A 115343-nucleotide genomic window follows, 5' to 3' on the forward strand; every position below is an offset into this window, starting at 1 on the left:
GCGGTCGATGTTGGCCCGCACGGTCACGCGGGAGATGGCCTTGAGCTGAATGCCGTCCTTGGCCATGGCCGCGATCTTGGGCGTCTCGATGACTTTGGGGTTAACACTCATCTGAACCGCCTCGAGCACGTCGCGCCCGGCCAGGTCAATGGCCGCCGCCCGGTTGAACTCCAGGTCGATGTTGGCCTTGTCGGCCGCGATGAGGGCCTGGACCACACGGGCCAGGTTGCCCCCGGCCAGGTAATGGGATTCCAGCAGGTCGGTGCTGATGTCGATACCTGCCTTCACCGCCATGATCTTGGACTCGATGATGAGCTTGGGCGGCACCTTCCGGAACCGCATGAAGACGATGTTCAGGATACCCACATGGGCACCGGACACCAGAGCCTGGATCCAAAGCTTGATGGCAGAGGCGACCACAAAAAGAATCACCAGCACGATGGCCAGGGCGACAAAGGTTAAAATCATGTTTGGGGACATTACGTTCTCCTGATTTTCACGTTATATACAGGGCCCTTCCATAACGAAGGGCCGGGTTTCAAATAGTAAGGACTCATTCAGCCGCTATCAGCTGCTTCACCACAACGGAGTTGGCCGTGACCGAAAGAACGGAGACCCGGCTCCCTTTTTCTATGTACTCACCGCGTGTCACCACGTCGATGCGCTCCTCCCCGAGAAGGGCCACCCCCGAGGGCCGAAGGTCGGTGACGGCCTCGCCCTCAAGGCCAAGGAAATGATCCAGCCCCTTTTTCTGGGACGTGGCCCCCTCCTCGCTTTTAAGCTGCTTCTTCAGGGTCACCGGGGAGTGCTCCAGCACCTTGGCCCCGATGAAAATGGCGGCGGGAATAAGAAAAATATCGGCCAGCAGCAGGGCGTACCCCATCTGGGTGGAGGCCTCGGTGAAAACCATATACACCGAGAGCACGAACAGGGACGCGGCCACCACGGAGATCACCCCGAAGGAGGGGATGACAAACTCAGCGATGATGGCGGCAACCCCAAGAACTTGAAGAACAATGACGGTTAAGGCAAGTTTCATGGGCTTGGCTGGGTTCCTTTATGCAACAGGTTCGGAAGGGGACTCTTTCCGGGCCACAATGACACGGTTCCCCTCCACGGCGGTGACCACAACATGCTCGTTTCGATCAATAAAATCACCCCGGGTGACCACGTCAAAGGGCTCGCCGTAAAACGCGGCCTTTCCGGCCGGCCTCAAGGGGCTCAAGGCCACGCCCGTGGCACCTTCTTCAATGCGTGCCGTCTCTTTGGAATCGGCATGGGAGGCCTTTAAGTCCGCGTCCAGGTATGGCCCGCTCACCCGCCCGGCCATGGCCGGGACAAGATAGCGCAGCATGGCCATGGCCATGAGAAGGGAGGCGCCGAAGGAGGCCACCACGGTAAGAAGGTTCACCCGAAACAGGTCGCCCTCCCAGGGCAGGTCCGGGTCGGGGATCACAAAATCCTGCAGGGAGAGGATCAGCCCCAGGATCACCAGCAGAAAGCCGATCATGCCAGCCAGGCCAAAGCCCGGAAGCACGAAAATCTCCACCACCAGGAGAAGCACACCGATGACGATGATGATGATCTCCGCATAGGTGGCAAGACCCGCAATGTGATGGCCGAACAGGGCAAGGGCCAGGGCACTGAGCCCCACGATGCCGAAGATCCCGAAGCCCGGGGCCTTGAGTTCGGTGTAAAGGGCCCCCAGCCCGATAATCATGAGAATGGGGGCGATGGAAAGGATCCACCCGGAAAGGTCTTCGGACCAGGAGGGGTCCACGCGCTCCGGCACAACCCCGCCCTTGCCCTCACCGGCCACCACCTCGGCCAGGGTTTTCAAGGTGGCCTTGGAAAAGCCGAATTCGTTGGCCTCCACATCGTCCATGGTCAGCAGCTCGCCTTCCCGCACCACGGTTCGCACGTGGTCGGGCTTCTCCTTCAAGTCCTCGTAGGCCTGCCTCTCCAGATAGACGGTCTTGCCGTCGGCCTCGTAGGCCACAATCTCAAGTTCGGCGGTCACCATAGACTCGGCCAGGGCTTCGCTGTATCCGTTTTTCCGGGCCAGGGCGCGGAACTTGGCCCGCAGCGGGGACTGGAACTTCTCTCCCAGCATCTTGGGGCCTTCCTGGCTCACGGCAATGGGCGCGCAGTCCCCGATGGTGGTGCCCGGAGACATGGTCAGGGCGTCGGCGGACAGGGCGATGAGGGCCCCGGCGCTGATGGCTTTTGTCTTCACCCAGGCCACGCTGGGGGATTCAAGGGCCGTGATGGCATCGACAATCTTAAAGGCCGAATCCACCCGACCGCCGAAGGTGTCCATCTCGAAAATCACCAGGGAAGCCCCTTCGGCGTCCCGTGTGGCCCGCTCCACAAAAGCGGCCATGGCCGGAGAAACCTCTCCGGAGATGGGAATGACAAGGACCTCGGGCCCTTCGGCCCGGGCCGTGGCGCACAACGGCCCCGTCGGCAGAAGACACGACAGGAGCCATCCAAAGAAAAAACATGCCGCAACAGGAAAAGAGGTCAACTTTTGCATGGTGATGCCTGGGGTTCAGGTAAAGAGAGCGATGCCGGGAGCAGGGCGACACGCCGCCGGAGCAGGGTAGTATGGCCCTGACAACCCGATAAATGAAGGGTGCCACCGGGTTTGCCTCCGTGGTGAGGTAAAATCGCCGGATGACACCTGATTGACTATTCGTATATACAGGAAAAGGGAAAACCGTGCAAGATCACGTCACCCACGAACCGCAACCATCCATCAAGCCAAATGAACAATGAAATCAAAATAATTCACGTTTGAGCACCATTTATTTGGTCCCGCGCTTCTGCTATAGTGCGGCGGTTTATCAGGAACATAATCAAACGATGGAGCCCTAGGACGAAGGAAGCCGCGCTGCACCGGAGCACGGTGCCTGGCGGCAAACCAGTGCGCCGACAACCGACGAGCATGGCCGGGTTACCCTGCGATTTTCTCCTTTGTCACCTTGGCCTCCGGCCCGGTAAGCCCACTGCCCGGCGGCGAACAGAGCATGATTCCCGCAGGATTCGCCCTGGGGTAAGCCATGGCTTTTGATACCGTTTATACTATCAAAACCGTGAAAGGTAACGAAGGAAAAACAGGTTCGTATCCTTACGGGTAGGCAAACGCAATATCCTTTAACGGTGCATACTTCAGCCTCGTTTGAAAGGAAAGTAGTTCTTGACACAAAAACGGAAATTGTTCTATATCAATCGTTTAAACTCGGAAAGTTCCGTTTCATCATTAAGTTGCTGTTACAAATGTAATTCTTAGGAAACCCGCGTGCGCATGCAGGCGGGTGCGAGGAACCATGGGTATTTACAAACACCTCGACAGCCATGCCAAAGAGATCATCAGCGCATGGACCGCCCGTTTTGCCGGAAACTACTCTTCCGACGGCAGCCGATTCATCATGAAGGAGAAAGACCCCTTCAACAACCCCATCGGCGCCATGGCCAAGGAAGGGTTCACCGACGTCTTTAACCTGGTGGCCTTGAAAAACGAGCCCGACCCCGAGGTACTCCGCCAGAAGCTCGACCCGCTCATTCGACTGCGTGCGGTGCAGGCCTTTGTCCCCAGCGAAGGCGTGGCCTTTGTCTTTGCGCTGAAAACCGTGGTGAAAGAAGCGCTGAAAAAAGAGATCAAAGATGGCAAGGTGACCCAGAAGGATCTCGACGGCTTCTACAACCGCGTGGACCGGATCAGCCTGGCGGCCTTTGACATCTACATGGCCTGCCGGGAGCAGATCTACCGCCTGCGGGCCAGCGAGGTGCGTACCCGCACGCTCAACATTTTGAAGAACAAGGATATATTGTGTGAGGTTCCCGAAGTCGGGACCGAAATTTTACCACATGATGTTTATAAAAACGGGGGCTTTGAGAAATCGGACGAGGAACCGGATCGAGGGCTGTAGGGCGGGGGTGTGTCAGCCTCTCCGGGAGGGTTGCCGGCCTTCCCGACATGTGAGGTTGTGTCCGTCTTTTACAAACTTTCAATCCGGGTGCGTTCGTTTGATCAAGCACCAAAGGGTGAGGAAAAGGTATGAACGTTAATATTGTGTTGTCCCTGGTAGCGGTCGTTGTGCTGGGTGCACTCGCCTTTCTGGGCGGCAGTGCGCCTGCGCTGCAGGGAGTGTTTGGGATCCTGATACCCTACATCGCCTTTGTCGTGTTCCTGGGCGGTTTTATCTGGCGTATCATGAAGTGGGCCAAGTCACCGGTTCCCTTCCGCATCCCGACCACCTGCGGTCAGCAAAAATCATTGCCCTGGATCAAGCATGACAAGCTTGAGAACCCTTACACCGGACTCGGTGTGGTGGGCCGCATGGCCTTTGAGATCCTGACCTTCAGGTCTCTGTTCCGCAACACCAAGGCCGAAATCAAGGGTGACCGGATCTCTTATGAATTGGAAATCTGGCTCTGGCTGTTTGCCCTGGCATTCCATTACAGCTTCCTGGCGGTGCTCGTCCGTCACATGCGCTTCTTCCTGGAGCCTGTGCCGTTCTGCATCGAAGCCCTGGAATTCATCGACGGTTTCTTCCAGATCGGCCTTCCCATCGTACTGCTCTCCGGGGTGGTCCTGCTTGCCGCGGCCTGCTTTCTCTTCCTGCGGCGCGTGACTAAACCCAACCTCCGGTACGCCTCCCTGGCAGCCGATTACTTCCCCCTCTTCCTGATCATTGCCATCGCAGGTACCGGCATCTACATGCGATACTTCCTGAGGGTGGACGTAGTGGCCGTCAAAGAGCTCACCATGGGCCTGGCGACACTGCACCCCACGATTCCGGCCAACATTGACCCCTTCGTTTACGTGCATCTATTCTGCGTATGCGTACTCTTCGTATACTTCCCCTTCAGCAAGCTGATGCATGCCGGTGGTATTTTCCTTTCTCCCACCCGAAACATGGCCAACAACAGCCGAGCCAAGAGACACATCAACCCCTGGAACCCCGATCTTCCCTTCGTAACCTACGAGAAATACGAAAACGAGTTCAGAGAGAAGATGATCGAGGCGGGTCTCCCAGTGGAAAAGGAGTCATAAATCGTGGATATCAAACCGGAAGAGATGATCAAAATAGACAACGCTGTTCCCAAGAAGTCGTGGATGGACACGCCGCCGGACCTGTCCGAAGGCAAGTTCTGCTATCCCGCCAAGGCCAAGACCTTGGACTATCTTGGGCTCCCCAACGGTCGCGACTGGTCCCCCGCCGACGAGGACTGGCAGCTTCCCGAAAACTGGCAGCAGATCATTCACGAAGGCTTCAAGGAGCGCCTGGACAAGTACCGCTCCCTCAAGGTCTTCATGGACATCTGTGTCCGCTGCGGTGCCTGCGCCGACAAGTGCCACTTCTACATTGGCTCGGGTGACCCCAAGAACATGCCTTTTTTAAGGGCCGAGCTGCTCCGAAGCATCTACCGAAACGACTTCACCACCGTGGGCAAGCTCCTCGGTAAGTTCGGCGGTGCCCGGAAGATGACCCCCCAGGTCATCAAAGAGTGGTTCTCCTATCTTTATCAGTGCACCGAATGCCGAAGGTGTTCCGTCTTCTGTCCCTACGGCATCGACACCGCCGAGATCACCATGATGGGCCGTGAGCTCTTGAACCTCCTCGGCGTGAACATCAACTGGATCAAGGATCCCGTGGCCAACTGCTCCAAAACAGGTAACCACCTCGGCATCCAGCCCCAGAACTTCAAAGAGATCATTGAGTTCTTCTGCGAAGACATCGAAGAGATCACCGGCGTCAAGATCAACCCCAGCTTCAACCGCAAGGGTGCCGAGATCCTCTTTGTGACCCCGTCTGGTGACGCCTTCGCCGACCCCGGTACCTACACCTTCATGGGGTACCTGATGCTCTTCGAGCACATCGGCCTGGACTACACCCTCTCCACCTACGCGTCTGAGGGCGGCAACTTCGGCCTCTTCACCTCCGCCGACCAGATGAAAAAACTCAACGCCAAAATGTACCACGAAGCCGAGCGCCTCGGCGTCAAGTACATCCTGGGCGGCGAGTGCGGCCACATGTGGCGCGTCATCAACCAGTACATGGGCACCATGAACGGCCCGGCCAACTTCCTGGAGACCCCGGTGAACCCCATCACCGGCACCGTCTTCGAGAACGCCGCGTCCACCAAGATGATCCACATCGCCGAGTTCACCGCCGACCTCATCAAGCACAACAAGCTCAAGCTCGACCCGAGCCGCAACGACCACCTGAAGGTCACCTGGCACGACTCCTGTAACCCGGCCCGTGCCATGGGCATGCTCGACGAGCCCCGCTACGTGCTGAAGAGCGTCTGCAACAACTTCCACGAAATGCCTGTCAACACCATCCGCGAGCAGACCTTCTGCTGCGGCTCCGGTGCGGGCCTCAACACCGAAGAGATCATGGAACAGCGCCTCCGAGGCGGCCTGCCCCGTGCCAACGCGGTCAAATACGTCCACGACAAGTACGACGTCAACACCCTGGCCTGCATGTGCGCCATCGACAGGGCGGCTCTGCCCCCCCTCATGGACTACTGGGTACCCGGCGTGGAAGTCACCGGCCTCCACGAGCTGGTAGCCAACGCCCTGGTCATGGACGGTGAAATTGAACGAACCACAAACCTGAGGTTTGAGGATTTACCTGGAGCGGAGGGTGATTCTGATGAATGATAAAGGTAAAATATTAGCCGGAGTGGCCATCTTCGCCGTCCTGGTCTCCTTCCCGTTCTGGTACAACACGGGATCGGCCAAGCCTGCGCCGGAGCTGGTCATCGCTCCGGAAGCCAAGGCCGCCGGAGCATGTATCCTCCCCAAGGACCAGATGGCCAAGGAGCACATGCAGCTTCTGGACGGCTGGAGAAACTCGGTGGTTCGCGACGGTCACCGCATTTATGTGGCGGATGACGGCAAGAAGTACAACATGAGCCTGTCCAACACCTGCCTTGAGTGCCACACCAACAAGGCGGACTTCTGCGACAAGTGCCATGAGTACGCCTCTGTTAACCCCTACTGCTGGGATTGCCACGTGAATCCGAAGGAGAAGTAGTGATGAAAGAGAGCAGACGAAGCTTCCTGAAGATCGCCGGCGTATCCGCACTGGGCCTGACAGCCGCGTCCAATGCGCATGCCATCGGCGAGTACTTCATCCCTTCAGGCAAAGCCATCAAAGACCAGAAGGTCACCGAAGCGGATCGATGGGGCATGGTCATCGACACCCGCAAGCTCACCCACGAGCTGAACGAAAAGATCGGGAAGGCATGCCACCTGAACCACAACGTTCCCGAGCTTAACAACAAAAACCACGAGATCAAGTGGATCTGGGAAGAGCACTACGAGCACGCCTTTACCCAGCAGCCCAACGAGTTCCAGTCTGAGAAGGCTCACCACGCCCCCATCCTGGTCCTCTGCAACCAGTGCGAGAACCCTCCCTGCGTCCAGGCCTGCCCCACCAAGGCGACCTTCAAGCGGGAAGACGGCATCGTTCTCATGGACTTCCACCGCTGCATCGGCTGCCGCTTCTGCATGGCTGCCTGCCCCTACGGCTCCCGCAGCTTCAACTTCCAGGACCCCAGAAACGGCCTGGAAGACGGGAAGCCCACCAACCCCGAGTTCCCCACCCGTACCAAGGGTGTCGTGGAGAAGTGCAACTTCTGCGCGGAAAGACTGGCCGTTGGTAAGAATCCCTACTGCGTGGAGGCTTCTGAAGGCGCCATCGTCTTCGGCGACCTCTCCGATGAAAACTCGGAAGTTCGCAAGGTCCTCAAAGAGAACTACACCATTCGGCGAAAGGCCAGTCTCGGTACCGGGCCTTCGGTCTTCTACATCGTTTAACGGGAGGTCATCATGCTTGAAAAAGCATTAAGCGGAAGCAGAAATTACTGGCTGTGGCTTGCCGGTCTGACGGCCGTCATTGCGGTGGCCTTCATGGGATACATGGAGCAGTGGCACTTCGGTCTCGGTGTCACCGGCATGAGCCGGGACGTCTCCTGGGGCTTTTACATTGCCCAGTTCACCTTCCTCGTCGGTGTTGCCGCCGGGGGCGTGATGCTGGTCCTGCCCTACTACCTGCACGACTACAAGGCCTTCGGCCGCATCACCATCCTCGGTGAATTCCTGGCCGTGGCCGCCGTGGTCATGTGCATGCTCTTCATCGTGGTGGACCTTGGTCAGCCCACGCGCGCCATGAACGTGATCTTAAACGCCACGCCCCACTCGATGCTCATGTGGGATGCCATTGTTCTCAACGGCTATCTCTTCCTGAACATCATCATCGGCTGGAAGCTCCTGGAAGCTGAGCGCAATGCGGTTCCCGCACCCAAGTGGGTGAAGTTCCTCATCTACGTCTCCATCCCCTGGGCCTTCGGGATTCACTCCGTGACAGCCTACCTCTACAGCGGCCTTCCCGGTCGCGGTTACTGGCTCACGGCGATCCTGGCTCCCAGGTTCCTGGCCTCGGCCTTTGCCGCCGGTCCCTCGGTGTTGATCCTCCTTTGCTTCATCGTTCGCAAAGTGACCAACTTCGATCCCGGCACAAAAGCGATGCAGACCCTCATGAAGATCATCACCTACGCGCTTATCGCCAACGTGTTCTTCTTCCTGTGCGAAGTCTTCACCGTCTTCTACAGCAAGATCCCCGAGCACATGGACCATATGAAGTATCTCTTCTTCGGCCACGGCGACAAGGCAGCCCTTGTGCCCTGGATGTGGTCCTCCATGTTCCTGATGTTTGCGGCCATTATCCTTCTTGTGATTCCCAAGATCCGGAACAACGAGAAGTACATGCCCTTCCTCTGCATCATGGTGTTCTTAGGGACCTGGATCGACAAAGGCATGGGCATGATCGCCGGCGGCTTTGTGCCCAACCCCATGCACACCTACCATGAGTACGTCCCCACTCCCCTGGAGATCCTCATCACCGTAGGTGTCTACGCAGTGGGCCTTCTGGTCGTGACCATCCTCTACAAGATCGCCACCAAGATCAAAGAAGAGGTCAACGCCTAAGGCCGTTGCATCCGACAGGTTGTACTAATCCGGAATGCCAACTGGATTGTTAAGAAAACCCGCTCTCCTGATCTCAGGGGAGCGGGTTTTTGTTTTGTGTTTCACCCCGCAGAAACAAAGATCCCCCACCCTAAATTCGATTCGACCCACCGGTGTCGTTCAACCCTTTGATCTTGACTCACCCCAAAGAAAATGTTTAAAAAAGCGCATGCGTTAACGTAGAACACATATTCTAGACTCGAACCCCTTCCCCCCGGACCGCCACCCTCAGCCCCATCTGATCCCCCACCTCCGGGGGGGCACGACCTTTACGAGAGAGAGAAAGACAAGAGGTGCCCACCCATGAAAGCAGGACTTGACTTCGGATCCAAATATATCCACTACGCCGTCCTCGACGCCCATCGCGTCGTTGCCAGCGGCAGCACCCTCCACAACGGCAACCTGGAAGAGGCCCTTGCCCGGACCAGGCAGGCCATGGAAGCCGAAGCGGGCGGCACCATCACCCGGTTCGGGGTCACCGGCAACATCACCCTTTCCGAGGCCCGCGTCTTTGACCCGGTCATTGCCTCGGTGGAGGCGGCGTCCTTTCTCAAGACCACCTGCCGGAACATCCTCTCCATCGGGTGCGAAAGCTTCTACCTCATCCGCCTGGACGACCAGGGCAACTACATGGAGCATGTGGTGAACTCCGACTGCGCCTCGGGCACCGGCTCCTTCATCGACCAGCAGGCCGAGCGCCTCGGCTTCTCCACCGAAGCCCTTGCCGAAAAGGCCGCTGCCTTCACCGGCAAGGCCCCGTCCATTGCCACCCGCTGCGCGGTCTTTGCCAAGAGCGACATCATCCACGCCCAGGCCCAGGGCTACGCCAAAGAGGCCATCGCCACCGGCCTGTGCGAAGGGGTGGCCCGAAGCGTCCTGGCCAACACCGTGAGGGGGCGCGAGCTCACCGGAGACCTGCTCTTTATCGGCGGCATGGCGGCCAACGCCAAGATTGTCCGGGAGGTGGAGGCGGCCCTTGGCCTTGCCGTCACGGTCCCTGAAAACGCCCAGGCCCTCAACGCCATCGGGGCTGCCTCCCTGGCCGACCAGCCCTGGGAGTCAAGCAGGAACCTCATCGCCCGCATGGGCCGGGAGCGCTCCGTGCGCCCCAGCCTGGACACGAACATGCCCCACTACCCGGAGTTTGACGGGCTCTCCGCTTACGAGGCCGACGGCATCGAGGTGACCCTCTACCGAACCCCTGAAACAACTTGCGAAGCCTACATGGGCATCGACGTGGGCTCCACCAGCACCAAGGCGGTCCTTACGGACAAAGAGGGCGCCATCCTGGCAGGCCTCTACGGCCGCACCCAGGGCGACCCCGTGGATGCCGTCACCCGCCTCTTCGGCCAGGTCAAGGAGCTCTTCAAAGAGGTGGACCTCGTCATCTGCGGGGTGGCCACCACCGGCTCGGGGCGGGAGCTCATCAAGGAGGTCGTGGGCGCCGACCTTGCCATCAACGAAATCACGGCCCACGCCAAGGGCGCCACCTTCCTGGACCCTGCCGTGGACACCATCATCGAAATCGGCGGCCAGGACTCCAAGTTCACCCTCTTAAACGACGGGGTGGTGACCCACGCCGTCATGAATTACGTCTGCGCCGCAGGCACCGGCTCCTTCATCGAAGAGCAGGCCAAACGGCTCCACATGACCCTGCCGGAAATCTCCGACATCGTGGAAGGGGCCAAGGCACCCTTTACCTCAGACCGCTGCACCGTCTACATGGAGCGGGATCTGAACACCTTCCTGGCCGAAGGATGGAAACGGGAAGAGATCATGTCCGCGGTGCTCCACAGCGTCCGGGACAACTACCTCTCCAAGGTGGTGGGCAAAAGCACCCCCGGCAGCCGGGTCTACTTCCAGGGGGCCACAGCCCGCAACAAAGCACTGGTGGCCTGCTTCGAGCGGGAGCTGGGCCAGGAAGTCCGCGTCTCCAAGTTCTGCCACCTCACCGGCGCCCTGGGCTGCGCCGTGGCCCTGAAAGATGCAGGCCTTGCGACCTCCACCTTCACGGGCATCGATTTCTCCTGCACCGTGGAGACCGAGATCTGCGAGCTCTGCACCAACCGGTGCGAGCTGCGGGTCTACACCGTGGGGGGCAAGAAAAACGCCTGGGGCCTCAAGTGCGGCAGGGACTACGAAGAGAAAAAGGTGGGGGGTAAAGAGACCGTCTCCCGCCTTGAAAAACAGTTCAAGGCCACCTTCAAAACCGAGGACACAGCGGCCGAAGGCCAAAAAACCGTGGGCATCCCCGAGACCCTCTTCATGGTGGAGTACGCTCCCCTGTTCAAGGACCTCTTCCAGCGCCTGGGCTTCAAGGTGGTGGTGGAAAAGAGCACGGCCAAAAAACTGGCCCAGGGCATGAAGCTCATCAACGCCGACTTCTGCACCCCCATGGCCCTCACCCACGGCATGGTGGCCGCCCTGGATCGCCCGGATGTGGACTATATCTTTCTGCCCACTCTCATCAGCGAGCAGAGCCTCCTTGAGACCCTTCCCATGGAGCAGCCCTTTGCGGAGAAAAGCACGGACAGCTACTTCTGCTACTACTCCTCCTATGCGGCCACCATCATCAACAACCTGCCCGGCATGGACTTCGGCGGCCGCCTGCTCCACCCCACCGTCCGCATGAACAACGTGGCCGACGAGATCGTGGGAGAGCGCCTCGCCGCCGAGCTTGCGCCGATGCTGGGGCTTTCGGAAGAGGCCGTGGTCCACGCTTTCATCGACGCCAAAAAGGCCTTCACCGCACAAAAGACAGCCTGGACAGCCGAAGGGGCCAAACGCCTGGCAGCCCAGGGCGACAAACCAAAAATCCTCCTGCTGGGCCGCCCCTACGCCCTCTTCGACAAGCGGGTCAACCTGGGCATCCCCGCCCGCATGGAGTCCATGGGCTTTGAGCTCGTCTCCCAGTCCATGCTGGACCTGACGCCCACACCCGATGACCTGCCCGATCACCTGGCCAACATGCACTGGTACTTCGGCCAGCAGATCCTCCTGGCCCTGGACGCGGTGAGGAAACACCCCGACCTCTACCCGGTCTTCCTCACCTGCTTCCGATGCAGCCCGGACGCCTACCTGATGAACCACATCAAGGACGCCATGGAGAAGATGGGCAAGCCCTACCTCATCCTCCAGCTGGACGAGCACGCAAGCGACGTGGGCTACCTCACCCGCATTGAAGCGGCCATTGACACCTTTGTGGCCGACTACGACCGCAGGAAAGCCGAAAGCAACGAGATCGTCATCCCCAGGACCACCTTTGCCCCGGACACCCCCGAAGAGGGAGACACCGTCCTCATCCCCATGGTGGACGCCCGCATCAACCGCCTCCAGGCCGAGGTCTTCAAGGCAGCAGGCTACAAGGCCGAGGTCCTCCCCATGGACAACACCACCTTGAACCTCGGGTACCGCTTTGCCAGCGGCGGGGAGTGCCTGCCCAACGTGGCCATCGTGGGCTCGGTGGTCTCCAGGCTCTCGCAGGGGGACCTGAACCCGGACAACGCCATCGTCTACCTGCCCAACATCTGCCTCTCCTGCAACTTCAACCAGTACGCCAACCTCATCAAGGCTGCTGGCGCCAAGGCAGGCTTTGCAGGCATCAAGGTGATGAACACCAACGGACAGGCCGCCGTGCCGGGCATCTCCGCCCGCCACAACGCCCAGCTCCTCTCGGTGACCATCTTAAGCTCCATCCTCTCCAAGCTGAGGTTCCGCTTCCTCCCCTACGAAACCGAGGAAGGGGCCACCATGAAGGCCGTAAACGAAGCAGAGGCCATCATCGCCTGGCACATTGGCAACCGGAAATCCCTTATGACCGCTGCGGAAAATGTTCGGGAGCTCTTCGACACCCTGCCCCTGACACCTGAACGCAAACCCCGCATCGGCATCCTCGGGGACATGTACGCCAAGTACAACGAGGTCTTGAACGAAGCCATCTGCGACCACGCCGAAGCCCTGGGCGGTGAAATTATCCTCCCCTCCTACAACGAGCTGGTGGTCCACTCCATCTTCGCGGATACCCGCCAAAGCGATACCGGGGAGAAACTCCTGGCCACCATGACCGGCTACGAGGAAAAATTCGAAGCCATCTTTGAAGGCCTCCTCGAAGGGGTCACCGAGCCCCCCTTGGACGAATGCCAGACCCTCATGGAAGAGTTCGGCCTCACCAGCTTCATCGCCGGTGAGACCGCCGTCTCCCTGGGCAGAATGCTCTACTACATCAAGCACGGCCTTGTCTCGGCGGTCATCCACGTCAACCCGGTCTTCTGCTGCCCCGGGGTCATCAGCGCCTCCATCTTCCGCAAGATCCAGGAGCGCTACGGCGTGCCCGTCATCGACCTCTTCTACGACGGCACCAACAAACCCAACCGCATGATCGATCCCCACATGTTCTACCTCACCCGCAAGGCTGGGTAAGAAGAAAGGAAAAGAGCCTCCGGCGGCCCTGCCGGAGGCCACCCTTTTAAAAAGGTTGCCAAACAGGTTTTAAAAAGGCGGCCCAGTGCCGCCTCCTGAAAAACTGGACACCGTACGGAAAAAACCGTAAAATCAACCATTAATTCATTCCTTACAAAAACACCCATCTTACAATCATGTTGGTCAATCCCCTTTGGAGCACTCCATGAAACCGCACCGCCTGGTGTCCCCGGTTTTTTTCGTCGTCCTCCTGTGTCTGGCGGCCGTGGCCCTTGCCCTGCCCGATGTCCCGGATGACCCGACCCTGTCCGCCACCAACAACACCATCACCGTCTCCTGGAAAACCGTGGCCGATGCCGACGGGTACACCATCTTCTGGGGCGAAACCGAAACCGAAGTCACGGACGAAACCAATCCCCTGAAGCGAACCAACAGCGAGCTGGGGCTCACGGACCCGGTGGACGCAGGCGAGGATGTGAGCTTTACCATAGGCGCCGCCTCCGGGGTGACCCTGGAGCCCGACACCACCTACTATGTGGCCATTTCCGCCTTTGAAAGCGACCGGGACAGCGCCCTCTCCGGCATCGAATCCATCACCACGGATACCGACCCCGAGGTGCCCCCTGCCCCGGCCAACCTCGCCCTGGACCTGCGCACCGATGCCAGCATCACCATCAGCTGGGACAAAGCCGCGGACTCCGACAATGTCACCGCCTATACGGTCAGCGTGGAAAAACGCGTCGCAGGCGTCTTTCAAAGCGTCTCCCTCACACCGGATTCTCCCATCGACGTCGACGACCCCAAGGCCACCTACTCCGGCCTCGATGCCGACACCCGCTACCGATTCCGGGTCACAGCCACCAACGCCCAGGGGAACTCCGACCCGTCGTCCTGGCTGGTGGTGGATACCTTCGCCGCAGGGCAGACCCGGGACAACCTGGCCCCGGAGACACCCATCCTCTCCCAGGAGGACCAACCCCCTGAACTGCTGGAAAACCTGAGCGTACGCGTCCTCTTTGACGGAAACAACGACGGCATGGCCGACCTGTCGGTCTACAGGGTCTACTACGGCACAGACCCCGCCAACCTGACCGACCAGCAGGACTTTTCACCCGAAGATGATGCCGTCATCTCCGGCCTTGCCGAAGATACCCACTACACCTTCCGCGTTTCGGCCATCGACACCAGCATCAACGAAGCCCCCCAGTCCGCCCAAAGCGTCTCCATCTTCGTGGAAGAGGTGCACGCCCTCTTGGACGACCCGGAGACCTTTGAAGGGGGCTGCTTTGTCAATGCATCCCGGGGCAGGGCCACCCCCCGGCCACTCCCCGTCGTCCCCCTGGCCCTGGCCATTGCAGCCCTGGGCCTTGCCGTAAAACCCCGGGTCATCCCCCTCCTGCTGGCTACCCTTCTCCTGCTCCCGCCCGCCACCGGCCACACCCAAGACCCCAACATCATCGGCATCAAGGCAGGCTTCCACCGCCTCACAGACGACCGTTACAAAGACATCTACGGTGAAAACGCCATCTCCGGTACCCTCTTCTACCAACGATCACTGAGCGGCCCCCTCACAGCCTCCCTGGAAGCAGGCTACGTCAAGCGTACCGGCACCAAACGCACGGACTCAGGCCAGGAGAGCAAGGCCGAAACCGAACTGATCCTTGTCCCGCTCACGGCAAGCCTCACCTGGGAGAGTCGCGTGGCACAAGAGGTCATTCTCTTTGCAGGCGGAGGGCTGGACTACTGGTACTACAGGGAGACAAGCGATACCCATAAGGTGGATGCATGGGATGACGGGGACTACGGGGTGGCAGGGTACCACGGACGTGCCGGCATCAAACTTTTCACCCGCGACCCCTATTTTGACAACAAGGCCGGGGTCATCCTCGAAACCGTCTACTCTGTCATCGACCGATTCGGCGACAACACCATCGACCTGGGCGGCTGGACTTTCAACGCCGGTATCTTTCATACGTTTTGACAGAACCAAGCAAACGTGCCTCCGGCGGCCCTGCCGCCCTGCCGGGGGCCAAACTTTTAAAAAGTTTGACAAACAGGTCTTAAGCAAGCCTTTCCAGGCTCCGCCGAAATAATTTCCACCTTTTCACATTAGAAAAGTTTTTTGCGGAGCTTTTTGTCAAAAAAGCGACCCGCCGGAGGCAAGCTGAATAGTTACTAAAAAGGTTGCCAAACAGGTTTTGAAAGCTATTTCATCTTGTTCGGGTGCGTTGGTTAACCGGCTGATTTACATAAACAGACAATGATTCACCAGAATACCGCTGGGATTTGACCCGAGGAACGAGGGGCAAAGCCCGGCGGTAACCTGCTTTCAAGTTGGCACACCTTGCCCCCGGAGTTATTCCGGTTCAAGTCAAACGGATCCCAAGTGACTTTCATCGTGTTTTCAGAAGAATGAAACGGCCTCTCCCGCATAAGCGGTTGCCCTACGTCACGCCCCACGCGAATGCCCCGAAAGCGATAGCATCATGGCTGCCTCCATGCATTCGCCATAGGGCTTCCAGGTGCCCCCACCTGGCCGCCGGAGGCGCTTTTTCATTCACGTTGGTGCTGTTATTCCGGGGATTGGGTCTGGATTCGATGGGGGTGGGTATAGACGAAAAGCCCTTCGCCCCGGGCAAGGGAGCAGAGGGTGATGCCGAGGCCTTCGGCCAGTTCCACGGCAAGGGCGGTGGGGCGGGAGACGGCTGCGATGATGGCGATACCCGCGCGGGCGGCCTTCTGGACCATCTCGTAGCTGATGCGGGAGGAGAGGACGAGGAAACGGGCCTCGCCCAGGGCCTTTTCAAGGAAGAGCTTGCCCACGGCCTTGTCCAGGGCGTTGTGGCGACCGGCGTCTTCGGCAACGGAGAGGATCGTACCTGAAGCATCTGCCAGGGCCGCGGCGTGGGAAGCGCGGGTGATCTGTCGAAGGGGCTGGTGGGAACCGAGCTCGTCCAGGGCGTTGCTGACCACCCCAAAGGCCACGGGCGAGGCATCCACCATTGAGGTGGCCTGGCGCAGGTCATCGATGAGTTCCTTGCCGCAGATGCCGCAGCTGGTCTGACTGATAAAGCCGCGGCGATCAAGGATCTCCGGGACGATATCGCTGCGCTGGGGGGTCAGGGTCACGGTGACCACGTTGACGTCTTCATCGCAAAAGGCAAGGGTCCCGAAATCCTCCACCGCATCCACGATGCCCTCCCCCAGGCAAAACCCCGCCACGTGGGCGATCTCATCGCCGGGGGTGCGCATCACCACGGTGTAGGGGTTACCCTGCACGCGGATGGAGAGGGGCTCTTCGGCCAGGAGCTCCTGGGTGGTTTCCCGCACCTCACCGGACACAATGTGACAAATCCGCTGGGTACCGTGACTCTTCATGAAGCCTTCCTTTAGATAAAATAGCCTCCGGCGGCCCTGCCGGGGGCCAAACTTTTGAAAAGTTTGACAAACAGGTTTTCCAGGGAAACGACACAGGATTCGGCTGCAATGTAAACCGGGCAGCCATGATACATCACATCCGCTGCCCAGTATGGATGCGGATCAGGAGCCTGCGGTGAGCCCCTGGTTCCCGGCTCGCCTGGCCTTTCCACCGGTCACGGTGGTCTCCGTTGCACACACGTGCTCTTCCACATGGGAACCGATGAGCTGTCGGACCATCTCGGCTGTCTCTTCCACGGAGAGATGGGCGTAATCCGCGTAGGGGATTTCGTCCAGGACCTCAATGTCCAGATGATGCTTGCCGTGGAAGTTCATGCTGTGCTTGGGCAGGGCCTTGCGGGTCCCGTTGATGGCGATGGGCAAGATGGGCAGTTTCAGCTTGTGGGCCAGGATGAAGGCCCCGGGCTTAAAAGGCCTCAGGTGCCCGTCAAAAGACCGTGTGCCTTCCGGGAAAAAGTAGACCGAGGCTCCCTGCCTCAGGGTCTTTTCGCAGACATCCATCATTTCGGCGATGCTCTCCTTGTCACCACGCTTCAGGCGGACATACCGGTTCATCACCATGTTCCACCCCACAAAGGGCACCTTGAAGATCTCGGCCTTGGAGACCCACTTAAAAGGGAAAAACAGAGTAAAGGCGGCCAGGATATCCAGCTGGGACTGATGGTTGGAGACAACCATGTAGGTCTTCTTCCAGTCCACCTTGCCGCGTCCCCTGGTGGAGATGCGCCAGGCAGGCATGGTCCAGATATAGACCGAGGCCCAGAAACAGGAGTAAAGGTGAAGCACCACGAGCCGTTTGTCAAAGGGGCGGGTCACCAGCCAGATAAGCACCGCACCCAGGTAGAAAAAGACACAGGTAATGCCGATGTAAGCCAGAAACAAAGTGGAAATCAGTCGATTCAACATGAGGATTCGGTCCCCTTTTCATCAATGTCTATTTTATGAAACCGTCGTTCTATTTGTGGCACAAAGTGATCTTTATTTCAAGGCGTCAGCTCTGAATCTCGTTTCATTGACCACCCTCTCCATGCTATGAAGAAAACAAACTTTTTTATTGCACAAGGGGTCTTGACCAGCAAAGGTTCCCCCCTTCATCCAAACGCAACCAGACCCCGTGCGATCCCCTTTTCGTTCATTCCGAAAAGATGCGACGCCACGGTGACGATATCGCAACCTGTGAGGAGGCAATATGGCGGTCCAGTGGTACCCCGGCCATATGAAAAAAGCGAGCGATGAAATTCGCAGCGCATTGAAAAAAGTGGACGTGGTCATCGAAATCATCGACGCCCGCATTCCCGTATCCAGTTCCAACCCCATGCTCAAAGAGCTCAGGGGCTCCAAACCCTGCGTCAAAGTCCTTAATAAAAAGGACCTCGCCGACCCGGCAGTCACCGCCCGCTGGATCCAGACCATGGAAAAAGAGGCGAACACCCGGGCCGTGGCCATCGAGGCTCTCAAGAAAAAAGAGGTGGACAAGGTAAAGAACCTTGCCGCCTCCCTGGCGCCACCCGACATGAAACGCGGGGTCCGGGCCCTGGTGGTGGGCATCCCCAACGTGGGGAAATCCACCTTCATCAACACCCTGGCAGGCCGTAAGGTGGCCAAGACCGGCGACGAACCCGCCGTAACCCGCCACCAGCAGCATGTCCGCATCGACGGCGGCCGGGACGGCTTTGATATCGCCGACACCCCCGGGGTGCTCTGGCCCAACCTCGCAGACCATCGGGGCGGCATCCGGCTGGGCGCAACCGGCGCCGTGCGGGACACGGCCCTGGACTACCTGGAGGTTGCCCCCCAGGCCGTGGTGGACCTTCTCACCCATTATCGGGAGCTGCTGGTGGGGCGATACAAGCTCAAAACCGTTCCCGAAGAGGGGCTGGATCTCCTGGCTGAAATCGGCAAAAAACGGGGCTGCCTTCGCAAGGGCGGGGTGGTGGACCTGCACAAGGCCGCTGAGATCGTCTGCAAAGAGATCAAAGCCGGTGACCTGGGCCGCATTTCCCTGGACTGGCCCGAAGATTATCAAAATGAAGAAAATGAAGACGATGAGTAAAGCGCCCTGCCCGAGCAAGTAAATCTTCAATCCACACGGGATTGCATGGCAGATAACCGGAAAAAATCGTCATGCGATCCTGACCCTTATGCCGATAACCGATTGACAAACCGGAGACAACTCATTTAGATATACTGAAGCGGAAAAAGGAATAAGAGGTGTATTCAAGGCCCGCACCCGGACCTTGACGGGGTGGTCAAATCCAGTGAGCTTTTTGCCAGTGTTTTTTTGATTCATACGCCTGAAGACAAGGCGTCCCGCATCGATAATCGGTTTGGTAATGTCTATCCGAGCCCGGACAAATCATTTCTTCTTATCCACAGATAGAGATGCATAACTCAGGACCTATGGAAAAGCGATCCAAAGCAAAAAGAGAGATGTCCCTGTCTGAAGCGACCTCCCGCCTGATCTCCCATATCCTCAAAATGGGCCAGGCAGAAATCATGGATCTTCTGGAGCTTGTCGAAAAGAAACACTTCGAGAAGAAACGGAAGTCCCCGCGATTCGAGTACTACGGCGAGGCGGTCTATGTGGTAAAGGGTAGGGCATACACAGGATTTATCAAAAACATCAGCACCGAAGGGGTCTTCATCGACACCCCGGATGTGGCCGAATCCGGCGAGAAGATCATCCTCTCCTTTGAACTTCCCGAAGGGGAACACATCCGCGTCTCCGGCACCGTGGTCCGGGGCGAAGGCAACGGTTTTGCCGTCTCCTTTGACCGCACCATCGACGGCAACCTCTCCCACCTCAAGCGCCCCTTGGCAGACCCGGACGGGGCTGGCCCGTTAAAACGGAAAAACTAGTTTCTTTTTTCACGACCCCAAGCGCAAAACACAAAAAGGCCCGCCTCATCGGCGGGCCTTTTTTATGTAAATCGCACCCAGGATGCCTGCAGGCAGGGCCTACAGCTCGTCCAGCTTAAACGCGTCGTGGAGAATACGCACGGCCAGCTCGGCGTAGCGTTCGTCGATGACGCAGGAGATGCGGATCTCGCTGGTGGTGATCAGGCGGATGTTGATGTTCTCGTCGGCCAGGGCCTGGAACATGCGGGACGCCACGCCGGAGTGGTTCTTCATGCCCACGCCGATGACAGACACCTTGGCGATGTCGTCGGCCACGAGGACCTCTTTGCCCCCAAGCTCTTCGGCCACCCGACGGGTGATCTCGATGGCTTCCTGGTAGTCGGCCTTGGTGACCGTGAAGGTAAGGTCGGTCTCACCGCCGGAGCGGGTGTTCTGGATGATCATGTCCACCTGGATGCCGGAGGCGGCAAGGGGAGAGAAAATCTTGGCCGAGACACCGGGCTGGTCCGGAACCTTCTTGACGGTGATGCGCGCTTCGTTTTTATCTAAGGTAACACCGGAGACGACAAGCTGCTCCATGCCGGAATCTTCGTTGACAACCATGGTCCCTTCCTCCTCATTGAAAGATGATCTAACGTGGATCGGCACGTTGTATTTCTTGGCAAAGCCCACGGAGCGAATCTGAAGGACCTTGGCCCCCAGGCTTGCCATTTCGAGCATCTCGTCATAGGAGATCCTCTCAAGTTTTCTCGCTTTATCGCAGATCCTGGGATCGGTGGTGTAGATCCCGTCCACGTCCGTATAGATTTCGCAGGCGTCGGCTCCCACTGCCGCGGCAATGGCCACAGCCGAGGTGTCGGACCCGCCGCGCCCCAGGGTGGTGATGTTGCCGTCGCAGTCCATGCCCTGGAACCCCGCCACCACGACGATCTTCTTCTCATCCAGAAGACGTTTGATGCGGCTTGCGCCGATGCGCATGATCCGGGCCTTTCCCGCCCCGTTGTCCGTCTGGATCTCCGCCTGGAACCCGAGGAGTGACTCGGCCTTGTAGCCCATCTCCTGAAGGGTCATGGACATCAGGGAAACCGTTGTCTGCTCGCCGGTGGAGAGGAGTACGTCCATCTCCCGCTTGCAGGGCTTGCTCGAGGCCTGATGGGCCATCTCAATCAGTCTGTCGGTAACGCCGCTCATGGCCGAAAGCACCACCACCACGTCGTTCCCCTCGTCGTAAGCCCTGGCAACGCGCTTGGCCACATTGTGAATGCGCTCCAGATCCCCGACGGATGTGCCGCCATATTTTTGTACGATCAGTGCCATTGTTTCTCCATTGTAAAAGCCGTATATGTTTCAGGGTCTTGTATCAGACTTGCGCCTTCAAGTCCACATCCGGATGCACACACGCCATGGTGATCACGCGCTCGTCCGGGCCTTCTTCCCGAATCGTGACCACCAGATCCGTGCCGAGCTCGGTGTCATCGGAGCGCTCGGGCCACTCCACCACGATGACACCGCCCTCCTGGAGCATGTCCCGATACCCGATCTCCTCCAGTTCGTCCCCCCCGCCAAGGCGGTAGAGGTCGAGGTGAAACAGGGGCAGACGCCCCGGGTACTCGTTGACGATGGTGTAGGTGGGGCTCGTCACGTGATACGCCTCGTCCACCCCCAGGCCCCGAGCAAGTCCCCTTGCAAAACAGGTCTTTCCACTGCCCAGATCCCCGGCCAATGTGAGCACAAGGGGGCCGCTCACGGCACAGCCCATAAGGCGTCCCACCTCTTCGGTCTCTTCCGTGGATGCCGTGGTCAGGACCACGCGGCCCCGGGCGAGCAACTCGCCGATATACGATGAATGTTGGGTCATTGATTCTGCCATGCTGCGGCGCATCACCGGCCGCCGGGTCAAAGGGTTGAAAACAGCCTCCGGCGGCCCTGCCGGGGGCCAAACTTTTGAAAAGTTTGACAAACAGGTCTTACGAACGACGCGGACCGGCCGAAAGCTCTCGGTGAGCCGACTGTTTTAAACATTACGGACATACCGGAAAGTTTTTGCGGAGCTTTTTTCAAAAAGCGACCCGCCGGAGGCGCCATTTAGATGACCCGAGCTTCGGGGGCTCGGGATTCAAGGTTGCCGGCCATGGCGTCGGAGAGGACGCCGGGCAACAGATCAATGAGGCGCGAAGCGGCCATGCCGGTCTGAAGCCCCTGGTCCATGAGGCGGTTAGCGGCTTCGCCGTGGAGGTACACACCCATCTCCGAGGCCTCTGAGCAGGAAAACCCCTGGGCCAAAAGGGCGCCGATGAGGCCGGTGAGCACGTCCCCGGTGCCGCCGGTTGCCAGAAGGGCATTGCCAGTGGGATTGATGGCACAGCGGCCATCCGGGTGGGCCACCACAGTACCCGCCCCCTTGAGGACCACATGGAGCCCTGTCTGTTCGGCAAAGGCCCGGGCAGCCCCCAGGCGATCTTCCTGGATCTCACGGACCGATGCGCCGGTAAGCCGCGCCAGCTCCTTGGGATGCGGGGTAATCACGGCCTCGACATTGATCTCTCGCATCAGCTCGGGCTTTTCAGCCAAAAGGTTCAGGGCGTCGGCGTCCAGGACCATGGGAACCACGGAAAACTCAAGAAGAGCGGCAAGGGCGGCCAGTGCCCCCTTTGTGGTGGTCAGGCCGGGCCCAGCGGCCACAGCGTCCTTGCCCGAAAGAAACCCGGCCAAAGCCTCACCGCATCCCGGATGAAAGCTGCCGTCCTCCCCGTGGGGCAAAGGCAGACTCATGGCTTCCAGACAACGGGACTCAAAGGCGGTGTTGATGCACGCGGGAAGGGCCACGCTCACCAGCCCGGCACCACCGGAAACCGCGGCTCCGGCAGCCAGGATCACGGCCCCGCTTTTTCCCGAAGAGCCCCCCATCAGGGCAAGATGTCCCCGGGTGCCCTTGTGGGCGTGGGGGCTGAAAGGAGCCATCTGACCCATGACCTGCTGACTTGTAATCAGGCGGCAGTCTATGCCGGTCTGCTCCACGGCCCGGTTTGGAATGCCGATGTCCACAACGGTCAGCTCGCCGCAATGCTCCCGGCCCGGATAAAGAAAATGCCCCGCCTTGGGAAGGCAGAAGGTTGCCGTGGCCTGGGCCCTCACCGCACACCCCAAGACCCGCCCCGTGTCCGCACACACCCCGGAAGGAATGTCCACGGCCAGCACCGGGCCTTTGGCAGCGTTCACGGCCGAAACCACCTCCGCGTAAAGGCCGGTGACCTCCCGCTGAAGACCGGTCCCGAACAGAGCGTCCACCACCATGTCGCAGTGGGACAAGGCACGCGTCAAGGCCGTCAGGTCCACCTCTTCGACCACCTCCACCACCGCAACGCCCAGGGCCTCCAGTAGCGAAAGGTTCTCAAAGGCCTCCCCGGAGATACCGTCCGTGCCCCCCACCACACACACCGGGGCCTCCACCCCGCGCTCGGCCAGGTACCGGGCCACCACAAACCCATCGCCCCCGTTGTTCCCCCGGCCCGCCACCACAACCACACGCGAAAGAGCCCTGCCCCCGGCCAACCGGTCAAGGGCCGCCACACACCCGCGCCCCGCACTCTCCATGAGCACGCGCCCGGGAATGCCGATCTCGAGAATGGTCCGACGGTCAATCTCCTGCATCTGTTTTGAGGTGGTGACCTGCATGAGAAAAGCCTCCTTAGAAATAGCCTCCGGCGGCGAGGTGAGCCACCTCGAAAGCTGATTGCCCTTGCGCTTTGTCCCTCGTGCCTCGGGACAAAGCGCAAGGGCCTTCGGCTCGGGCTTCGCCCGACATAAACGCTGGTTGTTTATGCGGGCTGAGCCACAAGCTTTGGAGAAGCAGGATACGTTACCGCCGCTTGACCATTATCAATTAAACCACACAGCCTCCGGTAACCAAGGGCTTCCACGGGCGAAGCCCGTCAGCACATGTGAAGGGGCGCAGCCCCGGAGCATGTGCGACCCTGGGGTCAAGGGGCTTAGCCCCTTGCCGCAGGAGGCGTTTTTGCCGTTAGTTATGCAGCTCTTTCACGAGCTGAGCCATATCGCGGACGGCCTGGTCCAGGCCGATCATGGAGGCACGGGCGATGATGCTGTGGCCGATGCTGTACTCGTCGATCTCAGGGACCTCTTTAAAGGCTTTCACGGAATCGTAGTTGATGCCGTGGCCGGCGTTGACGCCCAGGCCCAGTTCGTGGCCGAGTTTGGCGGCGGCTTTGATGCGATCCATCTCTTCGCGTTTTTCAGCGTCGGTGACGGCGTCGCAGAAGGCCCCGGTGTGGATCTCGATGAAGTCGGCGCCGATCTCTTTGGCGCAGCGGATCTGGTCCAGGTCCGGATCGATGAAGATGCTCACGGGGATGTCGCCGTCCTGGAGCTCTTTGACGGCTTCTGCGATGTGGGCTTTCTGGGCCAGCAGGTCCAGGCCCCCTTCGGTGGTCACCTCTTCGCGCTTTTCAGGCACCAGGGTTACCAGCTCGGGCTTGATGTCCAGGGCGATGGCCAGCATCTCTTCGGTGGCGGCCATCTCCAGGATAAAGCGGGTCTGGATCACCTGGCGAAGCAGGCGGATGTCGCGGTCCTGCACGTGGCGGCGATCTTCTCTCAAGTGGGCGACAATGCCGTCGGCACCGGCCATTTCAGCGCGCGTGGCAGCGGCAACGGGGTCGGGGTAGGTGGCCCTGCGGGCCTGGCGAAGGGTGGCGATGTGATCGATATTGACTGCAAGTCCTGCCATGGATGGGTACTCCCAATTGGATCGGTTGGTTGTGATGGCTCCGCTTGCGTCGAACATGGAAAAGGCGAAGCGAAGGAGTTGTCGAGCATGGAAAAGCAGGGACCGCAGAGGGCGGTACCCGGCTGCTTTTTCCGGAGTGTAACACCGGGGTTACCCCGGATCAACCCCCGTTGATCACCTCCTGCGAGTTCTCCAAGAAGGATTGATGACAACAGGTTCCCTGCCTTGCCACGCCCCATAAAAAAAGGGCTCCGGATTGGAGCCCTTACATATCGTTGAGGAGTCTTGCGAATCAAAAATAGTCCAGCCCGGCCCCGGGTTCGATGAGGCCGAGGAGTTCCACGCTCTTTTCGGCCATGGCGGCCTCCTCTTCCTCCCCCAGCTCATGGTCGTACCCGGCCAGATGGAGGATGCCGTGGACCAGGAGCTGGCTGTAGCGCTGATCAAGGGTCACGCCCCGATCGTCCGCCTCACGGGCTGCGGTGTCGCAGGAGATGATGACATCCCCCAGAAGGGGGGAGACAAAGGAGGAGTCGCCGTCGTCCATGGCAAAGGAGAGGACATTGGTGGTGGCGTCTTTTCCCCGGTACTGGCCGTTGATCTCGCGCATCTCCTCATCATCCACAAAGGAGAGGGAGAGCTCCCGGTCACTTAATGCCAAGGCGTTTAAGATGACCTTCCCCTTCTCCAGGATCGCGCTCTGCGGGACCGGGTGCGTCTCCTGCCGATTGTCGATTTGAATCTCCATTTTTTGCCTTCTGTCCGTTGCCCGATTTTTCGGGGTATTTGATGCGGTGGTGGTTGATGCCGCTGAGCACCACGTTGAATCGCTTGGCCATGATATGGAGGTCTTTCAAGGTGATCTCACAATAGTCGAGCTGGCCCGAGGCGAAAATCTTGTTGATAAGGTTCTGCACCAGGCCCTGGATACGGGCCGGGGTGGGGTTGTCCAGGGAGCGGGTTGCCGCTTCCAGCACGTCGGCCATCATGACGATGGCGGCCTCCACGGTCTGGGGCTTGGGCCCGGGGTACCGGAAGTCGTCGGGGTTCACCGTCTCTTCGGAGTCCTCTTTCTGGGCTTTCGCCTTTTCATAGAAGAACTCGATGATGCTGGTGCCGTGGTGCTGCTGGATGGTGTCCATGATGGGCTTGCCCAGGCGGTACTGCTTGGCGATCTCAATACCGGCCTTGACGTGTCCCGTAAGGATCAGGGCGCTCATGGAGGGGGCCAGCTTGTCGTGGCGGTTCTTCCCGTCGCTCTGGTTTTCGATGAAGTACTGGGCCTTCTCGATCTTGCCGATGTCATGATAGTAGCCGCAAACCCTCGCCAAAAGGGGGTTTGCCCCGATCTCCGAAGCCACGGCATCGGCCAGGGTCCCCACGATGACGCTATGGTTGTAGGTGCCCGGGGCCTCGATCATGAGCCGCCTCAAGATGGGCTGGTCCAGGTTGGCCAGCTCCAGGAGCTTGATGTCCGTGGTGTAGTCGAAGAGCATCTCCAGAAGGGGCGCAATGCCTGCGGTGACGATGCCCGAGGCGATCCCGCCAGTAAAGGCGAACAGGGCGCTCCACAGGTAGATCTCCAGGGAGATGTCGCTGGTGTAGGTCACCACCCCGGTGGCCAGGACCACGTTGAGGAGCCCCAGCTTGGCACCGGCCTTGATGAACACCTTGCGTTCCCGGCAGTTTTTCAGCCAGAAGGCGGCCATGGCCGAGCTCAGGAAGATGTAGATAAACATGGGAAACTGGTTGGCAAACACCAGGGTCACCAGGGCGGCAAAGACAATGGAGAAGAAGAGGGCCGCCTCCATGCCCATGAAAAGGCAGACCGCCATGGCCCCGGCAGCCACGGGCATGCCGAAATAGACCGAGATCTCATGGATATCGAACTCCACCGACGCCCCGATGACACCGGGAACGGACAGGGAGATCTTGGCCACCAGCAGAAAGGTGACAAGCACCGTGGCCAGAAAGAACATGTTCTTGTTGCGGTCTTCGATGCCCTCGTTTTTCGGCCGGTAGTGGACCAGAAAGGCGATCATGAGGAAAAAAGCCGTCACCATGGCCGCGCCGATGCTTCTGGAGAACAGGTGGCGGTTCCGGGTCTGATGCTGGAGTTCCTGGAGTTTTGCCAATTGAAGCTCGGTGACCCGCTCCCCTTCACGCAGGATCATCTCCCCCACCTTGACCTTGAAAAGGACCGGCTTCACCTCTTCGGCGGCACGCCTGGCACGGCTTTCGGTCTCGCTGCCGTTCAAGGTGATGTTGGGCTGCAGCATGCGCTGGGTGAAATCCACGATGAGGTTCAGGGCCGTGTAGTCCACATCCGCGGCCTCTTTTTTGAACAGAGGATCGGCCACGATGCGCACCATGGTCTGGGCCTGCTCCAGGCCGTAGTAGGCCTTGAGGTTCTTGGCCACGGACTCTTCCTTGCCGTCCACGGTGCGCAGGGTAATGCCCCTGTCCACCTGGCGAAGCAGGAGTTCCTTGTTGGCCACCACCCCGTTGGTCATGATCTCGGTGTAGATGCGGCAGATGAGGTCCTCAATGGTCTTGGAAAAGAGGTGGGTCTCAAGGACCTGGAAAGCGCCCCGGCTCACCTCAATGCCCATCTTGTCCTCAAACTCCTGCTTTCTCAGCCACACCTCGTCCAGGGGCGTGGCCGCAGCCGTGGACTCTTTGCCGGGCTCCACCGTGGGCTGGGGAGGCGGGGGAACCGGCGGCTGGGTCAGGATGGTCCGAAACTCGGAAAAGGCGCTCCGGACATTGGCCACCTGGCGGCCCACCACCTCCGTGTTGTTGTCGTACACGGGCAGGACCGAGCGGATGGCCAGCTTCCGGCTCGCCTCGGTGGCGGCGTCGTCCTGGATCAGAAAGTCACGGGGGGCCTTGATGTTCTTTTCTGCGATGTCTCCCACGCTGTAGGAGAACTTGGTCACGGAGAGGTTGGGATAGATGATCAGGGTAAAAAACAGGGTGATCAGCCCCAGCAGGATCCAGAGCACATGGCCGCTGGTCACAAAATATGCACGGACCGACTCCCGAAAGGGAAGTCGCTTCTCAGGTCGAAGATTCATCTTGTATCGTACGCCTCTTAAAGTGCCTGTTCCGCGCGTCGACGCTTGGAAAGGTCGTTCTTCTCGTAGGCCGAGATAATCTTCATCACCAGCTTGTGGCGCACCACGTCGTCCTTGGTGAATTCCACAAACGAGATCCCGCGGATTCCCTTAAGGATACCGCGGGCCTCTTTCAATCCAGGCACCTTTCCGTTGGGAAGGTCCACCTGGGTCACGTCACCGGTGATGACCGCTTTGGAGTTGAACCCGATGCGGGTCAAAAACATCTTCATCTGCTCGGAGGTGGTGTTCTGGGCCTCATCCAGAATGATAAAGGCGTTGTTCAGGGTCCGCCCCCGCATAAAGGCCAGGGGGGCCACTTCAATGGCTCCCTGCTCCATGAGTTCCGTCACCTTTTCGTAACGCAGCATGTCGTGCAGGGCATCGTACAGGGGGCGAAGGTAGGGGTCCACCTTCTCGGCCAGGTCACCGGGCAGAAACCCCAAAGACTCCCCGGCCTCCACGGCCGGACGCGTGAGGATAATGCGGTTCACCTGGCCACTGGTCAGGGCGGCGACGGCCATGGCCATGGCCAGATAGGTCTTTCCTGTCCCTGCCGGGCCGATGCCGAAGACAATGTCGTGCTCCCTGATGGCATCGATGTACGCTTTCTGATGGGGGCTCTTGGGTGTGATGGGGCGTTTCGTGGCGGTGGTGAACACCGTGTCCATGAAGATGGACTTCAGGTTCACCTCGGGGTCACCGCTCACCGCCTTAATGGCGTGATCGATGTCGCTGGGGTAGAGGGGCAGCCCCTCTTTGACGAGGGAATAAAGCTGGTTCAGCAGGGTGACGGCCAGCTTGCGGGCCACGGCATCCCCCTGAAGGGTCACCTTGTTGCCCCGGGCATGGATGGTGATGGCCAGGGCGTCTGCGATCTTGGTGAGGTGACGGTTCTTCTCACCGAACAGCTGTATGACGTGCGCGTTGTTTGAAAACGACAACTCGCTGGTGCTGTTCTCCAAATTTTCTTCCATGTATGAGCCTTCGCGATGCCCTGCCCTGTCACAACATGAAACAAAGCCGGGCGTTCCCTTATATGTTGCCTGACCCGATTTCAGCAGGGAAAATCAAAAACGGTGGTAACGTCAGAAAACCGGAACGGTACAGCCGCCCGGTGCCCCTCAGGGTCACCATTTCGGGGGTATCTGCCTGAGAGTGAAAGTCATTTTGACATGTATGCATTCTTAGCACACATGATTTGCCGAATGCAAACTGAAACGTAACCCCCTTTAACCCAAGGAAAAATGCCTTGACTCCCCGCCGCAGCTTCTGCTAAGCAAGCAGATTGATCGGTGCGAAGGCCGCACCGTGCCGTGGCATTCGACGCTTTCACCTTACCGTTTTACCAGGCGCATCTCACCATGGAGGCCCGCTGATGAACCCACTGGATATCACCTTTTGCATCGTAATCGCCTTCTGCCTGATCCGGGGCGCCTTTCGGGGAATCGTCAAGGAAGCTTCCGCTATCATCGGGGTCTTCGGCGGCTTTTTCGCCGCCTACAACTACTACCCCCTGCTGGCCGACCAGCTCAGCCGGTTCATCGACTCTGCGGCCTGGCTCAACATCATCAGCTTTCTTGTCATCTTCGGCGCCGTCTTTGCCGCTGTCTCCGCCCTGGGCATCCTCGTCAAGTACCTCCTCAAGGTGGTGTTCCTGGGCTGGGTGGACCGTCTCTGCGGGGCAGGCTTCGGCCTGGTCAAGGGCGTCTTGATCTCCGCCGTAGTCCTCATGGTCTTTGCCACCTTCCTCGACAAGGGCGCCCCCCTGATCCGACAGTCCAAAACAGCGCCCTACATCACCATCGTCTCGGAGGCCCTCTCCGGCTTTGCGTCCAAGGACCTTCGCCAGGAGTTCACCTCCAAAATCGAAGATGCAAGAAAGATTTGGGAAAAGCGGTTATAGCGCCACCGGCCGACCCGTCCCCACCCCCGAAAAAATCAGCCCTGCCCTGTGCAGGGCCTTTTTTATTAAAAGGTCACCCTTGTGAACGACACACGAAAACTCATCCAACGCCTCAGGGCCGACAACGGCTGCCCCTGGGATCGTAAACAGACCCCCGTTTCCATGGTCCGGTACCTCATTGAAGAGAGCTACGAGCTTCAGGAAGCGATCCACGGCGGGGACATCGGTGAAATGGCCGATGAGCTTGGAGACACCTGGTTTCAGATGGTCTTTCTCATCCACCTGCTGGAAGAGGCCCACGGGCTCTCGTTTCCCGAAGTGGTCAAGGCCAACCAGCGCAAAATGATCCGGCGCCACCCCCACGTCTTCGGGGAAGAGAGTGCCGACACCGTGGATGAGGTGAAGACCCACTGGGCCAGGGTCAAGGAGGAGGAGAAGGCCGAGGCCCCCGCCTCCCTCCTGGACACGGTCACCTCGGGCACCCCGCCCCTCATGAGGGCCCGGGACGTCTCCAAGGTCACGGCCGAGGCCGGGTTTGACTGGGACGACATGGACGGGGTCATGGACAAGGTGGACGAGGAGTGGACCGAGTTCAACGAGGCCCTGGCCTCGGGGGACAAAAAGGCCGCCTCCTTAGAGTTCGGCGACCTGCTCTTCACCCTGATCAACGTGGCCCGCTTTGCCGGTATCGACGCCGACGCAGCTCTGGCCTCCTCGGTGGCCAAGTTTGAAAAACGCTACCGCCTCATGGAGCAACTCCTGGCCAAAGAGGGACAGCGACCGGACCGAAGCAGCTCCTCTTCTGTGGACGCCATGTGGGAGCGCGCCAAAGAGATCAACGATGGGGCAGACGATGCCCCCAACACGTAACTGGAGATGTGACACACCATGATAGCCATCATCGACTACGAAGCCGGCAACCTCACCAGCGTCGAGCGGGCCGTTCGGTCCCTGGGGCGCGACTGTGTGGTGACCGGTGACGCCCGGACCATCCGAGAGGCCGAACGGGTCATCTTCCCCGGCGTGGGCCAGGCGGGCAGCGCCATGGCAAGCCTGAAGCGCACCGGCCTGGACACCGTCATCCACGAGGTCTACGCATCGGGCCGCCCTTTTATGGGCATCTGCCTCGGCACCCAGATCATCCTCTCCCACAGCCGTGAGCACGACACCCCCTGCCTCGGCCTCCTCGGCGGGGAGGTGGAAGCCTTCCCCGCAAAGATGAACGACACCGACGGCTCCCGGCTGAAGATCCCCCACATGGGCTGGAACCGCATCCGCCCCGTGGCGGACCACCCCATCCTGGAGGGGATCACCGAGGAGGACGAGTTCTACTTTGTCCACAGCTACTACCCAGAGCCCGCGGACCGGACCCATGCCCTGGCCGAGTGCACCTACGGGGTTACCTTTCCCGTGATGCTGGGCCACAAGAACCTGGTCTCATCCCAGTTTCACCCGGAAAAAAGCGGCAAGGCCGGCCTTAAAATCTTAGACAACTTCTGCAGGTGGCAACCATGTTAAGCAGGCGCATCATCCCATGCCTGGACGTGCGCGAAGGGCGCACCACCAAAGGCATCAAATTCAAGAACAACGTGGACATCGGGGACCCGGTGGAGATGGCCAAGCTCTACTACGAGCAGGGCGCCGACGAAATCGTCTTCTACGACATCACCGCCTCCCATGAAAAACGCAACATCATGATCGACGTGGTCCGCCGCGTGGCCGAGACCATCTTCATCCCCTTTTCCGTGGGTGGGGGCATCCGCACGGTGGAAGACATGCGTGCCGTGCTCCTTGCAGGTGCGGAAAAGGTGAGCGTCAACTCCGCAGCCGTCAAAAACCCTGAGATTATCCGCCAGGGTGCCGAGGCCTTCGGCAACCAGTGCGTGGTCCTGGGCATGGACGTCAAGCAGGTGGAAGTAAGCGAAGCCATCCCCTCGGGCTACGAGATCGTCATCAACGGCGGCAGAAAGCACATGGGCATGGACGCGGTGCAGTGGGCTCTCAAGGCCCAGGAGCTGGGAGCCGGCGAGATCTGCCTCAACTCCATCGACGCCGACGGCATGAAGACCGGCTACGAGGTAAACCTCACCCGCCTCATCTCCGAAACCGTGGACATCCCCGTCATCGCCTCGGGGGGCGCCGGAGAGCCCGAACACCTCCGGGAGGTGCTGACCGACGGCAAGGCAGACGCCGCCCTCATCGCCTCCATGGTCCACTACGGCGACTACACGGTCCCGGGCATCAAGGATTACCTCCATGACGCCGGGGTCAAGGTCAGGCACCGCTGGTAACAACCGGCTCGCCACAGTCTCCCCATAAAAAACAAAAAGGCCGAAAACGATCTTTTTCAAATCGTTTTCGGCCTTTTTTTGTACGTGTCGCTGCGGACACCCGCGCCTTGTGTAAAATCTCAGCGGCCTTCATCATCAAGGCCTGGAATGAACGCCCTTAAAGGGATCAGACATAATCACCGCGCCTGAACTTCACGGCTTCGATACCGGCCAGGGCCGCGCTCTGCTCGGCCAGCTCCCGCACCTTGGGGTCGGGCTCATCGCTTAAGGAAGCGGCAAGCTCCGTGGCCAGGGACCCCATCTCCCCCACCAGGGACGCCACCTCTTTCAGGGGCACATCCGGGGACTCCATCTTCTGGGAATAGTCTTCCAGAAGATTCAACAGGGCGGCGGTGCGCTCGGCCGTGGGTGACGGGCCTGCTGCGGGGATAACAGGGGGCATCACCGCACGGATCTCGCCCAGGGGAGCGGCGGCGGAAGCAGCTCCCGGGGCCTTGGTTGCAGTCCCCTCGGAGGGGCCGGCCTGTTCCCGGGACGCCTGGTTCAACACCTGATCAAAGGAGGCGGCCCCTTCCCGGGACGTGGCGGCGCCTGCTGCGGGTTTCGCGGTTCCCGCGGGCCCCATGGGGTTGATGGAATTGAGTTTCATGGTGGACTCCTGTGGTGGGATCGGTTGACCGGGGCCTCACCCCCGTGCGCGCGTTTTCGGCCCCTCTTTCTCGGTTCCGGTTAAACACGCCCGCCACGCGATCCGACGGATTATCTGTACGCCTTGCCCCACGGTACGAAGCAAAGCCTGCCACCCTCAAATCTATTCAAAAGGTGTGCCACAGATGGAGTTTTCTGGCTGTTTTTCGTCAAAGCCCGCCATTGACGGGGCTTGTGCCGCCCTTTGGATAAAAAAAGGCACCGGTGTAGGGGAAAATTTTTCCCACCGGTGCCATCGGGCTGTCTGTAATAAAGAGTCGGCCGGGGTCACGGTACCCCGGTGTCCGGTCAGACGTACTCGTTGATGGCCGAGGCGATGATCTTGTCGGCCACCTTGTCTGCGGGCACGGCGTAGCGCCCCTCCTTCACCTCGTTCCTGAGCTCCTCCACCTTTTCGGTGCGGATGTCCGGGGTGTTCATCATGGCGTCACGGGCGATCTGCATGTCACGGGAATCCCTGGAGAGGGTGACCCTGTCCTGCGCAGCACGCTCTGGACCCTTACCGGCCTGCGTCCCCTGCTTTGCAGGGTTGGCTTCCGACACCTCTCGCATGTAGAGCTGCCTGCCGTAATTGGCATTTGATTCAGAGATTTTCATGTCTCTCCTCCGGGTCGGGGTTTCCGTCCTCGCGTCTGTAATGGTCCATCAGGGAGCGGATCCTCTGTCCCTGGGGACCGTTGTTGCCGACGGTGAGTGTGCTGGTTGTCTTTTCATCGTTTTCACCGATGTAATTGTACACAAACCGCCCGTTTTTCTTGCGTTCGAGCTCGGACTCCCCGCCCTTCTCTTTCCAGACCTGGGCGGCCGCCTCCACGTCCTTGTCACCGGATGCGCCGGTGGTGGTCAGGCGATTGATGATGTCAGAAGCCACTTTGTCGATAACGGCCTTCCGCTTCCCTTCCGCCGATAAGGTAATCTTATCATGGGTCGGTGCATTGTCAAGACCGAGATCTTTCTGACGATTCAATGCCTTATTCTGGCTCACCTGCTTGCTGTAAGTCTTTAAAACATTGTTTATCTGGTATGACGGTACATGCATGACATCTTTCTCCTTAGTCTTGGCATCGGCAAAAATTGCCCAGACATTAAGGAAAAAAACAAACAAAATTAACAGGGAAGCCGTGGAGCCCGTCAGTTGCGGGTCAGAAGATAGTTCCGGATAAAATGCCGATGGCTGCGGAAGGCGACCTCCGGCAAGTCGTCCAGGGGAAAGAAGCAGGCGTCGTCCGCGTCATCCCCTGCAACGGGCACGCCGGTCCAGGACCGAATCAGGTACCCCATGAGCAGAACGGTGCCGTAATCTGGGTTGGGGTTGGTGGTCACCCCCAGCAGGCTCTGGATGCGGCCGTCGATGCCGGCCTCCTCACGGAGCTCCCGCACGGCAGCTTCTTCCGGGGACTCCCCCAGCTCCATAAAACCTCCGGGAAGGCACCACATCCCCACCTTGGGAGGCACGTTGCGCTTGATGAGGAGCAGTCGCTCCTTGTCATCCACCACCACCACACAGGAGGCCGGAACCGGATTTTCATACAAAGGGGTGGCGCAGGCCTCGCAGTAGAGGCGATCCCGCCCCTCCACAAATCGCCTGGAAAGGATCCCCCCGCAAAAGGGGCAATGGGTCTTCTGTCGAGACGTGGTCACAGACTCTTTTGGATTGCTGCACGCGGAGTGCATTGCATCAGGTGCCATGGGCCCTCCCAAAAACAAAGAAAAAGGCGGCCCGATCACACATCGGGCCGCCTGAAACGCTTTCAGCAGACTGAAGGGACAAAACCGAAGGCCGCGGAACAAACCGCAGACCAACGCGTCCCCAGGACTCGGATCATGGGATCCGTTGCCGCCTGCTACTCGTCAAAGTCACCTTCCGGCCCTTTGTCCGAGCAGATCAGTGCGGCCTTGGCGCGGATCTTCTCTTCGGTCCACTCTGCCTTGTCCTCCACCACCTCGGCCTTGGGACCGGGGTTGTAAGAGCCTGTCTCCAGGATGTCCTGGACACACAGGGAACCGGTACCGCCGGCGTTGAAAACCTCGGTGAGCAGGGTGTAGGTGAACTCTTCCACACGCTTGGTCATGCGCTCACGGATCTCACGGGCCTGGCCGAGGATCTTGTTCTCAAAGGGGAGGTTCAGCTTCTTGAAGTTGCTGCCCTTGATGCCCTTTTCATCGGCATAGGCCTTCATCTCTGCCCAGAGCTCTTCGCCGAGGCCTTCGCCCTTGATCTTGATGAGGTCCCCGTTATCATCCATCACCGCGTTGCCGAACTCGTTGACCTCCATGCCCCAGGAGAGGAGCTGAAGGGCCGTGGCCACGTTGGCCTTGGTGGTGGCGGTCTTTTCGGCGATGGCGCGCAGGCGGTCGGAGTCGTTGCCGCTGGTGCCGTGCTGGGCACCGGAGACCTTGTAGGGCTCCAGGGCCTTGTGGATCTCTTCGGTCAGCTCCACGTTGATGCCGGAGCCGCTGGCCTCAATGCCGTGGGTGGTGCCGTTGTTCAGGGCGATCCAGTCCGCATGGATGTCATGGGCGTTGAGCCCCTGGATGAGGAACAGGGCCTCCTCCGGTGAGGAGAGTCCCTCGGTGCCTTTGATCTCACCCACCTCGGTCTCCAGACCGGCCCACTCGGGGATGTAGGGGTTGATGGCGATGTTGGCCAACAGGTTCTCGTCATCGGGCTGATGGGACGCGTCGATGGCGATGGAGGTGACCCCGGCGTCAAAGATGGAGGGGATCTCCACCTTGCCCGCCTCGAGGTCGGCCTGGGTCTTAATGGCGTAGTGGTCGGTGTGGATGGCCACGGGCACGGTGACCCCCAGCTCGTTCATCACCGCATCCACCTGGCGTGCCATGTTCCAGAGGCTGGTGGGGCAATAGGCGTTGGCCCCGCCTTCGGACTTGGCAATCTCGATGATGATGGCGGCATCGGCACGCTGGGCCGCGGCCAGAACGCCGCGAATCACAAGGTGGCTGCGCCCGTTGGCCGCAATGGTCATGGCCCCGCCCTTCTTTCGCATGGCGCGGTCGATGTACCGACCACTCACGAGCAGAGCCTTGGAGTTGGGAAAAAGTTTTTCTACTGTGGGGGGACGACCGATTTTGAGTGCGCGATCAAAGTCAGACATGGTCTCTCTTTTTCTCCTTGTATATTAGGGACCGACAGGGCCCCTTTGTCGCGGTTGAAAAACATGTAAAAAGCCGATACTGCGATCCTTCCTGGCCTTGCCTTGCCGTCGGAACTGTAAACGCAGCCTTTGCCCCGCCCGGGGCGGCTGCAGTCTGACAATCTAACTTTTTACAATCCAAAATATATTTTATTATTGTAAAGCAATTGTAAAGAAAAAAACAGCGGAAGGCCCAATTGTCAACCCGTGTTTTTTTCACGATTTCAGTGAGGTATCTCAGGAATAGCGTTTCTTGACTTTGAGGGGTACAATGGCATACATGGTTTCGGGTACATGGATGCCCGGGCGCCCCCAATCCGCCCCTGATTCTTCTTTCATCCTCTTTCCCAGGGAGTCCCCATGACACGCGCCGTTCCACGTCTCGTCGTATCAGCCCTTGCCCTTCTCCTGGCAGGGTTCAGTCTCTTTTCAGCCCCCCCTGTACGGGCCGACGTTCCGGTGTCGGCACCCGCAGAGAGCCCCGACCGCAAAGTCGATCAGCTCACGCGGCTCCTCACCACCATGGACCAGGTCAAACGGGAGGTGGCAGAGGCCCAAAGCGCCCTCTCCAGCCCGGAAGCCCTGGGCAAGGAGGAGCGCTACCGAACACGTATCACCCGTCTCAGCGCCCGACTCACCGCCCTGGAAGAGGGATTTGAACAGCTGGCAACCGGTGTGGAAAAATCAGCCACGGCCCAGGCAGGCGGGGCCAGTTCCTTTGAGTGGAACACGGAACTCAAAGAGCTTTTAGCCCCTCTGATCATGGAAATCAAGCACATGACGTCCCGTCCCCGGGAAATCCAGGGGCTACGCAGCACCCTGGAGGGCTATGACGAGGAGCTCTCCCGCATTGCCACAGCCATGAAGAATATCACCGACCTGCAGGCCAAACCCGACCTCTCCCCGGCCCTGGCCCTGGAGCTGGACACCCTGGCCTCCAAGTGGCGACACCGCGAACAGGAGCTGATCTCCTTAAAGGGCCTGGCCGAGCTGAAGCTGGAGGAGAAGGAGGCCACCAAACGGACCCTGTCCGGGTCTTTCCAGGATGTGACCCGCCTCTTCTTCAAAAGCCGGGGCCGCAACCTCCTCATGGCCCTGGCCGTCCTCTTCGGCACCCTCTTTGCCATGGGCAAGTTCAGGTCCGTCATCGAAAAACACAGCCGACTCTACGGCAAGGCACAGACCGTCTACGCCCGTATCTTTGACTTAAGCTACATGATCGTCACTGTCACCGTTGCCCTCCTCTTCACCATGGGCTCCCTCTACCTGGTGAGCGACTGGGTCCTGCTCTCCATCCTGCTGATCCTTGTGTTCGGCCTGGTCTGGACCTCCAAGGAGGCCATCCCCAAAGTGTGGGGCCAGGTTCGCATGCTCCTTAACTTAGGGGCGGTGCGCGAGGGAGAGCGCCTCATTTACCAGGGGGTACCGTACAAAGTCACCAGCATCAACCTCTACTCGGAGCTGGAAAACCAGGCCCTCCAGGGCGGCCGACTGCGCCTGCCCCTGAAAGACCTCTTTGACCTGCGCTCCCGCCCCTGGCACCCGGACGAGCCCTGGTTCCCAACCCTGAGCGGAGACTGGGTGCTCCTGTCCGACACCACCCACGCCAAGGTGACGGTGCAGAGCCCCGATGTGGTGAACCTGCGCCTTTTGGGCGGAGCCATTCGCCGGATCACCCCGGCGGAATTCCTGTCCCTGGCCCCCACCAACCTCTCCCAGGGGTTCCGCCTGGAGGCCCGCTTCCGACTGGATCCGCGCCACCGCACCGAAGCCGCCACCACCATCCCTGCCGCCCTTGAAAAAAGCCTCACCACACGCTTCGCCGAAACCCGCTGGATCCCCGAGGACCTTTCCGTGCAATACCGACGCACCCTCCCCTCCTTCCTGGAGCTCTCCGTCCTCGCCGACTTCCCCGGCTCCTGCGCCGAAGACCACCCCCTCATCGCCATGGCCCTGGAACAACACTGCCTGGAAACCGCCGCTTCCATGGCCTGGGACCTCCCCACCCACCGCATGGCCGTCCAGATGGTGCAGGGGAAAAGCTAAAAAAGCGTGCCTCCGGCGGGCAGGGGATACATCCCCTGCACCCCAGGTTCGCAAATGCTCCGCCCCTTCGTTCCTCAGGGACGTCACATTTGCTGACGGGCTTGGCCCGTAGTCAGCGGCGTGGGGTATTCATGGTTAAAACCCAATCATGTAAATCGTTGAGTCCGTTTCACTCTTCTGGAAACACGATGAAGGACAATTCGAATTCGCTTCGCTCCCCAGAAAAAAACCAGAATCGTTCCCTGCGAGCTATGCCCGCCATAAACGCTGATGGATTTTGCGTATTGCTTTACACGAGCCAAATGCATCAAAAGGGGACACCCGGGCATTTGCGCCCCTGGGGTCCAGGGGGTGCCTCCCTATCGGCCGGAGGCTGGCCTGCTAAAGCTGATCATCAACGGATTACGGTAACGCATCCTGGCCCTCCAAGGCTTGTGGGATAGTTTGCATAAACCACCAACTTATGTATCGGGCGAAGCCCGAGCCGAAGGCGCGTGCACATTTTTCTGAGGAACGAAGGAAAATGTGCACGCGCAATCAGCTTTCGAGGTGGCTCCACCTCGCCGCCGGAGGCATGGTTTTTCGGGCCACCAACCATAGAGGGTTTACCTCATGCCTTCCCCTTATCCGATCATGATGTCCTCTTCGGCCCAGCGGTGGGGGGGAGCGATGTCGCGGCTGACGGCCACGGCAATGGCCATGGGGCCGAGGCGGCCGACAAACATAAGGAGGGTGACGCAGAGGCGGCCCGGGGTGGAAAGGGTGGGGGTGACGCCCATGGAGAGCCCCACGGTGCCGAAGGCGCTGACGCTCTCAAAGAGGAGTTCGAGGAAGCGGCCGCGGCTTTGGGTGTGGGCAAGGCTCCCCATCTCGCTGGAGAGGAGCACCAGGGTACCGAGGATCACCACGGCAACGGACATCATCATGAGGTGGGTGGCTTTTTCCACGCTTTTGGCGGGGATGGTCCGGGAAAAGGCAGAGACGTGGGCCGCCCCTTTGAGACGGCTCCGGCCCATGAGAAAGAGGGTGGCTGCGGTGGTGGTCTTGACCCCGCCGCCGCAGGACCCCGGCGAGGCGCCGATGAACATGAAGATTAGCGACAAAAAGAGGGTGCCGTTGGCCATGGATCCGAAATCAAGGGTGTTGAAGCCTGCGGTGCGAAGGGTCACAGACTGAAAAAAGGCGGCCAGGAATTTTTCATGCATGGGCAACGCGGCCAGGGTGTTGCGCCACTCCAGGAGCAGGGTGACCAGGGTCCCTGCAAGGAGGAGGATGGCCGAGGCCGTGACCACAAGGCGGGTATGGAGGCTGAGCCGCTCCCAACGCCAGCGCCCGGGGCGCAGCCGCCCCTGGAGCTCTGAAACGGCCAGAAAGCCCAGGCCCCCTGCGATGATCAGAAAGGAAATGGTGCCGTTGACAAGGAGATCCCCCCGAAACCGGGTGAGGCTGTCCGGATAGAGGGCAAACCCGGCGTTGCAAAAGGCGCTGACGCTGTGGAACACCGAGAGCCACAAGGCACGGGCTGCGGTGGGGGAGACCGGATAAAACCGGATAAAGAGAAAAAGCGCCCCCAGAAGCTCAATGATGACGGTCACCCGGATCACGGCCCGCAGGATATCGGCGGGGCTCTTTTTCCCGCTGTGGGTGAAGCTGTCCTGAATAATGAGGTTTCCGGCAAAGCCCACCCGTCCCCGGGCGCCCAGGATCAACAGGGTGGAGATGGTCATGATGCCCAGGCCCCCCAGCTGGATCAGTGCCAGAAGCACGCCCTGGCCGAAGAGGGTCAGGGTTGAGGCCACATCCAGCACCGAAAGGCCGGTGACACACCCGGCTGAGGTGGCGGTAAAAAGGGCATCCACAAAGGAGAGGGACCCCGTGCGGGACGAGGCGGGGAGCATCAGCAGCAACGCGCCGATGGCGATCATGGACATAAAGGATAGGATGAGGCGACGGGCCGGGGATTGAGCGCGAATCACCGCACGCCATGTGGGGGCAAGAGATTTCATGGCACCTTATGTACCAGAGTGCGGAAATCATGGCAATTGGTGACGTTCTGTTCCTATTCAGATGGCCTTCTATGGTCAATGAGGAGTCAGAAAAAAACAAAAAAGAGCCTCCGGCGGCGAGGTGGAGCCACCTCGAAAGCTCATTGCGCTTGCGCATTTTCCTTCGTTCCTCAGGAAAATGCGCAAGCGCCTTCGGCTCGGGCTTTGCCCGATTCATAAGCTGGTGGTTTGTCCGAGCTGTCCCACAAGCCTTTAAGGGCCAGGACTCGCTATCGTAACCCGTTGAGTATCCGCTTTAACCAAACTGACTCCGGCGGGTCGGTTAACGAAGGCGAAGGTGCATGCCCGCCCCTGGGCTTCAGCTCTTTTTCCCGCGCATGGGCGTTGCCATGGCCGGTCGGCGGCGGTCTCCTTCGGCATAGCGCCGGTCCTGGGAGACCCGTTTCTGGGCGGCCCGCCGCTCCCCTGCGGTGCGGCGGTCGATGGAGAGTTCCAGGACCTCCACCATGTCGGAGACCAGGTGGATGGTCAGGGCCTTCACCACCTTTTTGGGCAGCTCGGCCAGGTCCTTTTCGTTCTGGCGCGGCAGGATCACGGTCTTGACCCCCACGCGATGGGCGGCCAGCACCTTCTCCTTGACCCCGCCCACGGGCAGCACCTTGCCCCTTAAGGTGATCTCCCCGGTCATGGCCAGGTTCTTTCTCACCACCCGGTTGATGAGAAGGGAAACCAGGGCCGTCATCATGGCCACCCCGGCCGAGGGGCCGTCCTTGGGAATGGCCCCTGCGGGCACATGGACATGCAGATCGATGCCCTTGAAGATCTCGTCGTCGATGCCCAGGCCCCTGCTGTTGCTCCGCACAAAGGAGAGGGCGGTGCTCACCGACTCTTTCATGACGCTGCCCATCTGACCGGTGAGGTTCAGGCCCTTGTTCCCCTTCATGGCCGTCACCTCGATGTAGAGGATCTCGCCGCCTGCAGGGGTCCAGGCCAGGCCCATGACCACGCCGGGTACGCTGATGCGGTCGTTGACGTCGTGACTGAACTTTTCCGGGCCCAGGAACTTGGGCACGGTGACCACGTTGACGGCCACCTTCTCGGCCTCCTCCTGGGCAATGAGGGTGGCGGCTCCCCTGCACACCCCGGCCACTTCCCGCTCCAGATTCCGAAGGCCCGCCTCCCGGGTGTACCCGGAGATGATCTTTTTCACGGCCCCTTTGGTCATGGAAAAATTCCCGGCGGAAAGACCGTGGGCCCGACGCTGCTTGGGAATCAGGTAGCGGTTGGCGATCTTTACCTTCTCATCGTCGGTGTAGCCGGGCAGCTCCAGAACCTCCATGCGGTCAAGAAGGGCAGGGGGAATGGTATGGAGCACGTTGGCCGTGGTGATGAACATCACGTGGGAGAGGTCAAAGGGTACGTCGAGGTAGTGATCGGTGAAGGTGTGGTTCTGTTCGGGATCCAGCACCTCCAGAAGGGCCGATGAGGGGTCTCCCTGGAAGCTGTTGCCGATCTTGTCCACCTCATCCAGAACCACCACGGGGTTGCGGGACCCCACGCGCCGGAGCCCCTGGATGATCCGCCCGGGCAGCGCCCCCACGTAAGTCCGCCGGTGCCCCCGGATCTCGGCCTCGTCCCGGACCCCGCCCACGGCGATGCGGATGAACTCCCGGCCCATGGCCCGGGCCACGGAGCGTCCCAGGGAGGTCTTTCCCGTGCCCGGAGGCCCGGCAAGGCAGAGAATAGGCCCCTTGGAGGCCTGGGTGAGCTTGCGGACGGCCAGATACTCTATGATGCGCTTCTTGGGCTTGCTGAGCCCGAAATGGTCATCGTCCAGCACCTTTTTCGCCCGCACGATGTCCAGGTTGTCCACAGTCTCCTCCTGCCACGGCAGGGAGGTGGCCCACTCAAGGTAGGTGATGGCCACGGTGTACTCCGACGACGAGGGGTGCATGCGCGCCAGGCGAGAGAGCTCTCGCTCCGCCTCCTTTTTCGCTTCCTCGGGCATGTTGGCCGCATCGATGCGGGCCCGGTATTCGGACACCTCGGCCGCGTTTTCGCCCTCTTCCCCCAGCTCCTCCTGCATGGCCTTGATCTGCTGTCGGAGATAGAACTCCTTCTGCTTGTTGCTCATGTCCTCCTTGACCTGGGTCTGGATTCGGGTGCCGATCTCCAGGATCTCCAGCTGGTAGTTCACCAGCTCCGTCACTTTTTTCAAGCGATCCCGGACCCGGGAGAGCTCCAGCACCGCCTGCTTCTCCTCAAGCCCGACGTTGATGGTGGAGGTGATCATGTCCGCCAGGGTGCCGGGGTCGGGAATGGAACGGGCCATCTCCCCCAGCTCCTGGGGCAGGGCCGGGGTGAGCTTAACCACCTTCTGGTACTGGGTCAGCAGGTTGGCCGCCATGGCTCCGGCCTCTTTCTCGTCCATGCGCATGTCGTGGATCAACTCCACACCGGCGCGGAGAAAGGGCCGCTCCTGAACGTAGTCACGGGTCCCGAACCGCCCCATTCCCTGGACCATCATCTGGATCTTGCCGTCGTCCTCTTTGGCCATCTTAAGGATCATGGCCACCGTTCCCACCTGGTGGAGTTCCGAGGGGATGTGGCGCCCTTCGGGGCTCTTTTTCTTGGACAAGAGCAGCCCGATGATCCGGCTTCCCTGCATGGCGTCTTCCACCAGATCCGAAGCAGCCCCTTCCGTGGCCTGAAGCGGCAGCACCATCTTGGGAAAAAGGGACACATCATAGACGGGGAGAATCGAGAGCTCTTCCGGGATCTCTTCAGGTGCCAGGGTCCCGCTGGAGAGTTCATTTATGGACATGGTCGCCTCCAAAATCAAGAACAGGGGAAAAGCACCCTGCGGGTTGTGTGACCCACCCCGGGAAATCAAACCGTTACGGGGGAGGATTTTACATGGCGTGTGGTGTGCATTGTCAGGTGGGTGTGCTATAACGCTCGACAAGGAAGAAGAGAATGAAGATAAGAAACGCGTGATCCGGTTTTAAGGGAGTTGCCGGCGGAAACGCCGGGACACGGCAGCGTAGAAAGCGACCGCCTGAAAGGGCTTCAGCCCCAGGGTTTCAAGCCAGCTCGCCACGGGTACCGCTTGCAATCAATCCGGCAACCATTGAGGTGACGACAGGACGCACTTCGACCTGCGGTGCTCATGGAACCAAAACAAAACCTTTGGGTTGGATTAAATCGCCGGGTTATCAATAAATACCACGTTCCCAGGATTGATGTAAAGGAAAGATGGGCCCAACCCCTCGCAACATAAGCACAATCCCATCGGGAGCCCGCCCCCCTTCGGTCGTTCTGTCGGCCCACTATTTCCTCTACTTCGGCATGATGGGCATCTTCCTGCCCTTCTTCAACCTCTTCTGCCACAACATCGGCCTGTCCGGCTTTGAAATCGGGGCCATCAACTCCACCCGCACCGTGGTCATGGTCCTCTTCTCCATCCTCTGGGGGGCCCTGGCCGACCGCCTTGCCCTGAGGCGGCCCGTTTTCATCCTCACCAGCTTTCTCAGCGCCCTTGCCTTCGGGGGCTACCTCTTCACCGACACCTTTCTGCCCATGCTGGGCGTCACCGTGGTCTATGCCCTCTTCTTCGGCCCGGTCATCCCCTTTCTGGAAGCCTTCACCATGGAAGCCCTGAACCGCCCCGGCGCAGACCCCAACGCCTACGGACGCATCCGGGCCTGGGGGTCTTTGAGCTTTATCGGGGTGGTCATGGTTATGGGCAAGGTCATGGAGATCGGCTCCACCCGCCTTGTGCCGCCCCTCATCCTCCTGGCCTCCCTGATGCTGGCCCTCTGCACCCCAGCCGTGCCCAGGGACCTCTCCCCCCTGAGGCCCGCCGGTGCCTCGGAGATAAGGAGCCTCTTCAACCGCAGGACCCTGGGGTTCCTCCTGGCCAACTTCCTCATGCTGGCCGGGCACGGCACCTATTACGGGTTCTTCTCCATTCACCTGGAACAGACGGGGTACGGCCCGGGATTCATCGGCCTGGCCTGGGCCCTGGCCACCCTTGCAGAGCTGGCCGTCATGACGGGTTCGTCCCGGATTTTCAAGCACCTTCCTATCCACCGAGCCCTCTGGATTGCCTGTCTCCTGGCGGCCCTCCGGTGGGTGGTGCTCTTTGCCTTCACCTCTCCGGCGGCCATTCTCCTGTCCCAGCTTCTCCATGCCGCAACCTACGCCCTGTTTCACATTGCCTGTATCCTCTACACGGACCGCCTCTCCACCCCCGGCAACCGCACCGTGGCCCAGGTGGCCAACAACGCCGTCTCATACGGTCTGGGGCTCATGGCAGGCTTTCTGGTCAACGGCTGGCTCTACGACCGATACGGGGCCGGCCTCTTTCTCATGAGCGCCGGCATCTCCCTGGGTGCCGCGGCCCTGCTCTTTCTGGTCGCCTCCCGGTCCCCGCGCCCCTGACCCGCCCACAACGGCCCGGGAAATGTCTACCTTTCAGACCCTTTTTCCCAGAGATTTACGGGCTCTTTTACCCCACCATTCCGGTATAGATTGGAGACAAACCACAGCCCGCCACGCACCCCTAAAGGGCACAGAGAGGGAATAAAAACACGCCTTTCAAGCACCCAGCAACAGCCCTGAGGTACCATCACTCACAAAATGCTCCTTGCCCGACCTTTTTTACTCGAAAACTGCCCGGGTGGTAAAAAAAACATCGTTCCGATCCCCCTCCGGCAACTCGTCCTAAATGGGCACGATGACAGTAAGTATATGCAGGCAGGGTCGATTGCTGACCACGGGTCAAAGAAAAAACAATAATTTCACTATTGAAATGGGAAAAATATTTTTTTATATCCGTTTTTTACCCAGATTTTCATACGAGTGGAAAATTATGGCGGACGTTCTTGATTTTTTACTCACCAAGGGGGATAAAACACCATGGAACATGACTCAGGCAAAGGTAAGCAGGTTGTAAAGTCCATCGGCAAAGCCATGCAATTCTGGCGAAAACTGGAAGGCCATGACCAGAAGGACTTTTCTGAGGTGATCGGCACCTCTCGCTCGTATGTGGCCAAGCTGGAAAACGGCCACGTGGGTGTCTCCATCAATCGCATCGCTGAAATTGCGGAAGCCCTGGGCATCTCGCCTTACACCCTGATGCGCGGCGTACCCGAAAAGGAAGAACTTGAAGCCCTCCTGGACCTCTATACCGACGACGACCTGCGGGTCACCAAATCGGAGATGGAGGATCTCTTCTGCGAGCGGCTCCGCAACCACCGGGTCCCCAGGGAATATTACATCCATCTGCTGGAACTCTTCCGCTCGGGAAAATACAACAGGGTCGCCTAAAGCGCCTTGGCCCGCCCGTCTCAGGGGCGGGACCCTTTTGCACACACAAGCACTCGGCCCGGGACACCCGCCCCGGACCGACACCAAACGGCCGCCACGATGATATTCAATGGGCTCCGACACGACACCAAAGAAATTGGGGTCGGGCCCATTTAGACGGCAGCAACCCGTCCCAAACGCATCAGTCCACGGCCCGACCCGCGGCAAACCCCTCATGCACAGCGTCAAAGGCCAGTGCGATGCCCCCGGCATCCCCCACGACGACACAGGGGATTCCCTTTGCTTTCACCACCCATTCAAAGGGATTTACCGGAACAGCCCCCGAGGCCAGGACCACGGTGTCTGCAGCCAGGACGCGAATCTCTTCCCCGCACTGAACGCGACCCCCCTCATCGGTGATGGCAAGGGCCCGGGTGCCGGTACGGACGGCAACACGGCTTCGTCTCATCTCCTGGAGCATCCCCCACCGCGTGCTTTTTCCAATGTCCCGTCCCACGCTGCCTTCCATCTCGATGAGCACCACCTTCTTGGAGCCTCGGGAGGCCAGGTCCCTCAAGGTCTCCGGAGACTCCCCGCCGTTAACCAGCAGGCACTTCAGGGCCTCGGCCGAAAGCGTCCCCTTCTCCGCCAGGAAAAGGGCCGTCTCCACTCCCACGGCCCCCCCGCCCACAATCACCACCTGTTTCCCGGTACGGGCCCTTCCGGCCAGGACATCCCAGGCCTGCACCACCTGGGGACTGCCCACCCCGGGGATGGGGGGTGTCAACGGCTCTGCCCCGGTGGCCAGGATGACATGGTCCGGTTTTTCCGCATCGATGAGGGCCTCATCCACCGCGGTATTCAGCATCAGGCGGATGTCCGTGGCCGCCAGCTGGTTGGCCAGGTCCTCGGCCAGGGTCAGAAACTCGCGCCTTCCCGGAGGTGCCGCAGCCAGGTGCAGCTGCCCGCCCAGACGCGCGCCCTTTTCATAGAGGGTCACCACGTGGCCCTTTGCATGGGCCGAAAGGGCCGCACTCATCCCGGCGGCGCCCCCGCCGATGACCATGACGTGCCGGGGCTCGGCCGCCTTGAGGGGAGGGGTTTCCCACTCGTGACCAGCCCGGGGGTTGCAGAGGCACTCCACGTGCTTGAGCTTGAACAGGTTGTCAAAGCAGCCCTGTGCGCAGGCAATGCAGTGGAGGATCTCATCTTCCCGGCCGGTACGGGCCTTTTCAGGGAGGTCCGGGTCGGCAATGAGGCTCCGGCCCATGGCCACCATGTCGCAGCATCCCTCGTCGATGAGTTCCCGGGCAACGGCCGGGTCGTTGATGCGGTGGCTGGCGATGACGGGCACCCCCACCTTCTCTTTCACGTTGCGGGCAAGGTAGCCGTACATGCCCCGGGGCACATTGGGGGTAAGCTGGGGCACCCTGGCCTCGTGCCAGCCCCCCTTGACGCACAGAGCATCGGCACCCGCCGCCACCAGCTTCACGGCAAAGGACTCCAGCTCCTCCCGGGGGGTGCCCCCTTCCATGAAGTCGTTGTTGTCCAGGCGTACCATCACAGGAAAATCGTCCCCCACCCGCCCGCGGATGGCCGCAACAATCTCCAGGCCCAGGCGCATGCGATTCTCCGGGGAGCCCCCGTAGGCATCGTCCCGGGTGTTGGTCAGGGGCGAGAGGAACTCGCTGATGAGGTACCCGGTTCCGGCCAGGACCTCCACCGCATTGAACCCCGCCTGTTTCACGCGGGCCGCTGCGTCGGCAAAGGCGTTAATCACCGCGCGGATCCCCTCCGGGGTCAGGGCTTCGGGCACCTCGCCGGTCATGCGGGAGGCAATGGCCGACGGGGCCACCGGGCTCCTGCCCCCCATGAGCAGGGAGTGGCTGTACCGCCCGGCGTGGTTGAGCTGCACGGCAGAGCAGGCCCCGTTGCCGTTGATGGCCGCGGCCAGCCGGGTAAGGCCGGGAAGGTGGGCATCCGAATGCGCACCGATGTACAGGGAGTTTCCGGATCGCTCGTCCACGGTGGCGTTTCCCACCACGATGAGGCCTGCCCCACCCTTGGCCCGCTCCGCATAAAATGCCACCAGGCGATCGCTCACCAGAAAATCCTCGCACATGCCCAGGTGCATGGCCGGAAGGCAGATGCGGTTCTTCAGCTCCAGCCCGTTGATGCGAATCGGTTCATATATCGGATCTCTCATGGGTCCCCCTTACTTAGGTCGGGCGTCATCCTCAGCGCCAAACAGGTCTTTTCGGTTCATGGAGCACCGGGCCTCACCTCGGCACGGTGCCCGGTGCAGATGCGGCCGCCCATTATTCGTATACGAACTATAAGCCCCCACGACGGCCCACCGGAGAGGCGCCGCCCTGGACCACACCCAAAAAACCCGGTTGATTCCACCCGTTACAGGAACATCAAGCGATCAACCGCGGATTTTCAGAAACAGAACACGCCCCTACATGGTTTGTGTACAAAGTATTTGCTTCCCATGTGACCTGTCAAGGGAAAAAGCCCCCGGCAACTAAAGAGTTACCGGAAGACGGCACTCCAGGGAGACGTGCTCTTCCGTCACCCGGGCTCGCCACGCCTCAATCTCCACCCCCTTGGACGCCACCTCCCGCAAGGCCCTGCCGTAAGCGGGGTCGATGTCGTCGGCCGGGGTAAAGCTCCGGGCGTCGGGCCGCTGAATGAAAAAAAAGATCACGCTGCGCTCCCCCCTGGCCTTGAGTTCAGCCAGGGTGAACAGGTGTTTTTTGCCCCGCTCCGTCACCGCATCGGGAAAGGCGGCCACCCCGTCCCGTACCAGGGTGCAGTTTTTCACCTCCACGTTGCAGGGGGGATGCCCCTCCTTGTAGAGGACCATGTCGAGACGCGTCCCCTTGGTCACGGTCACCTCCCTGCGCAGGCTGTCGTACCCATCCAGGGCCGGTACGGCCCCGGCCTCAATGGCGCGGGCGACCAGCAGGTTGGGAAGCAGGGTGTTGATGCCCACCAGGCAGTCCCCGGCCTCCACCAGCTCCCAGGAGTACGCATGTTTCCTCCGTGGATTGTCGTGGTGGCTGAGCCAGACCCGGGATCCGGGTTCCGCACACCCCTTCATGGACCCTGTGTTGTTGCAATGGGCCGTTACCAGGGTGCCGTCCTCCATGCGCACATCCACGAGAAACCGCTTGTAACGTTTCACAAGCACGCCGCAATACAGCTCGGGCAGTTCCACCCAGGCCTTTTTTTCCTCTTTTGACTCACCGGCTGCAGACCGTCCCATAATCCTCCAATACGGTTGTAAAACAAGATAAAATGCATTATGACTTATGCCTTAACGAACAGGCAGTTACGAGATGCCTGCCTGTTCCCCGAGCACGCGCCATTGACACACAATGTTACCGCTTCGGCTCACCTTCTCATCACCCCGGGCCGGCGTCAACACCCGAGGCAGCGGCCCGCAACAACCCGGCGGGATCACCCGCCGCCTCCGGCAAGGAGAGCCCCATGCCCCTCTACAGCCTGAAAGAGCACAGCCCCTGCTGCCACCCCTCCGCGGTTCACCTGGCAGGTTCGGTGGTGGCCGGACGCGTCACCCTCGCCGAAGAGGTCTCGGTCTGGTTCAACACCGTTATCCGGGGCGACGGCGATACCGTCACCATCGGCGCCCGCACAAACATCCAGGACCTGTGCATGCTCCACGTGGACCCGGGCCGCCCCCTTGCCGTGGGGGAAGGGGTCACCGTGGGCCACCGGGCCATTCTCCACGGGTGCACCATTGAATCGCACTGCCTCATCGGCATGGGCGCCGTGGTGATGAACGGGGCCCGCGTGGGTACAGGCTCCATCATTGCCGCCGGCTCCGTTGTCCTGGAACAGGCAGTGATCCCCCCCTTTTCCCTGGTGGCGGGGATGCCGGGCACCGTCAAGAAAACCCTCTCCGAGGAGGTGCTGGACGTGATCCGCGCCTCGGCCGAGATCTATGTGGAAAAGTCCCGCATTTACGGCCAGCCCCGCCTCTTCAAACCCATGGAGTAAGGCATGAAGCCCCTTTCCGCAACCCTGGCAGGGCTTCAGCGCCACTGGGCCCCGATTCCCGAGGCCATGCTGGCCGACTTCAACACCCACGTACGGCTCACCAACGCCAAGCGGCTCAACCTCGTGTTTGCCGCGGTCATCGTGGCCACCACAGGCCTTTCGTCGTTCCGGGCCATCATGGCCCGCAGGCTCGGCCCCCCCGACCACCACGGCCTCTTCCTGTCCATGGGGGCGGTGATCATCGCCACCGCCCTGACCCTGCTACTGATCCATCGGCGCATCGACCACCGCAAAAAAGGATGGCACGCCCCCTTTTTGCTGGGAATGACTGTCTTCAGCCTGGGCGGAACCCTCTCGGTGGTGGCGGGTGTGGAGTACGCCTCAGTGGGCGGGATCACCCGGTTTTACCTGACCATCTTCGGCCTCTGCACCGCCCTGATCCTCCCCCCCGGGCCCTTGATCCTCTCCTTTGCCTGGACCTTCACCTGCCTGTTGGCCTCGGTCCGGGTCACCCAGGGCTCCCTGAGCCCCTTTCTCCTTGAAAACATGCACCTCATCGGCCTCTTCCTGCTGGGCGGGGTGATCTCGCGCACCGTGGCCACCACCTTTATCCGGGACTACCTCCTCTTTCAGGAGGTCACCCGGTCCAACGAGGAACTCAGGCGGGAAATCCGCGAGCGGGAAAAGATCATGCGGCGGCTCTCCCGATCGGAGCGGGAGTTCAAAAACACCTTCAAATACGCCCCGGATGCCTACATCCTCACCGACCCCACCGGCAAGGTGAACCGCGTCAACCGCGCCGCCCTGGAGCTCATGGGCAGGACGTCCAAGGGGGTCAAGCACAAGCGGCCCCATGAATTCAAGGTCCTTAAAGACGACAACCTCTTCCAGGTGGAGCGCATGCTTCGCGAAACCCTCATCTGCGGCCGCTCCGGACCCTGCGAACTGGAAAAGGTCTCCCTCAAGGGCTTCAGAGACATCCACCTGGAGCTCCATGCCTCCATGCTCCACGTGGACAACCGGGAGATGATCCTCATCATCGCCCGGGACATCACCCAGAGAAAGGAGGGGGAGGCGCTGCTGGAAGAATCACGAAGGCGCCTGGAAGAGCGGGTCACGGAGCGCACCGAAGAGCTGGAGCACATCAACATCCGCCTCAAAGGGGAGATCAACGAACGCATCGCCACCGAAGCGGCCCTGGCCAAGGCCGAAACCCACTACCGGCTCCTGGTGGAGAACATGAACGAAGGCCTGGCCATTTTCGATACCCAAGGGCGCTTCACCTACATCAACGACTGCCTCTGCGCCATGACAGGCTACAGCCGGGAGACCCTCACCGGCAAACTGGGCTCCTTTGTCATGTCCCCGGAGCCCCCTTCCCTTTCCAAGGAGAAGCTCACCACCCAGGCCCGTGGGGAACGCACCTCCTACGAGGCCCGGCTCACCACGGCCTCGGGAAAGACCCTTCACATCCAGATCTCGCCGGAGCCCCTTGTGGACAAGGAGGGCACCAACCGGGGCAGCTTTGTGGTGATCACCAACATCACCGACCTCAAGGCGGCGGAGCGCCAGATCCGAACCCTCTCCCAGGAGCTGATCAAGGCCCAGGAAAACGAGCGCCAGCGCATTGCGCGGGACCTCCACGACAACGTGGCCCAGAATCTGGCCACCTTGAAAATCGGCTGGGACACCCTCCTGGACGGACTCTCCGAGACCAACCCCGTCCTCCTGGAAAAAACCCGGGCCCTGTCTCGGCTGCTTCGGGGCTCCATCGACAGCATCCGGGGCCTGGCCTACAACCTGCAACCCCCGGAACTGGAGCAGCTGGGTCTCATTACGGCCATCCGGCGTTACTGCGAAGAGCAGACCACCCACTTCAACCTGCCCATCGACCTGTTCACCGCAGGGGTCCAGGAACTCAAGCTCTCCTACGACACCCAGATCAACCTCTACCGCCTGGTGCAGGAAGCCCTCTCCAACGTGCGCAAGCATGCGGACGCCACCCGGGTCACCATCCGTCTCACCGCCTCCCACCCCCACCTTATCTTAAACGTGGAGGACAACGGCCGGGGGTTTGTGGTCAACGAACGCCTCACCGAAGCAGTCAATGAAAAGCGCATGGGTGTACGAAGCATGGAAGAGCGCGTGAGCCTCCTCAAGGGCACCATGAAGCTGACTTCGTCCCTTGGCGCGGGCACGCGCCTGCGCATCGAGGTCCCTGCCGAGCGTACCGTCCGGGAGCGCACCGTGGCCTGAGGGGCTCGACAGCGCAGTCCAGGCGGTGGTACACTTTTGGATCAACCACCATTCGCCCACGGGCAAAAAAGGACCCCGACATGAACAAGCTTCAGTTTAACGACGAACTCCTCTCTTTTATCGGCGCGTCTCCCACGCCCTACCATGCCGTGGCCCTTCTGGTGAGCCTCTTTGAACAAAACGGCTTTGAGCGGCTCCACGAAACAGACCGATGGGACCTGCGCCCCGGAAAGCGCTACGTGGTCACCCGGAACGACTCCTCCCTCATCGCCTTCACCACGGGCCGCAGCCCTTTCTGCGAGACAGGCATCTCCATGGCCGGTGCCCATACGGACAGCCCCAGCCTGAAGGTAAAGCCCTCTCCCGACATGCAAAACAACGGCGGCAACCGCCTGGGGGTGGAGGTGTACGGCAGCCCCCTGCTCACCACCTGGTTCGACCGGGACCTCTCCCTGGCCGGGCGGGTAAGCACCACCCGGGACGGCCACAAAAATCCCCGTGTGGAACAGACCCTCATCGACCTGAAACGCCCGGTGGCCGTCATCCCCAACCTGGCCATCCACCTGGACCGAAACGCCAACAAGCAACGACAGGTCAACCCCCAGACCGAGCTGCCTCCCCTCACGGCCCTTCCGGGTGAACTCCCGGGAGATCTCCGCGCTCTGCTGCAAAAGGAGCTGGCCACCATGGAGATCGTCGTGGACAGCGGCTCCATCCTGGAATACGAGCTCTCCCTTTACGATGCCCAGCCCCCGGCTTTCCTGGGTTGGGACCGGGAGTTCATCACCGGAGCCCGCATCGACAACCTGCTCTCCTGCTTCACCCTGGCCCACGCCATGGTGGGGGCCACGGACGAAGCGCCCAGCCTGGTGGTGTTCAATGATCATGAAGAGGTGGGAAGCCACACCCCGGCCGGGGCGGGCGGAAACTTTCTGGTGCAGGTCTTGGAACGGCTGATCCCGGATCCGGAAGAGCGGGCCATGGCATCGGCGCGCTCCCTGATGGTCTCTTCGGACAACGCCCATGCCGTCCACCCGGCGCACCCGCAAAAATACGACCCCGATCACAGCCCCTGCCTCAACCGGGGCCCGGTGATCAAGTACAACGCCAGCCAGCGTTACGCCACGTCAAGCACCACCGCAGCGTACTTCAAAGAGATCTGCCGGCGCACCGGGGTCCCGGTCCAGGCCTTTGCCATGCGAAACGACATGCCCTGCGGCACCACCATCGGCCCCCTGACAGCCGCTGCCACCGGCATTCCGACCCTGGATGTCGGGGTGCCCATGCTGGCCATGCACTCCATCCGGGAAACCGCCGGGTGCGAAGACGCCTTTTACCTGTACCGGGCCATGACCGAATTTTTTCAAACCAGGGCGTAACCCGTCAGCGCCAAATAGCCTCCGGCAACCCTGCCGGAGGCTTGGCTTTCGAAAAATTCGATAAACAGATCGTGCGAGGGCCTCGTTCAGGCCGAAAGAGATCGACAAGCCGACGGTTTTGTCGGTACGGAACGTTTTTGTAGAAGATTTTATCAAAAAGAGCCCCGCCCGAGGCAACGGAATCGTTACGCACAGACGTGATGAGCGATGGATCTAAAGGGGAAAACGTGTGTGGGGAGAAGAGAGGTTTCCGGAGAATTCACAGGCGGGCCCGCGCCCAGACAAAACAGTGCCACACGCGTGGGCGACGAAACCCTTGCGTGCTTTGGTTCAGGAGAGAGTTATGGCGTTTGGAAGACGCGGACCCCGGCCTGTGAAACCGGATATGCAATACAAAAGCAGAGCATACTATATATGAATACGACGGCCATGATGGCACCGCCCAAATGGGGCGAAGCCGGCACATCATATGGGTGAAGTGAAACCTTTTTCAGGATTTTTACGCAAAAAAAAACCGAAAAAGAAGAGAAATGTGGCGTCCCCAAGGGGATTTGAACCCCTGTCGCCGGCGTGAAAGGCCGGTGTCCTGGACCAGGCTAGACGATGGGGACGCAAAGATTTCTTTTCTCTTTCAGGTTTGTGGCGGGAGTGACGAGACTCGAACTCGCGGCCTCCAGCGTGACAGGCTGGCGTTCTAACCAAACTGAACTACACCCCCGCAACCTAAAAAGGTTGTCAGGTGGTGCCCAGGGGCGGAATCGAACCACCGACACGGGGATTTTCAGTCCCCTGCTCTACCGACTGAGCTACCTGGGCTCACCAAACGAGAGAAGGTTTAAAGAAATTTGCCCATGGTGTCAACCAAAAGCTGCGCTTTTTTCGCAAAAAAGTGACCTTCCAATTAAAAATTGCATGATTGCGACCGGTTACCACACAAAGAAATTTACGACTTCAAGGCCTTTCGGCCCCTAACGCCGGAGGCTTCCGGCGATTGGTACCCCGCACCCACACACATTGTGTCACCCATCAGGGAACACGCCTGTCCCGCAACGCCCCCTTCCCGAGGACGCCCACCCTCCGGGAAGGGAAAAAGCGGATGGGCGACGCCCCTGCTCCATAGTCCTTCGGTCGGAGGTGCCCGAGAGCCCGCCTTTGGGTCAATGAAGGCCAAATCCATTTTTTTTGGATTTTGGGGTTGACTCCGCGGAAGGGATGGGGGTATAAAGTCTCCCGTGCTGAGCGGGAATAACTCAGTGGTAGAGTGCAACCTTGCCAAGGTTGACGTCGCGAGTTCAAATCTCGTTTCCCGCTCCAACATGACGATACAGCCCCCGGATCCGCAAGGATACGGGGGCTTTTTTGTTTTGGTCTTTAGACTTTTGCCCTCCGCGACCTTGCCATGCTCCCAAGGCCCCTTTCCCTGTGTCCCCCAACCTGTGATATAAAAAGCATTCCGGTACCGGCTGCCCGGTCCCCCGAAGCAACGCACCCTCATTATTTATGGAGACGCCAATGGAAACCCAGGTATTCAACGCGCAGGACAAAGAGGCAAAAACCTTTGACAACGGCCCGGCCAAAGGGGTCACCGGCCGCATCCTCATCGGCCGGGAAACAGGGGCCGAAAACTTCTGCATGCGCTTGTTTGAGCTGGCCCCGGAGGGCCACACCCCCAGCCATACCCACGACTGGGAACACGAAATCTTCTTCCACGAAGGCTGCGGGGAGGTCCTGGCCAATGGCACCTGGACTCCCGTAAAAAAAGGATCCGTGGCCTTTGTGCCCGGCGGCGTCCCCCATCAGATCCGAAACACCGGCACCTCTCCCCTGACCTTCGTCTGCCTCGTCCCCAAGGGCGCGCCCGAGCTTTAAAAAACCCTTCCTTCTATGGTCAAAGCTACTGAAAAAAAGCATGCCTCCGGCGGCGAGGTGAGCCACCTCGAAAGCTGATTGCCGTTGCGTTTTGTCCCTCGTTCCTCGGGCCAAATCACAACGGCCTTCGGCTCGGGCTTCGCCCGAAACATATGCTGGTGGTTTTTACGAGCGATACGACAAGCCTTGGTTACCGGTGCGAAAAATGATGTTACCGGGAAGTTTTTGCGGAGCTTTTTTCAAAAAGCGACCCGCCGGAGGCCTATTAATACCCCAGCTCTTCGCCCACGATGAGGACGGTGACGTCGGTGAGCATGGGTTTGCGGTGAAGGATGGTGGTGATGTTGCAGATGCGCATGGGGGCGTTGCAGTCGGAGCAGACGCCGGTGACGGCGCAGGGGGTTTCCACCCCAAGGCTCTTGGCCCGCATGGGACCAGCCACCTCCCGGATGCGGCGCAGGGCCCCGTGAAGATCCGAGGCAATCTTGTTGGTACCGGCCACCACCACCACGCGGGAGGGGCCGAACGCCATGGCGCTGGTGCGGTTGCCGATGCCGTCCACATTGATGATCTCCCCGGTCTCGCTCAGGGCGTTGGCACTGGTAAAAAACAGGTCACAGCCCTGCTGGCCCTTTCGCATGGCCAGGGTCTCGTCATAGGAGAGGTCGGGCCTGTGGTGATCAAAGAGGGTCTTGCCCATCTCTGCGGCCAGGGTGTGCAGCCCCAGGGACCGAACAGTATCCGAACCGCCGAACCCTACGGTGGCGGCAGCCTCCAGCAGGGGCTTCACGTGTTGGGTCACCTCCGCCCCGCTCTCCAGAAAATGGGCGTCAAACCGGTGCTTGGCAAGATTCTCCACGCAGCGGTGGGCCCGCCTCTCCAGCAGCCATGATTTTTCCTCTGAGGTCATGGGTCTCTCCTTTCCATCAAGGGTCTCGTTGTTATCGGGGCATCTCCAGGATCACGGTGTGGCGCACGCGGTAGACGGCCCCTGTGGGTGTGAGTCGGCTCTCATACAGGCAGACCCGGTCCATCTCCCACGCAAGGGGCATGATACGCCCACGGGCAAGCCCGGGCAAGGAGACGCCCGGATTTCGCACGCGGCCCAGGGTCACATGGGGCGTAAAACCTCGTTTCTCCCGGGGCACGCCCTCCCCAAGGGCCCACTCCTCCACACATTCAGCCAGCTGCAGCAAAGGCTCTCCGCCCGCCACCCCTGCGGCCACCACACGGGGCCGACGGGTTCCGGGCAGCAGGAGCACCCCGTCCACACGGGCCGCCAGAGCCGGCCAACCGGCCAGGGCGTCGGCAAGTCCCCGGGAGAGATCCCCCAGGCGCCCCGGGGGCCGCTCCCCCAAAAATTTCAGGGTCAGGTGAAGGTTGGCTTCAGCCACCCACCGCACCGCATTTCCGGGAACGGCCCGGTCCAGGTCCTTCCGGGCAGCCACCAGGTGCCTGCGCACCCCGGTGGTCAGGGGAATTCCCACAAACAGGCGACACATCGATTCATAGGCCATGGCAGCTCCAGCCTCAGGGAAGGGGCAGTCCTTTTCCCCTGGGCTCTTCCAGGACCAGGTAACCCTCATCGTCCATGGGGGGGTAGGGTTTGCCCTGCTTTTTATAATAAGGAACCAGCCGGGGGTAGCCCCACTCGAACAACAGGGTCCGGTAGGTCTCGTCGTCCATGGAACGCTCGTCGTACATTCCTTTTTCCTGGCGCTGCCTCTGGGCTTCATACAGAATCAGGGCCGTTGCCACGGAGACATTGAGGGACTGCACCATGCCCAGCATGGGCACGATGATGGACCCGTCGGCCTTTTCCACGGCTTCGTCGGTGATGCCTTCCAGCTCCGCCCCCACCACAAGGGCCGTGGGTTGGGTAAAATCCACGGAGCGAAAATCCACGGCCTCCTCGTCAAAATGGGCACAGAGAATGCGAAACCCCTTGCTCCTTAAATGGCCGTAGGCCTCATCCACGCTGCCGTGGCGCCTGACGCCCACCCACTTTCGACTCCCGCTGGCCGCCCTGGGCCGCAGCACCACATCCTGCATCTCGCTGATGGCATGGGTCTCGAACACCCCCACCGCGTCGCAGCTCCGTGCCACGGCCGCCAGGTTATGGGGTTTGTGCACATTCTCCATCACCACGGTCAGATCCATCTGACGGCTCGTGAGGATGGCCTTTAACTTTTCAAAACGTTCCGGTGTCATCCGCGTTGTTCCATTTCATATCCATGTAACCATTCAGCTCAAGGCAGCCCTCTTTGGTCATCGTTGCAATAAAAGCCTCCGGCGGGCCGCTTAAAAAACGCCGCAAAACCCTTCCGGGACGCCCCTGTTTTGTAACACGCCACGCATAAAAAAGCATGCGCCCCGACGGCCTCGCCGTTGGTCAATCCTCTGAAACCTCCCAACAAACACCCCAAGGGCCACTTCGGGGCCGGCTTAAGGCTCGAAGGGCCGGTGCATTGCCGAGCCCGGGACCTGATAGGCCGGCGGAAGGCTCTTGAAGAGCCGGGGGTCTCCCACCCCGCCGCCCTGGGCGTGGGCCAGATCGGCCACGGGCAGGCCCACGGACTGCACGGAAAAGAGGTTGGCGCCTTCCTGGCGATAAAGGGTCCGCCGCCAGGGTTCGTAGTAGGGGGAGACCGCCAGGCTCCCGCCGTAGAAACCGGTGTTGCAGATCACCACGTTGCAGAAGAGGGTTTTGGAGAGGGCATCGGCCAGATGATAAAAGGAGTCGATGTCCCGGTTGTAGGCCAGAACAAAGAGGTGGTGGATCCGTCCCCGGTAGATGGCGTAGCGTTCCACGTCCATAAAGTCGTAGCAGATGCACACCCCAATGCGCCCGTAAGCACCGGCATCGATGATCCACACCGCCGGATCGGGCACAAAGGTGTTCCCGCTTTTTTGGATGCCGCTGGCCTCCGGAGGGGCCATAAAGCTCTTGCCGAACCAGAAGGTGCTGCACCGCCCGGCCCTTCGGGGGTTCAGCCAATGCCTGGGAACCGTAACCACGGCCCGGTTGCGCACCTGCCGGGCCGCGGGGTCCACCAGGTAATCCACGCCGGTGACCACAGCCACCCCGCTTCGGACGGAGAGGCGCTTGAGGCTCTCCAGCCGGTGCACGGGAAGGGCCAGCTCCGGCATGATGATAAATGACGGCGCAGGACCCGCCTGGGTGAGAATCCGGAACCCCTCCCGGATCTGGTGCCAGGCGCGATCTCCCTCGGCCCGGCTCATGCGGGGACCGTTGCGCCAGGCAGACCGGGCATCGGTGGTGGTCTGGATAAAGCCCACCCGCATCATGGGCCGATACTCGCCCCGGGCAAAATCCCGGGCCGCGGTGGCGTGGTGGACCATGGAGACGGGTATCAGCTGCCGGGCGTGGCGGGTGCGGCCTCCGGCCTGATGGCCTTCCAGTGCCTGCATGGCACGTTCCAGCAATCCCATGAACTCGGGCAGCGCTCCGCACACGGGCGGATCGAGCCTTGCGTCGTCCCCTTGGGGATCGGCCCCCTGCCGCCTTAGGATCAGGGTCTCCAGCTGCCTAGGCTCCAGCACCCCCAGCAGGAGCCGCCTTGTTTCAGATGAGATGGAAAGGGACTCCACGAGGCCGTGAACGGGCTCATCCGTCAGATGGCCGAAGGCATGGGCCAGCCCCACCGGCAGGTCAAAGCGTCGCCGAAGGATGCCCAAAAGCAGAAGCGCCAGGCCCCGTGTGGCTTCCCAGTCCCGGGCCTTGTCTCCCAGGGCCTCCACCGGCGGCCCCCACGGTTCGCCTTGGGTGTCGGGAAGGACGCGGGGCAGCTCCTCGGTCACCTGGTGGCGCCAGGCATCCCAGGAGGCCCCCTCACTCCCGTGGCCTGCCCAGGACAGCGGAACAAAGACCTCATTAGGCCGGAGAAAGCGCGGCCCCTGTGCCATAAGCCCACGGCACGCTTCCCGCACCACAAACAGGGCGGTCCACTCCGAGGCCCGGGGGTCGAACCCCTCAGCCGAATCCGGGGTCAGCCCCCCGACCCACTGCATCAGGGAGATCTCCCCCGGTGCAGGGGAGGGGACCTTGTGACCCGAACCGGAAGGCACCGGCCCCCGGGAACGATGCCTGGCCATGAAATGCCGAAAAGCGGCGACGCCTTCGGGGGCCGGGTCTGCGGGCAGCCCTTTGGCCCGGAGCGGAGCCAGCCCCGCTTCCACAAGGAGTTCCCCTGCGGCGCACAGGGCCTCCCCCAACGCCTTTCGCGCCGAGTCCACCCAGGCAGGACCCGCTGCCCCAAAGGCGAGTCCTTCCCGGGCCACGGCCTCCAAAAAGCCCCGGGCATCGGCCCTGTAGCTCTCCAGACGCCGGGCATCCAGAATCGTCTCCATGCAGATCCCCACTTCACGGGCCATGCGCCCCAGAACCAGGGCGGTGAGATATGGGGCGTGGTCCCGGTCCAGGGGAAGGCGATCCAGGAGGGGAGCCAGGGAGGTGAATCCGCTTCGGCGCATATGGCCCAGGGCCCGGCTCCAAAGGGCCGGCACCCGGGGATTGCGCTCTGCTGCCTCCAGCAGGACCAGCAGGCTCCGCCGCCTCTGGCGAACCGATGCCGCGCGCTGACGGTAAAGGCGATGCCCCGCCTCTGCCTGGGAGACCTCGCCGCCGACCCGCTCCAGGGAGCAGACCACCGAGTGGTCGGGCTCCGAGGCATGGGCAGCCCGTCGCGAAAGAAGGGCCGAGGCAAAATCGATGCGCAGGCGTTCAGAAAGCCCTGTCCCGGCAAAGGGGTCGAGAAGCAAGGTCTCAAGGCGGGCGATGTAGTCCCGTTTCCCCGCGCGATCAAGGAGGGTGTAGTCGGTGGTGTGGATAGAGGCCATGGCCTCCACGGGGCGGGTCACTTCAGGCAGGGGGTTGATGGCGTCCAGCCGCACCCCGTGGTCGGAGTCCGCCCCCTTGGCGCCCAGGCCGGGGGGCAAGAGGGTATCGCGGCGGATGATTCCGAGCCCCTCTTTTGCCAGCAGGCTCTCATAAAGGTCGATCCACCGAGTCAGGCGCCGGGCATCCCGCGCAATGATCACGTGCTCCAGGTCATGGCGAAAGTGGGCCACGGCCCCCTTCATGCCCTCGGCCTCCAGAGCGGCCTCTGCGCTGCGGTCCGCGGGGAGCATGCGGACATTGTGGAGAAACCCGGAGACGGCAAGCTCCTCCGGCACCCCGTGGGCCCCGAAGGAGAGCATGCGCTGCAGGAACTCAACCGTCTCCTCCCCAATGTGGGAAGAGACCGAGGCAAACCCTCTGAGCGTTGCGGCCACAGGGTCTGCGGTCCCGGTGTCCAGGGCAAAGCTGGCCCAATGAAGCCGCCTCACCGGCCCCTCTCCCGGGGCCCCGGTAAGGTAGGGGGTTGATTCATCCAGCAGGATCCGCCCTTCGTCCCCCCGGAAAAAGCCGGGGATATCCAGCTCGCTCTGGAGGCCGGTCATGGCCCGGGTCGCCTGGAGGATATGGCGGCGGTAGGCCGGCCAGACCCGTGTGGGGTGGCGGTACAAAGAGGCCGTTGTCCGTCGATACCACCCTTCCCGGAACCGGGCCATGCCCCCGCTGCGATGGATCCACTCGGACCGGTGCAGTCGGCTCCCGTAGCTCCACCGGGGCATGAGGGCTTCCACCCGGGGGCCCATGGCCTGGACCAGGGCCACCCAGAGGACCTGGTCCAAGGGGTCGATGAGGCATCCTGTGCCCAAAGGGGTTTTCACTGAGGCAAAGGGACGGGGAGAGACATCGCCGGCGGCAAGCCGTGCCTTCAGCGCCTCCACCACGGCCGGAGCCTTTGCGGCCATGCGGACCAGGGCCCCCACATCCGCCCGCTGCCCGTGCCAGATTTCGTGCCGGGCGAAGGTCTGAAACGCCCAGTAAAGGTTCTCCGTGTAACCGGCCTCTTCCAACACCCCGCACCCCATGGTTTCCCTCCCGGTAGAACATCCTTGCCGTATTGCCGTTTCGTTTGTGTCGGTTACCCCTATACACCGGAAATCCCGAGACATCAACGGCCAATAAACAGCTGCCTTGACACCGCGGCGAGCCATCTTTTATACTCCCCATTTACATGCAAAGTACCTTATAAAAACCCACGGCCCTGAACCCACAGCGCCGATTACTTACGGGCCAGGGCAAAAAGCAGCGAGACCCACGGCCAGCCCGGGCCGTCTTCTTCTCTTTCTTTTTCCCAGACCCCATCACCAAGGAGCCCGACCATGACCGATTCGACCATTCTCGATGCCGTAAACGCCTTCGCCGAAAGCTGGACCGAGACGGATACACGCATGAAAGAAGCCTTCCTCAGCCTCAAAGACTACCTGAACACCAAAGAGGGCGTCACCCTGGATTTCCACAGCCGCCCCGGCGTCAGCTACTCCCTCAGGGCACGCCACGCGGCCCAGACCGACCGCGACCTCTTCGTCATGGTGGATGTCATTGACGACGACCCGGCCGAGCGCTGGCTCTCCGTCTGCTTTTACGGGGACATGATCACCGACCCGGACGAAGAGGGGGACCTCATCCCCGACGGCCTCAAGGGAAGCGACGGCTACTGCTTTGACATGGACGAATTCGACGCGGACAAACTGGCCTACCTCAAGGCCCGCTTTGACGAAGCCTGCACCAACGCAGCGTAATATCGTTCGTAACCTGCCTTCAAGGTGGCACACCTTGCCGCCGGAGGCTGCTTTTCAGGCGTTGAGTCGTTACGTCCGCCCAAATAAAAAAAGGCGGGTGCCCTTTTCGGGGGCCCTCGCCTTTTTTGGATCGATGATCAAGCCTGCTTCGTCGGAAATCCGCCGGTATGCGGCTATACCGGAATATCTTTCCGTGTTTTGGGTACCACGATATGCCTCTTTTTCGGGTCCTTGTGGGGGCGGTAAAAGATCGACATGTGACCGATCATCCCGGCCAGGCAGCTGCCCGTGCGCTCCTTCAGCTCTTCGGAGAGTGTCTCCTTGGACTCCTTCTCCTTGAAATCGATGAACTTGACCTTGATCAGCTCATGGGCGTTCAAGGCCTCTTCCATGGAGAGGATCACGGCATCGGTCACCCCTTTTTGTCCCACAAAGACCACCGGCTTGATGCCGTGGGCCAGGCCCCGCAAATATTTTCTCTGAAACCCCTGTAGTTCTTTCACTTTTTTGTCTCTCCCGGGCCCTTTCGGGCTTTATGGTTCCGGCATCTCGCCGGTGTGTGCGTGACATACCGATGGCTCCGGCAAAGGAGCCCATCGTATCCGTTGTTCAACCGTCTGTCCGCGGCCTTGTCTTCGAAGCATAACCCCAGCCCAGGGCAGGGGAAACAGCCGAAAAACGCATCATACATTTGCCCGCTTCCCATGGCAAGGCAACCCTGTCAATTCTCCTTGATAAGTCACATTCCGTCTGGTATACTGGTGTTAACTTTACGGTATATCGTTTTCATTTCTGGAAGCCATTACACAGCTCAGCTCAGCTCGAATCCTTCCAAACAGCGATATCTGTCATTAGAGGTTTTATCAAAGCCCCTTCCACACAAGCTGGATCAATCCGTCACAATTCGGAGCTGTACCTTCCTCTATGGATATTTTTGCGCACGATGGAAGTGACCGCTTGCATGCGGGTAAGGGAAGTTTAAACGCAACAATCAGGATTCTTGGACATGATGGACAATAAATCAAAGTTTCTCAAGCTGAAAGAAGGAGAGCGGGAGGCTCGACGAGAGATTCTCATTGAAGCCACCCTGGAACTTTTCGGCAAGAAACCCTTCGATGAGATCGGCGTCAGGGACATTGCAGCCGCTGTCGGCGTCTCCCCCGCATCGATGTACCGGTATTTCCCCAGCAGGGAAGATCTCTTTGTGGAGGCCTTCATCAAGGACCTCCGGGAGATGGAAAAGTGGCTCGGGAATCTGCTGGAATCAAACGAGGAACTCACCCTGGAAGAGTTCTCGGAATCGCTGATCAGGTACCTGATCGACCGAGAGCCCACCTTCCAGATGATGAGCTACCTCATGATCAAGGGGTCCATGACCCCGGACCTGCTCCGCAAATACAACGGCGTCCAGCGCGCCATGCTGAACAAATTTGAAAAGGTGCTCCAGCGCAACGGCATTGCCTGTGCCGACCGCATCCACGCCCACGCCTTCTACGCCTCCCTCAACGGCATCCTGATGACCTTCAGGAACTACCCCGGCAGAACCCGTGAAGAGATCGAAAAGCACGTCAACCGACTCTCCGCCCTCCTCTGCAAGATGCTTCGGGCCGCCAGCATCGACGATTAGCCGCCCGGACCATGCCCGGTTACCCGAGGCACCCCGCCAAGCAAACCAAGCAGGCCGAAAGGCCTGCTTTTTTGTTGGCCAGCCCACCTCACCGAATCCCCAGCTCCGCATTTATATCCGCACAAAGCCCTGTCACCGCCCCTTTTACAGCCTGCCCATCCACCTCAAGGACCGGCACCGCCCCCATGAGGGCGTTGGTGGCCACCACCCCGTCCATGGCAACCAGATCGGCCGCAAGCAGCGGTTCGCGCACCGCCGTGTATCCCCAGCCTTCCAGGATGGGAAGCACCAGGGACTGCATGACCCCGGGAAGCACATGGGGCGAGGCAGGAAGGATCACCCGGTCCCCGGACAGGGCAAGCAGGTTGGCCGTGGCCAGCTCCGACACCGAGTTGTCTCCGTTCATCAACAGGGCTTCATCAGCCCCCATGCCCTCGGCATAGGCCAGGGCCTTGAGGCTCAGAAGGTAGTTCAGGCTCTTGTGATCGGCCAGGGAGGTCATCCGAAGCGAAGGAAAGGAGACCACGCTGAGCCCCGGTTTTTGCACCACCTCCAGGCGGTGGGTATACGGCCGGGCGGTGACGGCCACATGACCGCCGAAAGGCACGCTCTGATCCTCCCCCTGCCCCAGCATGATCTTGACCGCCGCGGTCTTCCCGGCAAGTCCGTTGGCCGCCACAACCTCCAGGATAATGGTCTCCCAGGTCAACTCGGGCAGGTCTCCCCCGAAAAGCCCGGACCAGCTTTTGTGAAGGCGTGAAAGGTGGTGACTGAGAAAAGGAACCCTGCCCTTTTCCACACGCAGAGTCTCAAACACCCCGGCCCCGTACTGCACGGCACGGCTCATGACGGGAAACCCCGCCCCTGTTGCCGCCGTCAGGCGGCCGTCCAGCCACACCATCGTCTCCCGGGCCTTTCCCTTGCGATGCCCGGTAAAGGCGTTCATGAGGGTCTCTCCTTTGTGGAGGGTCTCATGGAACTCCGCCTCGGGATCGGAGTCGTAGACCACCCCGCCCCCCACGGAAAAATTCACCCGCCCTTCGCAGAGGGTCGCGGTGCGGATGGCGATGGACAGGTCCATGGTGCCGTGGAAGCTCAGGTACCCCATGGACCCGGTGTAGACATGGCGGCAATCGCTCTCCAGCTCGTCGATGATCTCCATGGAGCGGATCTTGGGGCAGCCCGTAATAGACCCCCCGGGAAAGGTGGCCCGGAGCAGATCCACGGCATCGGCGCCGCTATCAAGCTCTCCCTCCACAGTGGAGACAAGGTGAAAGACGTTTTTGTAGGCCTCCACCTTCTTGTGCCGGACCACGGAGACGCTCCCCGCCCGGCACACCTTGCCGATATCGTTGCGCATCAAATCCACGATCATGGAGAGTTCGGCGTCATCCTTGGGGCTGGTCTCCAGCTCCCGCTGAAGGGCCGCATCCTCCTCCGGGGTCTTGCCCCGGGGACGGGTGCCCTTGATGGGTCGGGACTCAACGGCCTGTCCCTCCAGCTTGAGGAACCGCTCCGGGGAGGTGGAGACAATCTGGTGGGAGCCTGCCTGGACATAGGCGAAAAAGGGTGCGGGGTTGGCGGCAAAGAGCTCCGTGAACAGGGCGTAGGGATCTCCGGTAAAGCCCCCTTCAAACCGCTGGGACATGTTGACCTGATAGATGTCCCCGGCACGGATGTACTCCTTGATCCGCTCGATGGCGGCCATGTAGCCGGGCATGTCGAAATTGGATGTGAACCCGCCGATACCGCCGAAGCGCCCCGGGGCAGGGGCAGGGCCTTTGAGCCGCTCCAGAAAGTCCTCTTCGGTGCGGCCCGCCTCTTCCCGGCTCGCCGCCGTCACCCAGAGGGAGACCTCGCCGGTGCGACGGTCTTCCACCACCAGGGCCTGTGGGGCGGCAAACCAAAGCTGGGGCAGCCTTCGGCGGTCCAGGGTGGTGCGGGGCAGTTTTTCCACGGCATCTTTGAGGTCATAGGCAAGGTACCCGAAAAGACCGGAGGCCACCGGCCCCCAATCGTTCTTTCCGTCCAGGGGAAACCGCCGGGACAGGGCCCGCACCGCGTCAAAGGGGTCGGCGGTAAAGCGCTCGGTGCGCCCCTTTACGGCAAGGGTCATCTCCTCACCGTACCCGGAAAGGGTCAGAAAGGGCATGGTGGCCAGCATATGATATCGGGCGGAGTCGAGTTCTCCCCCGCTGAGCAGCACCACGGTGCCCTCGTCCCGTGCAAACCGTGAGGCAAGGATCTCAAAGGGTTCTGTCAACGTCAGCGCTCTGCGCGTGATCACCAGGCCGTGGGGCCATGAATTGAAAAGCCTGTCCAACACCGTGGGGCCTCCCTGCTTCCGCCGGGCTGAAACCGGCGCCATGAATTTTAGCGGCTATGCATGCCCCTTCAAGGGGCCGAGATTGAGAAAATTGGCGACCATGGTCCGACCGTGATCGGTCATGAAGCTCTCCGGGTGGAACTGCACCCCCCACAAGGGGTGATCGCGGTGGGCAAGGCCCATGACCACCCCGTCTTCGGAGTGGGCCGTGATCTCCAGGGGGGCCTCGTCGGCCATCTCCACCATGAGGGAGTGGTACCTTGCCACCCGCACCGGCGAGGGCACGTCCTTAAAGACCCCCGATCCCGTATGGGCCACAGGGCTCTGCTTGCCATGGACCGGCACCGGGGCACGGACGGTTTTCCCTCCGAAGGCCTCGTTGATGGACTGCATGCCGAGGCAGACCCCCAGGATGGGTACCCGCCTGTAAAAGGCACGGATCATGGGAATGGAGATCCCGGCGTGGGCCGGTGATTTGGGCCCCGGGCTGATGAGAATGTAATCGGGGGAAAGGACTTCGGCCTGGCGCAGGGAGATGGCGTCGCTTCGGAACACCTTGGTGGTGAGCCCGGGGATCCCCTTGAACATCTGGACCAGGTTGTAGGTAAAGGAGTCGTAGTTGTCGACGACAAGCAGTGTGGCCACGTCCACCTCACTCTTTGTTGAAAAAAGCCTCCGGCGGCCCTGCCGGGGGCTAAACTTTTAAAAAGTTTAACAAACAGGTCATAAAAAAAATATTTGCATGAATGCCGTTTTAAATGCGGAAGTGATTTGCCCCGGGAACGAGGGGCAAATCACTTCCGCTACCTGCTTTCAAGGTGGCACACCTTGCCGCCGGAGGCTGTTTTTTGGAGCTGAATAGTTACAAGAATTTGTTAAATGCAGGTCTCTCCTGCAAAACCGGTTGCCACATGTCACACATGACGCGAATGCATTCGCCACAGGGTTTCAAACGCTACATAAAAAGGGACTCCCGGTAGACAAACTGGATGCGCATGGCACCGATGTCCACGGTGTCGAACTCCCGGAGCTTCAACGAGGTCTTCAAGGGCTCGCCGTTGACTTTGGGCCGCTTGAAACCGCTGATGTAATTCACCTGGAACCCCTTGGGCATCTTGCTGATGGTAAAGGAGACCTTGCCCACGCCAAAGCCCGAGACCACGATATCGCACACCGGGTCCTTGCCCACCTTGGTCACTTTTTTGGTCAGGGGGATCTCACCGCTTCCGCCCTTGAGAACGGAGAGGTAGGCGTTGACGTCTGCCGAGGGAACCGAGGTGCGATGCCTGCCCGCGTCCATCACCACGGTCTTGTCCAGGGGCGCCCGCTCCTTTTCCGGCCGGGCCTCTCCTTTGGCGTACCCGAAGATCAACCGGTGCCGCCCGATGACGATGCTGTCGCCGTGCCGGAGCTGGCTGGTCGTGATCATGATGCTGTTTAAAAAGGTGCCGTTGGTGCTCTTGAGGTCGGTGATGAAATAGCCGCCTTCCAGGCCGTCGATCTTGGCATGCTTTCCCGACACCGCGGCGTTGTCGATCACCACATCGCTTTCCGGGTGCCGGCCGATGGTCAGGCTTCCCCCCGGCTCCACCCTGTGTCGACTGATCACCCGATCTTTGTACTGCAACTGAACTACCGGCATCGAATTATCCTTTCATCATGCCCCATGGCGCCGTGCGCTCGTTTTCATACCTGGCAAAAAGGGCCCGAACACCCGGCGCAGCCATCCTGAAACGGCCCCTTTCGCCCCCACCGTCACCACCATCACGGTGATGTTGTCGTCCCCGCCCCGGGCCTTGGCAAGCTCCACCAGGGACCGGGAGGCCTCTTCTGCGGACTGCTGACACACCGCCAACAGAATCTCCTCCTCGGAAACCAGGTTGCTCAACCCGTCGGAGCAGAGGACAAAGCGATCCCCGCCATAGCACTGGCTCTCGCACACATCGGCCTGCACCTCACGGTCCACTCCCACGGCGCGGGTCAACACGTGGTCACCCTCCTTGGGGAGGGTGTGGGGCACGGACACCATCTCGATGGCCTGGCCGTGGACGCAGTAGACCGGGCTGTCTCCCACGTTGGCCGCCACAAAGGTATCCCCGCAGATCCACACCGCCGATACCGTGGCCCCCATGCCCTCGCATTCGCTCCGGCGGCGGGCCTCGTCCCACACCTTCCGGTTGGCATAACCGATGGCGTCCACGAGGCATGCGGCCTGACAGGAGAGCCCGGAATCCGCAGGGGCCAGCGGCCCCCCGTTCCTGGGAGCCTCCCGCCGGATGTATTCCTGCATGCCCTCCACCACCAGGCGGCTGGCCACGTCCCCGGCCCTGTGCCCCCCCATGCCGTCGGAGACCACATAGAGCTTCAGCGCATCGCAGCCGAAAAAGGCGTCTTCATTCCGGGATCGCCTGCATCCCGTATCGGTAAGGGCGACATGTTCCACATGCATGGTCATCAAGCCTTTTCTCATCACAGGGGCGCCCCGGCTCACCGGAACGCCGTCAGGAGATTGGGTATCCAAAGGGCTCACAAAACATTTAAGGAGGGGGTCGGCTCGACCAGGTGACAAGGTAATACGTCCAAACACCTTAAACAAGCCAAAACGACCATTCTTACGGGGTCAGCCAGGCATCAGGCTCCTGCCGACGCCCCGGGCTGGGAAAAGTAGGTCATGGAGATCTTCTTGAGCTCCCGCTTGCTGAAGAGCACCCGGTAGACAGCCACCCCGGCCTGCTCGGAGATCCGGCGCGCCGTGTCGAGGCAGGCCTCTTTGCTGGTGGCGTGGATCATGGTGTAGAGGTTGTAGGGCCACGCCTCGGCCGGGTTTCGCCGGTAGCAGTGGGACACCTCTTTGTAGGTGGCCATGGTGGATCCCACCTCTTCCACTCGGTCCTCCTCCACCTGCCAGGCCACCATGGCGTTGGCGGTGAACCCCGACTTCTGGTGGCGCAGGGTGGCCCCGAAACGGCGGATGAGCCCCTTGTCGTTCAGCCCCTGCAGGACCTCAAGGAAGGCCTCTTCACTCATGTTAAGCCCTGCGGCCAGCTCCCGGTAGGGGTTTTCGCACACGGGGATGTCCCCCTGAATGGCTGAGATCACCTGTTTTTCCTGATCACTTAGCGACATGACGCCTCCTTTCCCTTCTCGGGAAAAAGGCCCAGGACCCCTTCCCCGCTGGCCTCGCACAGGCCCCGTTCGGTGATGAACCCCGTCACCAGGCGGGCCGGGGTGACGTCAAAGGCGTGGTTTTCGCAGGCAGACCCTGCGGGGGGTACCAGCACCTGTACCAGCTTGCCGTCCACCTTTCCCTGGATGTAGCGGATCTCATCGGGGTTGCGTACCTCAATGGGAATCTCGCCAACCCCGTCGTTCATCTCCCAGTCAAAGGTGGAGGAAGGAAGAGCCACCCAGAAGGGGATGTCGTTGTCTTTGGCGGCCAGGGCCTTTAAGTAGGTCCCGATTTTGTTGGCAACGTCCCCGGTCCAGGTGGTGCGGTCGGTGCCGGTGATGACCAGGTCCACCATGCCGTGCTGCATGAGATGGCCGCCGGCATTGTCGGCAATAACGGTGTGTTTCACCCCGTGCTTACCCAGCTCCCACGCCGTCAGGCGGGCTCCCTGGTTCAGGGGCCGGGTCTCGTCCACCCAGACGTGGACATCGATCCCCCGGTTGAATGCCTCGTAAATGGGGGCGGTTGCCGTGCCGTACTCCACACAGGCCAGCCACCCGGCGTTGCAGTGGGTCAGGATGTTGACGGTCTCCCCGTTTTTCTTCTTGCTGATGGCCTCAATGAGGGAGACGCCGTGCTCTCCGATGAGGCGACAGTTCTCCGCCTCCTCGTCGGTGATGGCGGCAGCCTCTTCCCGGGCCGTGCGCACCCGTTGGCCGTCGCCTTCCACGGCAGCAATGCGCGCCGTCATGCGATCCACGGCCCAGGCCAGGTTCACCGCCGTGGGGCGCGAGGCCTTGAGGCGGTCGGCCTCGGCCTGCACCCAGGCATCGGAGACCTCTCCCCCCGGGGCGTTGATGCAGGCGAGGTACACACCCCAGGCACCGGTGGCGCCGATGAGGGGAGCTCCCCGGACAAACATCTCCCGGATGGCATGGATGGTGTCGTCCACGTCCTTTAAAGGAGCAATCACCAGCTCGTGGGGGAGCATCCGCTGATCAATCACATGAACTTCCAAAGGGTTGTCGCTGCTGAGCCAGATGGGGCGCATCTCTTTGCCGTCTACCTTCATAGGGACCTCATATCTATCGTGGGCTCCCCCCTGTCCGGGGGTGAGCAAAGGGGCTGGAACAAAAATATTGTCTCATATCACGTATTAACGTATAAGCCTTATTACCATAATTCAAGGGCCTCGTATAGCGGTATCCGGCGGTTTTCAAGGGAATCCGGGCCACCGGAGCGTCACCGGTCCCGTCCTTTCGGCCGCACGATTGAGTGAAAACCGAACGGGTTGACAACCCCTCGGGAGCCGGCCTTGGCGCTTCATGATTTCTCAGCGCATCGCCCATGCACCGACACGAGGCCACAGACATTCCCTAAGGAGATGCACATGATTCAGGTGGGTATCATCGGCGGATCGGGACTCGACGATCCGAACATCCTGCAACAGGCCGAGGAGGTCACCCTCACCACCCCCTACGGCGCGCCCTCGTCCCCCATCACCCGAGGCGTCATCGACGGGTGCCGGGTCCTGCTCCTGGCCCGTCATGGCCGACGGCACCAGTACAGCCCCAGCCAGGTGAACTACCGGGCCAACATCCACGCCTTGAAAGAGATGGGCGCCACCCACATCGTGGCCACCACGGCCTGCGGCAGCCTGCGCGAGGAGATCGACCGGGGCCACTTTGTGATCCTGGACCAGTTCATCGACTTCACCCGCAAGCGGTGCAACACCTTCCACGAGGACTTTTCCGGAGGCGCCGTCCACACCGGCATGGCCACCCCCTTTGATGCCCACCTTCGCAAGGTGCTCTACGAAACCAGCATGACCCACGGCAACCACACCCACGAAAAAGGGACCGTGGTGACCATCGAAGGCCCCCGCTTCTCCACCCGCGCAGAATCCAAAATGTTCCGTGCCTGGGGCGCCGACGTCATCAACATGAGCGTGGCCACCGAAGCGGCCCTGGCCAACGAAGCGGGCATTCCTTACGCTGCCGTGGCCATGAGCACCGACTACGACTGCTGGAAAGAGGACGAGGCCCCCGTCTCCTGGGAGGAGATCCTCGAGGTCTTCCACAAGAACACCGACCGGGTCAAAGGGCTTCTCACCAAAGCCATTCCCAGGATTGGCACCCCATAAAAAAACAGTAAGTATCGATATAACCCCATGTCAGGAAAGAGCATGAACATCAAAGAGACCATTCGTTCCATCCCCGGCTGGCCCATCGAGGGCGTGATTTTCCGGGACATCACCACCCTTATGCAGGACCCCGAGGCCTACCGCAAGGCCTGCGACCTCTTTTACGAACGCTACAAGGACAAGGGCATCCAGAAGGTTGTGGGCATCGACGCCCGGGGCTTTGTCTTCGGAGCGGTGCTGGCCTACCAGCTCGGCGTGGGCTTTGTGCCGGTGCGCAAAAAAGGCAAGCTGCCCTGGAAAACCATTGAGGAGTCCTATGCCCTGGAGTATGGGGAGGCCGAAGTGGAGATGCACGAAGACGCCATCGAAAAGGGCGAGAAGGTGGTGATCATCGATGACCTCATCGCCACCGGCGGCACCATTGAAGCCGCCATCAAGCTGGTGAACAGCCTGGGCGGGGATATTGTGGAGTGCGGGTTTATCGTGGAGCTTCCCGACCTGGGCGGCCGAGCCAAGACCGGGGACACGCCGATTTACGCCATGTGTGAATTCGAAGGCGACTGATCGGGAACCGATTCCGGGGTAAAGCCCAGGGCAAAGGAGATCTCGCCGGCCGTCCGCATCACATCCGTGGCAATGGCCGGCACCTCCCCTGATTCCAGAAGCTCCGGGGAACCGGAGACGCTGATGGCGGCCACGGCCCGACCGGTGTGATCAAAAAGAGGAGCGCCGATGCAGGCCAGGCCCATGATGTACTCCTCGGACTCCAGGGCGTAGCCCCGGCTCCGGGCCGTGGAAAGCTCCCTTCTCAGGGCCCCCTCGTCGGTGAGGGTCTTGGGGGTCAAAGGGGTCATCCGGGTGCGGTCAAAGTAGGCGTCAAGGGCATCCACAGGCAGGGTGGAGAGCATGGCCTTTCCCACGGCCGAGCAATAGGCCGGGACCTTGGGGCCCAGGTTGGTGAAGGGAAGGGAGGGGTCGTTGGGCAGCTGGTTCAAGGTCACCAGGGCCATGCCCCGATCCCAGATGGCAATGCGGGACATCAGGGAGGTCTGCCGTGCCAGGCGCCGAGCCGCAGGGCCGCCGATCTGGTTGACCCTCAGGTGGCTGACCACGCAGGTCCCCAGTTCATACACCCTGAGGCCCAGGGCGTACTTTTTCGTCTCATCGCTCTGGCTGAGGAACCCCTCATCGGCCAGGGTCTGTACCAGGCCGTGGATGGTGGGCTTGGCAAGGCCCAAAAGGCGGGCCATCTCGGTGATGCCCAGGGAAGGCTGGGACGGCGTGAAGAGGGAGAGTATATCAAGTGCCCGTTTTACCGATTGAATCGCCATGATCGCCTCCATACAGCACAAAAACCGTTTCAGACGGCGCCCGACTGCGACGCACCCAACCCAACCCCTTTATGTTGCAGACAATCCCTTGTAGTACATTCCCCGGATCCCTGTCAATCGGCCCTAAGTTATTCAGGCACCATCCCCCCCATGAACACGGCCAGGGCCAACGCATTTAAATTTTTGCTTCCGTGGGTCCTTCCGGGGGTCAAACTTCTGAAAATTTTGACAAACAGGTCTTGTTTTTTTGGTATCCACAGCAACCTTGCATAGCCCCTCTTGTTTTTACGTTTATCAAGGAGCTTTTTTCAAAAAAGCGAGCCGCCGGAGGCAACTGAATTGTTACGCCTTGGCCCTGTGAACACGGCCCCTTCACCTTGACACCGCCCCCCAAAACAAGTACAACCGTCCTTGCGTTTTACCCGAGACAACTCTCAATTTTTTCAAGGAGATGACCACCATGTTTGGAATGGGGATGCCCGAAATCCTCCTGATCATGGCCGTGGCACTCATTGTCATCGGCCCGAAAAAGCTGCCGGAACTGGCCAAGACCCTCGGCAGAGCCTTTGGAGAATTTCGCAAGGCAACAAGCGATCTCAAGGAAACCTTTACGGTGGACTTAGAGACCCCTTCCACCGAAAAGGCCGGTGGTGAAATGAAAAAAGTGACCCTGGCCGCCAAAGACGACGCCTCCCCCGACACGGAAACGCCGAAACGCGAGACGCCGGACCAGACCGAGGGATAGCATACCGGGGCCGCGGCACCGCCCCCCGAGATCACCCCATAAAGAGACACGGATCATGCAGGAAGAGGACAAACTCCCGTTTACCGAGCACCTGGACGAGCTGAGAACCCGGCTCATCCGCTGCTTCATCGCCATCGCCATCGGAGCGGCCGTCGCCTACGGCTTCAAGGAGGTGATCTTCGACCTCCTCACCCGCCCCCTCATTGAGGTGCTTCCCAAGGGCGACGCCATCATCTTCACGGGTCTGCCCGAGGCCTTTTTCACCTACCTCAAGGTCTCCCTCCTGGCCGGACTGCTTCTGGCCAGCCCGGTGATCATCTTCGAGATCTGGATGTTCATCGCACCGGGTCTCTACAAGCGGGAAAAATGGGTCATGGCACCGGCCGTCCTGCTCTCCGTCGTTTTCTTCACCGGCGGCGCCCTGTTCGGCTATTTCTTTGTCTTCCCCTTCGGGTTCAAGTTCTTCCTGGGCTTTGCCTCGGAGTCGTTGCGGGCCCTGCCCACCATGAAGGAGTACCTCTCCTTTGCATCCAAGCTGCTCATGGCCTTTGGCCTTGCCTTTGAGCTGCCCATCTTCATCACCATCCTGGCCGCCCTGGGCCTGGTGACCCCTGCCTTCCTGCGAAAAAACCGCAAGTACGCCGTGGTCTTCTTCTTTGTCTTCGGGGCCATCCTCACCCCGCCGGACGTGGTCACCCAGATCCTTTTGGCCACCCCCATGATCCTCCTCTACGAGTTGAGCATCTTCGGAGCCATGGCCTTTGGGAGGCGGCCCCTGGGCGCTGCCGAGGAGGATGAGGAGCCCGAAACCGAGCCCCCGGTCCAAAGCGATGAAGACGCCCCCAAAGAGGACGCCTAAGCGGATCTACCGCCAGGTTTCGCCTTCCCTCTTGATCAAGGCCTCATGGATGGCGTCTGCCACCCCGGACGGGGTGAGGCCGTCGGTGGGAATCACGATGTGAGCGCGCCCCATGTACAGGGGGTGGCGCTCCTGGTAAAGGCTCTCCACGCTCATCCCCGGCTGGATCACCACGCCCCGGGCGCCCAGGTCGCTGAGCCGCTCCATGAGAACGGAAAGGGGGGTATGAAGGTAGACGATAACCCCGTCTGTAGCCAGGTGATCCATGGCCCTCTGCCCGTAAATGACGCTGCCCCCGGTGGCGATGACCGTGCCGGTGACCGCCATCTCGCACAGACGCCGCTCTTCAATCTCCTTGAATCTGTCCAGCCCCTCCTCCCGGATAATCTCCGAAAGACGCCGCCCCTCGCACGTCTGAATGTAGACGTCGCTGTCGGTGAAGTTCAGGCCCAGGCGCTTGGCCAGAATCACCCCCACGGTGCTCTTGCCCGCGGCGGGCATGCCGGTAAGTACCACGTTTTTCTTTATCATGCGTTGCGCTCCTGACATTACATCTCGTGAATCCAAAGCCTTCAAGGGGGCCAGAATACCCCATTGCCTCCGCGCTTTCAAAGGATCCTTCCCAATGCACAAAAAAAGATGTCGGTGAGGCCAAAACCCGGGGCCCAGGAGCCTCCGGCGGACCTGCCGGAGGCCAAACTTTTGAAAAGTTTGACAAACAGGTTTGATTGTTTCGGACGCGTCGCAACCGGCCATAGCCCCTCTTATTCTTGCGGAGCTTTTTCCAAAAAGCGACCCGCCGGAGGCAGCGGAATTGGTCAATGCGTTGGCCCTGCCCCGGGGCCTCATTGGTCTTGACAAGGCCGAAGGCCATCTTTTAGGGTAGCGATGTCCCTGCCCGTCGGCAGCGGCCAACCTTCCAAACCAAGGACAAAAACATGGCTGTCACCCTCTCCATTGTGGGCACATCGGGGTCCGGAAAAACCACCCTCATCACGCGTATCATCCCCCTGCTGCAGCAAAAAGGCTTTCGGGTGGGCATCATCAAGCACACGGCCCACGGGTTTTCCATGGACCACGAAGGAAAAGACAGCTGGAAACACCAGCAGGCCGGAGCCGACGCCGTGATGGTGGCCTCGGAGACAGCCTACGCCCTGGTGAAAAAGGTCACTCCTGTGCGGCTGGAAGAGCTGGAAGGGCAGATGGCGGACCTGGACCTCATCATCACCGAAGGCTACAAGGGCTCGGCCCGCCCCAAAATCGAGGTCCACAGGCGGGAAACGGGAAAAGCCCCCTTAAAAGGCCTCACCAGGCTTGTGGCGCGCATCACCGATGCCCCCCAGGCAGACGGCCTTCCCACCCTGGATCCGGACGATCCACAGGGCGTCGCCGACTTCATTGCCGAGACCTTTCTGGCATAAAAAAAGCCACCGGCACGCCTGCCGGTGGCTCCAAAGCGATTCTCCCCCCATGGGTCAGGGACGGCTCCCCGCGTCCTGCCCCTTCACCTCGGGTCCCGGGGGCAGGTTCCCCCGGATGAGGATGCTCTTTTTAAGGGATTTTACCACCTCATCGATCTGCTCTACCCCCACCCGGATCTCCTCAATCCCCTTGACCGTTGTCTCGGTGATGGTGGGCACGTCCCGGCTTCCCACCTCCACGTTTTCAAGGACCTGTTGCAACAGGGCGATGTTGGTCTGGATCTCCATGCCGATCTCGTGGACCTTCTCCAGGTCCCGATCCACCAGGTCCACGGTGTGGGGCACCTTGTCCACGGCCACGGCCAGGCTGTCCAGAATGGCCCCCACGCGAACCTCCACGGCGTTCAAGGAGTTGTTGATGCTGTTCAAGGCCTCAAACAACGGCCCTTCGGGATCCCGGAGCAGGGTGGCCACCTCCGAGACATCCTGAACGGCCCGGATCACCTTCTTGGCGGTCTCTTCCACCTCGAACTTGGCCAGGAGGTCGGCCACGGACGGCTGCTCTTCCGAAGAGATCTCCTCGTCGGCCAGGAGCTCGGGCGACTCCGGAGTGCCCGGGGTGATGGAGATGTACTTGTTGCCGATGTAGTTGACGCTCTGGACCGTGGCAACGGAGTCTTTTCGGATGCGCGGGGCGTATTCGGCAAAAATGGCCATGCGCACGTGGACCACATTGCCCACGAGGCTCACCTCCGTCACCTTGCCGATATCGGCATTGAAGAGCTTCACCGCCGCATTGGTCTCCAGGTTGTAGCTCTCTTTAAAGGTGGTGAAGTAGGTCACCTTCTCCCGGAACCAGTCCTTGCTCCGGCCGATGGCCAGCACGGTGAGGGCCAGAAGGATCATGATGGAGAGCATAAAGGCCCCCACCACCTTTTCGCGGGTGTCGTAGCGAACAATCATGGTGCCAGCTCCTTTACGAGCGTGCCATTTTCCAGGCGAAGATCCAGGGGGGTCAGCTCTTTGCCGAACCCACGGTAGTTGGTGGTGTAAACAAACACGCCCCCCCGCGAGAGGACCTTCCGGATCTCAGCGATGAAGCAGGAGAAATACCCGCGCCCCACAAACTCTTCCGGGTACTCGGCCAGAAAGAGCAGGGGCTCCTTGAGGATGTCCCGCACGGCGATGGCACGCCGCTGCTCCATGGCACTCACCAGCTCCGGGCAGAAGGGAAGGGCGTCCTGGATGCCGAAGGCCCTCACCAGCTCCTCCTTGAGCCCCTGGTGGCGGACGAGGTCCGTGTCGCTGAAATAGTGGGCCTGATAATCGAGGTTCTCCTCCACGGTGCGGTTTCTCACCATGGCGGCCATGGGGTAGAGGTACCCGATCCTGCGCTTCACCGGAAGAAGCCTCTCATACCAGGTAAAGGGCAGCTCTTCGCCGCCAAAAAAATACCGGCCCCGGGTGGGCCAGCTCAAGGTGGCAAGGCACCGAAGCAGCAGGTGGGCGTCGGCCGGGTTGTCGGCGGAGAGATGAACCGCCGCCCCGGGGGGCAGGGAGAGGTCCAGGTCGGTAAGGGCCCTGCCCTTCCAGGTGTCCTCCACCGAAAGGTTCATCAACCGGACCACCGGTGTGGGATCTGTACCGGCATCCCCGGCGGCAGGTGTCGACATGGGCATGGCATCCTCTACAGGTAAAAAACGATGGAGACAAAGGCGTTGACCAGCATGCAGGCAAAAAAGCTCTCCACGGCGGCCCGGGAGACACTCACGGGGATACGGGAGACCTTGCGGACGGTGGTGTACCCGTGGAACAGGCTCACCACGGTGATAATCAGTCCAAAGAGCAGTGCCTTGACAAGGCTCACCACCAGGTCGGTGCCGCTGATGGCCTTGGCCACCTGAAAGATAAAAATGTCCCCGGACTGACTTGTGGTGGCCCAGGCCACCACCTGGCCACCGAACAGGGCGGCTAAGTCAAAGACCACGAAGAGGCAGACCACCGCCGAGGTGATGCCCGTGAACCGGGAGTAGGAGAGAACCCACATGGGATCCACCCCGGACATCTCCATGGCTTCGATCTCGTTGAACACGGTCATGCAGCTCATCTCGGCGGTGACGGCCGTGGCCGAGCGCAGGATGACCACCAGGGCGGTGATGAGGGGGCCGATCTCACGGACAATGAGAATGACAGCGGCCTTTCCGAGCTCAAACTCCCCTGAGACCTTGGTAAACTGAATGATCATGGCGCTGCCCACGAGCAGGGCCAAGGGGATGATCAGGGGCAGGGCCTGGACAGCCGTAAAGTAGATCTGCTCCACCACCGCCCGCTTCACCTGGGCGCGCCCGTCGGCCGGGCGCCTCACCAGAAGGGTGAGAATCCGCAGGGTAAAGGCGGCCCGAACCAGGGCCATCCCCACAAAGTCCAGGGTGACTCGCCCGACATAGCCGCATGTTCGTCCGATCCATTTCAACGCAAGCCCCTGTGGATTGGTTGTCAATATCCGCATTATCCGCTACTCTTGTTCTGCCGGAAAAGTATAGTCAATTCAATCGACAAAGATCAACCGATTTTAACCGTTTCACCCGGAGGGAACTCACCCCATGATTCGCCTGAAATACCTTGTCACCCTCTGCCTGCTCCTGTTCGTCGTCCCGCCCGTCTTTGCAGCATCCGCACCCCGCTATGCCCTGTTCGAAGAGGCCTCCGGCCTCCTTGAACAGGGCAGTTCCCTCGAAGCCGCGGCCCTTTACCGACGCATCCTGGAAGGCAGCACCGATCGAGAGGAACGCGCAAGGGCCCTTCTCTTTCTCTCCGTTCTTTACAGCCGTAACCTGAACCTGCCTGACACGGCCGTGGCCTGCCTGGAACAGATCGAGACCACCTACCCCGACACCGCGGTGATCATCGACGCCCGCTTTGCCCTGGGAGCGGTCTCCTACCGCAACGGCCGCTTTGCCGAAGCCGTGACCCACTTCCAGCGTTTTGTGGAGCTCTACCCCGAGCACATGCGCAGCTCTTCGGCCCGGGCCTGGCTGCGCCAGGCCGAAATCCTGGCCGGTGAACAGCCCGCACCGGAGGCCCAGGACAAAGCCATGGCAAAACTCCCGGAAAAGGTCCGGGTCCTGCTGCGCCACCAGGTGGACCAGGTGATCCTCGGCCGAACCGGTGAGCCCATGACCGTGCTTCGGGACGGCACCCCCCTTTTTGAAGGCAACGGGCCGGTCACCGTCACCACCGGCCAGGACGGCCTGGTGGTCAACGGGGTCGTGGCCGGCAATCTCACCCTGACCTTGGGGCCCGGCTCCGGGCGCCCCCGGGTGGACGGACACGCCTACCGCGGCGAGGTGACCCTCTGGCCGGATGAAGAGGGCATCACCGTGGTCAACACCCTGCCGGTGGAAGAGTATCTCTACGGGGTCCTCCCCAAAGAGATGAGCCCCCTCTGGCCGGAAGAAGCACTCAAAGCCCAGGCCGTGGCCTCACGCTCCTACACCTACCACACCCTCCTCAACCGCAAGGCCCACGCCCGCTTTGACCTGGAGGCCACCACCGCCTTTCAGGTTTACGGGGGCGCCGATGCCGAGACCCCGGAGACCACCGCCCCGGTGGACAGCACAAAGGGACACTACCTCGCCTTTCAGGGCCTGCCCATCATCGCCTGCTTCCACGCCAACAGCGGCGGCATGACCGAAAGCGCCGACGCGGTCTGGGGAGCGGCCCTGCCCTACCTGCAGGGGGTCAAGGACAGCTTCAGCCGACTGGCCCCGGACGCCTGCTGGACAGGGGAGATCGGCGCCGACAGCATGGTCAAAAAATTATGGGAAAAGGGGTACCGCCCCGGGGGAATCATCTCCCTGGAAACCAGTGAGCCCTCCCCTTCCGGCCGCAACGGCCGGGTGATCATCAGCACCTCCCGGGGACGCCTTGAGCTCACCGGCAACGAGTTCAGGCTGGCCATGGGCCCCGAAGTGATCAAGAGCGCCCGGTTCTCGGTCACCCGGAAGAAGAGGCACTTCACCTTCGAGGGGTGCGGCTACGGTCACGGTGTGGGCATGAGCCAGTGGGGGGCTCGGAAAATGGCCGCGTCCGGGTTCACCTACGACACCATTTTGCACCACTACTACAAAAACGTCTCGCTGGTCACCATTGACAAAGAAGGGGTTCGCTGATATCGGGTTTTTGCGAACCACGACACGGGCCCCGTCAAAAGACCCCGGAATCGGTGTTTTTCCAAGGGCCCTTCGGTTTTCCCCTGAGCGGTATTGTCCACGACCTTTTTATAAGGCCCGTCATGAAACGACGCCTGATGACCCTTGTTCTCCTGGGAGCGCTGACGCTCCTCTCTTCCGGGCCCCTCTTCGGTGCCGCGGGCCAGGGGATAACAGAAAACTTTGATCACGGCCTCATCGACTGGAGCAACGGCTCGGTGCGGGCCGAAGGGATGCATGCCCCCAATGAGAAGGCCGGGCAGCCTGCCTCCCCGGAAGCAAGGGAGCATTACGTCAACCGGGCCGTTGAGGCGGCCCGGTCCAACCTTTCGTCCATCCTCCGGCACCTGACCATCCACGGCGACACCACCGGCGGTGATGTCATGGGAGCCAGCCGGGAGGTCGTCGCCCAGGTGGACCTGATGTTCCTGTCCACCCCCATGACGGAAAAACGGTTCCTCACGGACGGTTCCGTCCAGGTCACCCTCACCCTTCCCCTCAGGGGGGCCTTCTCCCAGCTCATCCTTCCGGAAGAGATCCGGCAGATCAACCCCATCAGGCCGTTGTTCACGTCCGAAGCCTCGGGAGCCCTTTCCACCCACGACGCCTATACCGGCCTCATCGTCGATGCCCGAGGGGTAGACGTCATCCCCGGGCTTGCCCCGCGCGTGGTCACCGAATCCGGAGAAGAGGTCTACGGCCCCACCGTCATCAGCCGGGAATACGCGGTCCAGCGCGGGGTGGCTGTCTATGAAAGCTCCCTGGCCCGGGCCGGCCAGGGCCTCTCCGCCGGAGAGAACCCCCTCATGGTCACCGGCATCGGCACCACCCAGGGCGCCCGCACCGACATCATCATCAGCAGCCAGGACGCCGCCCGCATCCGCTCAGACGTTTCTCACACCACCTTCCTCAGCCAGTGCCGGGTCGTCATTGTCCTGGACCCGCCCCCGGACAAGCGCCGGAAATAAAAAAGGGGCGCCCCCATGAGGGAGGCGCCCCTTTGATCATCTACCCGTCAGACCCGTGATACGGCAAAACCTCAGATACCGGCTTTCTCCCGGAGGATGTCCACCTTGTCGGTGCGCTCCCAGGTAAAGCCTTCGCTGTCGGTACGTCCGAAGTGGCCGTAAGCCGAGGTCATTTTGTAAATGGGCTTCAGAAGGTCGAGCTGCTCGATGATGGCTGCCGGGCGCAGGTCAAAGACCTCGCGGACAATCTCAGCGATGCGATCCTGGGGGATAACCCCGGTGCCCATGGTGTCCACGAGGACAGAAACGGGCTCGGCAACACCGATGGCATACGCCACCTGGACCTCGCACTCCTTGGCAAGGCCAGCGGCCACGATGTTCTTGGCGATGTAACGGCCCATGTAGGAGGCGCTTCGGTCCACCTTGGAGGGATCTTTTCCGGAAAAGCAACCGCCGCCGTGGCTTCCTCGGCCGCCGTAGGTATCAACGATGATCTTACGGCCGGTGAGGCCGCAGTCGCCCATGGGGCCACCCACAACAAACCGCCCGGTGGGGTTGATGAAGAAGCGGGTCTTGTCGTCGATCATCTCAAGGGGGATGACCTTGAGCACCACCTCTTTGATGATGCCTTCCTGAAGGTCTTCGTGGCTCACCTCGGGGGTGTGCTGGGAAGAGACCACCACGGTGTCCACGCGCGTAGCTTTTCCGTCTTCGTATTCAATGGTGACCTGGGCTTTTCCGTCGGGGCGAAGGTAGGGAAGCACGCCGGTTTTCCTCACCTCGGCAAGGCGCTGGGTGAGTTTGTGGGCGAACACCACGGTCATTGGCATGAGCTCGGGGGTCTCGTCGATGGCGTAGCCGAACATCAGGCCCTGGTCGCCGGCGCCCTGGTCCTTGAAGAGGCCTTCGCCTTCGTTAACGCCCTGGGCAATGTCTTCGGACTGCTTGTCGATGCTGGAAATCACAGCACACGTCTGCCAGTCGAAGCCCATGTCCGAGGAGTCGTAGCCGATCTCGCGGATGGTGTCCCTGACAATCTGGGTCATGTCCACGTAACAATTGGTGGTGATCTCACCGGCGATAAAGGCCATGCCGGTGGTGACCAGGGTCTCGCATGCAACCCTGCATTTTGTGTCCTGGGCCATGATGGCATCCAGGATGGAGTCGGAAATAGCGTCGGCCACCTTGTCGGGGTGACCCTCCGTTACGGACTCCGAAGTAAAAAAATAGTTTGCGTTGGTCATTCTCTGCTCCTTTGGAACACTTGAAATCTAAATCGCTTCGTATGAATCGACCGGTGTCTGTCGGGCGGGAGTCAGATGAGCAGGCGTCCCGGTTGGCTTGTGTTTACATAGAAAGCACTGCTGATCATCCGATGTTCTTTATCAACTTTCCAGATCTTTTGCAAAGCATTGTCGTACCGAGTCCACCACCCAGCCGCCTGCGGCCAGAGAACTCTCGGCCAGGGCATCGTCCAGGGCCACCTCAATACCGGTAAAACCGTACTGTTGCCGAAGGTTCTCCAGATTACTGTTTTTATCTCCCCGAAGGCGCGAGGCGCTTTTGGGATGAACGCGAAACACGGGGGCATCGCCCGGTGAAAAAAGCCGCCGGGCAAGGATCTCGGCCATGTCCAGGAACCTCGCGCTGTGGACCAGATGCCCGAAGGCGGGGTGATGGGGCCCGGCCAGAACATGGGTCAGGCGCATCTCCTCACTGTCCTGGAGGCCCATGCGGATCACAGGGATATCTCGTCGGGCAGCCATGAGCCACGCCTCCTTGCCCCGCTGCACCGCCTCTTCCAGGAAGAGGGGCTCATAGCGCCCGTCACGCCAGAGGGCGGCCAGGCCGCTGCCCTTCAGGACCACGGTGGGGTAGATGCGAATGCCCTCGGGATCGAGGTCAAGGATGCGCTGAAGGGAAGAGCGAAAGAGGTCCGGGGTCTCCCCGGGAAGACCCAGCATCATCTGAAGAATGGTGACGTACCCCTTTGCCTTCAACTGTGCTGCGGCGCTCTCGGTGTCTGCGGCCGTATGGCCCCGGGTGCTGGCCGTGAGCACGGCATCTTCCATGGACTGGGCCCCGAGCTCCACCGTGGTGACGGGGTACCCGGCCAGAATCTCAAGGGTCTCCGGGGTAACAGTGTCGGGGCGGGTGGAAAAACGAATTCCCTGGATACGCCCTGCCTTGACGTAGCCATGGGCCAGGTCCAGGCAGGCCCTCACCGTTTCAAAAGGCAGTCCCAGAAAGGTCCCCCCGTAAAAGGAGATCTCCACGGGATGGCGGTTTGCGGCCCATTCCAGCCATCGCTCGATCTCCCCTTCCATGGCGGCAAGGGAGGGCATGGCAGGGGCGCCTGCGCGCTTTAGCCCGGTGACAGCATGCTGGTTGCAGAAGATACAGTGGTGAGGGCATCCCGCATGGGGAATAAAGAGGGGAACGACAAAGGGGCGGGGGGTGTCGGCGGCCATGGACGGGTCACCGACGGCTCAAAGGGGCCATGGACTTAAAGCCCCCGTTCCTTTAAAAGATCCAGGGCAATACGGGCAGCATCCTGTTCGGCGGCCTTCTTGCTCTTTCCGTAGCCCATGGTCTCGATATCGCGGGTCTTGAGGCAGACCTGAAAGGTCTTGTCGTGGTCCGGCCCCATCTCAGAGACCACGCGGTAGCGGGGAATCTCCTTGAGGTGGACCTGGGAGTACTCCTGGAGCAGGCTCTTGCTGTCGCTGTTGAGGCGCGAGGGGCGCGCACCGCTCAGGAGGGGCTTGAAATGACGGCTGATGAGCCGATAGGCCGCATCAAACCCGCCGTCTAAGTAAACCGCGGCGATGACCGCCTCAAGGACGTCGGAGAGAATGGAATTCTTATCCCGGCCGTTGGTCTGGCTCTCGCCTTTGCCGAGGCGGATAAACTGCCCCAGTTCCAGCTGCCTGGCGATCTCGGCCAGCTGGGTCTCGTTGACCAGGTTGGAGCGCATGCGAGACAGGTTTCCCTCGTTGAGCTCGGGAAAGTTGTGCATCAGGGCGTCGCCCACAACCAGGTTCAAAACGGCATCCCCCAAAAACTCCAGGCGTTCGTTGTCTTCCAGGACGGCATCTCCCTGTTCGTTGACATAGGAGCTGTGCATCAGGGCCGTGGCAAGGAAACTTCGATCGCCGAAGGTGTAGTTGAGGTGGGCCTCCAACTGTGACAGGTCTTCAATGTGATTCATGGCAATGCAGCGGTTAAGGTGGCGTAACAATCAAAGGGTACATGGAGATCGCCTCGCCCCACGCCCAACTCGATACCTTTTTTATATGCCCCGTGATAATCCGACCCGCCGGTCACCACAAGTCCCAGGGACTTGGCGCAGCCGAGAAGAAAACGGGTGAGCTCCGGAGGGTGGGTGGAGTAGTAGGCTTCCACACCGGCCAGGCCCAGGCGGGCCAGGCTCTCAAGGAGCCCTTTGAGGTCATCCGGGGAGAGCCCCACGGTCACAGGGTGCGCCAGCACGGGGAGCCCCCCTGCGGCACGAATGAGACTTACCGCATTTTCAAAATCAATGCGACCCTTTTCTACATAGGCGGGACGCCCTGTGGCCAGGTACCGGTCAAAGGCCTCGGCAACCGAGCCCACCCATTTTTTCCGCACCATCACGGCGGCCATGTGGGGACGGCCCACCACGGCACCGCCGGCCTCGGCCGACACCTCGGCCAGGGTCAGATCCATGCCGAGCTCGTTAAGGCGGTCAATCATCTGGGGGTTTCGCGTCTCGCGCTGAAGACGCAGAGATTCAAGGGCCTTCGCAAGGGGCGGGGCCTCAGGGTCGATACCGTAACCAAGAATATGGAAACTGCCCTTGCTGCGATATGGCGCAGGGGGAAGGGAGCTGATCTCAACCCCGGTGATAAAACCCAAATCATCCGGGAGTCCGTGTGATATCAGTTGACGGACCCCCTCCACGGTGTCGTGATCGGTGATGGCAATGGCGGCCAGGCCGGCTCTGCGGGCACGTCGCACCACTTCCTGCGGCGACAGAGACCCGTCCGAGGCGGTGGTGTGGATGTGAAGGTCGATCCCCGCCGAAGCGCGATCAGAGGCCAAGGGCTTTTTCCCTTGCTTCCGCCCGGGTCTTGCAGTCGATGCACTGCGTGGTGACGGGGCGGGCCTTGAGTCGCTCGACGGTAATGTACTCTTCGCAGGTTTCGCAAATGCCGAAAACCCCGTTATCAATACGCTCCAGGGCTTGTTTTATCTTCTTGATCAGCTTGTGTTCGCGGTCGCGAATACGAAGCATGAAGTTCCTGTTTTCCTCGTGCGATGCTCGGTCCGTGGGATCGGGGAAGCTCTCCTTCTGGGCAGTCATTCCTTCAACAGTGCTGTCAGCCTGTTCCAGAAGGTCATTAAGCCGATCAGTTAAAAACTTCCTGAAATATTCCAGTGTTTCCTGATCCATACTCAAACCTCTCCTCTGAGCTTGGTTGGCGAATTTTTGTTTAACCTGCCTACTGTAAACACAGTTTACGAATTTTGTAAAGATCTATTGAGGAAGGCGCCCCGGCCCCGCGAGGGAGGCAAGGGCACAAAAAAACGCAACAACGCATTGGATTAATTGCGCAAGAAGGGATTATACCAGACTATTCATCCAGGCATCCAGCTCTGCCATGGTGGAGATATTCACCACCTCGCAGGAGCCGTCTGACGGGACGATTTTTCGTGCAATGCCCGACAGGACCTTGCCGGGGCCCACTTCCACAAACCGGGTCACCCCGTCTTCGAGGAGCCGCGTCATGGTGTCGTACCACCGCACGGGGTTCACCAGCTGGCGGGCCATATTCTCTTTCATGGCCACGGGATCCTCTTCGGGTTCAGCCGTCACATTGAACAAAAGCCCCTTGGCAGGCCCCTTAAAAGAGACCGATTCCAGAACACGGCGAAACGGCTCCTCCGCCCCCTGGATCAGGGGACTGTGCCAGGCTCCGCTCACCTTGAGGGGAACGGCGCGCCCCTTTTTTTCGCGAGCGGCGGCACCGAACCGCTTCACGGAGTCGGGATCGCCGCTCACCACGATCTGCATTTCGCCGTTGTGGTTGGCGGCCCAGACCCCCTTGGTGGGGGGTGCCCCCTCCTCACGGAGGCTCGCGGCCAGTGCGTCCACCGTGGCATAGTCGAGGTTCAGCACCGCGGCCATGGCCCCTTTGTGCTTGCGGGCCTCCTGGTCCATGAGTTCACCACGGTTCTTGACCAGAGTGAGGGTGTCCTCCGGGGAGACAACCCCTGCAGCGCAAAGGGCGGCGTACTCGCCCAGGCTGTGGCCGCAGGCCACCTCAAACCGGTCGCCCCCCACCGAGGCCAGGGCGGCCAGAAAGCCAAGGTTCACAGCGGTCACCGCCGGCTGCAGGTTGACGGTCTGGGTGAGCTCGTCCATGGGGCCTTTGAAGCAGAGACGGGTCAGGTGGGACTTGGTGATCTCGTCGGCCATCTCAAAGACCTCGCGCACCACCCCGAACTCCTGGTAAATATCCTCTCCCATGCCGATGGCCTGGGACCCCTGTCCGGGAAAAAGAAAAGCGGTCTGTGTCACGTCTGGACCTCCCCTATACCGCAGAAAGACCGCACGGGCCCCTTCTGCACGCCGTTACCGGCCTAATCGTGAATGTTAAATAAGCTGCGGGCATAGCTCAGGGCCCGGGATTCGTCCCGGTTGTGGCAGCCGTCCTTGATAAACCTAATGGGATCGTGCACCACCTTGGTGACGATGGCCTGTCCCATGCGGCGAATGGCGGCCTTCTCCTCCTCGGAGAGCCCCGCCATGCCCGACAGGGTCTTTTCCACCTCCCCTTCGGCAATGGAGGCCACCTTCTCACGCACCGCCTTGATGGTGGGCACCGTGCGGAGCCCCTCCACCCAGCGGGAGAAGGCCACCACGCCCTCCTCCACAATGCGTTCGGCCTTGATGGCCTCGGCCCGTCGGGTTTCGATGTTGCCGTCGATGACCTCTTTCAGGTCGTCGATGTCGTACACATAGGCGTTGGAGAGCCGGTTGATGGCCGGGTCGATGTCCCGGGGTACGGCAATATCGATGAAAAAAATGGAGCGCCCCTTTCGGCGCTTGATCACCGGTTTGACCATCTCCCGGGTAATGACGCAGGTGGGGGACCCCGTGGAGCTGATGATGATGTCCACCTCGGTGAGGGTCTCGGGGATCTCTTCTAAAGCAATGGCGCTTCCGTTGAAACGCCGGGCCAGTTCCACCCCGCGGTTGAGGGTCCGGTTGGCCACAAAGATGTCCCCGGCCTGATGCTGGATCAGGTGTTCCACGGCCAGCTCTGCCATCTCACCGGCCCCCACCAGAAGGATCTTGCGCCCTTCCAGGGTTCCGAAGATCTTCCGGGCCAGCTCAATGGCCGCGTAGCTGATGGAAACAGCGCTGTCGCCAATGCCCGTTTCGCTGCGCACCCGCTTGGCCACATGGAAGGTGCGGTGCATCAGCCGATTGAGAAGGGGACCCGTGGCCTTCTTGGAAGCGGTGAGGTGATAGGCATCCTTGACCTGCCCCAGGATCTGGGGCTCGCCCACCACCATGGAGTCAAGGCTTGCCGCCACATTGAACATGTGCCGCACGGCCTCTTCCCGGTGGTACTCGTAGAGGCAGGAGTCGAACTCCTCCACGGGCAGCCCCTTGAGGGTGGCAATGTAGCCTTTGGCAGCGTCCAGGGCGGCGTTGCCGTCCTTGGCCGCCATGAGCACCTCCACCCGGTTGCAGGTGGAAAAGAGCAGCACCTCGTCCACATGGGGATGCTCCCTCAGGGCGTCGATGGCCTCCAGACACTCCTGCCGACTCATGGCAAGGCGCTCCCTGAGGGCAACCGGGGCCGTCTTGTGATTCAAACCTGTCAGTACAATTTCTCGCATAACGCCGTGTCTCTCGTCCGTTAAAACCGGATGAACTCACCTAAAACCGGGTAAACTCCCCGTGGTGACCTTCCATGAAAAAATTGACCCCGAAAAGGGTAAAAAGCAGCACCGCAAACCCCGCAATGGCGAGCCAGGCGGCCTTGCGTCCCCGCATCCCTCCCACGAGCCGTTCGTGGAGGAGCACGGCGTAGATCACCCAGGAGATTCCGGACCAGACCTCTTTCGGGTCCCAGCTGATGAACCGGTGCCAGATGATCTTGGAGTAGAGCAGGCCGGTGACCAGCCCCAGGGTCAGGGCGGTAAAACCGGCGATGATGCTGGCATACCCGATGCCGTCAAGTTGCTCCAGGGAGGGAAGGCGACGGTAAAAGAAACCCCGTTTCTTCTCCTTGATGGCGTTCTCCTGGAGGATATAGAGAATACCCGCGCCGCAGGCCATGGCCAGGGCGGCTTCCCCCACGAAGATGGTGATGACATGGGCAAAAAACCAGAAGTTGGCGTACACCGCCTCGGGCTGTGTCGGCGGCAGGTCCGGGACCCGCAAGGCCGCTGTGTAGGCCAGAAGGGCCAGGGGGGCGGCATAGACCCCCATCACCTTGATGCGATACCGGGCCCTTAAGAAAAGAAACACCAGGGCCACGGCCCAGGCGGCCAGCCCCAGGGTCTCACGCAGGTTGTGCACGGGCAGGTACCCGGTCTGCACCGAGGCAATGACAAGCCCCAGGGTGTGAACGGCAAACCCCGCCCCAAAGAGAAGATACCCTGCCTCCTGGACCCTCTCCTTCTGAAAAAAGAGGTAGAGCAGGTAGGCCACCGCACTGGCCAGATAGAGCGCCGCTGTCAGTATGTCCATGATCCCGCCTCCCATGGTTGAAGCCGATACCATACGGTGTCGTGATTACAGAGAAAAACCAAGCGTCTCGCAGGTGTAGCCCTCTCCCAGCACCTCGGTGAGGAAGGCGTCTGCCCCTTTTTTGTCTCCGGCCTTCACCATCCCAAGGAGCCCGCCGGCAATGAGCGCCTCAAAAAGGGGCTTGTGAGCCTCGGGCTCGTGGGCTTCGGCCAACAGCTTTTTACGCACCAGCCCCATGAGCTCAAGAAACTCCCCGTACTCGTCACCGAACTCTGTCTCCAGGCGCCGACGCATCCACTTGGCAAAGGCGGGGCTCTTTCCGGAGGTGGAGATGGACAGGGTCATGTCCCCCCGCTGCACGATGGAGGGGAGGATAAAGTTGCAGGCACTGGGATAGTCGGCCACGTTGCAGAGCGTGCAGGACGCTTCGGCGTCCCGGCTCACCCGGGTGTTGAACTCCTGATCGTCGGTGGCCACAATCACCAGAAACTTCCCGTCCATATCGGAAGGGACGTAAGCCCGCTCCTCCAGGGTGACGGGAGCATCTTGCGCCATGGTTTTCAGCTCATCGGTAAAGGCCTTGCTCACCACGGTCACATGGGCTCCGCAACGCACCAGGGTCTCGACTTTGCGGGTGCCCACGGCACCACCGCCCACCACCAGGCACGCCTTCCCCATAATATCAAGGCTTACGGGATAGTATCGCATGGGTCTGCTCTCTTTCAGTCTGTGACGCGCGCCGCCAAACCGGCGCAGATCACCTTTAAAGATCAAAGGGTTTCAGGTCCTCTCCGAGGACCAGCTGCCCATCATATGTTTTGCGGCACTCTTTTTCAACATCAACTTTGTCGCAGGCCGGGTAAAAATGGGTCAGCACAAGCATCCCGACTTGCGCGGCTTTTGCCGCCTCCCCGGCAAGGGAGGGGGTCAGGTGGTTGGGCACGGCCTCAGCGTCCGGGGTGGAGCACTCACACACAAAAATATCGGCTCCCCAGGCAAGGGAAACCAGGTTTTCGGACGGGCCGGTGTCCCCGGAAAAGACCACGGAGCGCCCCCCGGAGAGCACCACCCGGCAGGCGAGGCTCTCCGGGCGATGGGCCACCGGGGCCGTTCTCACGGCCAGGTCTCCCTGATGAAACAGGTCCTCCTGCTCCACGGAGAGCTCGGTGAGGCGAACCAGGCCCGGCCCCGGGTCCATCCACTCCCCGTACACCCCTTTAAGCTGTTCGAAAAAGGAGCCGAATCCTTTGCCTCCGTAAATGGGAAGGGGACGGGTGCGGGTGCAGGCCGGATACTTGGTGGCAAACAGCAGGGGCACCAACTCAGCCGTGTGATCCGGGTGCATGTGGGTGTAAAAGATACCGGTGAGCTCGTCGATGGAGACCCCAGCCTCCAGCAGGCGGCGCATGGTCCCGGGGCCGGAGTCGATGAGCAGGGTCTCGGTCCCGGTCTGCACAAGGGCCGCACAGGCACTTCGGGTTAGGGAGGGGACGCAGGTCCCCGTTCCGAGGAGGGTGATTCGTGCCATGGGTGAGGGGCCTCCCTTCTTTTGTGGTGGATGGTGAGTGTCTTCGACGGCCCTGCCGGGGGCCAAACGTTTAAAAAGTTTAACAAACAGGTCTTAAAAAAACATGTTTATGGATGTCGTTTCAAGGCGGATGTGATGTGATCCGAGGAACGAGGGGCAAAACGCATCCGCACCCTGCTTTCAAGGTGGCACACCTTGCCGCCGGAGGCTGTTTTTAAAGCTGAATAGATACGCAGGGCCTTGAGGGTCGGCCCCAGAAAAACGGGGGGACAGGGAGATCCTCCCGGTAAAATGAAGGGCTGCCCTTATGGACTCACATTCGCCCCCACCCTATAATCATGATCACCTGTTTACCCGCCACATATTTCCCTTCCGTTTCACGCCAAGGGCGACCCGCAATGGGTCGCCCATTTTTTTTGGGGGCGAGAAGCGCGTCAGGTGGCCCAGCCATGGGAGAGACCTTCCACGCGAAGGCTCTCGTAAAGGGCGATGCCCACGCTGGTGGAGAGATTGAGGCACCTTATCTGCCGGTTGATGGGGATGTGGTACCGGGAGTCCGGGTACCGATCCAGCACCGAGTCCGGCAACCCCTTTGTCTCGGAGCCAAAAAAAAGAAACAGGCGCTTTGGCCTGGGCATCTCCCAGAAGGGGCGGGACCCGAGCTTGGCAAAAAGGGCCACCTCCCCGTCTTCGGGTGCCATGGCCTCAGTAAAGGCGTCCAGGCTGTCCCACACAGACAAATCCACATGCTCCCAGTAATCCAGCCCGGCCCGCTTCACCTGGGCGCTGTCCAGAGAAAACCCCAGGGGCTTGATCAGATGCAGGCGCACGCCGGCCCCGAGGCAGGTCCGCCCCACATTTCCCGTATTCCAATGGACTTCAGGGGCCACCAGCACCACATGGCGCTCCGGCTCCCCTTCCTGTCGATCTATCACAACACATCCTTCCCTAATATTAAGGCAACGCGTCCGCTGCCTCCGGCGGCCCTGCCGGGGCCAAACATTTAAAAAATTAGACACACAGGCCTTGAGTGAGCGTTACCCGGCTTTATTCATTCCTGGCACACAGCCCCGTTGCGGCATCGGCACCACGGATATCGCTTTTGAATCCTGTTTGTCAAACGTTCCAACCCATTGCCCGGCGTCAGAAAAACCAGGTTCCCCGGACGATAAGCTCTTCGGCCGGGGCAAGCCAGCCCCCGCCGGGAAGGGAAAACCCCCCGTACTCGGTTTCGGAGCCGCCCCAGGGCAGCTGGGCCACCATGTCCAGACGAAGGTCCTGGCGGGCATCCCAGATCACCGAGGGCTGGAGAATCCCCGAAGGGTCCCCTGTGTTGGTGATGGCGGTGAGGGTAAGGTTGACCAGGGGGTGGGCCTCCAGCTGGACCCTGGCGGCAAGATAGTTTTTCCCCAGGGTGAAGACCTCCCCGCGGTCCAGGCGCTCTAAGGTGTCGGGGTCGGTGAGGGCGGCCGCGTAGTTCGAGGTGCCGTAGCCGTTGTGGTAGAACTCCACAAGACCGTACCAGTTCCTCTCCCAGGCCACCCAGGAGAGGTCCATGTTGACCACGGCCGACAGGGTCCCTCCGTCCTCGTCGGAGACGACAAGATCCGACCGCCAGGCCGCCTCCCCGGCATACCCGGAAAAGCCCACCCCGGAAAGGCTGTGTCCCCGCTGGTTGCCCAGGAGGATGTCCCCCTCCAGGCTGCCGAAGGTGCCGTGCAGCTTGGTGGCGTAACTCGACCCGTCGGAGGAGACGTCGCCTGTGGCGGCATCGCGGCCCGGGCGGCCGATGACCTGGAGCTCCATGCCCCGGGCAGTGGTGTACCGAAGGGAGGCCAGGTCATCCCCTGCCTTGTAGTCCCGGAGGGTGTCGGTGGGGGAGAAGGGATTGATAAGGTCCATGGGGTTGAAGAGAAGCCCGCCCCCCCAGGTGACGGCCTGGCGGCCGATGCGCAGGTCGAGGTTTCCCAGCTCCTTGTTGAGGCTGAGGCGGTCCAGGCGATGGACGGTGCGGTGGTGGGAGGAGTCGGAGATCACGGAGGTGAGGTCAAAGAGACGGTAGCGGTCCTCATCGCCCCGGGCGTCACCCGGCACGGAAAGGCCTGCCCCGGCAAGGTCTGATCGGCGCTTGGTGGCATCGCCCCCTTCGTAGAAAAGCTCGTAGTCCACATCCAGGGTGAGGGTGGGGACGATCTCCGTCCGGGAAGCCACCCGGAACCCGGCGCTGCTCTCCAAATCGTCGTAGGGAGACTCGCCCACAGGGTCCAGGGTGCCGCGCACGTCGTCATCGTCGTAGGCGATTCCCCGGGCAGCAGCCTTCACCTGGCCCCCCACCTCCACGGATAAGGCCGACGCCCCGGTGGCGCTTACCAGGACCAGCGCTGCCGCAACGGCCCCCCACCAGACTCTCACAGCTCCCGGTCCCCGTCCAGGCGGCCGTCCTTCATGCGGACCACCTTCCGGGCCGCCCCCATCACCATGGCGTCATGGGTGGAAAAGACAAAGGTCACACCCCGTGCCTCGTTCATCTCCCGCATCATGGCAAGGAGCCCCTCTCCCGTTGCCGAGTCCAGGTTTGCCGTGGGCTCGTCCGCCAAAACGATGGCCGGGCCGGAGACCACGGCCCTTGCAACGGCCACCCGCTGCTGCTGCCCCCCGGAGAGTTCCGAGGGTTTCCTGTGGTAGAGCCCGGAGAGCCCCACTTCATCCAGGATGGCCATGGAGCGCTCCCGACGCTCCTTTTTGGGCACCCCCTGAAGCAGCATCACATACTCGGTGTTCTCCACCGCCGTAAGCACGGGGATCAGGTTGTAGGCCTGGAACACAAACCCGATGCGGTGAAGGCGAAGCTCGGTGAGGGCCGTTGCCGAAAGGGTCCCTAAATCCAGACCATCCACCGTAATCTGCCCGCCGTCGGGCACGTCCAGCCCCCCGATGAGGTTCAAAAGGGTTGTCTTCCCCGAGCCCGAAGGCCCTGCCAGGGCCAGAAACGCCCCCGGATCGATGGACAAAGAGACACCGGACAGGGCCGGCACCTCCACATCCCCCTGCCTGTACACTTTCCGAACCTCCGTCACCTCCACCATGGTCATGGTCCTCCTTAAAATTTTAAGGAAATGCGCAAGGATGAAAACACACTGATGCTGCGGCTGAAAATCGACTCCGGCGATGCTGCCGGGGGGCAAGTCGTTGAAAGGTGTGACACGCAGGAGTCTTTAAGATTCCGTTCCTGCATTGGCTCAAGCGGGTATTGACCGGACGGCCCCGGGGTGGCCGGGGGGATCCCCGGGCCACCTCAGGGCACCGTTATTATTGTGGTATCACAGCTTAAACCGCACCACAAGGCCGCCAAGCCCCTCGGAGAGCCCGGCCAGGTCCCCGGCACTGGCCTGGACCTCTGCGCTGCTGCGGTTGATATCGCCTGCGGCCTGGTTGACATCGGCGATCTCTCCGGAGATGCGGGAGGCCAGACCGGCGGACTCGCCCAGGTTGTCCTTCACATGGCCGATGCCCCCTGCCGCCTGGGTGATGTTCTGGGCGATCTCCCCCGTGGCCGCGGACTGCTCCTCCACGGCCGTGGCAATGGCCGCGATGATCCCATCCACCTGCCGGATGGTGCCGGACACCCCCTTGATCTCACCCACCGACTCGGTGGCCACCTTCTGGATCCCTGCGATGCGCTCCCGGATCTCCCGGGTGGCCTCGGCCGTCTGGTTGGAGAGGGCCTTGATCTCACCGGCAACCACGGCAAAGCCCTTGCCCGCCTCCCCTGCCCGGGCCGCTTCGATGGTGGCATTCAGGGCGAGCAGGTTGGTTTGCTCGGAGATCTCAGAGATGGCCTCGGTCACCTTTCCGATATCCGCGGCGGCCGCATCCAGGCGGCCCATCTTATCGGAAGCCCCCGTGGACTGCCGCACCGCCGTCTCCGAGACCCCCCGGGCGCTTTCGGCCTGGCGGGCCACCTCGGCAATGGTGGAGGTCATCTCCTCGGTGGCCGTGGCCACGGTGTTCACATTGGCCGATGCCTGCTCCATGGCCGCGGACACGGCATCGATGTTGTCGCTCAGGGTGCGGGTGGCATCGGCCACGTCCGTCACCCGTTCTTCGGTCTCCTGGGTGGCCCCGGCCAGGGTCCCGGAGATTCCCGACAAAGTCACCGAGGCTTCCCCCACCTCCCGGGCGCTCCGGGCCGCATCGGAGATGACCCCGTGGAGGTTCCCCATGAAGGTGTTGAACCACCCGGCCAGCTGCCCGATCTCATCGTGCCGTGCAATGGAGAGACGCTTGGTGAGGTCCGCCTCCCCCTGGGCGATGTCCTTCAACCCTTCGGACACCTGGCGAATGGGCCGAAGGATCATGGCGCCCGTGACAAGATGCACCACCCACACCATGGCCAGCACCGAGACCACACCGATGAGGATGCTGATGTTTCGGATATGGCGTGCCCCGGCCAGCACCTTGTCCATGGGAACCGTCACGGCAAGACTCCAGGAGGTGGCGCACCCGGGTACGGCGATGGGGGTCAAGACGGTGAAGGCCTCCTTGTTCAGGGCATTGGTCGACGAGACGAACCGGGTCTCCTGCCCTGCGGCAACGGCCCCGGCAACCTCCTCGGACATGCCGAGCTCCCGGATGTTCTTGCCCACGGCATCGGCCTCGGGATAGGCCGCCACCTTGCCCTCATTGGAGAACAGGGCCCCATATCCGGCGCCCAGGGGCGCGACCTTACCCACCATGTCGGCAAACCGGTCCATGGCGTAATCCACCCCACAGACCCCTACGGAGGTGCCGTTGATTCGGATGGGTGCCACGATGCTCACCAGCATCCGGTCCTTTCCCCCCACATTGTACACGTTGGGCTCCGACACGTAGACATTGCCCGAGGTCATGGGGATCCAGTACCACTTGCCCTTGGGATCACCCTGGGCATAGGTCTTCAGGGTGGAGAGGGTGTTGCCCGAGACCCCGCGGAGCCACAAGGCCTGGTAGCGCCCCTCCCCGTTGCTGCCCGGGGTGTCCACAAAGGACGCGTCCCGGCCGTCCAGGGCGTCCTTCTCCCAGCCTGTGTAGACGGCCCAGAAATCCGGATTCTTGTCGAACACCCCCTTTAAAAGGGTATTGAGGCGGGCCCGCTCCGGCGGGGTGTCGCCGCTTGCCATGCCGGCCATGGCCTCGGCCATGAACCGGGCTGCGTCGGCTGCGATCTGAATCTGCGCCCCCACCTCACCGCCGTGGCGGTAGGCCATCTCACGGGTGGTGGCAAGGGTGGCCTCCCGGGAGGAGTGAAAGGCCTTAAAGGAGATCACGCAAACGGTAACCGAAAACGAAACCACAGTAACCAGGCAGACAAAGAGCAGAAGCCTGGCCTTGAGATTGAGCTTGCTGAACATACATCCATCCTTACATGGCGGCCCCCTGAAAGGACCGCATTGGGGTGAAACCACATCAAAACCCGAATGCCGTGCTCCCCGGGCCGGGAGGGGAAGCTCACCGGAGCCGAGAGGGAAGACGCATGGCGTCATCGGGTCTCCTGTTCAGGCCGCACGGTTGTCATGGGATTGCTCAGGCAACAGGTGGCTGAACTTTTCTAAAACCAATCTATTAAAGGGTTTCGGCAAAACCTGCGGGATGGTTGAGGGATGATTGACAAATTGTTGACTTCTTTTTTGTCTACCTCCGGGGCCGTAAAAAAAGGGGGCCGCCCGTGGCCCTCACCGGTCTCCTGAGACCGGTGAGCCCCAGGGGTCCCACCTGTGCCTGGGCCGGGACACAAAAACTACAAAATTGTCACATCATTTTGGTGTTTGAAAAATTCCGAAAATGGAAATATGATAGCCACGTACAGTGAAGAGCAATTCAGACAGATGGATCACCGGGCCGCCGCAAGGAAACCGCCCCCTGGCGCGGGAACCGTTCCCGCCTCAGCAAGGCGCCCCTTTTTTCCCTCTTGCCTGCAGGATGGTCCAGGGCAGGCGGCCACCGGTGATATCGGAGCAGGATGATGGAACAATCGGCAGCCGTCGAGCTGAAAAAATCACGCGAAAAACTAAAAGCCCTCGTTCGCAAGGGGCGGGGCAGCGCCCTGCTCATGGACAGCACCGTGGCCGTGGACAACTACTTCTCCCAGAGCTTTGGTGAGAGTGAAACCGGCCAGGCCCTGGCCATGGGAGGCCACCCCTTTGCCATTGTGGCCTTAGGGGGATACGGCCGGAGGGAGCACTGCCTTCACTCCGACGTGGACATCCTTTTCCTCTTTGACAAAGAGGTCCCCGACGAAGCAGGCGGCCTCATCCAGGAAGTCATCTACCCCTTGTGGGACCTGAAGATGGAGGTGGGTTATGCCACGCGCTCCATCTCCGAGTCCCTGGAGATGGCGGCAAACGACCTCCATGTGCTGACCTCCATCTTGGACGCCCGCTTCCTCTGCGGGATGTCCCCCATCTACAGCGCCTTTATCCAGCAGTTCCGCAGCCGCTTCGTGGAGGGCAACCCCAAGCGCATCGTCACCCAGATCAACGACATGTGCCGGAGCCGCCACGAGACCTTCGGGGACGCCTCCTACCTGATGGAGCCCAACATCAAAAACGGCAAAGGGGGCCTCAGGGACTACCACAGCATGTACTGGCTCTCCCGGGTGCTGGTGGCGGCCGGAGAGCCCCGGGACATGGAGTACGCCGGGTTTCTCTCCCACAAGGAGTTCAAGCGGCTTGAAGAGGCCCTGGCCTTTATCTGGAAGGTACGAAACCACCTTCACCTCATGAGCGGGCGCAAACTCGACCAGATCCACTTCGAACACCAGGTGGAGCTGGCCGAAGCCATGCGGTTTCGGGGCCACACCCACGGGCAGAAGCCCGTGGAGCGCTTCATGGGGGAACTCCACGGCCACATGGAGTTCATCAAGCACCACCTCACCCTCATGCTCACCCAGTGCACCCGCTCCACCAAGGGGTTCCTGGGACGGAGCCTCCTCAAGCGCTCCCGCAAGCCCGGCATCGTCTCCGACGGCGGCCTCGTGAACTTCGCCGACCCGGCCGAGGTGGTAAACCGCCCCTCCCTCATCATGGACCTCTTTGAGGAGAGCGCCCGGCTCCAGTACGCCCTGGGCGCCGACGCCCTGCGCACCATCGGCGAGTTCAGCCACCTGGTCCGGGGCTTCAGGCGGGATGTCACGGTGATGAAGGCCATGGAACGGATCCTCTCCACGGCCACGGAAAAATTCAACGTCCTTGAAAAGATGCTGATCTCCGGGTTCCTCCAGACCCTGCTCCCCAGCTTCGAGGGCATCGTCAACCGGATCCAGTACAACCGCTACCACATCTACCCGGTGGACCGGCACAGCCTCTACACCGTCCAGACCATCAACGAGTTTTCAAACCCCAAATCCGAGCTCTGCACCCTCTACGGCAAGATCTTCGGCGAGGTCCAGGGCAAGGGGCGGCTCCTCTGGGCAGCCCTCCTCCACGACATCGGCAAAGGGGTGCCAGGGGAAGAAGACCACGGCATCTCCGGGGCCCGCCTGGCCAAAAAACTCCTGCTCTCCTGGGGCATGGGCAAGAAAAAAGTAGACGACATCGTCTTTCTCATCCAGCACCACCTCTACCTTGTCAACGTGGCCCGGCGGCGGGACATTGACGACGAAGAGACCGTGGTCTCCTGTGCCCGGACCATCCGAGACCCCAACCGACTCAAGATGCTCTACCTACTCACCGTGGCAGACTCCATCTCCACCGGCCCCAAAGCCTGGAACGCCTGGACCGAGAACCTGCTCCGCGACCTCTTCTTCAAGGTGCTGGACATCATCGAAAAGGGCGAGCTGGCCACCGCCAAGAGCGAACGCTGCATCGAAAAAAAGAAGCAGGCCGTCCTGAAGCTGGTGAACACGGAAAAAATCGAAAAATACCTGCACACCATGCCCCCCCGCTACCTCCTCTACGCCTCGGTGGAGGAGATCGTGGAGCACCTGCGCCTCTACTGCAAGATGGGCAAGGAGGGGGTGACCTTAAGCATCAAGAAAAAGGAGGGGAGCGCCACCCGGCGTGCCGAGGTCTGCGGCACGGACCGGCCCGGCCTCTTCTCCAAGCTTGCCGGGGTCTTTACCCTGAACGACCTCGACATCCTCTACGCCCAGGTTTACACCTGGGGGTACTCCACGGCCCTGGACATCTTCACGGTCAAGCCCTTTTTTGACCTCACCCGGGAAGAGGAGCGCTGGGAGCGGGTGGAAAAAAACATCAAAGAGGCCTTAGACGGTCGCCTGGACATCCACTGGGCCCTCATGGAAAAGGAGTTCAACCCGGCCATCCGAAAAAAGGTCACCATCTCCGACAAACCCGACCGGGTGGAGCTGGACAACCTCGGGTCGAGCTTTTTCTCCATCATCGAGGTCTACTCCGACGACTTTCCGGGCCTGCTCTTTGCCGTCACCGATGCCATTTTTCACCTGGACCTCAACATCTACTACGCCAAGATCACCACCCACGTGGACCAGGTGGTGGACATCTTCTACGTCAGAACCGTGGACGGCCAGAAGGTCACCGGGGCCGATACCATCGCCCGGGTCAAGGAAGCCATCCTCGAAGCCATTTTACGAATGAGATTATAAAAAACACGCGATCAGAACGAAAAGGAGTGGGGTATGCGCAAAATCGAAACGATTATCAAACCGTTTAAACTCGACGAAATCAAAGAGGCCCTTGGGGAGATCGGCATTCAGGGAATGACCGTCTCGGAAGTCAAGGGCTACGGCCGCCAGAAGGGCCACAAAGAGATCTACCGCGGCGCAGAATACGATGTGGACTTTGTGCCCAAGCTCAAGATTGAGATCATCGCCGAGGCGTCCCGGGTGGACCAGATTGTGGAGACCATCCGCAACGTGGCCAACACCGGCAAAATCGGCGACGGAAAGATCTTCATCATCCCCGTGGAGCGCGCCATCCGGGTCCGCACCGGTGAAGAGGGTTACGACGCCCTCTAACCACGAAACGGCAAGGCATCGCCCCCATGACGGGCAAACAGGGGGGGCCGCGGGTCCCCCCTGTGGATTTCCCCCCTTACATTTTTGTTAACTGGCCCCCGGCACACCCAGGCACCCTGCCCAGCCCCCCGGAACAGGCCCGTCCAGCCCCCCTCTCCCCTGAAAAACCGCGAAAATCCGACAAATACCCCGAGAACGAACCGGGAACAATTCACAAATTTGTAAGACTTACCCGCAAACTTTTCACAAAAATGTCATTTCGAGAATTCATCCTTGCCCTGACGGTTTAAATGAAATATTCTTGGATAACAGGACCCTACCCCACCAACCCACATCTTGGCACACCTGTTGCAATACCATCCCCCCGTAACCCGTTGCGGAACTGTTTCGGGACAACCATAACGAAACCGCGCAAACGCCCCCCAGGGCAACGGTGCTTCATCAATCCACAAGACGGAGAGAGCATTATGAACGGCAACACGGTGAGAAGGGAAGCCATCAGGGCCATCAACAACTACTCGTTCGAGACAACCATTGACTTTAAAAACTCATCGTCCATTGATCTCTTCGGAGACAATGTCTTCAGTATTTCCATCATGAAGAAGCGCCTGCCCAAGGACATCTTCAAGAAGATCAGCAAGACCATGGAAGAGGGAACCCGCCTGGACCCCTCGGTGGCAGACGTGGTGGCCTCGGCCATGAAGGACTGGGCCCTTGACAACGGCGCCACCCACTACGCCCACGTCTTCTTTCCCCTCACCGGCCTCACCGCCGAGAAGCACGACAGCTTCCTCATGCCCGACCTGGCGGGCAACGCCATCGCCGAATTCTCCGGGTCCACCCTCATCCAGGGCGAGCCCGATGCATCCAGTTTTCCCAACGGCGGCCTGCGTGAAACCTTTGAAGCCAGGGGCTACACCGCCTGGGACGTCACCAGCCCCGCCTACATCATGGAAAACCCCAACGGGGCCACCCTGTGTATCCCCACGGCCTTTGTATCCTGGACCGGTGAGGCCCTGGACAAGAAGACTCCGATCCTGCGCTCCATGCAGGCTCTCAACACCCAGGCCCAGCGTATCCTGAGGCTCTTCGGGGACGACTCCAACAAAATCGTCAACTCCACCTGCGGCGCCGAGCAGGAGTACTTCCTCATCGACCGCAACTTCGTCACGGCCCGCCCCGACCTCCTCACCGCCGGCCGCACCCTCTTCGGTGCCCCGGCTCCCAAGGGCCAGGAGTTTGACGACCACTACTTCGGCGCCATCCCGGACCGCGTCCTGGCCTACATGTGCGAGGTGGAGCGGGAGCTCTGCAAACTCGGCATCCCCGTCAAGACACGGCACAACGAAGTGGCCCCCTCCCAGTTCGAGGTGGCCCCGGTCTTTGAAACCGCCAACCTGGCAACAGACCACCAGCAGCTGGTCATGGTTACCCTGCGAAAGGTCGCCCGGAAATACGGCCTCACCTGCCTGCTGCACGAAAAGCCCTTTTCCGGCATCAACGGCTCGGGCAAGCACGTCAACTACTCCTTTGGCAACGCCTCCCAGGGCAACCTCCTCGATCCCGGGGACACCCCCCACGAGAACGCCCAGTTCCTCGTGTTCTGCGCCGCGGTGATCCGAGGTGTCCACAAATACGCCAAGCTCCTGCGGGCGGTGGCGGCCACAGCGGGCAACGACCACCGCCTGGGTGCCAACGAAGCGCCCCCGGCCATCATCTCCATCTTCCTGGGGGATCAGCTCACCGACGTCTTCAAGCAGATCAAAAACGGAGATACCACCTCCTCCAAGGGCGGCGGTACCCTCAACATCGGCGTGGACTCCCTGCCCAACCTTCCCAAGGACGCAGGGGATCGCAACAGGACCAGCCCCTTTGCCTTCACCGGCAACCGCTTTGAGTTCCGTGCCGTGGGCTCTGCCCAGTCCGTGTCCGGGCCCCTTGTGGCCATGAACACCATCTTTGCAGACTCCATCGACTACATTGCCACCGAGCTGGAGCGACGCACCGGCGGCGACGGCGCCAAGCTCAACGACGCCGTCAAAGAGGTGATCAAAGAGATCGTCGACGCTCACGGCGAGGTGATCTTCAACGGCGACGGCTACACCGACGCCTGGCAGGAAGAAGCGGCAAAGCGTGGCCTTCCCAACCTGAAGACCACCCCGGACGCCCTGCCCACCCTTATGGACGACGACATCGTGGAGCTGTTCAGCCGCTTCAACGTCCTGTCCAAGGCAGAGCTGGCAAGCCGCACGGAGATCTACCTTGAGCAGTACAACCTCAAGATCGCCGTGGAAGCCAAGACCTCCATCAAAATGGCCGACACCCAGATCTACCCCGCGGCCGTGGCCCACCAGGCCATGCTGGCAGACAGCTGTCTCAAGCTCCGGGAGCTGGGCCTGCCCTGCGACGATGAGTCCCTGACGCGGATCACCACCCTCTCTGCAGAGCTCCGGGCTGCCTCGGCAAACCTCAAGGCCCTCATCGCCGAAGAGCACGCCGACACCCTGGCCGAGTCCAAACACTGCTGCGATAAGATCATCCCCGCCATGTGTGAGCTCCGGGCCGTGGCCGACGCCATCGAAGAGATGGTGGCCGACGAGTTCTGGCCCCTGCCCACCTACCAGGAGATGCTCTTCGTCAAATAATATCGGGTGCCGGTGGCTTTCCCAGCAGACCGGCCCCTCCCAGGCAACGTGCGCGTTCTTTTTATGCGGATGGATCGAACGCAAAGGGCCCGCCCCCCGGAATCCCCCGGGGGCGACCCGCACGCCGGCATGATCCTGTGCCAAAACGACAAAGGGGAGGCCTTAAAAGGCCTCCCCTTTGTCGTTTCGCTCCCCCGGTATCGTGCCGAAAACGTCCCGTCCCTTTCCATACCGGCTGCTCTGTACCGCCCCCATTGCCCAGGAATGCCCGGGGATCAGTCATACCTCAACACCAGGCCCACACCCACCTCCTGCTGGGGTGCCACCTCGGCCAAGGCTTTGCGAGAGGGAAAATCCGTGCAGTGGCAGGCGTGAAGGGCCGACAGGTTGAGCGCTTTGATATACGCAAGGGCCCCCTCCAGCTGGCGGGGACTCGGGGAAAGCAGGTGAAGCCCTCCCACGATGTCGGTCACCCGCTCCTCTCCGCACACCCGCCGGGCCTGCTCCACAATGTTGCAAATACCGGCATGGGAGCAGCCCGTTATCACCACCAGCCCATCGTCCCCCTTCCAGGCCAGGGCCGTGTCGTCCAAAAGCATGTCCGGCGCCCCATTCATGACCCCCAGGGGACTTTTTCCTTCAAAGTCGTTCTCCCGGGGAATCTCCCCCAGAAACCAGAGGCGCTCCGTCAGCTGCACCGGCTCCCGGGTCAGGCCCATGGGAAAGTGCTCCCCGAGCTTTGCCGCCGAAACCAGGGACCCGATCTCCCCCATGCCCGGAAAGGTGCGGGTTACAAACACATCCGGATGGGCCGTCACCTGTGGCCGGTGGTGGGGCCGCCCCTCCATGGCAGCCACGGAAAAGGCCCGCATCAACGGCTCCACCCCCCAGGTATGGTCCGCGTGCCCGTGGGAGAACACCAGATGGTCCAGGTGCAGCAGGTCCTCCCCCATCTTCTCCGCGTTCCTCAATAAAATGTCGCTGTACCCGCAGTCAAAGAGCACCCTCTGCCCATCGGCTTCGATCAGAACGGAAAAGGCGGGCTCGGCCAGAAAATAGCGGTCAATGATCGTGGTGTTGTCCACGAGAACGGTCAGTTTCATCAGATGCTCCTTGGGTGGCGTTTGAGGATGCCTCCGGCGGCCCTGCCGGGGGCTAAACTCTTAAAAAGTTGAACAAACAGGTCTTAAAAAAATATTTGCATGAATGCCGTTTTAAAGGCGGACGTGATTTTCCCCGAGAAGCAAGGGGAAAACGCATTCGCAACCTGGGGTCCTGGGGTGGCGAAACCACCTAGGCTATAAATTCCTTGGCCGCCGGAGGCATGCTTTTCTTTTCCACTTCTCTCCCTTGACAGAGACAGAAAAACAACCGACACATCCACAACAAACAACGTGCGCCCCACGGGCGCAGCCCGTCAGCGAAAGCGACGGGGCGAGGTACGAGCCCCGGAGCATTCGCGACCCTGGGGTGCAGGGGCTGTAGCCCCTGCCCGCCGGAGGCGCTTTCCCCCTTCCCCTGCCTACCCCACGATCAGGGCGCACACCTCCCTGGCAATGGCAAGGGAGGCGGTGAGGCCCGGGGACTCGATGCCGATGAGGTGGACCTGGCCTTTGAGGGGGTCGCTGTGGATGAGAAAGTCTGCCACCGGGTCGCCTGGTTTCTGGCGCTTGGGGCGGATGCCTGCCATGTCCGAACGAAGCATGGCAGGGGTAATCCCTTTGAGGTAGCGGCTTGCGGCCCGGTGAAAATCGGCCAGTTGGCTGGGGTCGACCCGGTAGTCCTCGGCTTTGTCGGCAAGGTACAGGGCGTTGGGGCCTAAGCGGACGGTGCCGTCGAGGCCCAAGGTGGCGTGGGTGCCCAGGCCCTGGTTGGCCGGTTCGGGCACCGGGTAGACCAGGGTGGAAAGATGCCCGCGGGGCAGGTCCAGGGCGGCATATTCCCCTTTCCACCAGTGAAGGGCCGCTGTTTCTGCAGGGACCCCTGTAAGGCCTGCCACGCGGTCTGAAAAAAGCCCGGCGGCGTTGATGAAAAGCCGGGTGGTGACGGCTTCTTGTCGGCCGTCCCGGTAGCGCACCGTCAGGCGGCTGCCAAAGGCTTCGGTTTCCACGGCCACGGCTTCGGTTTCAAAGGAGAAGAGGGTGCCTGCCTTTCTGGCCCGGGCGAAGAATTTACACATGAGGCCGTGGGCGCTGACAATACCCGTAGAAGGTGAATACAGGGCCTCTTCGGCCCGGACGGCAGGTTCCATGGCCCGGACCTGATCCCCGGTGAGCCGCTCTAAATCCATCACCCCGCAGGCGCGGGCGTTGGCCTCAAGGCGGTCCAGCTCGGCAATCTCCTCGTTGCAGGTGGCCACAATCAACTTGCCGCAACGGCGGTGGGGCACCCGATGCCGCTTACAGAACCCATAGAGCAGCTCCCTGCCCGACACGCAGAGCCGGGCCTTGAGGGACCCTTGGGGGTAGTAGATCCCCGCGTGGATCACCTCGCTGTTGCGGCTGCTCACGCCCCGGCCGAAGCCCTCTTCTTTGTCGATGACAAGGACCCGGCCAACGTCTTTCGAAAGGGCCTCGGCCACGGCCAGCCCCACCACCCCGGCCCCCACAACGGTCACGTCAAAATCCATGGTGATTTCATTTCCTTGATCCTGGGTTGGAAAACGTTGACACCCGCTTGCGTTCGGTTATATCACTCAGAGCGATCAGGGCAAGGAAATGGGGCCGCGGAGTTTTAAGGTGCAGGCGCAAAAAAAACCTTCATGGTGTATGATGGGCTTTGGGTAAGCAAGAACCAAAGGACACAGAGAACCGCCTCCGGCGGCCCTGCCGAAGACCGAACGTTAGCGGCACGCTGTCGCGTTTTAAACGTATCGAACATTCAACCGAAACGTTTTTGGGGAGCTTTTTTCAAAAAGCGACCCGCCGGAGGCAAAAAGCCCCCGCAAGCCAAGGAGACAAGAACGGATGCACCTTTCCACCATGGGATGGGATGAGTTTTTTGAAGACCAGAAAAAGGCCCTGAAAAAGGTCAACGGCCGCCTTGCGCGGGTCACGGGCCTGCAGAAAAACCACGTCCGCATCCATGACGGAGAGGAAGAGGTGGTGGTCAAGGCCCGGGGACGCATAGTCCGGGGCCACGGCAAGAACACCCTCTTTCCCGTGCCCGGTGATTTTGTCATTGAAAAGGACGGGGTGGTCACCCGGGTCTTTGCCCGGAAAAACCAACTGGTCAGGGGAGCCGCCGGACGGAGGGGCAAGCTGGACGCCGCCCCCAAGGCCAAGCAGGTCATCGCCTCCAACATCGACACGGTCTTCATCGTCACCGGCCTGGACCGGGACTACAACCTGCGGCGCATCGAGCGCTACCTCACCCTCATCTACAACAGCAACATGGCCCCGGTGGTGATCCTGAACAAGGCCGATCTCCACGAGGACCCCGCCCCCTTCAAGGCCGAGGTGGAAGAGATTGCCGTGGGCGTGCCCGTGCACCTTATCTCCTCCACGGACGGTGATGGCGTGGACGAGCTGGCCCCGTACATCAGCGAAGGAAAGACCGTCTGCCTCATGGGCTCCTCCGGTGCCGGAAAGTCCAGCCTGGTCAACGCCATCGCCGGTGATGAGATCCGCATCGTGGGCGAGGTGAGCGACTTCGACGGCAAGGGCATGCACACCACCACCACCCGGGACATGATCTTTCTCTCCTCCGGGGGCATGATCATCGACAACCCCGGCATCCGGGAAATTTCCCTCTCCGACGAAGAGGGCGGCGTCAAAGACACCTTCCCCGACATCGAAGACCTCGCCGCAGGATGCCGTTTCAACGACTGTTCCCACCAGCACGAACCCGGCTGCAACGTCATTCGGGCCGTGGAAGAGGGCACCCTGGCCCCGGACCGCCTCTCCAACTTCCTTAAAATGCGCCTGGAGCTCACCTTCCTCTCCGACCGGGACGCCAAAACCGCCGACCGCATCGAAAAAGAAAAATGGCGGGACGTGGCCAAATACCTCAAAGACGCGAAAAAAAGAACCTAGGGGCTCGGCTCCGGGGCCAGCGCATATCAAAATCCGGTTGCCTCCGGCGGGTCGTTTTTTGAAAAAAGCTCCGCAAAAACGTTCCGGTAATCAAGGCGCTTACCTTCAGCCCCACAGGTGCTGAAGATAAGCGCCTTGGTAAATTAAAAAAGAAGATGGGCTATGCCCTGCAGGAACGAATCCTCAAACAACAAAACCTGTTTGTCAAACTTTTCAAAAGTTTGGCCCCCGGCAGGGCCGCCGGAGGCCTGCTTTTTCCACTCACGTTACCCATCATCAAGACGCTGTCTCTACCTCATCCCGGAACCGCTCGGCAACCCGGATAAAAGCCGCCTCACACCTTAGAAACGCCGCCACCACGTCGGGGTCAAAGTGGAAGCCCCCCTGATCCATGAGAAACATTTTGGCCTCTTCGTGGGAGAGGGCTTTTTTGTAGACACGCTCCGAGCGCAGGGCGTCGTAAACATCGGCCAGGGCCATGAGACGGGCGGACAAGGGGATGGCCGTGCCGGACAGCCCCCTGGGGTAGCCGCTGCCGTCCCACTTTTCGTGGTGGGCCGAGGCGATCTCCCCTGCATGGATCAGGAACGCGGCGTCTTCCCCCATCTGCTCGGCGGCACGGGCAATGGCCTCCTCCCCGTAGGTGGTGTGCTTTTTCATGATCTCAAACTCCGCCTCGGTCAGGGGCCCGGGTTTCAGAAGTATGGCGTCGGGCACCCCCACCTTGCCGATGTCGTGCAGCGGAGCCGTCTTGTAAAAAAGATCGATGAGACGACCATCCAGATCGTGTGACTCCGCCATCTCTTCGGCCAGCAGGCGGACGTAGTGCTGGGTGCGGCGAAGGTGGGCGCCAGTTTCGTTGTCCCGGGTTTCGGCCAGGGTGGCCATGCTGTTGATGATCACATCCCGGAGCAGCTCCATGGCGGCGTTCTGCTCTTTAAGGCCCTCGATCATGCGGTTGGTGTACCCTGCGATGATACCGAACTCGTCGTTAAAGGCCACGGGAACCCGGGTGTCCAGGTTTCCCTGGGCCACGTCCGTGAGGGTCCGGGTCTCTTCGGAGACAAAAAGGCGAAGGTTCTTGGCGTAGGTGACGATGAGGTTGGCCGTGTAGGCGGCCAGGATGAGGATGATAAAGCCGATCTCGGCCAGGACCGCCCGCCGCGCCATGGCCAGATTGTCGATGCCCACGGTCATGAGCCAGTTCAGGTCAAAGGAGATGACGAAGTAGAGGATCACCATCACGGAAAACAGGGAGATCACCGTCACCAGGGTAAACTTCTGGGGGACCGTCAACAGCGGCACGGCAACGGCCAGGGGGTTGCCCCCGCGCCGCAGGGCCAGGAGGCGATCCTGGGTCAGGGCCAGGTCCGCGCCGATGAAAAAACCCATGATCAGAAACCCGGTGCCCAGCCTGAGGGTACTCTCCATGTCCGCGCCGTAGCGCACCATGTTGTGGACCCCGATGCCGTACCCGGCCAGGGCAAAGAGGGAAAGGTCCACCACCAGCTGCACCCCCACCTGCCGCTGGAGCCCCACCCGCGTAAAGACCCACCGACTCGATGCCATGCGAAGCCCCCGGCACACACAAAGCAGCACCAGCAGGTGAAGTCCCCAGAGCCAGAGGGGAAAACTCTCCACCACCGGGCACACCTGCCCTCCGTACACCCCCATGACGCAGACGAGCAGGGCAAAGTGGATCGAGGCCCGACCGTCGTGCTCCAGCTCTTCGCTGACAACCCGGTATCGCATGAACACCTCCATAAAAAAGGAAAGCCCTTGCGTGTTAAAGGGAGTGGCGCACCCCAATCGTGGCATGGAATACGTTTTTATGTCAACGCGTTGCAGCCCTGCCACAGTTCTATTCCCGCCCTTAGGCCCCACGCCCCTGGCCGCAGGCTTTTCCGCTCCGGGCTCTCCTTGCCCCAAAAAGCTTTACACCACCCATGTCAGAGGTTTATGACCTTGATGGTTGTTTGGCATGCGAACAAAGGCAAAGGAGAGAGAAAATGACGACAGATACGGAGATCAAAGATTACGACAGCTGGCAGCTCCCCCTCATCTCGGATTATGTGCGAAAATGGGCAAAGCAGACCCCCACAAACGACGCCCTGATATCGGCGGAAACCGGGCAATGCTTCTCTTACCGGGAGTTTGACGAGGCAAGCGACCTCTACGCCATGGCCCTGACAAAGATGGGGCTTGAAAAAGGCGACATCCTTGTCACCCAGTTCCTGGCCGTGCCGGAGTTCTTCCTCCTGGTCTACGGCTGCCTCAAGGCCGGGGTCATCATCTCTCCTGTGGACATCCGCCTCCAGCCCCACGAGGTGGTGCGGGACATCGGCAAGGTGCAGGCCAAAGCGTTTTTCTGTCCGGGCACCACCCCCATGAAAGACTTCACCGAGGTGGTCGAAGCCGTCAGGAACGCGTGTCCCTCAGTTTCCCACATCGTCCAGTGGATGCCCTTTGGCCTGCCCGAGGACATGGCCGGAGGATCCCTTGGGTTCGACAGCCTCTTCGGGGAAGAGGCCCTTGACGCCCTCAGGCAGGACGCCGCCCTCAAAGACGCCGTGCGCAGCGTGGAAAACGCCCTCACCACACGCGACCCGGCCCTCATCATCTTCACCACCGGCACCACCGGGGACCCCAAGCCTGCCCTGCTCTGCCACGAAAACATCCTCATCAACAACATGGTGGCCGGCCGGGGCGCCAGCCTCTACGGCACCAACTTCCGCCTTTTAAACGTCATGCCCACCAGCCACGTGGCAGGCACCTCCCAGGGCCCCATGAGCGCCTGGTTCGCGGGGGGCTCCGTGTGCTCCATGGGCTTTTTCGCCCCGGACAAGGCCATGGAAGCCATGGCAACCTACCGGAGCACCTTCATCGGCGGAGTCCCCACCCACTTCCGCATGCTCTGGGCCCTGCCCGACTACGAATCCTACGACCGCAGCAGCCTGCGCTTTGCCCTCTACGGCGGCAGCGCCGTGGACACGGCCTTTTTAGAGCAGCTGGCCGAGATGTCCCCCCTCTTTGGCACGGCCTACGGCATGACCGAGTCCGGCGGTTTCTTCTCCGCCACCCCCAAGGGGATCTCCGTTTCCGAGATGTCCGGCCAGGTGGGCCAGTTCTTCCCGGACCTGGCCCCGGTGACCATCCGCAAGCCCATGAACCCGGACGGCACCGCAGGCGAGGAGGTGGCCAAGGGCGAGGTGGGCGAAATCTGCGTGGAGGGGGGCATTGTCTTTTTGGGCTACGTCAACAACGAGGAGGCCACCCAGGCCTGCCGCACCACCGACGGCATACTCTACACAGGGGACATGGGCTCTTTAAAACCCATGGGCGGCTACGAAGCCATCGTCTTTGCCGGGCGCCGCAAGTTCGTCATCAAGCCCAAGGGCTACCTGGTCTTCCCGGACGAGGTGGCCGACCACCTCACCCGCCACCCCAAGGTGAGCCAGGCCCAGGTGGTGGGCGCCCCCCACGACCTCTTCACCGACGGGGTCTTTGCCTTTGTCCAGCCCACGGAAGAGGGGTGCGTCACCGAAGAGGAGCTGGCCGCCCACTGCAAACAGATCGCCTCCTACAAGCGCCCCTGCCACGTCCACTTCTGGCCCGTGGGCGAGCAGTTCCCCGTCAACAAAGTCAACAAGGTGGACCTGCTGACCCTCACCCACCAAGCCCAAGAGATTGTGGAAGAGCTCAGGCAGCAGGGGGGCTGGGACAGGTAGGAAGAACAGGGCAAAAACAAATAACAAGCCTCCGGCGGCCAGGGGATTTTTAGCCTAAGTGGCTTCGCCACCCCTGGACCCCAGGTTCGTGAATGCTCTTTCGCCTTCGTTCCTCAGGCTCATCGCATTCCCTGACGGGCTTCGCCCGTGGTGAATACCGAGGGCAAGGGGCAACAACTTGTATCAGGATAGCTTTCGTTCCCAGGCTCCGCCTGGGAATGATGCACGGAGGCTCTGCCTCCACCATTGAGAGCGTTTCACCCTGTAAATGTATCCTTTATGCCGCTCTGCTTCATTCAAGGCGATACCTCCAAACCACGTGAGGCAAAACATCGCAAAAACGGGTTGCCCCCGGCGTACCTTCCAGGGTCACACAAAGGCCCTGCACCGGCTTTGACGTTTTCATTTTCCGTCAGCGGTGTTACAACACGTGGAAATTGTGCTTCTTTTTTACCAAACGCATTCCACGGGAGGAGATTTTCATGGTCATTGATTTCCACACCCATGTGTTTCAGGACGAGGTGATACAAAACCGCGCCGCCCACCTGGCCGACGAGCCCGAATTCGCCCTGCTCTACGAATCCCCCAAGTCCGCCATGGTGGACGCCGAGGCCCTCATCGCCGTCATGGACGAAGACGGGGTGGACAAATCGGTGATCTTCGGGTTTCCCTGGCGCAGCGAAAAAAGGTTCCGAGACAACAACGACGCGGTCATCGAGGCGGTACGAAACGATCCGGACCGGCTCATCGGCATGGCCTGTTTTGACCTGGGCGCCAAGGGTGCGGCCGCCGAGACCGCCCGCTGCCTGGATGCAGGGCTCAAAGGGGTGGGGGAGCTTGCCTTTTACCACTCCGGCATCGATGCCGAGGCCCTTGACCTCATGGAGCCCGTCATGGGGCTCTGCCGGGAGGCAAATGTGCCCGTGGTGATCCACACCAACGAGCCCGTGGGCCACGCCTACCCGGGCAAGACCCCCATCACCTTGGGGCAGATCTACAACCTGGCTGCCCGGTACCCGGACAACCGCATCGTCCTCTGCCACTGGGGCGGGGGCATCTTCTTTTTCAACCTGCTCAAGAAAGAGGCCAAAAAGACCCTTTCCAACCTCTGGTTCGACACCGCCGCCTCCCCTTATCTCTACGATGCCGAGATCTACGAGGCCGCGGCCCGCCTTGCAGGCGAAGACCGCATCCTCTTCGGAAGCGACTACCCCCTCATCCGGCCCTCCCGATACATCAAAGAGGTCGAAGGCCACGTGGCAGATGAGGCCCTGAGGCAAAAAATCTTAGGAAAAAACGCTGCGGACCTGCTGGGAATATAAAACACCGGCAAAAAACGTGCCTCCGGCGGCGAGGTGAGCCACCTCGAAAGCATATTGCCCTTGCGTTTTGTCCCTCGTTCCTCGGGCCAAAGCGCAAGGGCCTTTGGCTCGGGCTTCGCCCGACGCGAACGCGGATGGTTTATGCGGGCTGATTCACAATCTTCGACATAACAGGATACGTTGTTGCAACTTGTCCCTTGAAGATTGAACCCCACTGCCACCTACGGATCGCTTTAAAAAAAAGCTCCGCAAAAACGTTCCGGTTGACTATCCGATATGTTTTCGCTGGTCCCAGGCGTTCACAAGACCTATTTGTCTAACTTTTTAAAAGTTTGGCCCCCGGCAGGGCCGCCGGAGGCATTTTTGATTTTCCTTGAGTTTACCCTGAACACAAACGAGACCATCCATGAAGAGTTATCGAAAAGAGCTTTGGTTTGAGGTGCCTGCCCGGCGGGCCTTTATCAACATCACCCCGGACGTGGAGTCCTGCCTGGCCGAGAGTGGAATAAAGGAAGGCCTGGTGCTGGTCAACGCCATGCACATCACGGCCTCGGTGTTTATCAACGACGATGAAAAAGGGCTCCACCACGACTACGAGGTATGGCTGGAAAAGCTGGCGCCCCACGAGCCGGTGAGCGGGTACCGCCACAATGTGGGGGAGGACAACGCCGACGCCCACATGAAGCGGCAGGTCATGGGCCGGGAGGTGGTGGTGGCCGTCACCGAGGGCGCCCTGGATTTCGGCACCTGGGAGCAGATTTTTTACGGCGAATTTGACGGCAGGCGCCCCAAGCGGGTCCTTGTGAAGATCATCGGAGATTAGGTATGGCCGGTTATGATGAGATGGCACCCGGGGTGTTCCGGATCCGCCAGCAGGTGCGCAAGGGCTGGGGCCCTTTCACCATGAACCTCTACGCCCTGCCCGGAAAAGACGGGCTCCTCTTTGACGCGGGCTCCGGCACCAGGGGGGCTGTGGCCCATGTGGCCCGGTGTCTCCTGGACCTGGAGAGCCGGACCGGCTCTCGGGTGCGGCAGGTCCTTCCCAGCCATGCCCACTGGGACCATTTTTCCGGGGCCTCGGCCCTGGCGGAGCGGCACCGCATGACAGTGCGTCTCACCGAGGCCATGGTGCCCCTGGTCCGAACCCGGGCGTGTTATCGGGCAGCGTACCGGGAAGGGGCAAGCGCCCTTCGTCCCAGGGCAGGTGCCGTGAAAGAGGCCTTAAGATCTTTGGGAGGCCGCCTCATGGACGAGGCCTTTTCCCTTTCCATGGGCATCCGGGCGGTCACCGGGCCCTTTTCTCCCCTGGCCGTGGGAGACCGCCTTGAAACCAACGCCGGCACCTGGGAGGTCCTTGCCGGTCCCGGCCACTGCGACGTCCACATCATGCTCTGGAATGAAGAGGCGGGCGTCCTTTTGGGCGGGGACAACGTGTTGGCGGACATCACCACCTGGCTGGGTCCGCCCCGATCCGACCTTGTCGCCTACCAAAAAACCCTGGAGACCATCCGGGAGTTGCCCGGCCTGCGCCTCATCCTCCCGGCCCACGGGCGGCCCGTCACCGATCCGGTCAAGCGCACCACCCATCTTATCGCCCACCGAAAAAAACGGCTGGCCGAGATCCGGGAAAAGGTGGAAACCGCAGGGCCCGAAGGGCTCACCGGCCGGAGCCTGGTCCGAGACTACTACCCCCGCATGGCCCCCCTGAAGCGAAGCATTGCCCAGGGCTGGATCGAGGCCACCCTCCTCTACCTTCTCCGGGAAGGAGACCTGGCCCGCACCGCAGAAAAGGGTCTCTGGCGGTACCATACGCCGTAAGGAAGCGCTCTCACCGCAGCATACCGTATTTCAAGCATTTACATTGCCACGGCTCATGGGGTAGACTCCGCCAATCGTGTGAGGTTCACACGGATAAAAGCGCAGGTTATCGTAACCCCATCATCCATTATGGAGAGTTCAAGAGTTCATGGTATGGCTTCGTTTGTTCACGGTATCGTTTTTGGGATTAACCGGGCTTGGCGCCCTGTTGCGGGTGTTCTTCTACCTTTGCCATCGGGAAAGTTTTGCCGGGCTCTCCGCCTCCAAAGCCGCCTACAGCCTGATCTGGGGCCTTCGGTTTGACCTGGCCCTGGCGGCCATTTTTACCCTTCTGTGCCTCCTGCTGGGGGCCGTGCTGAGCCTTAAGAAAAAACGATGGGTTTTAGCCCCCCTGGGCCTTGCCGCAACAGCCATTGTGGCTCTCCAGACCTCGGACATCATGTATTTCCATGATGCCAGCCGGCACATCGGCTACGAACTCTCCGACGCGGCCACGGACTTTGGGAGCCTCGTGGCCACGGCCTTTACCCAGTACGCCTCCGTCACCCTGGGAGGGTTCATTTTGCTGGGGCTGGCCCTTGGGACCATCTTCAAAGCCCGGGGCTGGGTCCTCAAGGAGACCCCGGCCCGGCTCGGACTCATCAAGGGGGGCCTGGCCAGCCTGGTGGTGGCGGCCGTCCTTGTCATCTCCGTACGCGGTGGGGTCACCGGCCTTCCCATGAAGCCCCTGTTTGCCTACAAAATCGGGGATCCTGTCCAGGCCACCCTGGCCCTTAACGGCGGCTACAGCGGCCTCTATTACCTTTTTCGCAACCGGGACAAGATAACCCAGATCCCGATGCCGGACCCCGTCTCCACAGACGACCAGCGAAGGATCCTTGCCCGTCTCTACCCGGACGCCCCCACCAAAGAGTCCCTGACTTTTCGGCCCGTCAACGTGGTGGTGCTCCTTCTGGAAAGCTGGCCTGCGGCCCTGATGAAGAGCTACGGGTACGAGCACGAGACCACCCCATTTTTCGACAACCTCGCCACCCGGGGACTCCGGGCCGACGCCATGGTGGCAGGGGGGCATCGCACCACAGAAGGGATCTTCACCACCTTCTGCTCCTACCAGAACCCGTTGGGTCAGAGCCTGGCCAAGAGCCAGCTCACCACCTACCCCTACCGGAGCCTGGCCCAGAGCCTTTCGGACAAAGGCTGGAGCACCCTCTTTTTCCAGGGAACCCGCAAGGACACCAGCGGCACCGGGGCCTTTGCCCAGAGGCTGGGGTTCCAGGAGAGCTACGGCAAGGAGGAGATCAGTGAGCGATCCTTAGGCACCAACCGCTGGGGGGTTTACGACCAGGACCTCTACGCCTTTATCCTGAAAAAACTCAAGGCCACAAAGCAACCCTTTCTGGCGGGGATCAACACCTGCACCACCCATGACGACTCCCTGCCCCCTTCGGTGACCCCCGCCTTCGGCATGGACACCCCGTTGAACCGGAACTTGAGCGTCCTGCGCTTTGCTGACGAGGCCCTGGAAGGGTTCATCACCGCTTACGAGGCAGACCCCGCCTTCGGCCCCACCCTCTTTGTCCTGCTGGCCGACCACACCGCAAAGGTCACAGGGCCGGCCCTGACCCAGTACCTCATCCCCTTTACCCTCTTTGCCACCGACGGCTCGGTGGCCCCCGGGGCAATCAACGCCCTGGTCTCCCAGCGGGACATCGCCCCCACCGTGGCCCACCTGCTGGGGGGTGAGATTCCCGCCTTTACCGGCCGATCCCTCTTGAAACCCGGCCCCCGGGCTGCCGACTACTACCACCATGGCCTTCTGGGCTGGGTGGAAGGGGACCACGTGGTGGAGATCAACCTCCTTGGGTCAGGGGAGACAAAAACCTACCTGCGCGAGGGCCCCCTGGACCCGCTCTTTGAGGTGACCCCCGATGCCGTCCACGACCGCATGACTCGAGAGGCCCTGGCCTTTACCCAGCGCTCCCAGGACCTGCTCTTTAAAGGCAGGACCCTGGAATTTTTCGACCTCTTCAAGGAGTAAAGGCTCCCGCCCATGCTGCCGGCACCTTCCGCCGGCAGCGGCCACCCCAGGGCGTCCCCTCCTCACTTTTTCCTACGCAAATCCCATGGTTTGAGCTACTATGGCAGTGACAAGGGCCCACCTGCCAGGCGGCCCTTTTGCCCCTTCAAGGCGGCCACGCCAAGGCCCTGGGCACACGCTTTCCCACAGAGCACGCCAACCCGACACCCCAAGACACACCCTTCGGGGGCCTCCCCGAACAGACAAGGATATGCCATGAACCGTTCCGACAGAATGCTTCGCTCCCTGGTCTATTCCCCGGTGGACAACCGGGAGGGGTACGACACCCACATCCCCATGATGAGCCGCATCGTGGGCGGCGCCGTGCGCTCGATTTTTCAATACAAAAACATCATGAAAGAGGTCTCGGCCATGCCCGGCTCCACCTGGGCCCAGTGGAGCCACGACACCCTGGAGGCCACCGTCACCCGCCCCATCCGCACCCACGCCCAGGTGGCCTCCATGCGGGGGGACAACCCGGACACCTTTGTCTACTCCGATGAGCTGGTGGAGCGCCTCTACGCCTCCATGCTCCGGGACGTCACCGGAGAGTTCATGGATGAAACCGGCCACTTTTCGGAAGATAAAGCCCGCCAGGTGATGGTCACCAGCGCCCTGAGGCGCCGGTTCAGCCAGCAGGTGGAAAACTTTCGCTACCTGGAGTGTGCCTACGGCACCTTCGGCCTCTCGGCCCTGAAAGCCCTGCGGGAGCTCCTCACCACCCTGGTGATGGCCGTCACCGAAGAGCGCGTCGACGGCCCCCTGCCCTACGCCGAAGGCGAAACCCTCTCCTTTGAGACCTACCTCACCATCGCCAGAAAGCGCCTGGAGAACCTGTTTCGTCACGACGCCTTTTACGTCAAGGACTTCTCCGAGCGCACCACCGGCGGCATCATCGGGGTCTCCCCCTACGAGGTGGTGAAGGGCTCCCGCCTGGGGCCCTGCACCCTCCGGCGGTACCTCACCCTCCAAGGGGCCAAGGCCCCCGGCCGCATTCTCTACCTTGCCAGCCCCCTGATCAACAAGCCGGACATCTTTGACCTGGCCCAGGGGAAATCCGTGGTGGAGGCCCTCCTGGCACGGGGCTACCGCATCTACCTCAACGACCCCGGGGAGCCTGGAGAAAAATCCGACGGCCTGGACCTGGATTTTTACGGAAAAACGGTCCACGACCACAACATCGAGCTGATACAAAAGGAACATCCGGGGGAAGAGATCTGTGTGATGGGATACTGCATGGGGGGGACTCTGCTGCTCCCCTGGCTGGCCCGACGGGCCGAAGAGAAAAGGGCGCTGAAAGCGCCCATGGACATTGTCAAAATCGCCCTCATGGCCTCCCCCATCCGGTTCAACGACGGGATGAGCGGCCAGGGGCCCATGCGGGACGTGATACGGCACGATTACGACCCGGCCCTCATTGCGGAGATGTACGGCGGGGT

At 60.9% G+C, this 115343-nt stretch carries 94 protein-coding genes and 4 tRNA genes (2 of these 98 only partly in view); 41 read left to right on the forward strand and 57 right to left on the reverse strand.

From position 1 onward, the window contains the following. The 3 genes from floA to ACOYW0_RS10625 all read right to left on the reverse strand — a co-directional run. A protein-coding gene (gene floA, locus ACOYW0_RS10615) for a flotillin-like protein FloA (protein ID WP_482418422.1) crosses the window boundary here: on the reverse strand, positions 1-480 show its beginning. It extends 507 nt beyond the left edge of the window; only the first 480 of its 987 coding nucleotides appear in the window; the start codon lies at positions 478-480; its stop codon lies off the left edge, out of view. A gap of 73 nt (positions 481-553) precedes the next feature. Next, positions 554-1039 (reverse strand): NfeD family protein, encoded by a 486-nt coding sequence (locus tag ACOYW0_RS10620; RefSeq protein ID WP_482418423.1) that lies wholly within the window; start codon positions 1037-1039, stop codon positions 554-556. 18 nt (positions 1040-1057) lie between these two features. Further along, positions 1058-2536 carry an NfeD family protein gene (locus ACOYW0_RS10625; RefSeq protein ID WP_482418424.1) on the reverse strand — a complete coding sequence of 493 codons (1479 nt, stop codon included), beginning with the start codon at positions 2534-2536 and terminating at the stop codon, positions 1058-1060. A 793-nt stretch (positions 2537-3329) separates the two neighbouring features. Between ACOYW0_RS10625 and ACOYW0_RS10630 the strand changes: the two genes are divergently transcribed. The 8 genes from ACOYW0_RS10630 to ACOYW0_RS10665 all read left to right on the forward strand — a co-directional run bounded on the left by ACOYW0_RS10630 (position 3330) and on the right by ACOYW0_RS10665 (position 15443). Next, positions 3330-3932: an RsbRD N-terminal domain-containing protein gene (locus tag ACOYW0_RS10630; RefSeq protein ID WP_482418425.1), complete on the forward strand. Its 603-nt coding sequence runs from the start codon at positions 3330-3332 to the stop codon at positions 3930-3932. A gap of 128 nt (positions 3933-4060) precedes the next feature. Further along, positions 4061-5059, forward strand: coding sequence for a sulfate reduction electron transfer complex DsrMKJOP subunit DsrM (gene dsrM, locus ACOYW0_RS10635; protein ID WP_482418426.1), 999 nt, complete (start codon positions 4061-4063; stop codon positions 5057-5059). Between the two features lie 24 nt (positions 5060-5083). Further along, entirely contained in the window at positions 5084-6673 is a 1590-nt protein-coding gene (dsrK, locus tag ACOYW0_RS10640) for a sulfate reduction electron transfer complex DsrMKJOP subunit DsrK (RefSeq protein WP_482418828.1), read from the forward strand. After that, the gene (gene dsrJ, locus ACOYW0_RS10645) at positions 6666-7049 is read left to right on the forward strand and encodes a sulfate reduction electron transfer complex DsrMKJOP subunit DsrJ (RefSeq protein ID WP_180137892.1); all 384 of its coding nucleotides are present in this window, start codon (positions 6666-6668) and stop codon (positions 7047-7049) included. The genes dsrK and dsrJ overlap by 8 nt, the downstream gene beginning before the upstream one ends. A 2-nt stretch (positions 7050-7051) precedes the next feature. After that, positions 7052-7834, forward strand: coding sequence for a sulfate reduction electron transfer complex DsrMKJOP subunit DsrO (gene dsrO / locus ACOYW0_RS10650; RefSeq protein ID WP_482418427.1), 783 nt, complete (start codon positions 7052-7054; stop codon positions 7832-7834). Positions 7835-7846: 12 nt separating this feature from the next. Then, positions 7847-9004, forward strand: coding sequence for a sulfate reduction electron transfer complex DsrMKJOP subunit DsrP (gene dsrP / locus ACOYW0_RS10655; RefSeq protein WP_482418428.1), 1158 nt, complete (start codon positions 7847-7849; stop codon positions 9002-9004). Positions 9005-9346: 342 nt separating this feature from the next. Then, positions 9347-13462 carry an acyl-CoA dehydratase activase gene (locus tag ACOYW0_RS10660; RefSeq protein WP_482418429.1) on the forward strand — a complete coding sequence of 1372 codons (4116 nt, stop codon included), beginning with the start codon at positions 9347-9349 and terminating at the stop codon, positions 13460-13462. A gap of 205 nt (positions 13463-13667) precedes the next feature. Further along, positions 13668-15443 carry a fibronectin type III domain-containing protein gene (locus tag ACOYW0_RS10665; protein WP_482418430.1) on the forward strand — a complete coding sequence of 592 codons (1776 nt, stop codon included), beginning with the start codon at positions 13668-13670 and terminating at the stop codon, positions 15441-15443. 590 nt (positions 15444-16033) lie between these two features. On the opposite strand, the gene fdhD is transcribed toward ACOYW0_RS10665, so the two are convergent. Both fdhD and ACOYW0_RS10675 read right to left on the reverse strand, forming a co-directional pair. Continuing rightward, positions 16034-16840, reverse strand: a complete 807-nt coding sequence (fdhD, locus tag ACOYW0_RS10670; protein WP_482418431.1) for a formate dehydrogenase accessory sulfurtransferase FdhD — start codon at positions 16838-16840, stop codon at positions 16034-16036. 162 nt (positions 16841-17002) lie between these two features. Next, positions 17003-17806, reverse strand: coding sequence for a lysophospholipid acyltransferase family protein (locus ACOYW0_RS10675; RefSeq protein ID WP_482418432.1), 804 nt, complete (start codon positions 17804-17806; stop codon positions 17003-17005). A gap of 283 nt (positions 17807-18089) precedes the next feature. On the opposite strand from ACOYW0_RS10675, the gene ylqF reads away from it, so the two are divergent. Both ylqF and ACOYW0_RS10685 read left to right on the forward strand, forming a co-directional pair. Continuing rightward, positions 18090-18953 (forward strand): ribosome biogenesis GTPase YlqF, encoded by an 864-nt coding sequence (ylqF, locus tag ACOYW0_RS10680; protein ID WP_482418433.1) that lies wholly within the window; start codon positions 18090-18092, stop codon positions 18951-18953. A 347-nt stretch (positions 18954-19300) separates the two neighbouring features. Next, positions 19301-19759 carry a PilZ domain-containing protein gene (locus ACOYW0_RS10685; protein ID WP_482418434.1) on the forward strand — a complete coding sequence of 153 codons (459 nt, stop codon included), beginning with the start codon at positions 19301-19303 and terminating at the stop codon, positions 19757-19759. Positions 19760-19858: 99 nt separating this feature from the next. Here ACOYW0_RS10685 and ACOYW0_RS10690 read toward each other — a convergent pair whose 3' ends face one another. From ACOYW0_RS10690 to ACOYW0_RS10720, 7 genes are all read right to left on the reverse strand, one after another. Further along, the gene (locus tag ACOYW0_RS10690) at positions 19859-21076 is read right to left on the reverse strand and encodes an aspartate kinase (RefSeq protein WP_482418435.1); all 1218 of its coding nucleotides are present in this window, start codon (positions 21074-21076) and stop codon (positions 19859-19861) included. Positions 21077-21119: 43 nt separating this feature from the next. Continuing rightward, a complete protein-coding gene (gene tsaE / locus ACOYW0_RS10695) occupies positions 21120-21617 on the reverse strand; it encodes a tRNA (adenosine(37)-N6)-threonylcarbamoyltransferase complex ATPase subunit type 1 TsaE (protein WP_482418436.1) in 498 nt (165 codons plus the stop codon). A 227-nt stretch (positions 21618-21844) separates the two neighbouring features. Further along, positions 21845-23434 (reverse strand): NAD(P)H-hydrate dehydratase, encoded by a 1590-nt coding sequence (locus ACOYW0_RS10700; protein WP_482418437.1) that lies wholly within the window; start codon positions 23432-23434, stop codon positions 21845-21847. A 346-nt stretch (positions 23435-23780) separates the two neighbouring features. After that, on the reverse strand, positions 23781-24506 hold the full coding sequence (locus ACOYW0_RS10705; protein ID WP_482418438.1) for a pyridoxine 5'-phosphate synthase: 726 nt from the start codon (positions 24504-24506) through the stop codon (positions 23781-23783). A 292-nt stretch (positions 24507-24798) separates the two neighbouring features. Continuing rightward, positions 24799-25167: an rRNA maturation RNase YbeY gene (gene ybeY / locus ACOYW0_RS10710; protein WP_482418439.1), complete on the reverse strand. Its 369-nt coding sequence runs from the start codon at positions 25165-25167 to the stop codon at positions 24799-24801. Continuing rightward, positions 25154-27583 (reverse strand): HD family phosphohydrolase, encoded by a 2430-nt coding sequence (locus ACOYW0_RS10715; protein WP_482418440.1) that lies wholly within the window; start codon positions 27581-27583, stop codon positions 25154-25156. Before ACOYW0_RS10715 ends, ybeY begins: the two co-directional genes overlap by 14 nt. A gap of 17 nt (positions 27584-27600) precedes the next feature. Beyond that, the gene (locus tag ACOYW0_RS10720) at positions 27601-28599 is read right to left on the reverse strand and encodes a PhoH family protein (RefSeq protein WP_482418441.1); all 999 of its coding nucleotides are present in this window, start codon (positions 28597-28599) and stop codon (positions 27601-27603) included. 401 nt (positions 28600-29000) lie between these two features. On the opposite strand from ACOYW0_RS10720, the gene ACOYW0_RS10725 reads away from it, so the two are divergent. The 4 genes from ACOYW0_RS10725 (at position 29001) to hisF (ending at position 31819) form a co-directional block, all read left to right on the forward strand. Continuing rightward, positions 29001-29528, forward strand: a complete 528-nt coding sequence (locus tag ACOYW0_RS10725) for a CvpA family protein (RefSeq protein WP_482418442.1) — start codon at positions 29001-29003, stop codon at positions 29526-29528. Positions 29529-29609: 81 nt separating this feature from the next. After that, positions 29610-30398, forward strand: a complete 789-nt coding sequence (mazG, locus tag ACOYW0_RS10730; protein ID WP_482418443.1) for a nucleoside triphosphate pyrophosphohydrolase — start codon at positions 29610-29612, stop codon at positions 30396-30398. 18 nt (positions 30399-30416) lie between these two features. After that, positions 30417-31046, forward strand: coding sequence for an imidazole glycerol phosphate synthase subunit HisH (hisH, locus tag ACOYW0_RS10735; protein ID WP_482418444.1), 630 nt, complete (start codon positions 30417-30419; stop codon positions 31044-31046). Next, complete coding sequence (hisF, locus tag ACOYW0_RS10740; RefSeq protein WP_482418445.1) at positions 31040-31819, forward strand: imidazole glycerol phosphate synthase subunit HisF; 780 nt, start codon at positions 31040-31042, stop codon at positions 31817-31819. Before hisH ends, hisF begins: the two co-directional genes overlap by 7 nt. A 166-nt stretch (positions 31820-31985) precedes the next feature. On the opposite strand, the gene ACOYW0_RS10745 is transcribed toward hisF, so the two are convergent. The 5 genes from ACOYW0_RS10745 to ACOYW0_RS10765 form a co-directional block, all read right to left on the reverse strand. After that, positions 31986-32468 carry a hypothetical protein gene (locus ACOYW0_RS10745; RefSeq protein ID WP_482418446.1) on the reverse strand — a complete coding sequence of 161 codons (483 nt, stop codon included), beginning with the start codon at positions 32466-32468 and terminating at the stop codon, positions 31986-31988. 347 nt (positions 32469-32815) lie between these two features. Continuing rightward, positions 32816-33124, reverse strand: coding sequence for a flagellar biosynthesis anti-sigma factor FlgM (flgM, locus tag ACOYW0_RS10750; protein ID WP_180137936.1), 309 nt, complete (start codon positions 33122-33124; stop codon positions 32816-32818). Further along, on the reverse strand, positions 33111-33566 hold the full coding sequence (locus ACOYW0_RS10755) for a DVU0524 family FlgM-associated protein (protein ID WP_180137938.1): 456 nt from the start codon (positions 33564-33566) through the stop codon (positions 33111-33113). Before ACOYW0_RS10755 ends, flgM begins: the two co-directional genes overlap by 14 nt. 92 nt (positions 33567-33658) lie before the next feature. Continuing rightward, positions 33659-34216: an NUDIX hydrolase gene (locus tag ACOYW0_RS10760; protein ID WP_482418447.1), complete on the reverse strand. Its 558-nt coding sequence runs from the start codon at positions 34214-34216 to the stop codon at positions 33659-33661. Positions 34217-34371: 155 nt separating this feature from the next. Continuing rightward, positions 34372-35643, reverse strand: coding sequence for a class II fructose-bisphosphate aldolase (locus tag ACOYW0_RS10765; protein ID WP_482418448.1), 1272 nt, complete (start codon positions 35641-35643; stop codon positions 34372-34374). A 399-nt stretch (positions 35644-36042) separates the two neighbouring features. Here ACOYW0_RS10765 and ACOYW0_RS10770 point away from each other — a divergent pair, with 399 nt between their 5' ends. Next, a complete protein-coding gene (locus ACOYW0_RS10770; protein WP_482418449.1) occupies positions 36043-37728 on the forward strand; it encodes a coiled-coil domain-containing protein in 1686 nt (561 codons plus the stop codon). A 623-nt stretch (positions 37729-38351) separates the two neighbouring features. Here ACOYW0_RS10770 and ACOYW0_RS10775 read toward each other — a convergent pair. Then, on the reverse strand, positions 38352-39734 hold the full coding sequence (locus ACOYW0_RS10775) for a TrkH family potassium uptake protein (RefSeq protein ID WP_482418450.1): 1383 nt from the start codon (positions 39732-39734) through the stop codon (positions 38352-38354). Between the two features lie 358 nt (positions 39735-40092). Then, positions 40093-42558, reverse strand: a complete 2466-nt coding sequence (gene lon / locus ACOYW0_RS10780; RefSeq protein ID WP_482418451.1) for an endopeptidase La — start codon at positions 42556-42558, stop codon at positions 40093-40095. A 431-nt stretch (positions 42559-42989) separates the two neighbouring features. On the opposite strand from lon, the gene ACOYW0_RS10785 reads away from it, so the two are divergent. Together ACOYW0_RS10785 and ACOYW0_RS10790 are read left to right on the forward strand one after the other, a co-directional pair. Continuing rightward, positions 42990-44177: an MFS transporter gene (locus ACOYW0_RS10785; protein ID WP_482418452.1), complete on the forward strand. Its 1188-nt coding sequence runs from the start codon at positions 42990-42992 to the stop codon at positions 44175-44177. A 477-nt stretch (positions 44178-44654) separates the two neighbouring features. Next, a complete protein-coding gene (locus tag ACOYW0_RS10790; RefSeq protein WP_180137950.1) occupies positions 44655-45065 on the forward strand; it encodes a helix-turn-helix domain-containing protein in 411 nt (136 codons plus the stop codon). Positions 45066-45246: 181 nt separating this feature from the next. Here ACOYW0_RS10790 and ACOYW0_RS10795 read toward each other — a convergent pair whose 3' ends face one another. Beyond that, positions 45247-47250: an oxidoreductase gene (locus tag ACOYW0_RS10795; RefSeq protein WP_482418453.1), complete on the reverse strand. Its 2004-nt coding sequence runs from the start codon at positions 47248-47250 to the stop codon at positions 45247-45249. 321 nt (positions 47251-47571) lie between these two features. Beyond that, entirely contained in the window at positions 47572-48315 is a 744-nt protein-coding gene (gene sfsA / locus ACOYW0_RS10800; RefSeq protein ID WP_482418454.1) for a DNA/RNA nuclease SfsA, read from the reverse strand. A gap of 224 nt (positions 48316-48539) precedes the next feature. Between sfsA and ACOYW0_RS10805 the strand changes: the two genes are divergently transcribed. From ACOYW0_RS10805 to ACOYW0_RS10815, 3 genes are all read left to right on the forward strand, one after another. Then, complete coding sequence (locus tag ACOYW0_RS10805) at positions 48540-49070, forward strand: gamma carbonic anhydrase family protein (RefSeq protein ID WP_482418455.1); 531 nt, start codon at positions 48540-48542, stop codon at positions 49068-49070. A gap of 3 nt (positions 49071-49073) precedes the next feature. Then, positions 49074-51326 carry a PAS domain-containing sensor histidine kinase gene (locus tag ACOYW0_RS10810; RefSeq protein ID WP_482418456.1) on the forward strand — a complete coding sequence of 751 codons (2253 nt, stop codon included), beginning with the start codon at positions 49074-49076 and terminating at the stop codon, positions 51324-51326. A gap of 80 nt (positions 51327-51406) precedes the next feature. Continuing rightward, a complete protein-coding gene (locus tag ACOYW0_RS10815; protein WP_482418457.1) occupies positions 51407-52705 on the forward strand; it encodes a M18 family aminopeptidase in 1299 nt (432 codons plus the stop codon). A gap of 533 nt (positions 52706-53238) precedes the next feature. Here ACOYW0_RS10815 and ACOYW0_RS10820 read toward each other — a convergent pair. The 3 genes from ACOYW0_RS10820 to ACOYW0_RS10830 all read right to left on the reverse strand — a co-directional run bounded on the left by ACOYW0_RS10820 (position 53239) and on the right by ACOYW0_RS10830 (position 53521). Beyond that, a tRNA-Glu gene (locus ACOYW0_RS10820) sits at positions 53239-53316 on the reverse strand. 29 nt (positions 53317-53345) lie between these two features. After that, positions 53346-53423, reverse strand: a tRNA-Asp gene (locus ACOYW0_RS10825). A gap of 22 nt (positions 53424-53445) precedes the next feature. Further along, a tRNA-Phe gene (locus ACOYW0_RS10830) sits at positions 53446-53521 on the reverse strand. A gap of 423 nt (positions 53522-53944) precedes the next feature. On the opposite strand from ACOYW0_RS10830, the gene ACOYW0_RS10835 reads away from it, so the two are divergent. Further along, positions 53945-54019 (forward strand) — tRNA-Gly (locus ACOYW0_RS10835). A 198-nt stretch (positions 54020-54217) separates the two neighbouring features. Next, a complete protein-coding gene (locus ACOYW0_RS10840; protein ID WP_482418458.1) occupies positions 54218-54574 on the forward strand; it encodes a cupin domain-containing protein in 357 nt (118 codons plus the stop codon). Between the two features lie 265 nt (positions 54575-54839). Here ACOYW0_RS10840 and ACOYW0_RS10845 read toward each other — a convergent pair whose 3' ends face one another. From ACOYW0_RS10845 to ACOYW0_RS10860, 4 genes are all read right to left on the reverse strand, one after another. Continuing rightward, positions 54840-55484: a lactate utilization protein gene (locus ACOYW0_RS10845; protein WP_482418459.1), complete on the reverse strand. Its 645-nt coding sequence runs from the start codon at positions 55482-55484 to the stop codon at positions 54840-54842. Positions 55485-55515: 31 nt separating this feature from the next. Further along, positions 55516-56091 carry an RNA 2',3'-cyclic phosphodiesterase gene (gene thpR, locus ACOYW0_RS10850; protein ID WP_482418460.1) on the reverse strand — a complete coding sequence of 192 codons (576 nt, stop codon included), beginning with the start codon at positions 56089-56091 and terminating at the stop codon, positions 55516-55518. Positions 56092-56104: 13 nt separating this feature from the next. Further along, positions 56105-56785, reverse strand: a complete 681-nt coding sequence (trmH, locus tag ACOYW0_RS10855; protein WP_482418461.1) for a tRNA (guanosine(18)-2'-O)-methyltransferase TrmH — start codon at positions 56783-56785, stop codon at positions 56105-56107. A 234-nt stretch (positions 56786-57019) separates the two neighbouring features. After that, complete coding sequence (locus tag ACOYW0_RS10860; protein ID WP_482418462.1) at positions 57020-60514, reverse strand: RNA-dependent RNA polymerase family protein; 3495 nt, start codon at positions 60512-60514, stop codon at positions 57020-57022. Positions 60515-60808: 294 nt separating this feature from the next. On the opposite strand from ACOYW0_RS10860, the gene ACOYW0_RS10865 reads away from it, so the two are divergent. After that, on the forward strand, positions 60809-61228 hold the full coding sequence (locus tag ACOYW0_RS10865; RefSeq protein WP_482418463.1) for a hypothetical protein: 420 nt from the start codon (positions 60809-60811) through the stop codon (positions 61226-61228). A gap of 173 nt (positions 61229-61401) precedes the next feature. Here ACOYW0_RS10865 and yhbY read toward each other — a convergent pair whose 3' ends face one another. Beyond that, the gene (gene yhbY, locus ACOYW0_RS10870; RefSeq protein WP_482418464.1) at positions 61402-61731 is read right to left on the reverse strand and encodes a ribosome assembly RNA-binding protein YhbY; all 330 of its coding nucleotides are present in this window, start codon (positions 61729-61731) and stop codon (positions 61402-61404) included. A 503-nt stretch (positions 61732-62234) separates the two neighbouring features. Between yhbY and ACOYW0_RS10875 the strand changes: the two genes are divergently transcribed. Then, positions 62235-62855, forward strand: coding sequence for a TetR/AcrR family transcriptional regulator (locus tag ACOYW0_RS10875; protein WP_482418465.1), 621 nt, complete (start codon positions 62235-62237; stop codon positions 62853-62855). Between the two features lie 88 nt (positions 62856-62943). Here ACOYW0_RS10875 and pabB read toward each other — a convergent pair whose 3' ends face one another. The 6 genes from pabB to mtnA form a co-directional block, all read right to left on the reverse strand. Next, entirely contained in the window at positions 62944-65181 is a 2238-nt protein-coding gene (pabB, locus tag ACOYW0_RS10880; RefSeq protein WP_482418466.1) for an aminodeoxychorismate synthase component I, read from the reverse strand. Positions 65182-65235: 54 nt separating this feature from the next. After that, entirely contained in the window at positions 65236-65826 is a 591-nt protein-coding gene (locus ACOYW0_RS10885) for an anthranilate synthase component II (RefSeq protein ID WP_482418467.1), read from the reverse strand. A gap of 310 nt (positions 65827-66136) precedes the next feature. After that, positions 66137-66823 (reverse strand): FHA domain-containing protein, encoded by a 687-nt coding sequence (locus ACOYW0_RS10890; protein ID WP_180137976.1) that lies wholly within the window; start codon positions 66821-66823, stop codon positions 66137-66139. A gap of 15 nt (positions 66824-66838) precedes the next feature. Next, positions 66839-67636: a protein phosphatase 2C domain-containing protein gene (locus tag ACOYW0_RS10895; RefSeq protein WP_482418829.1), complete on the reverse strand. Its 798-nt coding sequence runs from the start codon at positions 67634-67636 to the stop codon at positions 66839-66841. A 176-nt stretch (positions 67637-67812) separates the two neighbouring features. Continuing rightward, positions 67813-68307 (reverse strand): siroheme decarboxylase subunit beta, encoded by a 495-nt coding sequence (gene ahbB / locus ACOYW0_RS10900; RefSeq protein WP_482418468.1) that lies wholly within the window; start codon positions 68305-68307, stop codon positions 67813-67815. Beyond that, positions 68298-69422, reverse strand: coding sequence for an S-methyl-5-thioribose-1-phosphate isomerase (gene mtnA, locus ACOYW0_RS10905; protein ID WP_482418469.1), 1125 nt, complete (start codon positions 69420-69422; stop codon positions 68298-68300). The genes ahbB and mtnA overlap by 10 nt, the downstream gene beginning before the upstream one ends. 318 nt (positions 69423-69740) lie before the next feature. Here mtnA and mtnP point away from each other — a divergent pair, with 318 nt between their 5' ends. Next, entirely contained in the window at positions 69741-70493 is a 753-nt protein-coding gene (gene mtnP, locus ACOYW0_RS10910; protein WP_482418470.1) for an S-methyl-5'-thioadenosine phosphorylase, read from the forward strand. A 42-nt stretch (positions 70494-70535) separates the two neighbouring features. Continuing rightward, complete coding sequence (locus ACOYW0_RS10915; RefSeq protein WP_482418471.1) at positions 70536-71057, forward strand: adenine phosphoribosyltransferase; 522 nt, start codon at positions 70536-70538, stop codon at positions 71055-71057. On the opposite strand, the gene ACOYW0_RS10920 is transcribed toward ACOYW0_RS10915, so the two are convergent. Beyond that, positions 71027-71824 carry an IclR family transcriptional regulator gene (locus ACOYW0_RS10920; RefSeq protein WP_180137987.1) on the reverse strand — a complete coding sequence of 266 codons (798 nt, stop codon included), beginning with the start codon at positions 71822-71824 and terminating at the stop codon, positions 71027-71029. The genes ACOYW0_RS10915 and ACOYW0_RS10920 overlap by 31 nt on opposite strands. Before the next feature lie 460 nt (positions 71825-72284). On the opposite strand from ACOYW0_RS10920, the gene ACOYW0_RS10925 reads away from it, so the two are divergent. Both ACOYW0_RS10925 and tatC read left to right on the forward strand, forming a co-directional pair. Further along, positions 72285-72569, forward strand: coding sequence for a twin-arginine translocase TatA/TatE family subunit (locus ACOYW0_RS10925; RefSeq protein WP_180137988.1), 285 nt, complete (start codon positions 72285-72287; stop codon positions 72567-72569). A gap of 55 nt (positions 72570-72624) precedes the next feature. After that, positions 72625-73428, forward strand: a complete 804-nt coding sequence (gene tatC, locus ACOYW0_RS10930) for a twin-arginine translocase subunit TatC (protein WP_482418472.1) — start codon at positions 72625-72627, stop codon at positions 73426-73428. A 6-nt stretch (positions 73429-73434) separates the two neighbouring features. Here tatC and ACOYW0_RS10935 read toward each other — a convergent pair whose 3' ends face one another. Continuing rightward, positions 73435-73959: a shikimate kinase gene (locus ACOYW0_RS10935; protein ID WP_482418473.1), complete on the reverse strand. Its 525-nt coding sequence runs from the start codon at positions 73957-73959 to the stop codon at positions 73435-73437. A 407-nt stretch (positions 73960-74366) separates the two neighbouring features. On the opposite strand from ACOYW0_RS10935, the gene mobB reads away from it, so the two are divergent. Then, positions 74367-74849 carry a molybdopterin-guanine dinucleotide biosynthesis protein B gene (gene mobB, locus ACOYW0_RS10940; protein ID WP_482418474.1) on the forward strand — a complete coding sequence of 161 codons (483 nt, stop codon included), beginning with the start codon at positions 74367-74369 and terminating at the stop codon, positions 74847-74849. A 54-nt stretch (positions 74850-74903) separates the two neighbouring features. Here the strand turns inward: mobB and ACOYW0_RS10945 are convergent, their stop codons facing one another. Genes ACOYW0_RS10945 through ACOYW0_RS10955 form a run of 3 tightly spaced genes read right to left on the reverse strand, consistent with a single transcriptional unit; the run spans position 74904 to position 77322 of the window. After that, complete coding sequence (locus ACOYW0_RS10945; RefSeq protein WP_482418475.1) at positions 74904-75812, reverse strand: MlaD family protein; 909 nt, start codon at positions 75810-75812, stop codon at positions 74904-74906. Further along, complete coding sequence (locus ACOYW0_RS10950) at positions 75809-76522, reverse strand: ATP-binding cassette domain-containing protein (RefSeq protein WP_482418476.1); 714 nt, start codon at positions 76520-76522, stop codon at positions 75809-75811. The genes ACOYW0_RS10945 and ACOYW0_RS10950 overlap by 4 nt, the downstream gene beginning before the upstream one ends. A 14-nt stretch (positions 76523-76536) precedes the next feature. After that, positions 76537-77322, reverse strand: coding sequence for an MlaE family ABC transporter permease (locus ACOYW0_RS10955; RefSeq protein ID WP_482418477.1), 786 nt, complete (start codon positions 77320-77322; stop codon positions 76537-76539). Between the two features lie 130 nt (positions 77323-77452). Between ACOYW0_RS10955 and ACOYW0_RS10960 the strand changes: the two genes are divergently transcribed. Continuing rightward, a complete protein-coding gene (locus ACOYW0_RS10960; RefSeq protein WP_482418478.1) occupies positions 77453-79021 on the forward strand; it encodes a SpoIID/LytB domain-containing protein in 1569 nt (522 codons plus the stop codon). A 122-nt stretch (positions 79022-79143) separates the two neighbouring features. Further along, a complete protein-coding gene (locus ACOYW0_RS10965) occupies positions 79144-80028 on the forward strand; it encodes a hypothetical protein (RefSeq protein ID WP_482418479.1) in 885 nt (294 codons plus the stop codon). 71 nt (positions 80029-80099) lie between these two features. Here ACOYW0_RS10965 and metK read toward each other — a convergent pair whose 3' ends face one another. From metK to ACOYW0_RS11035, 14 genes are all read right to left on the reverse strand, one after another. Beyond that, positions 80100-81272 (reverse strand): methionine adenosyltransferase, encoded by a 1173-nt coding sequence (gene metK / locus ACOYW0_RS10970; RefSeq protein WP_482418480.1) that lies wholly within the window; start codon positions 81270-81272, stop codon positions 80100-80102. A 141-nt stretch (positions 81273-81413) separates the two neighbouring features. After that, positions 81414-82499, reverse strand: a complete 1086-nt coding sequence (locus ACOYW0_RS10975) for an elongator complex protein 3 (protein ID WP_482418481.1) — start codon at positions 82497-82499, stop codon at positions 81414-81416. Between the two features lie 35 nt (positions 82500-82534). Next, positions 82535-83239, reverse strand: coding sequence for a ribonuclease III (gene rnc / locus ACOYW0_RS10980; RefSeq protein ID WP_482418482.1), 705 nt, complete (start codon positions 83237-83239; stop codon positions 82535-82537). Beyond that, the gene (locus ACOYW0_RS10985) at positions 83236-84111 is read right to left on the reverse strand and encodes a PHP domain-containing protein (protein ID WP_482418483.1); all 876 of its coding nucleotides are present in this window, start codon (positions 84109-84111) and stop codon (positions 83236-83238) included. Before ACOYW0_RS10985 ends, rnc begins: the two co-directional genes overlap by 4 nt. Continuing rightward, positions 84101-84463, reverse strand: coding sequence for an RNA polymerase-binding protein DksA (gene dksA / locus ACOYW0_RS10990; RefSeq protein ID WP_180138009.1), 363 nt, complete (start codon positions 84461-84463; stop codon positions 84101-84103). The genes ACOYW0_RS10985 and dksA overlap by 11 nt, the downstream gene beginning before the upstream one ends. Before the next feature lie 171 nt (positions 84464-84634). After that, entirely contained in the window at positions 84635-85591 is a 957-nt protein-coding gene (fabD, locus tag ACOYW0_RS10995) for an ACP S-malonyltransferase (protein WP_482418484.1), read from the reverse strand. Between the two features lie 62 nt (positions 85592-85653). Then, positions 85654-86922 carry a glutamyl-tRNA reductase gene (gene hemA / locus ACOYW0_RS11000; RefSeq protein WP_482418485.1) on the reverse strand — a complete coding sequence of 423 codons (1269 nt, stop codon included), beginning with the start codon at positions 86920-86922 and terminating at the stop codon, positions 85654-85656. 40 nt (positions 86923-86962) lie between these two features. Next, on the reverse strand, positions 86963-87778 hold the full coding sequence (gene ccsA, locus ACOYW0_RS11005; RefSeq protein WP_482418486.1) for a cytochrome c biogenesis protein CcsA: 816 nt from the start codon (positions 87776-87778) through the stop codon (positions 86963-86965). 45 nt (positions 87779-87823) lie between these two features. Beyond that, a complete protein-coding gene (locus tag ACOYW0_RS11010) occupies positions 87824-88486 on the reverse strand; it encodes a precorrin-2 dehydrogenase/sirohydrochlorin ferrochelatase family protein (protein ID WP_482418487.1) in 663 nt (220 codons plus the stop codon). Between the two features lie 55 nt (positions 88487-88541). Further along, the gene (locus tag ACOYW0_RS11015) at positions 88542-89306 is read right to left on the reverse strand and encodes an MBL fold metallo-hydrolase (RefSeq protein ID WP_482418488.1); all 765 of its coding nucleotides are present in this window, start codon (positions 89304-89306) and stop codon (positions 88542-88544) included. Positions 89307-89740: 434 nt separating this feature from the next. Next, a complete protein-coding gene (locus ACOYW0_RS11020; RefSeq protein ID WP_482418489.1) occupies positions 89741-90241 on the reverse strand; it encodes a tRNA (cytidine(34)-2'-O)-methyltransferase in 501 nt (166 codons plus the stop codon). A 208-nt stretch (positions 90242-90449) separates the two neighbouring features. Next, positions 90450-91718 (reverse strand): hypothetical protein, encoded by a 1269-nt coding sequence (locus tag ACOYW0_RS11025; RefSeq protein WP_482418490.1) that lies wholly within the window; start codon positions 91716-91718, stop codon positions 90450-90452. Next, entirely contained in the window at positions 91715-92398 is a 684-nt protein-coding gene (locus ACOYW0_RS11030; RefSeq protein ID WP_482418491.1) for an ABC transporter ATP-binding protein, read from the reverse strand. The genes ACOYW0_RS11025 and ACOYW0_RS11030 overlap by 4 nt, the downstream gene beginning before the upstream one ends. Before the next feature lie 228 nt (positions 92399-92626). Next, complete coding sequence (locus ACOYW0_RS11035; RefSeq protein WP_482418492.1) at positions 92627-94696, reverse strand: methyl-accepting chemotaxis protein; 2070 nt, start codon at positions 94694-94696, stop codon at positions 92627-92629. Positions 94697-95304: 608 nt separating this feature from the next. On the opposite strand from ACOYW0_RS11035, the gene glnD reads away from it, so the two are divergent. The 3 genes from glnD to ACOYW0_RS11050 all read left to right on the forward strand — a co-directional run bounded on the left by glnD (position 95305) and on the right by ACOYW0_RS11050 (position 100925). Continuing rightward, a complete protein-coding gene (gene glnD, locus ACOYW0_RS11040) occupies positions 95305-97908 on the forward strand; it encodes a [protein-PII] uridylyltransferase (protein ID WP_482418493.1) in 2604 nt (867 codons plus the stop codon). A 33-nt stretch (positions 97909-97941) separates the two neighbouring features. After that, a complete protein-coding gene (locus ACOYW0_RS11045; protein ID WP_180138026.1) occupies positions 97942-98280 on the forward strand; it encodes a P-II family nitrogen regulator in 339 nt (112 codons plus the stop codon). Between the two features lie 467 nt (positions 98281-98747). Next, on the forward strand, positions 98748-100925 hold the full coding sequence (locus tag ACOYW0_RS11050) for a glutamine synthetase III family protein (protein WP_482418494.1): 2178 nt from the start codon (positions 98748-98750) through the stop codon (positions 100923-100925). Positions 100926-101200: 275 nt separating this feature from the next. Here ACOYW0_RS11050 and ACOYW0_RS11055 read toward each other — a convergent pair whose 3' ends face one another. Beyond that, positions 101201-102028: an MBL fold metallo-hydrolase gene (locus ACOYW0_RS11055; RefSeq protein ID WP_482418495.1), complete on the reverse strand. Its 828-nt coding sequence runs from the start codon at positions 102026-102028 to the stop codon at positions 101201-101203. A gap of 419 nt (positions 102029-102447) precedes the next feature. After that, positions 102448-103554, reverse strand: coding sequence for an NAD(P)/FAD-dependent oxidoreductase (locus tag ACOYW0_RS11060; RefSeq protein WP_482418496.1), 1107 nt, complete (start codon positions 103552-103554; stop codon positions 102448-102450). A gap of 337 nt (positions 103555-103891) precedes the next feature. Between ACOYW0_RS11060 and rsgA the strand changes: the two genes are divergently transcribed. After that, positions 103892-104959, forward strand: coding sequence for a ribosome small subunit-dependent GTPase A (gene rsgA, locus ACOYW0_RS11065; RefSeq protein WP_482418497.1), 1068 nt, complete (start codon positions 103892-103894; stop codon positions 104957-104959). 276 nt (positions 104960-105235) lie between these two features. On the opposite strand, the gene ACOYW0_RS11070 is transcribed toward rsgA, so the two are convergent. Beyond that, positions 105236-106711, reverse strand: coding sequence for an HD-GYP domain-containing protein (locus tag ACOYW0_RS11070; RefSeq protein ID WP_482418498.1), 1476 nt, complete (start codon positions 106709-106711; stop codon positions 105236-105238). Between the two features lie 257 nt (positions 106712-106968). Here ACOYW0_RS11070 and ACOYW0_RS11075 point away from each other — a divergent pair, with 257 nt between their 5' ends. The 6 genes from ACOYW0_RS11075 to ACOYW0_RS11100 form a co-directional block, all read left to right on the forward strand. Further along, positions 106969-108687, forward strand: coding sequence for a class I adenylate-forming enzyme family protein (locus tag ACOYW0_RS11075; protein ID WP_482418499.1), 1719 nt, complete (start codon positions 106969-106971; stop codon positions 108685-108687). Positions 108688-109169: 482 nt separating this feature from the next. Further along, positions 109170-110009: an amidohydrolase family protein gene (locus tag ACOYW0_RS11080; protein ID WP_482418500.1), complete on the forward strand. Its 840-nt coding sequence runs from the start codon at positions 109170-109172 to the stop codon at positions 110007-110009. Between the two features lie 406 nt (positions 110010-110415). After that, positions 110416-110832 (forward strand): secondary thiamine-phosphate synthase enzyme YjbQ, encoded by a 417-nt coding sequence (locus ACOYW0_RS11085; protein ID WP_482418501.1) that lies wholly within the window; start codon positions 110416-110418, stop codon positions 110830-110832. A gap of 2 nt (positions 110833-110834) precedes the next feature. Further along, positions 110835-111827, forward strand: a complete 993-nt coding sequence (locus ACOYW0_RS11090; protein ID WP_482418502.1) for an MBL fold metallo-hydrolase — start codon at positions 110835-110837, stop codon at positions 111825-111827. Positions 111828-111975: 148 nt separating this feature from the next. Continuing rightward, positions 111976-113865, forward strand: a complete 1890-nt coding sequence (locus ACOYW0_RS11095; protein WP_482418503.1) for an LTA synthase family protein — start codon at positions 111976-111978, stop codon at positions 113863-113865. A gap of 255 nt (positions 113866-114120) precedes the next feature. Continuing rightward, positions 114121-115343: the 5' portion of a hypothetical protein gene (locus ACOYW0_RS11100; RefSeq protein WP_482418504.1), read on the forward strand. 508 nt of this gene lie beyond the right edge of the window; only the first 1223 of its 1731 coding nucleotides appear in the window; its start codon is at positions 114121-114123; the stop codon falls past the right edge of the window.

It is taken from the genome of Desulfoluna sp. HI9BLuna, from assembly GCF_056829775.1.

Bases quoted from the DNA above. Each gene is read 5' to 3' on its own strand.
- ACOYW0_RS10815 (WP_482418457.1), top strand. From the start codon at position 51,407: ATGAACAAGCTTCAGTTTAACGACGAACTCCTCTCTTTTATCGGCGCG.
- dsrO (WP_482418427.1), top strand. From the start codon at position 7,052: ATGAAAGAGAGCAGACGAAGCTTCCTGAAGATCGCCGGCGTATCCGCA.
- ACOYW0_RS10875 (WP_482418465.1), top strand. From the start codon at position 62,235: ATGATGGACAATAAATCAAAGTTTCTCAAGCTGAAAGAAGGAGAGCGG.
- hemA (WP_482418485.1), bottom strand. From the start codon at position 86,922: ATGCGAGAAATTGTACTGACAGGTTTGAATCACAAGACGGCCCCGGTT.
- ACOYW0_RS10920 (WP_180137987.1), bottom strand. From the start codon at position 71,824: ATGGCGATTCAATCGGTAAAACGGGCACTTGATATACTCTCCCTCTTC.
- glnD (WP_482418493.1), top strand. From the start codon at position 95,305: ATGATGGAACAATCGGCAGCCGTCGAGCTGAAAAAATCACGCGAAAAA.
- ylqF (WP_482418433.1), top strand. From the start codon at position 18,090: ATGGCGGTCCAGTGGTACCCCGGCCATATGAAAAAAGCGAGCGATGAA.
- rnc (WP_482418482.1), bottom strand. From the start codon at position 83,239: ATGAATCACATTGAAGACCTGTCACAGTTGGAGGCCCACCTCAACTAC.
- ACOYW0_RS11055 (WP_482418495.1), bottom strand. From the start codon at position 102,028: ATGAAACTGACCGTTCTCGTGGACAACACCACGATCATTGACCGCTAT.
- mtnP (WP_482418470.1), top strand. From the start codon at position 69,741: ATGATTCAGGTGGGTATCATCGGCGGATCGGGACTCGACGATCCGAAC.
- ahbB (WP_482418468.1), bottom strand. From the start codon at position 68,307: ATGTCGCTAAGTGATCAGGAAAAACAGGTGATCTCAGCCATTCAGGGG.
- ACOYW0_RS10785 (WP_482418452.1), top strand. From the start codon at position 42,990: ATGGGCCCAACCCCTCGCAACATAAGCACAATCCCATCGGGAGCCCGC.
- ACOYW0_RS10760 (WP_482418447.1), bottom strand. From the start codon at position 34,216: ATGGCACCTGATGCAATGCACTCCGCGTGCAGCAATCCAAAAGAGTCT.
- ACOYW0_RS10890 (WP_180137976.1), bottom strand. From the start codon at position 66,823: ATGCCGGTAGTTCAGTTGCAGTACAAAGATCGGGTGATCAGTCGACAC.
- ACOYW0_RS10860 (WP_482418462.1), bottom strand. From the start codon at position 60,514: ATGGGGTGCGGGGTGTTGGAAGAGGCCGGTTACACGGAGAACCTTTAC.
- ACOYW0_RS11095 (WP_482418503.1), top strand. From the start codon at position 111,976: ATGGTATGGCTTCGTTTGTTCACGGTATCGTTTTTGGGATTAACCGGG.
- ACOYW0_RS10725 (WP_482418442.1), top strand. From the start codon at position 29,001: ATGAACCCACTGGATATCACCTTTTGCATCGTAATCGCCTTCTGCCTG.
- ACOYW0_RS11080 (WP_482418500.1), top strand. From the start codon at position 109,170: ATGGTCATTGATTTCCACACCCATGTGTTTCAGGACGAGGTGATACAA.
- ACOYW0_RS10775 (WP_482418450.1), bottom strand. From the start codon at position 39,734: ATGAAATCTCTTGCCCCCACATGGCGTGCGGTGATTCGCGCTCAATCC.
- trmH (WP_482418461.1), bottom strand. From the start codon at position 56,785: ATGACACCGGAACGTTTTGAAAAGTTAAAGGCCATCCTCACGAGCCGT.
- ACOYW0_RS10620 (WP_482418423.1), bottom strand. From the start codon at position 1,039: ATGAAACTTGCCTTAACCGTCATTGTTCTTCAAGTTCTTGGGGTTGCC.
- hisH (WP_482418444.1), top strand. From the start codon at position 30,417: ATGATAGCCATCATCGACTACGAAGCCGGCAACCTCACCAGCGTCGAG.
- ACOYW0_RS10690 (WP_482418435.1), bottom strand. From the start codon at position 21,076: ATGGCACTGATCGTACAAAAATATGGCGGCACATCCGTCGGGGATCTG.
- ACOYW0_RS10685 (WP_482418434.1), top strand. From the start codon at position 19,301: ATGGAAAAGCGATCCAAAGCAAAAAGAGAGATGTCCCTGTCTGAAGCG.
- ACOYW0_RS10765 (WP_482418448.1), bottom strand. From the start codon at position 35,643: ATGTCTGACTTTGATCGCGCACTCAAAATCGGTCGTCCCCCCACAGTA.
- ACOYW0_RS11045 (WP_180138026.1), top strand. From the start codon at position 97,942: ATGCGCAAAATCGAAACGATTATCAAACCGTTTAAACTCGACGAAATC.
- ACOYW0_RS11075 (WP_482418499.1), top strand. From the start codon at position 106,969: ATGACGACAGATACGGAGATCAAAGATTACGACAGCTGGCAGCTCCCC.
- lon (WP_482418451.1), bottom strand. From the start codon at position 42,558: ATGTCCATAAATGAACTCTCCAGCGGGACCCTGGCACCTGAAGAGATC.
- ACOYW0_RS10805 (WP_482418455.1), top strand. From the start codon at position 48,540: ATGCCCCTCTACAGCCTGAAAGAGCACAGCCCCTGCTGCCACCCCTCC.
- ACOYW0_RS10810 (WP_482418456.1), top strand. From the start codon at position 49,074: ATGAAGCCCCTTTCCGCAACCCTGGCAGGGCTTCAGCGCCACTGGGCC.
- ACOYW0_RS10915 (WP_482418471.1), top strand. From the start codon at position 70,536: ATGAACATCAAAGAGACCATTCGTTCCATCCCCGGCTGGCCCATCGAG.
- ACOYW0_RS10705 (WP_482418438.1), bottom strand. From the start codon at position 24,506: ATGGCAGGACTTGCAGTCAATATCGATCACATCGCCACCCTTCGCCAG.
- rsgA (WP_482418497.1), top strand. From the start codon at position 103,892: ATGCACCTTTCCACCATGGGATGGGATGAGTTTTTTGAAGACCAGAAA.
- ACOYW0_RS10700 (WP_482418437.1), bottom strand. From the start codon at position 23,434: ATGCAGGTCACCACCTCAAAACAGATGCAGGAGATTGACCGTCGGACC.
- ACOYW0_RS11015 (WP_482418488.1), bottom strand. From the start codon at position 89,306: ATGGCACGAATCACCCTCCTCGGAACGGGGACCTGCGTCCCCTCCCTA.
- ACOYW0_RS10715 (WP_482418440.1), bottom strand. From the start codon at position 27,583: ATGAATCTTCGACCTGAGAAGCGACTTCCCTTTCGGGAGTCGGTCCGT.
- ACOYW0_RS11035 (WP_482418492.1), bottom strand. From the start codon at position 94,696: ATGTTCAGCAAGCTCAATCTCAAGGCCAGGCTTCTGCTCTTTGTCTGC.
- dsrM (WP_482418426.1), top strand. From the start codon at position 4,061: ATGAACGTTAATATTGTGTTGTCCCTGGTAGCGGTCGTTGTGCTGGGT.
- ACOYW0_RS10950 (WP_482418476.1), bottom strand. From the start codon at position 76,522: ATGTCGACACCTGCCGCCGGGGATGCCGGTACAGATCCCACACCGGTG.
- ACOYW0_RS10630 (WP_482418425.1), top strand. From the start codon at position 3,330: ATGGGTATTTACAAACACCTCGACAGCCATGCCAAAGAGATCATCAGC.
- ACOYW0_RS11050 (WP_482418494.1), top strand. From the start codon at position 98,748: ATGAACGGCAACACGGTGAGAAGGGAAGCCATCAGGGCCATCAACAAC.
- metK (WP_482418480.1), bottom strand. From the start codon at position 81,272: ATGACCAACGCAAACTATTTTTTTACTTCGGAGTCCGTAACGGAGGGT.
- ACOYW0_RS10865 (WP_482418463.1), top strand. From the start codon at position 60,809: ATGACCGATTCGACCATTCTCGATGCCGTAAACGCCTTCGCCGAAAGC.
- dsrP (WP_482418428.1), top strand. From the start codon at position 7,847: ATGCTTGAAAAAGCATTAAGCGGAAGCAGAAATTACTGGCTGTGGCTT.
- ACOYW0_RS10665 (WP_482418430.1), top strand. From the start codon at position 13,668: ATGAAACCGCACCGCCTGGTGTCCCCGGTTTTTTTCGTCGTCCTCCTG.
- ACOYW0_RS10625 (WP_482418424.1), bottom strand. From the start codon at position 2,536: ATGCAAAAGTTGACCTCTTTTCCTGTTGCGGCATGTTTTTTCTTTGGA.
- tatC (WP_482418472.1), top strand. From the start codon at position 72,625: ATGCAGGAAGAGGACAAACTCCCGTTTACCGAGCACCTGGACGAGCTG.
- dksA (WP_180138009.1), bottom strand. From the start codon at position 84,463: ATGGATCAGGAAACACTGGAATATTTCAGGAAGTTTTTAACTGATCGG.
- ccsA (WP_482418486.1), bottom strand. From the start codon at position 87,778: ATGGACATACTGACAGCGGCGCTCTATCTGGCCAGTGCGGTGGCCTAC.
- ACOYW0_RS10795 (WP_482418453.1), bottom strand. From the start codon at position 47,250: ATGAGAGATCCGATATATGAACCGATTCGCATCAACGGGCTGGAGCTG.
- ACOYW0_RS10960 (WP_482418478.1), top strand. From the start codon at position 77,453: ATGATTCGCCTGAAATACCTTGTCACCCTCTGCCTGCTCCTGTTCGTC.
- flgM (WP_180137936.1), bottom strand. From the start codon at position 33,124: ATGAAAATCTCTGAATCAAATGCCAATTACGGCAGGCAGCTCTACATG.
- ACOYW0_RS10660 (WP_482418429.1), top strand. From the start codon at position 9,347: ATGAAAGCAGGACTTGACTTCGGATCCAAATATATCCACTACGCCGTC.
- mobB (WP_482418474.1), top strand. From the start codon at position 74,367: ATGGCTGTCACCCTCTCCATTGTGGGCACATCGGGGTCCGGAAAAACC.
- dsrK (WP_482418828.1), top strand. From the start codon at position 5,084: ATGATCAAAATAGACAACGCTGTTCCCAAGAAGTCGTGGATGGACACG.
- ACOYW0_RS10925 (WP_180137988.1), top strand. From the start codon at position 72,285: ATGTTTGGAATGGGGATGCCCGAAATCCTCCTGATCATGGCCGTGGCA.
- sfsA (WP_482418454.1), bottom strand. From the start codon at position 48,315: ATGGGACGGTCTGCAGCCGGTGAGTCAAAAGAGGAAAAAAAGGCCTGG.
- dsrJ (WP_180137892.1), top strand. From the start codon at position 6,666: ATGAATGATAAAGGTAAAATATTAGCCGGAGTGGCCATCTTCGCCGTC.
- ACOYW0_RS11070 (WP_482418498.1), bottom strand. From the start codon at position 106,711: ATGCGATACCGGGTTGTCAGCGAAGAGCTGGAGCACGACGGTCGGGCC.
- ACOYW0_RS10935 (WP_482418473.1), bottom strand. From the start codon at position 73,959: ATGATAAAGAAAAACGTGGTACTTACCGGCATGCCCGCCGCGGGCAAG.
- ACOYW0_RS10745 (WP_482418446.1), bottom strand. From the start codon at position 32,468: ATGAAACTCAATTCCATCAACCCCATGGGGCCCGCGGGAACCGCGAAA.
- ACOYW0_RS11010 (WP_482418487.1), bottom strand. From the start codon at position 88,486: ATGCGATACTATCCCGTAAGCCTTGATATTATGGGGAAGGCGTGCCTG.
- ACOYW0_RS10790 (WP_180137950.1), top strand. From the start codon at position 44,655: ATGGAACATGACTCAGGCAAAGGTAAGCAGGTTGTAAAGTCCATCGGC.
- ACOYW0_RS10945 (WP_482418475.1), bottom strand. From the start codon at position 75,812: ATGATTGTTCGCTACGACACCCGCGAAAAGGTGGTGGGGGCCTTTATG.
- ACOYW0_RS10720 (WP_482418441.1), bottom strand. From the start codon at position 28,599: ATGGAAGAAAATTTGGAGAACAGCACCAGCGAGTTGTCGTTTTCAAAC.
- ACOYW0_RS10975 (WP_482418481.1), bottom strand. From the start codon at position 82,499: ATGGCCGCCGACACCCCCCGCCCCTTTGTCGTTCCCCTCTTTATTCCC.
- hisF (WP_482418445.1), top strand. From the start codon at position 31,040: ATGTTAAGCAGGCGCATCATCCCATGCCTGGACGTGCGCGAAGGGCGC.
- fdhD (WP_482418431.1), bottom strand. From the start codon at position 16,840: ATGAAGAGTCACGGTACCCAGCGGATTTGTCACATTGTGTCCGGTGAG.
- mtnA (WP_482418469.1), bottom strand. From the start codon at position 69,422: ATGAAGGTAGACGGCAAAGAGATGCGCCCCATCTGGCTCAGCAGCGAC.
- ACOYW0_RS10675 (WP_482418432.1), bottom strand. From the start codon at position 17,806: ATGTTGAATCGACTGATTTCCACTTTGTTTCTGGCTTACATCGGCATT.
- ACOYW0_RS11090 (WP_482418502.1), top strand. From the start codon at position 110,835: ATGGCCGGTTATGATGAGATGGCACCCGGGGTGTTCCGGATCCGCCAG.
- ACOYW0_RS11060 (WP_482418496.1), bottom strand. From the start codon at position 103,554: ATGGATTTTGACGTGACCGTTGTGGGGGCCGGGGTGGTGGGGCTGGCC.
- ACOYW0_RS10965 (WP_482418479.1), top strand. From the start codon at position 79,144: ATGAAACGACGCCTGATGACCCTTGTTCTCCTGGGAGCGCTGACGCTC.
- ACOYW0_RS11085 (WP_482418501.1), top strand. From the start codon at position 110,416: ATGAAGAGTTATCGAAAAGAGCTTTGGTTTGAGGTGCCTGCCCGGCGG.
- thpR (WP_482418460.1), bottom strand. From the start codon at position 56,091: ATGGCCTATGAATCGATGTGTCGCCTGTTTGTGGGAATTCCCCTGACC.
- ACOYW0_RS10845 (WP_482418459.1), bottom strand. From the start codon at position 55,484: ATGACCTCAGAGGAAAAATCATGGCTGCTGGAGAGGCGGGCCCACCGC.
- tsaE (WP_482418436.1), bottom strand. From the start codon at position 21,617: ATGACCCAACATTCATCGTATATCGGCGAGTTGCTCGCCCGGGGCCGC.
- ACOYW0_RS10770 (WP_482418449.1), top strand. From the start codon at position 36,043: ATGACACGCGCCGTTCCACGTCTCGTCGTATCAGCCCTTGCCCTTCTC.
- ACOYW0_RS10895 (WP_482418829.1), bottom strand. From the start codon at position 67,636: ATGACCATGCATGTGGAACATGTCGCCCTTACCGATACGGGATGCAGG.
- ACOYW0_RS10755 (WP_180137938.1), bottom strand. From the start codon at position 33,566: ATGCATGTACCGTCATACCAGATAAACAATGTTTTAAAGACTTACAGC.
- ACOYW0_RS10840 (WP_482418458.1), top strand. From the start codon at position 54,218: ATGGAAACCCAGGTATTCAACGCGCAGGACAAAGAGGCAAAAACCTTT.
- ACOYW0_RS11030 (WP_482418491.1), bottom strand. From the start codon at position 92,398: ATGACCATGGTGGAGGTGACGGAGGTTCGGAAAGTGTACAGGCAGGGG.